Here is an 87073-nt window from a genome sequence, read left to right on the forward strand (position 1 = left end):
GCGTCCCCGCCGCCTCAGCAGCGCCCCAGCGCCTCAGCAGCGCCGGTGAAGGGGGTTCTAAGGTTTACCCCACAAAGCCGCAAGTGGAAAATTACATATCGGCGCATTTTTTTGCGACTTCTAATTTATAAGTTTAAAATCAATCATTTAACTAATGCTTTCAAGCGCCAAGACAGCAGGATACAGGCACGTCATCCAAGGAACACCATAGCCCGACCAGAACCCCACAATGGCAAACCACAACATTTTGGGCCAAGTTAACCCACGGATACAATAAAGCCCGACTCGCGCCCGCGAGTCGAATCCGGTGACAGGCTTCAAAAACTCCGCTTTGCGCGTCGGTGTGGATCACTCTTTCCTCTACTTGCGCATTTCATTCGGATGCGGTCTGGTTCCCGAATGACAAGACACGATCCAATCTCGGCCCACCCATGACTGAAGGTCTTTCCTACCCACTGGTACGCACCGTCGGGCTCGACGGGGCTTTGGTGACATTTGCAGACAAGATGGATGAGGCCGCAAACCGCGCGGCCTTGGCGTTTCGGGCGCAGGTGGACAGCTTAGCGGCGCGCGGGATTATAGAGACATCAGCCTCTCTGGGATCTGCATATCTGCGCTTTGACCCTCAGGTGGTTTCACATCTCGAGATCACAAGTCACCTGAAGCAGATCCTGAACCAGCAGGACTGGTATAGTGCCCCTCTACCAAGCGGACGAAGAGTATGGCGGGTGCCGACCGTATATGGCACGGATCTTGCCCCACAGCTGGAGGATGCCGCGCGTGTTGCCGGGCTGGCCCCGGCCGAGGCTGTCCGGCGGCTCAGTCAGACACAAGTGCGGGTGCTGACCATCGGTTTTGCACCGGGGCAACCCTATCTCGGGCCGTTGGGACCCGAGTTCAATATACCGCGCCTGCAGGAGCTGACGCCCATGGTGCCCGAGGGAGCACTCGTCCTCGCGATCTCGCAATTTGTGCTGTTCTCCGGCCCGACTCCGACCGGATGGAGGCATGTTGGCCAAACGGCGTTCCGGTGCTTTCAGCCCGACAAGGATCAAGCGTTTACCCTGCGGCCCGGTGATGAGCTACAGTTCACCTCTGTCTCGCGTGAAGAACTTGAGACAATCCGCGCCAACAATGATGACGGCCTTGGTGGCGCAACCTGCCAGGAGATCGCCTGATGACTCTGTTGGTTCACCGAATTGGACCGGCTTGTACGGTTCAGGATCAGGGGCGCATCGGTTATTTGGATCAGGGCTTGTCACGTTCCGGGGCGGCGGATTTGCTGGCGCTGCATGAGGGCGCGGCGTTGCTTGGCCAAAGCCCCGATCTGTCCGCGCTGGAGATGGCAGGCATGGGCGGCACGTTCGAGGCGACGCAACGCACAAGGATCGCTCTGACTGGTGCGGCGATGCAGGCAAGTGTCGACGGATCACCGATCGTCTGGAACGCGTCCCATGTTCTTGAGCAAGGGCAAACGCTGACGATCGGTGCGACCATTCAGGGCAACTACGGCTATCTGCATTTGGAGGGCGGCATTGAGACCGAGCTGTTCCTCGGCTCGCGCGCGACGCATCTGACGGCAAAGATCGGTCGCGCCGTTGCGGTGGGTGATTTGTTGCCCGCCGGGAATACTGCGGGCGATGGCAGAATGAAGCTGTCCCCTTCGGGCCGGTTCAACGGCGGCACCCTTCGCGTCGTCGCCAGCTTTCAAACCGCGTTGTTCGATAATGAAACGCTGGATCGCTTTGCACAGACAGAGTTCACGCGTGGCGCGCGAGCCAACCGTATGGGGATGCAGCTGGAAAGCAACGGGCCGGGTTTTGCGGCCAAAGATCAGCTCAATATCGTGTCCGAGGTGATCACTCCCGGCGACATTCAGATGACTGGCACCGGCAACCCTTTCATTCTGCTGCCCGAATGCCAGACGACCGGAGGCTACCCCCGAATAGCGACCGTCTTACCCTGCGACATGTCCAAGGCTGCTCAGACCCCGGCGGGCGGGACGGTTCGGTTTGAATTCGTGACTCTGGAACAGGCTGTAGAGATTGATGCTGCGTTTCGAGCGGATCTTGCGCGCCTTCCGAGCCGTGTTGAGCCTCTGGTCCGCGACCCTCATGACATCCCGGACCTGTTGTCCTACCAATTGATCGGCGGAGTGATCTCTGCCACCGACTAAGGAGACTATCTGATGCCGCGCGTGGATCTGAACGCCGATATGGGCGAGAGCTTTGGCACCTGGAAGATGGGCGATGACGAAAGCCTGCTGAAGATCATTACATCCGCCAACATCGCCTGCGGGTTTCATGCAGGTGACTGGGACGTGATGGCTAAGACCATGACACTGGCCGCTGAGAATGATGTGGGCATCGGGGCACATCCCGGCTTTCCTGACCTACAGGGATTCGGGCGGCGCAATATGAAAGTGCCCCATGGCAGCCTGCGCAATCTGGTGCGCTATCAGCTGGGCGCGGCTTTGGGTATGGCCGCAGCCACTGGCACAAAGGTGCGGCATCTGAAACTGCACGGCGCTTTGGCCAATATGTGTTCGGTCGACCTCGACATGGCGCGCGCCTGTTACCAAGGTGCGCTGGATGTCGATCCTGATATCATCATCATGGTGCTGGCGGTCACCAAGCAGGAAGACGCCGTACGAGAGCTTGGCTGCAAATGGGTGGGCGAGATCTTCGCTGACCGGGCATACAATGACGATGGCACTTTGGTGGATCGCAGCCTGCCCGGCGCGGTGATCCACGACCCCGAGCTTGCAGGCCCACGCATCCTGAACATGGTGCGCGAAGGGGCCATCATCACCGAATCCGGCAAACGGCTGGAGACGTCCATCGACACGATCTGCCTGCATGGGGACGGCGCAACTGCCGTGCAGATCGCCCGGTCGGTCCGGGAAAACCTGATCGAGGGCGGGGTCGAGGTGACAAAGTTCACCCGATAGACATCAGCCCGTAATCCTGGGCCCATATCCTATGGCTGTTGCCTGAATTCGGTTGAGCGCATAGCATGCCCGCAAGTGCATGTTCTGAATACCGTATTTCTAGCAACGCTATTGGCTGGCCCCGCGCTCGCCGCCAGATGCCCGGCAAGGAGGCGTACATGTCTTTCGATCTGATGTCTTACACACCCCGAGGTGACAAAAAGAACTCGGACTTCTTTCACGAATACCTGCCAATGATCTACGAGCGCAGGACCAGCTCGGGTGTCGCGGATCAGGTCGGGCCGATGCGCGCGATCGTCATCCAGGTCGAATCCACGGCGCTGTTCGATACGATGGTCGAGCTTTATGTGATGACGCCCTACCGCCACTCGGCTAGCTATCTGGGGCAGACACACAAGTTCGCAGTCCTGCATTCGCATCCCGACTATCCAGCACTGATCCTGATGGCCCCGTTGAGCGACAGTTTCGAGGACTTCATACCCCGCATCAACCGGATGTACCCTCTGGCCCGCCCCACCCCACAAACGCGGTATGTGGGTGAGGTCTTTGCCGCCTGCGATCTGAAAGAGCTTAGCAAAACTCTGGAAGAGCAGAACATCCGGTTTGAATATGCAGGTGATACGGAAAACCCGTTCTACACACTGGATGGCTTTCGCTTTACCACGCCCTCGGATTTCACCTGCAACCGCGCGGGCTATTCCACCCTAGATTTCAACGACCCCGACAGTCTGGGCCTTGGTGACCGTGTACTGCTGAGCGATACTGAGAAAGCTCGGTTGCAAGAGGCCACAGCTTTTGGCACGGATTCGAATATTGCGCCGCTGATGCTGGGGATCGACCACCTCGCCACGCGGGTTCTGGCCGGAGAGCGCGAGGACGCGATCCTCGAGTTTCTGACGATGGTGCCCTATTATTTCTGGGGGGCGTACAACATCTTCGACATGAACTCGTCTACCAATGTGAATCGCAACGCCAATGTGGATGACGACAAGAAATCCCCGGCCAAGGTGTTTACGGCAAACAACACGCCGTCCTTCGTGAACTCATTTGCCAAACTGCCAATGCCGACCGAGGATTTCGTGCGCAACTTCGGCCGCCGCCTGCATCACATGGCGGTCGAGATTCAGGATGGCGACCACAGCGCGGGCGAAAAGAACGTGGATTTCGTCGTCAATACGCTCAAAGACAAGGGTGTTCCGTTCCTCGCCCATGTGGTGGGGGAATGCAAAGACGATCCCAACCTGAAACAGATCTTCTCGAAACACTCAAAGAATACGCTGCTGATCACCGAATACATCGAACGGTGCCACCAGTACGACGGGTTCTTCACCAAAGACAACGTCGCCGCGCTGACAGCCGCCGCCGGGCAGGATGAGCAGTACGAACACGGCCATGTCTTCGATTGACCGTAGCGCATAAAAAAGGGCTGCGAAAAACCGCAGCCCAGACCCATCAGGAGAGTATATGTCGGGTCTTATGATGGCCCGATCATGAAACAGGTGACATTGCGCGCCTGAAGGCGGCGGCATGCCAGATCGGCCTGTTCACGGGTCATGCCCTGGAACGTGGCCTCGAACCCTTTAGAGCTTTGATTGACCTTGCGCAGCGTGCCGTCTAGCGCTGTCATCTCGGAAAGGGCAGTTTTCAGCAGCACCTTCTCGGCCTCATAGCGCGTGGTGTAGCGGCCAACATTCACGCCCCACAGATGCCCGCCCGAGGTGGACAGCCGCGTGACGACCTCTTGTTCCGGCTCCGGTTGCTCGGCCGGTTGGGTCGAGGCCAGCACCAGATTGTCGGGCCGCAAGGCCGGACGTGTATCCGAGCTTTCGACCGGAGGCGCCGTCGGCGCGATATCCGCCTGTGCAATGGCCGCAGCGATCCCGTCCTTGATGCGGTCGCGGTTTTCATCGGCGGCGTCAACAACAGCACTGGCCACCTGAACCGACGCGGATGGACGCATCGCCGGGCGCAGGCTGGTCTTGGGTGCGCCGGTCAAACGGGCAACCTGCGTGCCGCCCAAACCGGCATTGCCCGCATAAGCCGGGCGCGCAGGGCGGCGGATCGGGGCGCGCGACGGGGCGCGGCGGAAACCAAGATCCAGCAGCTCAGCCACTTTGGCGTTCCGAGAAGCACCCGATTTGCCGCCAAAGACCGTTGCGATGATGCGCTCGTCCTTGCGCTTGGCCGAGGCCACAAGGTTGAACCCGGCCGCGCGGGTATAGCCCGTCTTGATCCCGTCTGCGCCTTTATACGCGGCCAACAGGCGGCGGTTCGTGTTGGGAACCGTCTTGATCCCGGCATTTGTCGATTGGCGCGAGAACAGGTTGTAATACTGCGGGTAGTCATAGAGCAGATGCCGCCCCAGCGTGGTCATGTCACGCGCGGTCGACATATGCCCCGATTCCGTCAGGCCATGCGCGTTCTTAAAGGTTGTGCGGCTCATCCCCATCGCCTTGGCGGTACGCGTCATGCGGCGGGCAAAGGCGGCCTCGGACCCGCTGATCGCAATCCCGATAGCCGTTGCGGCATCATTGGCCGATTTCACCGCCGCCGCGCGGATCAGGTAGCGGAACGCAATCGTCTGTCCCGAACGCAGGCCCAGCTTCGACGGCGGTTCAGCCGCTGCCGCCCGCGTAATGCGAACCTGCGTATCCAGCGTGATCTCTCCGTTCCGTACCGCTTCGAACGCGATATAAAGGGTCATCATCTTTGTCAGTGAGGCCGGGTGCAAGCGGGTATCAGCGTTGCGCGAGTGCAAAACCTCGCCCGTTCGCGCGTCGATCACCATCGCCGCGTAGGGCGCGGCCAAGGCTTTAGGCGGCGCGAAAGAAAGCACCAACATAAACGCTGTGAGGAATACGCCCATCCGGGCCGGGACTGTCCACCGACTCTGCACGATCTTTGCCTCTGTCTGCCTCGTTCCGCCGGGTTTTCCCGGTCGGATGAAATTTATTGATTATCGCTAAGGCTAACACAGGACCCCGGCAAAATAAACCAAAAGCTGGGGTTTTCCCGGCATCATGAGGGGCACGAACACCTTCTATATATAGGCGAAGCCCCTATACCGACCCACCAGATGAGCGATGATGACGGGAACAAGGCAAAGGTTGCGCGGTTTTTTCCGGAACTGCGGCCGAACGGCAACATCAGCCTAGGGCGCGCACCAGATCCGAAAGTCCGCCTAGATCCGAAAGCTCTCGGAATCGGGGATGGTCAGAGGGTGTTTCGGCGTGCTCGACCTCCCACACCAGCCCATGCGGGACATGAACGCCCCAGCACCCGGCGGCAATCGGCGCCACCACATCCGACCGCATTGAGTTGCCCACCATCATCGCGCTCAAAGGCCCCTCGCCATGCTGCTCAAAAATCGTCCGATAGGTCTCGGCTGTCTTTTCCGAGACGATCTCGACCCCGTCGAACAAATCCCCCAACCCCGATTGCGCCAGCTTACGCTCCTGATCAATCAGGTCGCCCTTGGTGATCAGAATAACGCGATGGTTCTCGGCCACGCCCTCGACCGCCTCGCGCGCATGGGGTAGAAGTTCGATGGGATGGGCCAGCATCTCTTGCCCCGCGTCGATCAACTGACGGATGACCGAGGCTGGAACCCGGTCTTCGGTCACATCAATCGCCGTTTCGATCATCGACAGGACAAAGCCTTTGATTCCATAGCCATAGTGCTGGATGTTCCGCTTTTCGGCGGCCAAAAGACGTTCCATAAGGTGGTCGCGTTCGGCGTGGTCTGCCAGCAATTGGGCGAAATGAGCCTGTGTCAGTTGGAAAAAACGCTCGTTATGCCACAGCGTGTCATCCGCATCGAAGGCGATTGTGGTCAGTTTACTGTCCATTCCGAAAGGGTCCGCTGCCTCTTTATTCTGACGGCGTCAACGTTATATAAGCCCTCAGATAAACCCAATGCCTGAATCGGACAGTTGCGCGCGATGCTGGAAAACCCCTGGATGATGTCTGACAAATCAGATGACGACGGCGACTCGTCCGTCCTGCTGCAGACGCGACCCAAAACCAAGCGCCCTCCACTGTATAAAGTGCTTTTACTGAACGATGACTACACCCCGATGGAGTTTGTCGTTCACGTGTTGGAGCGCTTTTTCGGCATGACCCACGCGCAGGCGTTCGAGATCATGCTGACCGTGCATAAAAAGGGCGTCGCGGTAGTTGGTGTGTTCAGCCACGAGATTGCCGAGACCAAAGTGGGCCAGGTGATGGATTTCGCACGTCGGCATCAGCATCCGCTGCAATGCACGATGGAACGCGAAGAATAACGCAGGCCGGGCCGCCCGGAATTAAACATGTCCCCTCGTCTTGATCTTGCCCTGAACAGCGGTTTGACCCTGTCGCAACCGCTGGTGGTGATCGGCCCGTCCCCCGAAGAGGATCTGTCAGCCTTGCCGCGCGAGGCTCAGGTGATTCAGCCGTTCAAACCTTACCACGATCATTTCGCTGGTCAGGGCTTTGCCACCAAACCGAAGCTTGTCGCCGCTTGCAGCGATGCGCTGGTGTTCTTGCCGCGTGCCAAGGCGCTGGCCCGATCGCTGATCCAACAAGCGTGCAGCCATGCGAGCGGGACAATCGTGGTTGATGGCGCCAAAACCAACGGTGTCGACAGCATTCTAAAAGACATCCGCAAGCGTGTTGCCATCGAAGGCCCTATTTCCAAGGCCCATGGCAAGATCTTCTGGTTTCAGGCCGACGCCGAAGCCTTTACCGATTGGGCAGCACCCGAGAAGCAAAGCGTGGATGGTTACGTGACCGCTCCGGGTGTGTTTTCTGCCGATGGGATCGACCCGGCCTCGGCCCTTCTGGCACAGTCCTTGCCGGACAAGATTGGCCCCCGCGTGGCTGATTTGGGCGCAGGTTGGGGGTATCTGTCGGCGGGTCTGCTGCAGAGTGACCGCCTCAAAGCCCTTCATCTGGTTGAGGCGGATCACGCCGCGCTGACATGCGCGCAAGCAAACGTCCCCGATGCGCGTGCTCAGTTTCACTGGGCGGATGCGGTGACCTGGACCGCACCCGAGCCGATCGACACCGTCATCATGAACCCGCCCTTTCATACCTCGCGCAGTGCCGACCCGGCGCTGGGGCAAGGCTTCATCAAGTCCGCCGCGAAGAACCTGACCCGCAACGGCACCCTGTGGATGGTTGCCAACCGCCACCTGCCCTATGAGGCAACACTGGCCGAATCCTTCGCCCAAGTTCAGGAAGTAGCCGGCGACAATCGGTTCAAGGTGTTTCAAGCCTCTCGCCCCCGGGCCTAAGCCCGGCTAACCTGCCCCAAATCAGGAGGATTCGGATGTCCTTTTCCATAGCTGGCAAGACAGCGATTGTAACCGGCGGGGCCAACGGGATTGGGTTGGCCATCGGGCGGCATTTTGCAGATGCCGGGGCCAATGTCGTCTTTGCAGATATGGATGAAAAACGGCTGGCCGAGGAATTGGGTGAGCAGGCCGACGATAGCAACATCCGCTATTTCGCCGGTGATTTGCGCGAAAAGCTGACCATCGCCAACCTGCTTTCGGCCACGCTGGATGCGTTCGATCAGGTCGACATTCTGATCAACGGCGCGCGTCAGGTGATCCCGTCTGACCCGCTGGACCCCGATGACGACTCGGTCCGGACCTTGCTGAACCAGAACCTGATGCCCGCCTTGCGCCTCAGCCAATTGGTAGCCAAGCGGATGATCAAACAATCCGGCGAGGATGAGGAAAACCCGGCGGGCTCCATCATCAACCTGTCCTCGATCGCAGCGCGGCGCACCCATCCGGACCTGATGGCCTATTCCGTCTCGACCGCAGCTTTGGATCAAATGACCCGCTCGCTGGCGGTTGCACTGGCCCCCAATCGTATCCGCGTGAACTCGATAGCGCTGGGGTCGGTGATGAGCGCATCGCTGCAATCGACGCTGAAAGAAAACCGCGATTTCCGCGACGACATCGAGAAACACACCCCTCTGGCCCGGATCGCGGCCCCGACCGAGCTGACGGAAACAGCGCAGTTTCTGGCCTCGGACGCAGCAGGGTTTATCACTGGCCAGATCCTAACAATTGACGGCGGCCGCACCTTGCTAGACCCCGTTGCAGCCCCGGCGCATTGACCATGTTTGATACCGAAAAGACCACCGCCTCAGCCTGGTTCCGCCAATTGCGCGACGATATCGTTGCTGCTTTTGAAGCGCTGGAGGACAGCCACGACACCGGTCCGTTTGCTGACGCAACTCCCGGTCGTTTCGAAGTAAAAGAAACCAAACGCCAGTCCGAGGACGGCTCGGACGCGGGCGGCGGGCTGATGTCTGTGATGCGGAGCGGGCGCGTGTTCGAAAAGGTCGGCGTCAATGTCTCGACCGTCTACGGCACGTTGGGCGAACGCGCACAACAGGCCATGGCGGCACGAAAGGGCATCCCCGGCATGACCGAGGACCCTCGGTTCTGGGCCTCCGGCATTTCTCTGGTCGCCCACATGCAAAACCCACATGCCCCCGCCGTTCACATGAACACGCGCATGTTCTGGACACCACATGCCTGGTGGTTCGGCGGCGGGTCAGACCTGAACCCTTGCATCGAATATGACGACGATACCGCCCACTTCCACGCGACCCAGAAGGCGCATCTGGACCCGCACGGACCAAGCCACTATCCGCGCCTTAAGGACTGGGCGGATGAGTATTTCTACATCCCCCACCGCAAACGCGCGCGCGGTGTTGGTGGTATCTTCATGGATGACTACTGCACCGATGACTGGCAGGCGGATTTCGCCCTGACGCAGGACATCGGAAAAGCCTTTCTGCCCGCGTTCCTGCCGTTGGTCGAAAAACGCCGGGTCCAGAGCTTTTCAGACGCGGACAAAGACACTCAGCTGGTGCATCGGGGCCTCTATGCCGAGTATAATCTTGTGTATGACCGCGGCACCAAGTTCGGGCTTGAGACAGGCCACGATCCGGATGCGGTGCTGATGAGCTTGCCGCCCATGGCGAAATGGGTCTGAGGCTTAGAACCCAAAATCCATGAAGTTGTCAAAGCAATAGGCTTGCGCAGAGGTCGCCGACATATTCTCTCCGACCTTTCTGACCGTGATCGAATAGCCTGGATCGGTATCTGCGCCCGGAGGCGGCGTCAGCGAAAATTGCACAGTGCGCACGCCCGGCTCATAGGCTCGGTAGATATAAATTCGCGTTGGGCCGGGTACGCCCAGCGTACGTATCGCGAAATCGCCGATCCCGCACCAGTAGTTCACTGGCGCCGATGATCCGATGGCCTTGACCTCATAGATGCCACCCTCCAACGGCGTTATCTGGGTCCGGTTTTGTGGCCCCACACGAACACCGAAGCCGACAGCCTGTGCAAGTTGGGGTGCGAAAACAAAGGCTGAGACCGCAATGAGCTTGGCAACACGCATCATCTTAACATCCTGAAATAAACTCTGTCCCATGAGAGTAACACAATTGGAGGTTGGGTCGAGAGGGGGTCGGCAACAGACCGCAAACACATCAAAATACCTATATGCAACTGACGAGTCGACGCATATCATCATGATATTTATTGCAAGTCTGGTGTCCCTGTGAGCCAAACATTTCCAAAGGACTGGTTTGATCTCTCGCCTGAGAAATACGCCGATTTCGGGGCAATGTTCTACTTGGCGGGCCTGACCCCAACGCATCAGAGACGCAGTTTGGCGCAGGTTCTCTATGCCTTTGAAACGCCGTTGCGGCTGGGGCAGTATCACATCTTCCGCCAGAACGGCTTTCCCCGAGGGTTCGTAACCTTTGCCGGCCTCAGCCGTGAGGCTGAAAATAGATATGCCATTCAGGAAAAGCCCCTGAAGGATGCGGATTTCACTAGCGGGTCCTCGTTCTGGATCGTCGATCTGGTTGCGCCGTTCGGGCAGACGAATGAAATTGTCGACATTCTCAAGGCAGAAATACCACACCCCCGCGTCCGAACGAACCGTCTGGTTGGTGACATGGGCCAGAACCGGATCGTAGAATGGGGCCGTGATGCCGCGGGCGAGGTCCATATGAAGCTCTATCGTAAGAAGGATTTCAAACGCCTGCTGGAACAAGGCGAGGGCTAGCATGGTCTCGGTTCCGGTCACGGGTGATTTGACAGGAGATGTCACTGGCTCACCGCCAAACGTTGCCACCGGGCAGGTCATTCTTGGCACTACCCCGGGAACGTTTGATGTCGACAATTGGGCAATCGCGACCCCTCCGGCCAATGGGACAGCTACGATAGACGCGGATACCGGCGAATGGACCTATACGGTCGATCCCACGTTCTTTGACAGCCTCGACTTTAACCAGATTGCGACCGACACGTTCGTCATTCAGGGGTCCGATGGGATTTTCGTTGGTCAGGCGACCATCACCATTTCCATTCAGGGCGTCTGCTTCACCGCCGGAACGTTGATCGAAACCGGAACCGGACCAGACCTCGTCGAGGCCCTGACAGTCGGCGATCTGGTCCAGACCAAAGATCACGGGCTGCAGCCTATTCGGTGGATTGAAGCCAGCCCGATCCCACCCGAGCGATTGCGTCGTGACCCTGATCTGCGGCCCGTGCGTATCCTGCGCGGCAGCCTTGGGCCCGACATACCCTCGCGCGATCTTCTGGTGTCGCAGCAACATCGCGTCCTGATTCAAGGACCGAAAGTCGAGCTGCTGTTTGGCGCCGCCGAGGTTCTGGTCGCCGCAAAACACCTGTGTTCATGGCCGGGTATCTTCGTCGACACCTCAGACCAGCCGGTCGAATACCTGCATATCCTGCTGGATCAGCATGAGATTCTGACCGCCGAAGGCGCATTGGCAGAGAGCCTGTTTCTGGGCGACGAAGCGTTGCATTCCCTGTCCTCGGACGGGCTGCAGGAGCTGGCCTCGATCTTTCCCGATCGCACCCCGGATAAATCCACCGGCTTCGGACGCGCTGCTCGTATGATCCTGCGCGAGCATGAGGCCCGTGCCTTGGCCTGACTCTAACCTGTCGGGCCGATCCGCCCGCCCACATCCTGCGGCGCCAATGCAACCGTCTTGATCACCGCATAGCATCGCACGCCCGGTTGCAAACCAAGCCCCGCGACGGAACGGCGGGTGATCCGCGCCAGAACGATACCTGCCGAAGTATCCATCGAGATAATCGCACCCGGCCCGTCCCCGGCGCGGATCGTCTCGACCGTGCCCGCCAGAACGTTCAAGGCCGACAGCCCCGCAGGGGGTTGGTTGGACAAGATCACCTCTTGCGCGGGGATACGAATGCGAAGCTCTGCGCCGATCTGATGCGGGATACGCGGCAAAAACAGAGACTCTCCACCCGCGTCCAACTCGGTCAAACCGTCCTCGTGATGCGCCCGCACACGCACCTGCAGCACCGCGCCAACCGCGCGCACACCTGCAGGTGTCACGGACGGATCGGCCAGCACTTCAGAGGCTGGGCCATGGCGCGCCACCTTGCCATCCTGCAGTGCAACAACCGAGGTCGCCAAACGTGCGACCTCGGCCGCGGAATGCGTGACATAGAGAATTGGAACTGAGACCTCATCCCGAAGACGCTCAAAGTAAGGCAGGATTTCGGCCTTGCGGCCTTCGTCCAACGCAGCCAGAGGTTCGTCGGCCAGAATTAGGCGTGGGCTGGCTAGCAAGGCGCGTCCGATCGCGACCCGCTGCTTCTCCCCCCCGGACAAACCAGCCGGACGGCGGTCGAGCAGATGACCGATGCCTAGCATCTCAATCACTTTGTCTGGGTCTTCACGATTTGCAGACCGCGGTGCAAACCAGCGCCCGAAAGACAGGTTCTGTCGCACGGTCAGGTGAGGGAACAGACGTCCTTCCTGAAAGATATAGCCGAGCCTGCGTTTGTGCGGCGGCAGCCAAAGCTTGGTGTCCGTGTCGAAAAGGACCCAATCGTCCACGGCGACGCGCCCGGCCTCGGGTCGCAACAGACCCGCCACGGCATTCACCACCGTAGTCTTGCCCGACCCCGAACGCCCGAATAGAACCGTCACTCCAGGCGGAGCCTCAAAGCTGAGGTCCAGATCCAGCCCCGCAAGGCTGTGGCGCAGACGAACAGACAGGCTCATGACCCGGCCACCCGCGCCGCCGCACGGCGCCCGACGTATTCTGACAACAATAACGCCCCCATCGCGATGATGATCGAGATGACGACCAACCGGGTCGCCGCTGCCTCGCCCCCCGGCACCTGCAGGAAGGCGTAGACGGCTGATGGCAGTGTTTGAGTCTGGCCCGGAATGTTCGAGACAAAGGTGATTGTAGCCCCGAATTCGCCCATCGCCTTGGCAAAGGCCAGAATGGCACCCGCGATGACCCCCGGCAGGATCATCGGCAATGTCACCGTCGCAAACACCCAAGGGCGCGAGGCTCCCAGCGTAGCCCCAGCCTGTTCAAGCCGAGGGTCAACGGCCTCGATTGACAGACGGATGGCTCGCACCATCAAAGGGAACGCCATAATCCCAGCCGCCATTGCAGCACCGGTCCATCGAAAGGCAACAACGATCCCGAACTCGGCCAATATGCGCCCGATAGGACCCTGAATGCCGAAAGTCAGCAGCAGAAGGTAGCCGGTGACCACAGGTGGTAGGATCAGGGGCAAATGCACCAGACCATTCAGCACCTGCCGCCCCGGAAAGCGCCAGCGCGCCAAAGCATAAGCTACGAATATCCCAAAGGGCAAAGTCGCCAGCGTTGCCCAGAACGACACACGCAGGGACAATTTCAACGCCTCAATCTCGGCAGGGCCCAACCAATCCATAAGGCTCACCGTTCAGGCAGAGAGAACCCCTGCCCCTTGAACACATCTGACGCGAGTTCGCTCTGGAGAAAGGTCAGAAAATCCTGCGCCTCTGGCTTGGCAAAGGACGTCTCGGCGACCGGGTAAATGATAGGCGGGTGACTGTCCTCTGGGAAGCTGCCAACAATACTAACCCGCGCGTCAGCCTGAGCGTCCGTCCGGTAGACAATGCCCATCGGTGCCGCCCCGGTCGCGACCAAAGCCAGTGCCGCTCGCACATTGTCGGTTTGCGCGACCTGACGCTGCACCGCGTCCCACAGGCCAAGACCCTGCAACGCAGCCTTTCCGTAGATTCCTGCGGGGACGGCATCGAACAATGCCATGGCAAGAAACCCGCCTTCAAGCTGTTCGGACAGATCATAGGTCGCCGAGACCTCGCCAATATGCGTCTGGGGTGCGGCTCCGATCAGAACCATCCCATTGCCCAAGAGGGCGACTCGGGTTTCGGGTTTGATCACGCCATCCTGCTGCAACACATCCATCCAATCCTCATTCGCGGAAATGAACAGGTCAGCCGGAGCGCCTTGCTGCAACTGACGCGCAAGAACCGAGGACGCGGCATATGAAATCGTGACATCGTTGCCGGTTTCGCGCTGATACGCGGTCGAAACCTCGTCCAAAGCAGTCTTCAGACTGGCCGCCGCAAACACCAAAATCCCATCTGCCCCGGCCCGAAGCGGAGCCAGCAAAAACGCGCCAAGCGCCAGCGCTGCCACAAGAAAACGGCAAGGGGAGTGTCGGGCCATGTCCTCTCCGGCCTGAGGGGTTTCGGTCCCTTCTGGGGATATCGGAGGCAACAGGCCCCGCGCAAGCGCCTTTCCGACTTTGCCTTCAATCGGGTGTGCAGTGATGCCTTTGGCGGTACAGACAGCCATAGCTGACGCGCCACCCGAAGAAAGGTAAGAAATTCGCGCAAACCCTCTTGCACCCGCCCTCAGGCTTGGCTACATGCACCGTCACGGGTGATTAGCTCAGTTGGTAGAGCGCTTCGTTTACACCGAAGATGTCGGGAGTTCGAGTCTCTCATCACCCACCATCCTTTCCCCACAAAGTATCAAGTTCTTACGCGACTAGCACCTATTGTTGTACTGCGCATGAAACGATGTCGGCTGGGCCTCCGCTTCTGTTATACGGAAAAGATGTCCACGATACAGGAGCTTTGGGCGACGGCAAAATTCGTAAACGAACTATCAGCAATTGGCAGACGACTTTGCGGAAGGGCGTTCGATCTCGACCCAAATCGTTACTAGAGCGTTCTGATGCGGCGAACTGGCCGCGAGAGACTGAGTTGCGCGCGAAGGAGTTTCGTCCCTGGAGTCAAGCAAAGCGGTTTTTTTTGGCTTCGGCGCGGCATTTGACACATTAGGCTCAGAGTGGTCATTCGATCCGGTCTTACGAACGGCTGCCTTGCAGGAAAAGCTGCCGTAACCTGACTGGTTGATGATGATCGATCTCAGCCTAAAGTAGGCTTTCATTTTTCACTGCTCCAAGACTCTACGTATTAGTTTGCTCTGCGTTGTTCCGACTGATTAGGCCTAGGCCCTCCCATTTTTGACATCATGGCCTTCGCATAGTCGCGTTTTGCCTGCGCAGGGTCCTCGAAGCGAGCATGCACGACGCAAAAGAAAAGGGCACCGTCATCTAGACCGTTGCGAGGCGTAAACCAATCAAACGGGTCGGTTGGCTTTACCGATGCAAATTGGTTGGTTGATGGCGCGGCGGGTACAATATTGGCTTCATTGTCTGTGATATCGTCAAGCAGTGTCGGACGTGCCGTGCCAGTATCCGGTGTGAGGATACCCATGATCTGCTCGCGACCAGCCGGAACAAAACGCCCGCTTTCCTCGATTGGAAACCGGATCGGCTGCCCTGCATAAACATCCCGCTGCACTTCGCTGTTCCGGACAACAATCGTTCCATTAACCAGCACATACGGAATGCCTTCTGACGGCAGACCTTGCTGACCAAGAGTATAGTTCGCCTTTTCGGTCACAGTCTCCGGATCAAAAATCGTTTTATCCGCGACCATGCCTTCTTGCATACGCCCACGCACCTGCATTGCGCGCAACCCTGTGTCACCTAGCCGCTTCGCATGTATGTAACTCAACTGAGTGAGTGTGAGCATCAGCGGTACATTCGCTTCGCGAGCCAGTCTCAAGACAAGCGCGTGACTGCCTGCGGACCGAGGGTGCCCGGCATAGTCTTCGTAGGGGGCATCCCAACTCATCAAGTTGCCCTCGATATCCAACCCGGCCATACCGTCGCCCGAGATGCCATAGCCCACGATGGTGATCCAATCATTCAACCATTGCTCTCTTGGCGGGCTGAAAACAATGGCCGTCCGTCCCGGTTCATTCTCGGCGAAGCTCAAGAATTCGTCTTTGGTTACGAAGCGATCAAGCTGGGGGTCAAAGATAGTGTCTTCGTATTTGTACCCCATCGACCCTTCCCAGTTTTCGGGGGCGATGATCGAAGCGCCGTAGTTTCCCGATCCGGCGGTCCAAGGATAGTAGCTGGACCAGACGTTGTAGCCTTGGTCGCGGGCCATCTGGAGCTTTTCCTGATTTTCCCACCACCCATAATCATTGTCGTGGTGAATGTGCAGCGGCGCGTCTAGCACCATCGCATTGACCAGGATTTCGTTAACGCCGGTCTGTGTTTCGGTGGGCGTCGAAGCACTGGGATGAAACCGGTGGTGCACCGAAGTTAGACGGCCATAGCGCGCTGCGGCCCGCTGTGCCTCGAACATCTCATAGGTTGTGATGCCTTCGCGGGCGTAGCCGATGGTCGATCCCACGCCGAGTGCTCCGAGACGAAGCCCCTCATCCAGTTGGGCGGTGATTTCGTTCATCTGCTCGCGGTTGCTTGGAACCGACGACCACCCCTCGACACCGTCTTCCACGGATTGTGCCCGAAGTGCGAAAAAGTTCCGGAAGTCTATATCCCCACCTTCCAGCACAAGGCCGTCATGCACCCGCATCCGTGCGAATTCTTGTCCAACGACTGTGCCGTAGTTCGCCTGCGTCACGCCTTGGCGCGCAGCGTACCATTCGTCGATATTCGCGGCTCCGACCTCAAAATCCATTTGAGTAGTAACACCATCGCGAAGGTTGACCTTGATACCCCAAGGATCCAGCCCGTGTTGTTCAAGGTCGATAAACCCGGGGGCCACAACATACCCTGTCGCGTCGATGGCTTCGCTGCCGTCAATATCTTCGTCGGTAATCGCAGTGATCCAGCCATTGCTTATTCCAACGTTGGCGATCTGATCGAACCCGGTTTCCGGATCCATTACCCGACCGTTGAGGATCACCACGTCGTAAGTTTGCGCGACGCAGAAAGTGGAAAACACGGACAACGTGCCAGCCAGAAACAGGGTACGCATGGATAGATCCTCCCTTTGATCAGCAGAATTGCATGTTTCGACGCTTTTGACGTCTGCTTTCGCCCCACATCAGAAAACGATCCGGGTTCGCAGGCCGAACAGCGTAATGCTATCCTGACCTGGGTTCAGTAGCGGGTTTGAAATGTACTGCAGGGACGGCGTGATCTGCAGCCCGGGTGAGATTGAAAACCGGTAGAAGGCTTCGAGCGTAAACTGGTCGCCATCTATGCCTCGGGCCTCGGCCCAGTTCAGGCCCAGACCGGCCAGATCGGTATTGCGACCATAGTAGCCCACACCGGCAGAAACCGATCGGTCATACAGCGCTGCGGTCCCTTTTGAGGCCCCTGCCCGAAAGAACGGCATCCACTTATTGTCAACAAACCATGCGGCAGAAAACGCAGCGCCGTAGTCTTCCGCCCGGCTGCCATCTTCGGCCGCATCCGCATGCCAGAGGGTCAGATGGAGATTGTCGAAATAAATGCGATCAAAGCCGGATGTGTACCCAAGTTCGAGTGATTTGAAGAGATTGCCATCGCTGAACACATCAAAGTTTGGATCAGACGGATCGGCATTTGCGTCTGCAACGCTCGCTACAGCGTAGAAATTTCCGCTCAGCTTGATCCCACCGGCAATACCAAGACCAGGGTTGGGTGCGTTGAGTGTCGGGTTGGTGTTGAAGGACAGGTTTTGGAAACCACTATAGGGGCTTACCAACCCATAGATATCTACAAAGTCCGTTACATCAATCTGACCGAATTGCAGCGTCCACGAACCGTTTTCGGCCCTTTGGGTCCAGAACAGATTGGTCAACAGCAGACCGCTATCGTTGAAGGCTGTCCCGGTGATCGAAAGCGCTCCGCCATCCAGCCCAAGGAACTGCGGGGCGACATCGGAATAGCTATGCCGGTCTTCGATCTTGAATGTGAGAGACCCCCGTTCAGTCGCCTGCCAACTCCCGTAGAAACGTGCAATTCCGCTGGCCGCTTCGCCGGTTCCCAGATCAGCATTCGTGGTTTGGCCCAGCGCCAAGTAATCAATATTGAACCGAAACCCACCCTCAGCCAGCCGGTCTTTCCACCCAAACCAACCCGGTGCGATGTTACGTGGAAAATCGGAACGGTATTGTGGGTCGGTCAGCCCATCTCCGGGGATAAGATCAGCTTCGACCGACGAAGGCCCGGACAGTCCTTGCGCCGAGGCAGCGCCAGCGACAGCAATACTCAGTGTAGCGGCCAGAAGTCTTATCATTCAGACGCCCTTGCCCCACCGGTCTTGCGATTGCCCGCCGCGCGGATGCGATCAGCGGCGCGTTGCTTCCATTCCAGCCTGTCCGCCTTGGTTTCGAGCGTTTCGACACGTTCTGTTTCCAACTGGAAAGTCGCGTTCATTGGCATCTGGCCATCCACAACCATCATATTCTGAACAGACGGATCGATGGTCAGCATGCCCGTCAGCCGAACGGGTTCATGAAAATAGCTGGGCGCCCAGTCCCCGTTCAACCGCACACGGATCATCTGGTTGGGCGGAGGGGGAGGCATGTGACTGCACATCCCGCGTTCCGGAACCAAATACGCCACAGCCCGACCGTCCGGATCATTCGGAGCAGGAATGGCGAAACCAGCCAGTGTGATTGTTTGACCATCGAATTGCGGATTTCCGTTTGTCCCCGCCTTTCTCCGACGTTCCATCACAACTTCGCGCTGATCGAGCAGCCAGTCGATATCAATTCCATCAGCAGCCAAGGCATCCTCAGTCTCGGTCAAAAGTACTTGCCACTTTTGCCGCTCTTCTTCGCTGCCACCATCCTGCTGCAGCCTGCCGCGCAATCGAACGACGTAAAGAACATCGTCGAATTGTTCAGGGCTGAGCTCGCGATAGGGGTCTTCGAAGACCTGCGCAGATGGGTCTGGCAGGTCGGCCCAATCTAATGCGGTTTCAGGCGCCGCCAGCGCAGAATGCCCACACCAAAATAACCCTGCGAATACTACCCAGCGAAACCAATGGTGCATAAATACTCTCCGACTGTTTAGACAGGTCAATCCAGTGTGTTTTTATAGATGACGCCGTCCTTCATGATCAGTCGGATCGTATCTGGACTTTCTGGCCTCGGATCGGCACCGAACCACTGATCACCTGTGCCAACAACCGAGAAGTCTTCAAGTGGATTACCGTCGATTAGCAGGATATCCGCATAAGCTCCTTCTTCGATCACACCCAGTTTGCCTTCCGGATAGGGGTTCATGAAATCACCGCTAAGTGCCGCGATCTCGCCACCTACCGAAGTTAGGGTTACCATCGACGCATAGGGGCCGAAGAAATGGTTATTCAGATGTTTCTCGTAGGCGATCTGGATGTTGCACGCTTCGACCGAGCCGACGCAATCGGTTTGGAAACCGCGCGGCGCCGGGCATTCCTTCATACTTGGAATGTAGGCTTCGAAGGTCGCCGAGGCCGATTTGGCCTTCCTCAAACTGTTGGGGTTGTTTTTCACGGAAGGAACATCAAGTAGGCCTGGATCAAATGCTGTGATGTTCGTCGTGATGTACGCTCCTTTTTCTTTCATCAAAGCAGAAATCTCGCAGTCAAAGTGAAATCCGTGTTCAATGGTTCTGACCCCTGCATTCAGGGCATTGATGATCGCTTCTTTGCGGTAGGAATGTGCCATGACATAGGTGCCGTACTCGTTGGCAACCTGAACAGCGGCCTCGATCTCTTCTTTCGAACCGGCGAGCAACTGCCATGGATCGAATGCCGAAATCACCCCACCTGATTGCATGAACTTCAATTGCGTGGCACCCATGCGCAGGTTGTTGCGGCCATACATGTAAATTTCGTCAACACCGTTGACCTGTTGGGCCATATTCAGAGTCCCAAAGTTGGTCACCCCACCCGGCGGAGATGTGAAGGATGCGAAATCGGCGTGACCACCACGTGTTCCGAGAAATGCCCCGGAAGGATAAAAGCGGGGGCCGACGATCTGGCCGGCGTCAATTGCGCGCCGCAGCCCGCCGCCAGCGCCCCCGGCATCGCGAACGGTCGTGAAGCCCTGCATCAGGTACATTTCGGCCATCCGGGTCCCGTGGATGGCGAAATCCTCCCAGGTCGAGTTGGTTTCCATCTCGGCAATCGATGGCCCCATGAGCATCAGGTGCGCGTGATTCTCTATAAAGCCCGGTGTCAGAGTGCGCCCACCGCCGTCGATAACCGTCGCGCTCGGCGCATCAATGGCATCGGTTGAGACGGACTTGATCAGATTGCCCTCGACCAGAACACTGGCATTTTCAATGCGTTGCTCATTCACACCGTCGAAGACATGCACGTTGGTAAACAGCGTTTGGGGTTCTTCTTGATCCTGAGCCTGCGCGGTCGCCGAAAAAGAAAGAACTGCCGCGACAATTGCCGTCGAGCAAAGAGACATTCGTAAGCCGGACATAAGTACTCCCTTCATATTCATGTTTTGCCAACTATAGTCTGGAATTCATTGGCTCGGTTGCCCCTTTTGAATTAGGATGTACGAATGTGACTACAAAAATGGCCACTGATCACAGCATTTGATCCTGAAAGGGAGACGAAATTGCCGTTCAACTCCACCTCTCAAGAGCATAGCGAAGGGTTCATTCGCCTCGCTTTGGCAGCTCCGTTTCTGCAGTATCTCACTGACCGCGAGCTCGATCCGCAACCGGCCTTGGATCAGGTCGGCTTGAAGTCCGAACTGTTGTCTGACCCTTCTGTCTATGTCCACTCAGAGCTGGTTTACGGTCTGCTAAATGCCTTCTCAGACGTGTCTGGGGACCGATACCTTGGCCTGAATGTAGGCGAGACTTTTGACCTGCGGGAATGGCCTCCGTTCGCTCAAGCCCTACAATCGACAAACTCGCTGTTCGAGTTCTTTACCCGCTTTATTGGGCTTGTCCCGCAGGAGTCCAATTCCGTGCGGCACAGCCTTGTCATCGAAGCGGACAAAGCAACCTATCGTATCGAGAGGCAACAGGAACCCGCTGTCCCACCCATTCAAGTGACCGGTTTTGGAGCCGCGATCTATGTACGGCTTCTGGAGACTGTCGTCGGAGAATCCTGGGATTCTTCGCGTGTGCGGTGGGAAAGCCGGTATATTACGGGTCTACCGGTCAACTACAAAGGGATCGAAGTTGGCTTGGGACCTGATCCCGGAATGCAAATCAGTTTTCCTGTGGAATGGTTGTTTCTGCACCATGCCTCCGAGGGTTCTGTCAAACACATAGCCTCAGCTCGACAAAACGAAGAAGTAACGGTGGTGGCCGCTTTGCGATCCGTCTTACGCGACAAACTGGATGAAACCGATCTGGGACCAGAGGTTGTGGCCGGACTACTGGGAATACAGCCGGAACGGTTTCTGAAAGCACTTCAACAACAAGGCACAACACTCCCCCGCGAAATAAAACGGCTGCGTGTCGATGTCGCCAAAGAGCACCTCAGAGATGACAAGATGACAATTGCTGAGATCGGTCTACTCCTTGGCTACTCAGACAAGTCCCATTTCACGCGCTTTTTCCGTGGTCAAACCGGAATGACACCAACCAAGTTCCGTCTTGGTGCATAAGTTCGTTGTAACTACTGGGACTGCTTGCCCCCTTCATAGAAAGTGCGGGTCGACAAGAATTTGCGACAAAATTTTGGAACCCTATTCAAGGATCGCAGTGGGACAATTGCCCCGATACCGGAGTTATGTCTCCCACAAGAACGGTGCGTCGGATTCTATGCAGGTCTTGTGAGGCTAAGCTGGTTTGATACCCTTTTAAGTGCCTGGATTGTTTTGTTTCGCGCCGCTCGTCAGAGTCTTTTTCCCTGCAGATCATTTCGGCCCAAGATCTCCTCGAAAGGGACAACCAAAAAGGACTGCAGGAGACGATTTCTCTGACGGCACCTTGCCGATGCGAGGGGTGGCTAAGGAATAAATCCTTTCGGCACTCCGAACTTCAATGAATCTACGCTGATACCTGTCAACGAATGCAGAAAAGCAATCAGGTTTTGAATTTCCAACTCCGTGAGTTGGATCGGAACAATGTCGCTTTTAATGCGTTGACGCTCCATTTCATAATCGTCCTCCCACACTATGAAATCGGTTTTTTGCAACCATGGCACCTCGGGCAAAGCAGCCATTTCAGGCCTCCAGTTGTCCAGGCTTGCCTGTGGGTTCAAGTGATGGCGAATGACGCTTTCCAGATCGGGGAAAGCGCCATTGTGACCGTAGGGCGCGGTCAGGGCAACATTGCGCAACATAGGGGTGCGGAACCTATATGCATCCTCTAGGCGGTTGCTTTCACCCATACGGCCTACATCCCGAACGAAGGGATCCCACTGCCGGGTGCGGCCCGGTCCAAAGGGCGGCAAACCTAAAGCATGGAACTTCTGATCTGACATGAGAGGTCCGGCGTGGCAGCTGGAGCATTGGGCTTTGCCGTAGAAAAGCTCCATCCCATCCAATTGGGCTGGTGAAAGGGCATTCGAGTCACCCTCGAGGTAGTGGTCAAACGGGCTGTCGGTGCTCTGCCACTCGATCGCCATGAAAGCGGCCAGAGCATTGGCGATTTGCGTGATCGTGATATCTTCGGTTGTCTCGACCTCATCAAAGGCGGCGACGATGGCCGGGCCATAGCGTGGATCGGTGCGGACGCGTTTCGCCAGAATAGGCCAGCCTTTGTCGATCCGATCATGCACCGCGCCTGTGACTTCATTCTCGGCCACATTGCCTGCCATCTCGAATTGTGAGGTCAGGGGAAACAGAGCCTGCGCCGCCAGTAGGGAATTCAGGCCCTCGGGCAGCCACTCCTGCGCTGGGGAATTGAAGCCGTTGCCGTAGACGTCTGAAATACTCAGCCTACCGTCGTGAAAGACCGTGTGAATTTCCTTGGCCCCAAGGTTCCACAAGCCCGGAGAGTTGCGAGGGATGCGTTTGCGTATTCTGTCTGCCCCGGTACCGGGTGTGCGGTCCGGTCCCAACCCCTGCCCGCCTTCTCCTATGCCTAGTGACAACCCATCTGAGGTGCCAAAATCCGGGTGGTGGCAATGGGCACAGCTGATGTTCTGGTTGCCCGACAGGATCGAGTCGTAAAACAGTTGATGACCAACGGCAGCCTGTTCCATATCAAATGGGATAAAGTCATCATCGGTGAGCGGGCGCGGCAAGTCCTGTGCCGCAGCGGCCCCAACCCAGAAGAGAGCAACCAACCCATGCGTCAGCTTGTTTTCGCCCTTTGCATATTTGCGCCTCCGGCTCTGGCGGAGCTGGAGCAAGCGCGAGATATGATGGAGGCCGGACAGTTTGAAGCCGCGCGACAGGAGCTTCTTCCAGCCGCGCGCTCGGGCAACGCCGAGGCTGAGGAGTTGATCGGCGTGATGTACGGTCTGGGCCTCGGAGTCGAGCAGGACTACGAGCGGGCCTTTGAATGGTATCTGCGCGCCTCGATGAAGGGGCATCCGGGGGCTCAGTCGGGCGTTGGCTGGTACTATGAATTGGGTCTGGGTATGCCCGCGCCCGATCTGGTGCGCGCCTATATGTGGTACACGCTCAGCGCTATCGGCGGCGACCCCGATGCAGCGATCAGCCTTGAGGAAGTGGTCAAGAAAATGTCGCCAGAGCAGATCGAAAGGGCGCATGTGCTGGTCAACGACTACAAAGGGTGGATGTACCCGTTTCGGTGAGGGCCGGGCCACAAAGCCCGGCCTATGTACTTAGTTCAAGTCCGCATCGCGTGAGGCGTTTACATCGGCCTCAGCCGCAGCTACCGCTTCGGTCAACGCACCAAAGATTTCGTCCCCACGGGCAACGTTGGATTGGAACCAGTCATACACCGGGGTTGCGGCCTCTTTGAACGCGGCCTTCTGATCGGGCGTCAGCACGTAGAGGTCTCCGCCACCGGCGACAAAATCCTCATAGGCCTGAATCGACTTGCGCTTGGGCGAGGCAAAGGTGGCCTGCTGCAGCGCATAGAAACCGTCGACAACGACACGGCGCATATCCTCAGGCATCTCCTGGAACTTGGCGTTGTTCATCCACCACAGCGCGCCCATATAGGCATGGCCGTCCAGCGTGACATATTGCAGACCCGCGTCAGGGAATTTCATGCCCATGATGTCAGTGATGCCGTTCTTGGAACCCTCAACAACACCGGTCTGGAAGCTGGTGAACAGTTCCGGCCATGGGATCGGTGTCGGCGAAGCGCCCAGGGCTTTGACCAGTTCCTGCGGCAGGTCGGCGACCACGGTGCGGATTTTCAGACCTTCCATGTCGGCAGGCTCGGCGATGCGGCGCTGGGTGTTGGCGAAGTTGCGCCAGCCGCCGGTGTTACCTATGGTCATCAGACGGATCGCGCCGCCCGAGTCCTCCAGCGCCATGTTGCGCATGGTGCGGGTGAAGTCGCCGGACAAAACATGCTCGGCAATGCGGTCATCGGCCATCAGGTAAGGCAGGTCCAGAACCTGCACGTAAGGGAAGATGCCCGACGCGCCGCCCGAGGTGGAGATGTAGATATCAATCGTGCCATCCGCCACGCCCTGCAGGCATTCCGCACCGTTTGAGCAAAGCTGGGTTCCGATGAAAAGTTCAACCTCGATCGCGCCGTTCGACGCGGCCTCGACATAGTTCTTGAAGACAATCAGACCATCATAGTCTTCGTCATTTTCGTTCGAGTTGGCAGTGGCGCGCAGCGTGTAGTCGGCGGCTGTGGCGGCCATAGCGGACGCGGCCACGAGCGATGTGGCCACCGCTGCGGTTTTGATGAAATCTCTGAGCATGCGTTTCCTCCCTATGGAACTCAGTTAGTTGGCAAATCCCGTTATCCTCGGGATCGTCATGGATAGTGCGGGGATATAGGTGATCAGGAAGATCACTATGATTTCAACGGCTAGGAACGGCAGAATCGCCTTGGCGATGGTTTCGACCCGCTCACGCGATACGGCGGCGGCCACGAACAGCACCAAGCCCATTGGCGGTGTGGCTAGGCCGACGGTCAGGTTGACGCTCATGATGATCGCAAAGTGGATCGGGTCGACGCCGAGGCTGGTGAAGATGGGGCCAAGGATCGGACCAAGGATAATGATCGCGGGGCCTGCATCCAGAAACATGCCGACGATGAACAGTAGCAGGTTGATCAGGAACAGCAGGATCAGCGGGTTTTCCGACAGGCTGAGGATCAGCGAGGCCAGTTGTTCCGGCGCATGGCTGAGGCTGACAACCGTCTTGAACGCCATCGCCGCGCCGACCAGCAGAAGGACGACGGCGGAGGTCATGCCTGCGTTGCTGAGCACTTCGGGAACTTCTTTCCAAGTCAATGTGCGCAGGACGAAGAAGCCGATGATGAACGCGTAGCCCACGGCGACGGCGGCGGCTTCGGTTGGTGTGAAAATGCCGCCTAGAATACCGCCCAGAATGATCACCGGTGTCATCAATGGGAAGAAGGCTTTCAGGCTGGCCTGACGCCGCTCGGGCCATGTGTATTTGCGGCTGGCAACGGGGAAGTCGTAGCGGTCTGCCATGAGTTTGATCATCAGCATCAGGCCAACACCCACCATCACGCCCGGCACGATGCCCGCTAGGAACAGCGCGGCGACGCTTTCGCCCATGACGTAGGCGTAGATGATCATAATGCCCGAAGGTGGGATAATTGGTCCGATCACCGAACTGGCCGCCGTGATGGCGGCGGCGAATTTGCGGGTATAGCCCTGCTTCTCCATCGCTGGGATTAGCATCGACCCAAGCGCCGAGGTGTCCGCCACAGCGGACCCCGAGAGGCCCGCGAAGAGGATTGAGCTGAGGACGTTCACATGCGCAAGACCGCCGCGCAGATGGCCCATCAGTGCCTGGCTGAACTCGACCAGACGGATGGTGATGCCGCCCCGGTTCATCAACTCTCCGGCCAGCATGAAGAAGGGAATCGCCATCAGCGGGAAGCTGTCCATACCGTTATAGACATTGCGATAGAGAAGCGTGATGTCGTTGGTCTGTCCGTTCAGCCAAAGCAGGATACCGGGCGCGGCTAGCAAAGCGAAAAAGACCGGCAGGCCGATCAGCAGGAAAATCAGGAAGGTGGGCAGGAACCAGATCAGCATCTATTCGGCCCCCACTGCCGCGTCAGGAATTTCAGGCAACAGGTGGCCCCCACCGAGCAGAGTGATGAAGGATCGCAGGATCAGCTCGATATTCACCGAAATCAGCAGAATGATCCCCACCAGCAACGAGGCCATCATCCAACTGCGCGGAATGCGGTACCATTCGTCGAACCCGAGTGAGGTAGGAAGGTATAGCGCGGCGGTGGCGAATCTACCTCCAAAGCCAGTGACCTCGGACCAGCCGATACTGACGGCAACCAGCAAGACGGCGAGCGAAATCAGCAGCAGGAACAGGTTCAGTGATTGGCCGATTACGCGCGGTAGAAAGCGCTCCAGCATATCGATGGCCACAAAGCCGCCTCGCCGGAACGCGGTGGGGGCCATAAGCCCGGTCATCCACAACATGCAAAACCGCGCGGCCTCATCCGGCCATGGCAGTGCATTGCCCAGTACATACCGGAAAAACACTTGGATTAGGATTGCGATCACCATGAGTGCAATCGCAACGACACCAACCGCGCGGCCCAGACGCAGCACGGTTTCGTTCACGAATGCAATCGGTGCAAGCACCGATGCCAGTCCGCTCATGCGGATCCTCCCTTGTTCAGCCGCGGGTATGTCCCGCGGTCGTCAAATCGCGCTTAGTGCTGCGCGAATTGGCCGAGTTTCCCGGCATAAAAGGTCAGCGCGTCTCCGTCCGCCATGCTGGCCTTAAGAACCTTTCCCACCACAATAACGTGATCGCCCGCATCGTGATACGCGTGTTGTTCACATTCGAACCGCGCCAGGCAGTCCGGTAGGATCGGCGTTCCGTTCTCACAGCGCTCATGCGCGATGTCGCGCAGCGCAAAGGCGTCTTTCGAGCAGCCAAAGCACAGCTCGGCCTGTTCCGAGGACAGCACATGCACGCTGAAATGAAGGGCCTTGTGAAAATAGGGGAAGCGGCGCGAGTTGCGGTCACCCGCCCACATGATCAAGGGCGGGTCCAATGACAGCGACGAAAAGCTGTTGGCCGTAATGCAGACCGGGCCATCAGCGCTGTCGCATGTGACGATGGTGACGCCGGTCGCAAAACGGCCGAAAGCGTCGCGCAGAGTGCGGGTGTCGTCCTTGTGCGGAACGAAGGTGTGGGTCATGTCCTTTGAGATTGCATTCATCATGGTACTTCATGGCCCAGTGCCGCCTCATAGAGGCGGTACCAGCTTTCACGATCCAGTTTGACTTTCAACGCGTCCGAGGCGCGTTTGATCCGGTCCAGATTGTTGGTGCCCAGAACTGGCAGGATGTTGGCCGGATGCGCCAACAAGAAGGCCATGGCAACCGCGGCGCGATCCACGCCGAACTCGGCTGCGATTTCATCCGCGACAACGCCGACCGGAGGGTTTCCGGCCATCAACAACCCACCCCCCAACGGCGACCATGCCATCAGCGGATGACCATGTTGCTGGTGAAAAGCCAGATCACCATTGGTGAAGGGGCTGATCTCACCCAGAGACACCTCGATCTGGTTGGTGACCAGTTGGGTCTTCATCGCCGATTGCAGCAGTGACCAATCCCAAGGCCGGAAGTTCGACACGCCGACCGCGCCGACCTTACCACTGGCGACGACCTCGTCTAGCGCAGCTCCGGTCTCATGGTGGTCCATCATGGGATCAGGGCGGTGGATCAGAAGCAGATCGATATGGTCAATCGCCATTTCGGACATGGACGTGTCCACCGATTTCACGATATGCGCGCGCGAGGTGTCATAGTATTTTACCTTGGCGTCCGCATAACGGCCAACCGGCGCGACGATGTCGCATTTAGTAACGATCTCCATCCGCTGACGCAGACCGGGATTGGAGCGCAGGGCATTGCCCAGAACTGCCTCGGCCCCGTAATCGCCATAGATATCGGCCTGATCGAAGGTGGTGATACCCTGATCCAGACAGGCCTGGATCTTGGCTTCGACATGTGCCGCCGATGTGTCTGAGTCGTCGCCCAAGCGCCACATGCCATAGACAAGGCGGCTCATTTCCAGCGAGTCAGATAGTTTCACGCGTTGCATCAGCGACGAACTCCGTTGCCCAGCGGGGTCGCCGGGGTAGTTGCAGGCACGCGCCCATAAGCTTCGGGCAGCGAACAGGTTTTCAGGTTGGGCAGCACGCGGGCGCCGAAATGTTTGGCTTCATCCATGTGCGGATAGCCCGAAAAGATGAAGGCGCGGATGCCCATCTTTTGGTATTCTTCAATCTTGCTCATAACCTGATCGGTCGAACCGACAAGCGCTGCGCCACAGCCCGAACGCGCACGCCCAACACCGGTCCAGAGACCCGGTTCAACATAACCATATTCATCCGCCAGATCGCGGTTCTTGGCCTGATGCGCAACGCCGAGAGAGGTCGAGTCAAGCGCCCGCTCCCGGATTGCACGACCATATTCGTCATCCAGTTTCGAAACGATGTAATCCGCATATTCCTGCGCCTCTGCCTCGGTATCCCGAACGATCATGTGAACACGCAAACCGTAGTCCAGCGTGCGGTTGTAGTTCTCGGCGACCGCATGAACGGCCTTCATGCGTTCGGCAAGTTGGTCCTTGGTTTCGGGCCACATCAGGTAGACGTCACAATGCTCGCCACAAAGGTCGAGCGCGGAGGGGGAATAGCCGCCGAAATAGAGCAGCGGCCCTCCAACCTGGTATGGCTTGGCCGGGTCAGTGGTCAGACCTGAGAAGTTATAGACCTCGCCTGCATGATTGATCTCATCCTGCGTCCAGGCCTGTTTCAGAATCTCTACCACTTCGCGCGAGCGCTGATAGCGGAACGCGCTGTCGGCTTTCTCACCGGGAAAGTCGGAGGAGATGATGTTGACCGTCAACCGCCCCTTCAGCATGTGATCCAGCGTCGCAATGGTGCGAGCAAGCATGATGGGCTGCATCTCGCCACAGCGTACGGCGGCCAGCATGTTGATCTTTTCGGTAATCGGTGCGCAACCAGCGACAAAGCTCAGCGTGTCCTGACCGACCTGATAGGAGGACGGGCAGAGGATATTGCGGAACCCCTGCGCTTCGGCCTCTTTCACGATGCCGGAACAATGCTCCCAACTCGACCGCAGGTCGCCATCGGGCACGCCAAGGAACTGGTAGTCATCGGAACACAGCGCAGCAAACCACGAAACTTCGGCCGCATCCAGATCGGGGGATGTGATGGGGACGATGCTCATTTGATTCACGCTCCGTACATCTTTGACTTTCCTCTTGCGTAGCAATCGCTTTGATGTAGATCAATAGTGTATCAATTTTTCCTGCGACCGAGTGAAGCGTCGACCGTGTCTGCCTCCAACCGAAACCCAAATGCCTTGCCGGTATATATTCAAATCGCGGAACTTCTGATCCGCGACGTCGCTGCCGGGCGCCTTATCGATGGCGAGCGTTTGCCACCCGAGCGAGAGATGGCGGCGGAGTTGAATGTCTCGGTTGGAACGCTCCGAAAATCACTCTCTGAGCTAGAAAAAAAGGGGATGTTGGAGCGTATCCAGGGCTCAGGCAATTACATCCGCGAGACCGGTACACAAAACAGCGTCTATGCAATGTTCAGGCTGGAACTACCTGAAGGGGGTGGCCTGCCACGTGCGGATATCCTGTCAGTTGACCATCTGAAGAAGCCAGCCAATCTGCCGAAATTCGGTGCTTCTGATGCTGGTTCGCGTGTCCGGCGGATGCGCTATCTGAATGATACAATCATCGCAGTCGAAGAAATTTGGCTAGACGAATCAGCGGGCCTGATCGACCAGAGCCTGCTGTCCGACTCACTCTATCGCTTCTATCAGCGCCAATTGGGCTTCTGGATCGCAAGAGCCGAAGACAGAGTCTCGGTCCAACCGTTACCGGACTGGACACCTCCTGACTTCACCAAACCAGCGGGCCAATCGGTAGGCTACATCGAGCGGTTCAGCTGGTCGGAAAACGCCGAACCCGTTGAATTCTCAAAAACATGGTTCGACCCAGATCGGGCCAACTACGTACAACGTTTGAAGTAAAAGGAATTGCACATGACCCGGACCATCAATTACGGGCTGATTGGATGCGGCATGATGGGGCAAGAGCACCTGCACAATATCGGATTGCTGGGAGGCACCAATGTAGCAGCGATCTTTGAGCCCGATCCAGAGATGGCAAAAGCTGCCAAGGCAATTGCGCCAAATGCGGCCATGGTGGGTTCCATGCAAGAGCTTCTGGCGATTGAAGCACTGGACTGCGTCGTCATTGTTAGCCCAAACCATCTTCATGTGGACCAGATTTGCGCGATCGCTGAAACACGTCCGCTACCGCTTTTGGTAGAAAAGCCACTATTCACCGACCCGCAAGACGGGGCTCGCCTCGAGCAGTTGCAGCGCGACTACCCCTGCCCGATTTGGGTTGCGATGGAATACCGGTACATGCCCCCTATTGCTGCTCTGATCGAGAAGGCTCAGGTGGCCGGTGGTATAAAAATGCTATCGATCCGCGAGCATCGTTTTCCGTTCCTCGACAAGGTCGGCCATTGGAACCGCTTCAACCGCAATACTGGCGGTACTTTCGTCGAAAAATGCTGCCACTTCTTCGACCTCATGCGTCTAATATTGCAATCCGACCCGGTACGCATAACGGCAAGTGGTGGGCAGGCAGTGAACCATTTGGACGAGAGCTACGATGGTCAAACCCCAGATATTCTGGATCACGGCTATGTTCTTGTGGATTTTGCCTCGGGTGCGCGCGCGATGTTGGAACTCTGCATGTTTGCCGAAGGCTCTCGCTATCAGGAAGAGATATCAGCCGTCGGACCAGACGCTAAAATCGAAGCGCTGGTTCCAGGACCGGTGCGCTTTTGGCAGGATCACTTGGGCGCTCCTCCACCTCCGCGCGTAATCGTGAGTCCGCGCAATCCCAAAGGCCCCGTATCAATGGACGTTCCAGTGGATCCGAACCTATTGGCGGCTGGGGATCACAATGGATCAACCTACTATCAGCACAAAGGTTTCTTGGCCGTGCTTCGTGGCGAAAAAGATAAGCCGGACGTAAGTTTAAACGACGGCCTCTGGGCGGTCAGAATGGGGCAAGCGGCGCAACGGGCGATAGACACGGGCGAAACGGTGTACATGGTCGATTGAACGGGTTCAAAAACACGGGCGCGTGTTGCAGCCCTTAAAAGACCCCATATCGCTCGAGTTTATGTCAGACATCACCAATCGATTTGGCAAAGGGCCAATTATGGCGACTGTGCAAGCCTACGTTTGTGCAGTCCTACTTGGATGCTCCGCTAGACTTTTTGTCTTGCCTTCCCTGCTGCGAACGGCCGCCTTTCATGATCGAGTGAGTTGCTCTTGCGGATGCAGCTCAGGTCCGCTTGCCCCGGACAAACCGAAACACCTTTCTTCTGTGTTGGCGTCCAAGCTCCAAGTAAACCAGTGCCTAACATGATGACGATGTCGTGCAACTTGCTATACCGGCGACGGACCTGCTCGATCATCCGATGGCCCTGCCGATAACACCCATGTACCGAGCCTCGGCATCGAGATTAAATGTGCAGCTCTTATCCAGAATGCGGGCGGGCTGGACGCATAGCCTGATCTTTGGTCATTAGAACTATTGTGTAGTCGGTTCCACAACTACAGCACCCTACACGGTAAATTCGATCGCATAGGTTCGTTGGGTTTCGTGTCTCTCATCACCCAGGATGCTTCTTTTGAAAAACGCTCCTCCTCGCACGATGTTGATGTGGCTTTGTTGCAACCGGTTGCAACAATGCGGACTTGGTGCATAATGCTGACACCATGACACTACCCAGCGCCCTCCCCGCCCAATTGCCCGCAAGGCACCTGCCATGAGCGTCACCCTCAAAGATGTTGCCGCGCTGGCGGGTGTGTCGCGATCAGCCGTGTCGCGCACCTTTACCGAAGGCGCCTCGGTCTCGGCCAAAACCCGCAGTAAGGTGGAAAAAGCCGCGAAAGAGCTGGGATATAGCCCCAATGCGCTGGCCTCGTCGCTGACAACCGGGCGGACCAAGCTGATCGGGCTGATCTCGAACAACTTCCACAACCCGATCTTTTTGGAGGTGTTCGACCAGTTCACACGGGCCCTGCAGGAGCGCGGACTGCGTCCTTTGATCGTGAACCTGACCGACGAGACCGAGCCCGCCAATTCCGTTCGGATGTTGCGGCAATACTCGGTCGATGCCGCCATTGTCGCCTCATCGACCTTGCCCCCCAGTTTTGCCAAAGCGTTCCACGACGCTGGGGTTCCCGTCGTGCATACATTTGGCCGCTCGGCCACCTCGCCCGAGGTGCATGTGGTTGGCATCGACAACGTGGAATGCGGGCGTATGGCCGCGCGAGAGCTGGTGGCACGGGGGTACAAACGCGTCGGGTATCTTGGGGGACCGAAGGATGCGACCTCGGCGATGGACCGATATCGCGGGTTCATCGAGGAAACAGCGCAATATGCGAACCTCGAGGTGTCGTATTCTTTCGCGCAGAATTACTCGTTCGATGCCGGGCGGGCCGAGATGCTGCGGCTGTTGGGTGGCGCCCCGGCCGAGGGGTATTTCTGCGGCGATGACATCCTGTCGATTGGCGCGCTGTCGGCCCTCAAGGATCATGGGCTGACGCCAGGACACGACATCGGCGTCATCGGCCTGAACGATATGGAAATGTCTCGTTGGGAAAGCGTCGACCTGACCACCATTCACCAGCCGATCAAGCAGATCATCAACGCCTCGGTGGATCTGGTCGAGGAGATGTTGAAAGAGCCTCAGAGATACCCTGAGGCCCGTATTTTCCCCTGCCGGGTGATCGAGAGGGGCACGCTGCGCCCCCGTGCCTGACTACCGGAACATTGGCGGACGCGCGTCTTTCCAAGCGCCGTCCTCTTTGCCCGACGCGACAGCAGCATGAACGGCGGCGATCGAACGCACACCGTCTGAAGCCCCGGGCAGACCGTCACGGGCCTCACCCCGGATCGCATCGGCCAGATCGCAGTAGATATTGGCCACAGCCAGCGGGAAGCCCTCAGGGTGGGCGATGGCCACGCGCGACAGTCGTTGCACTTCGTCATGCAGACCACCCTCGCCCTTTTCGATGATCTGGGTGCGCCCTCCGACTGGGGTGTAGATCAGCTGGTTGGGCTGCTCAGACGCCCAGCGCAAACCGCCGGTTTCACCAAACACTTGAATGTCGAACCCGTGTTGCCGCCCGATCGCCACGGACGACGTCCACAGGCGACCAACCGTGCCGCCTTCGGTACGGAAATTGATCATCGCGTCATCTTCCAGCTCGCGGCTGGAAATGGTCGAGGCCATATCAGCGGACAAGGATTTCACCTGATCATCGCAGACGAAACTGGCCATATGCAGCGCATGAATACCACAATCGGCGAATTGGCCTGAGACACCCGCCATCGCCGGATCATAGCGCCAGCGAACCCTAGGGTTTTCGGCATCCGTCGCATCGCCATGATGGCCATGGCTGAAATTGGTCACCACCAACCGCACCTTGCCGATATCTCCTGCCCGCACCATCGCACGGGCCTGCCGGATCATCGGATAGGCCGAGTAGCAGTAGTTCACCGCGCAGATCTTGCCTGAGGCCTCGGCCACGCGTACGATCTCTTCGCCTTCTTCGACCGTCATGGTCATGGGCTTTTCGCACAGGACGTTGAAGCCGGCCTCAAGAAACGCCTTAGCGATTTCGAAATGGGTGGAGTTCGGCGTGGCAATCGTGACCAGATCAATCCTGTCGGGGCGGTCTTTTTCGCCTGCCAGCATGTCCTGCCAGCTGCCATAGGCGCGGTCGGCGTTGATACCCAACCGCTGAGCATATTCACGGCCCACCTCGGGCCGATGATCCAAAGCGCCTGCCGCGAACTCGAACATCCCGTCCGCCTGCGCGCCCAACCGATGGGCAGGTCCGATCTGGCTGCCTTCGCCGCCACCAATCATGCCCCATTTCAGCTTTGCCATGGTCTTTGTCTCTCTTCAATTTTACCGAGCTAGAGCGATCAAAAATCGCTGATATCTTTCCACTGCCGCTGGTCCGACGAAGCCAGCGCAGCCGCCAGCACCCGGTTGACCTCATGCCCGTCGCGGAAGGTCGGCCAGATCGGATTGCCAGTGTGAATGGCTTGTAGGAAATCCTTGGCCTCGATGATGATCTGGTCCTGATAGCCGGTACCGTGACCGGGGCCCTGGCAGAAGGGCTCATAGTCCGGATGGGCGGGGCCGGTCAGAATCTTGGTGAAGCCTCGCTGCCCTTCCGGCCCTTCGCGGCGATAGAGCCAGAGGGCGTTCTGATCTTCCTGATCGAACCGGATTGCGCCCTTGGTGCCCGAGATCTCATAGGCATAACCCATCTTGCGACCCGTCGCGACGCGGCTGAAATAGAGATTGCCCATCACACCTTTTTCAAAGCGGCACATAATCTGGGCGTGATCGTCATTCGTAACCTCTCCACCCGGACGCGTGCGGTGAACGGTTTCGACATCAGCCATGACCTGCGCGATCGGGCCGATCAGCGCCAGCGCGCCGTTTACCATATGCGGGGCCAGATCTCCGATCGTGCCGTTGGCCATGCCGGTCGTGCGCCACGTGGCGGGAGCGTCGGGGTCGGCATAGAAATCCTCAGTATGCTCACCGCGAAACCAGGTGACGTCGCCGATCTCACCATCAGTAATCAGCTGGCGCGCATACTGGCTGGCGGGAGTGCGGATATAGTTGAAACCCACCATGTTGACGACGCCGGCTTCCTCGGCCGCGCGTGTCATCGCCTGACTGTCCTCCAGCGACGCGCCCAGAGGTTTTTCGCACAGGACCGGCTTGCCCAAGGCAAAGGCTGCCTCGGCGATCTGGCGGTGCGTTTCCTGAGGCGATGCGATGACAATCGCTTCGACCTTCGGATCCTCAACCAGAGCGCGCCAATCGTCGGTCGCGCGCTGGAACCCATAGGCCGCACGGTATCGTTCGGCACTTTCAGTGGACGAAGCGCAAATCACCTCGAGCTGCGGACGCAGAGCAGTGTTGAACACAGCGCCCACGGCGGACATGGCAACAGAATGCGCCTTGCCCATATAGCCGCCACCAACAATTCCAATTCCGATTTCAGGCATCTGTCGCGGCTCCGAACATACTATTTGCAACCGGTTGCAAAATCAGTATCGTGTGAATCGATTCAACGCAAGGTCCAAACTTTGCCGACGACGCTACGCCGGAGGAACATCACGTGAGCGCTTTGATCGAGGGCATCAAAGGAAATCGGTTTGCGGTTTTCGGTCGTGCCGGAATGGATATGTTTGCCGATCCAATCGGTGTCAAAAGCGAGGATGCCGACACTTTCCATGCCGATCTCGGCGGGTCCTCGGCCAATATTTGCGCGGGTCTGGTCAAGCTCGGCAGTCAGGCATCATTGGTTACCTCGGTCTCGGACGATGCAGTTGGTCGATTCTGTCTGAACCGCCTGCGGCACTACGGTGTCGACACCTCTTACATCCGCATTGTCGGCGGTGAATTCCGCATATCCCTAGCGATCTATGAAAGCCGGATCGAGAATTTTCAGAACGTCATCTACCGCAACGGGGCGGTCGATTTCCAAGTCACCGAAGAGGACATGGACCGGATCGATTATGCGGCATTTTCAGCCGTGATATCCGCCGGAACTGTCTTTGCAGCGGAACCATCACGCAGTGCCACGTTTCGGGCTTTTGACAATGCCCGCGCCGCAGGGTTGCCAATAATTTTCGATATCGACTATCGCCCTTATAGCTGGCCATCGCCCGAAGTGGCGGCCGATGTCCTGTCCCGGGCCGGAGAGGCCAGTGACCTGATTGTCGGCAATGACGAGGAATTCGGCTTCATGGCCGGCGGTATCGAAAAAGGGTTCGCAAAGGCCAAGGAATTGGCCGAAAAGCCAGGCCGCATCGTTATCTACAAGATGGGTGAAAAAGGTGCCGTCACGATGATGGACAGTCAGGAGATTCACACGGGCATCTACCCGATTACCGCAGTCAAACCCAACGGAGCAGGTGACAGCTTTATGGCAGGCTTACTGGCCTCTGTCGCCGCTGGCTATTCGTTGGAAGAAGCCGTCATGCGCGGTTCGGCCTGTGCATCCATCGTGGTTTCGAAACCCGGATGCGCCCCCGCCATGCCCACAACGCCCGAGCTGGATGCGTTTCTGGCCGACCACCCCGGCCCGACCACATAGGAGGCCCCCATGCACATCGCGCCCCATGACAACCAAAACAAAGCCATCGTCGATGTCGACGACCCGCTGGTTCCGCTGAACTATTTCAACATCGTCAAACTCAAGCGCGGTGAGGCGTTCGAATACCAGGTGCCGGGCTATGAGACCTGCATCGCCCCCGCCACCGGCTCGGTGGATGTAGACGTCGAAGGCGTGCAATTCGCCAAACTGGGCAACCGTGGCGAGGACGTTTGGGATGGTGAGCCAGAGGGCGTCTATGTCCCGGTTGGCGCCAAAACGCAGCTGGTCTGCGTGTCGGACGCGGCCGAGGTTTTCATCGCCGGGGCCAAGTATGACAAGGTTCTGGACCCGTTCGATGTACGCGAGCATGACCTCGTGCAGTACGGCAGCGACGACACCAAAACGCATCGCAAGATCAAACATATCCTGGGCCAGAAACAACAGGACAAGGTCGGCCGCCTATTGGTGAGTGAGCTGTTCACCGTCGGCCAAGGCGGCTGGTCGGGCTTTCCCAGCCACAAACACGACACCAACCGCCTGCCGGATGAGACGCGCCACGACGAGACCTATAACTTCCGCTTCAAACCCAACTGGGGCTCGGGCCTTCAGATGTTGCAGCGCGAAGACAATGAACCGGGCGATGCCTATCACATCGTCGATGGCTCAACCGTTTGTATCGACAAGGGCTATCATCCCTGCTGCGTATTACCGGGATATGAGATGTACTATTTCACCATCCTCGGCGGACTGACGCAGCGCTCATTGGTGCAGTATTTCCAACCCACCCATGCCTATCAGGTCGAGACGATTCCGGGCATCAAAGACATGATCGCGAAGTTTAAATGACCCTTGTCACCCTGAAAGACGTCCTGCAGCCGGCTTATGAACATGGCTATGCCGTAGGCGGTTTGGTAACCCTCGGCTGGGAGGATATGCGCGCCTATGTAGCCGCTGCCGAGGCCGAAAACGCACCGGTCATCCTGCAAGCCGGTCCCAGCTGTCGCGAACACACGCCCCTGCCCATCCTTGGTAAAATGTTCCGCCATCTGGCCGAGGGAGCCTCGGTCCCCGTGGTCGCGCATCTGGACCATGGTTACACGTATGAAGACTGTAAGATCGCGTTGGACAGCGGTTTTACGTCGCTGATGTTCGACGGGTCGCGCAAACCGTTGCAGCAGAATATCGACGAGACCTCCGCCATTGCCGAAATGGCCCATGCGGCCGGGATTTCCTGTGAAGGTGAGATCGGGTTTGTCGGCTATTCCGGCGGCGAAGGATCGAACGGAACTGACCCCGAGGAGGCCGCGCAATTCGCCCGTGACACCGGCGTGGATGCGATGGCGATCTCGGTTGGGAATGTCCACCTGCAGCAGAACAAAGAAGGCGGTCTTGACGAAGACCGGATCGCTCGGATCGACGCGCTGACCGAGGTGCCGCTGGTGATCCACGGAGGCTCGGGCGTGCCAGTCGAGCAGCGCACGCGCTTGGCCCAAGGCACCTCGATCTGCAAATTCAACATCGGGACCGAGCTGCGTATGGCCTTCGGTAACGCCCTACGCGACGCTGTGAATAGCGACCCGGAGCGGTTCGACCGCGTGAGCATCCTGAAAGAGACACACGACCCGGTCGAGGCTGCCGCCCGCACCGTGATCCGGGCCTTCGGCGCGCCACCTCAGAAATAGTTAGATCGAGATGTGAATGGCTACTTAGTTTAACCCTGCGCCTAGATGAATTGCCTTTCTCAGGCAGTGTTTGTGTAACTGGGATAAAGCGGTCCTTCGGCCAGCGAGCGGCGAAAGAGGAAAAAGAGCCCTTAGTACCGAATGCTGCATAACACTAAATGTCCGCTGTATGCTCTGGAGGTGCAACGAGTGGGCCAATTTGGACTCGAAGGCACCTCTGGACTTGCAGTGTACGTGGAGAAGCGGAACAGCGCTATGGCTCAGAACAATAGACGCATCGTACCTCAACCCAAGAAACTCGTATGTACCCCCCAGAACTACCGAACAACTGGAGGTCTGAAGTTCTGGTATGAACACGAAAGCAGGCGGATTGCTACTTCAAACTTTAACGTATCGTTGAATTTTGTCAGAACCGGCGGAATGGAAGCGGTAATGTATTTGTTTTTAAAACTGGACGGTCTGAGTATTCAGATCGGTCAAAAGGGAGGCAGACCGTTCCCTCCCAGCGTTTATCAGGGGCCTAAGCGAGAAACGACTTGGGAAATAGGCTCTCTTGGTATGCCACTCTATTTCGATACATTGGCACAAACGCATACCTCACGCCACGTCCACAACCCATCCCACCGCTTTGAGCCTGTTGCTCTTGACGAACATTTTATCTCAATCGAGCAGCAAGAGGACGCGATAGCTTTTCTGAAAGAAGCTCTCGCAAAATACTCTGGGGAATGGATCGGTGCATGCCGAGGAGAGGAACAACACGCAAAGGTATACTTACGCCCAGAGTTGGAAGAACAGCTAGCGGCTGGGCAGTTCTTGAAATGAACTACTCGTCGGCAAAGCTGTCATTGGCGCAACTGTAGCGAAAGCTCAATTTGTCCCGCAACTCGTCCCTCGATGGAATCGTTTTGGATGGCAGGTTTCGAAACCATCTGTCTAAAAGTATAAACCGGTGCTTCATTGAGATATCCGGCGACGGGACAACAATTGCTTGGCCCATGCCGAATGATCAAACTAAGTCTAGATCGAGCCGCCTTCGACCATGAAATTCCCGGCGCTGCACATGGCGGCGTCGTCTGAGGCCAGAAACACCACCATCCGCGCCACATAGACCGGGTCGATCGGGTCCGGCAGGCATTGGCGGTCAACTTGTTTTGCCAGCGCCTCGGGCGTGACCCACAGGTCTTTCTGGCGCTGGGTCATGATCCAACCGGGGACAACAGTGTTTACGCGGATACGGTGATCCCCCAGCTCGCGCGCCATGGTTCGGGTGAGGCCATGAACCGCAGATTTGGCGGTGGCATAGGCGGGGAAACCTGCGCCGGCCTCCCACCAGGAATTCGACCCCAGATTGACTATGGAGCCTGCGCCCCGTTCGATCATTGCGGGGGCAACCGCCTGAATGGCAAAGAACATATGGCGGATATTGGTCGCCATGCGTTCATCCCAATAGTCCGCAGTAACCTCGCGCCAGTCATGTCGGTCATCTTGTGCCGCGTTGTTGACCAGAACATGCGCTGCGCCCAGTTCCTCGGTCAGTTGCTCCAGCGCATCGCGCAGCGCATCGATATCGCGCAGATCGCATTGGGCGAAGGCATGCTCGCCTTCCAACTCCGCCAGCAACTCATGGCCGGCATCCGCGTTGAGGTCCAGAAAACCCACCTTGGCCCCCTGTTCAGCAAAGGCCCGAACCGTTTCCGCCCCAATCCCCCCAGCCCCGCCGGTGATGAAAACGGTCTTGCCGTTCAGGCTGGGATAGGTGGCAAATTCTGGGGTCATCCGTCACGCTCCATGATCCATTCGACCTCGGGGGCCGCAACAAATCGCCATTTCCGCAATGGTCCGGCCATGACGTTCAGATAATACATCTCAAACCCATAGGGTGCTCCGCAAGGGTGGTGTCCGCGCGGAACGGTCACAACATCGCCATCCGAGACTGCCATCGTTTCATCCAACTGACCGTCATCTGTGTAGACGCGCTGAATTCCGAACCCGTTCGCCGGGTTTAGGCGGTGGTAGTAGGTTTCCTCAAGATAGGTGATACGCGGGAAGTCATCCTCATCATGGCGGTGACTGGGGTATGAGGACCAATGGCCGTTTGGGGTGAACACCTCGGTAACCAACAGGCTGTCGGCGTAGTCTTCATTCTCCATCGCGATATTGTTGATATGGCGTGTGTTCACGCCCTTGCCACGCTGGGTCAGAGTAATGCCATCCGGTCCAATCCGCCGGGCCTGATGCCCGCCCTTTCCGGGGGCCGAGCAGACAGCGATGACGCAATCAGTTTCGGCCACGGCCTCCCATTCGGTGCCGTTGGGCAGATAGAGGCAATGAGGCGGTGATTTCTCAAACACATTCATCCGGTCGCCCAGAACGCCCCAATCCTGCCCGGCGCCGGAGATCTGCGCCTTGCCTTCGACCATGACCAGAATGACCTCACGATCTCCAGTGACCTCGGCCGCCTTGTCGCCCGCGCGCAGGTGGTAGAGGCCGAATCCGACATAGCGCCACCCGGCGCTGGCCGGAGTTATGTCGTGGACCTTGCCACGGGTGCCGAATGGTTTCTTGAGCAAATCTGCCATGTTGGTCTCCGGTAATGGGCGGCCCTTCAGACCGCCCGGTTCTTATTTCAGGCGGATTGCCGCGTGGTCAGCGCCGAAAGCGCGTTCGATAGCTGCGCCTCAGACCACCCCTCGGCCACAGCGCGGCGCAGGATATCCGCCTGACTGTCCGGCGCATTCCCCCCGACCGGAGGATCCGTGTCGAGATTGGTTGGGAAGGGATACCCTTCGGCAGTTGCGGCAATCGCGGCCTCTAGCTGAGTAGCAGTCAGGTCACCTCTCTGTTTCAAGGTGATGAGCGACGGAAGCACCGCCTCGGACATCGCGCGGCGATCCACAGCCTCCATCGCCCGACCAAAACCCGAGGACACCTGAAGCAGGTTTGCCATGCGATCAATGTCCGCGCTGCGGTTTTCGCCCGCTGCATGGAACAGCGCAGGGTTGAAGAACACGGCATCCCCTTTTTGCAAAGGCAACTGCACGTAGTTCTCTTCGAAATGCGCGCGGTGATCCGTGTCGTGGAAGGCAAGATATCCGGGCGCATAAAGCTGCGAGAACGGCAGCAGCTTGGTTGGGCCGGACTCCACCGGCATATCGCAATGCGCCACAGCGCCCTGCAATGTCAGAGCTGCCGTTAGAAAATGCGCATGCGCGGGGTATCGCGCAGCGCTGTCTGCCGTTTGAAAGCCAAGGTGATAGTCACGGTGCGCTTGCTGTGCCTGCCCGCCGGGGCGCACCTGGTTGATCTGCGCCGTGACCTGATAGTTCGGGCCAAGCCAAGCCTCACACGCGGCGGCAATCGAGGTGTTTCCGAAATAGAGCGCAAAGCCCTCGGGATCGCGCAGGCACTGTTTCTGCAACGCGTTCCAGATCCGGTCATTGGCCCCAGAGGCCGCAAAGTGGTCGCCCTCACCCCCGCCGCCCTGACGTTCGTCTTCGATGATCTGGCGGAACACTTCTGTGGCCCGGTCGATCACACTTGTATCCGGATACGCCTGTTTCAGGGCGATGACGCCTGCAGATTTGGCAAGAACCCAAGCCCATTCGGACAGCAAGGCCTGCCGCTTGTCTGCTTGCTCTAGTAGCGGACGCAAAGCCTGCATGTCATAGACGGGCACATTGTTTTCCACAGACGCAGCAAACGACACCGCGTCCGCCGAAAGGGCCTGTGAGGTCAACACCTTGAATTCATCCAGATCACAGGATTCCCGGTCAAAATAGCCGACATATCCGAGTTCTTGATTTACCATGACTTTCTCCTTTCTCATGGCTTCGGTGTTGCCCCTTGGGGCGGTGTGCTAAGCGGTGATCTCCAATCCTGCCTTGCCGCAGACATCAACGATGTGGTCGTAGCCTTTTTTGGAGTACTCATAGGGCGGCGCTTTGGCCGGGTCCTGTTCTGCCTCAACGACGATCCAGCCGTCATAATCCATCGCTTTCAGCGCATTTGCGACCGCCTGAAAATCAATGTAGCCGTCACTTGGCACCGTGAACGCGCCTGCGATCACGGCGTCCAGGAAACTGCGGTTGTTTTCCCGCACGTCCTGCACGATGGCGGGGCGGATATCCTTGAAATGCACGTGATGCACGCGGTCGCCCCAGCGGTTCAGGGTCGCCATCACGTCACCGCCGCCAAACAGCAGGTGGCCGGTGTCAAAGCACAGTTTCAGCTCGCGGCCTGAGCCCTCCATCAGCCAGTTCACGTCATCCTCGCTTTCGATGATCGTGCCCATGTGGTGGTGATAGGCCATCGGCATGCCCTGATCACCCATCCATTTTGCCAACTCGGTCAGCTTGGCCGCGTAGGAGAGCACCTCATCCTTCGACAGTTTCGGGCGGTCATTGACCGGCGTCCCGATCTGGCCCTGAACGGTGTTGGAGCATTCGGCGTAAACGATACACGGGCTGTTCAACGCCACGAATTGCGCGACCTGTTCCTGCACGGCGTCTCGTTCCGCCGCGAAGTCGTTGATCAGCGAGGCACCGGAACACCAGCCGCCACAAAGCGCGATATCGTTGCCCTCAAGGTAGGCGCGCAGCCCCTCGGTATCGCTGGGCATCCGCTGGCCCCGTTCGACGCCGGTGTAACCAATCTGACGCGACTCCTGCAGCGCTTGTTCCATTGTGTATGCAGCGGTCAGGTCCGGCAGATCGTCATTCTGCCACGCGATCGGAGAGATCCCGATTTTCACGCTCATTTCGTGTTTCTTTCCTTGATGGCAACCTCATAGGCCGCGCGTTTTTCGTTCACTTCGGGGCGGGTGCTGACCTCGGGCACCGCGACTTCCCACCATGTGCCGCCATATTCGGTCGAGGGGTAAGGATCGGTGTCGATGACCACCACGTAAGGGCCTGAGATGTCACCGCGTTTGGCCAGCGCGTCCTCAAGCTCGGCAATCGAGCTGACCTTGACTGAGGTCGCCCCCATCGCCGCCGCATGTGCCGCGAAATCGATGTTCGAGGCGGTTTCGTGGACGGTGTGATCCAACAGGTTGTTAAACTCGGCCCCGCCAGTGCCCATTTGCAGGCGGTTGATACAACCAAAGCCCCGGTTGTCGGTAATTACGACGGTGAAGGAGACGCCCATCATCGCAGCCGTCGCCATTTCCGAGTTCGCCATCATGTAGGTGCCGTCACCGGTAAAGCAGATCACGTCGCGATCCGGCTGGGCCATCTTGATGCCCATCGCACCCGCGATCTCATAGCCCATGCAACTGAACCCGTATTCCATGTGATAAGCCCCGGGCCGTGGCGCTTTCCACAGCTTGTGCAGCTCGCCCGGCATTGTGCCAGCGGCGCACATCACCACCGTGTCGTCATGCGAGGCACGCTGTACCGCGCCGACCACCTGCATATCGGTGGGAAGCGCGTTCCCGTCCCCCGGTGCGTCGGTCAGCGCGTCGACCTTGCCAAACCAATCCGCTTTGAGAGTGTCCGCCACAGGATCAGCATTGTAGCCCTGCAACGCCGCGCCCAGCTCCTGCAAGCCAACGCGCGCGTCGGATTGCAACGGCATCGCGCCGTGTTTCTCGGCATCATAGGCGGCTGTGTTGAGGCAGATCATCTCGCGCGCGGAGTTCGAGAACAGGCCCCAAGAGCCGGTCGTGAAATCCTGAAGGCGCGTGCCAACGGCCAGCACCAGATCGGCCTCGGCGCAGATGTCATTGGCGGGTTCGCCGCCGGTCACACCGATTGGGCCGAGGTTCAGGGGATGATCCCAGGCCAAAGCGGATTTGCCGGCCTGCGTCTCGGTGATTGGGATATTGTGTGTCTCAGCAAAGCTCTGCAGGGCGTCGGTTGCATCCGAGTAGTGCACCCCACCGCCCGCAACGATAACCGGACGTTTGGCTGCGGAAATCGCGGCGACGGCGCGCGCCAGTTCGCCTTCGTCTGGGCGAATACGGCGTTGGAACCACACGCGCGGTTCAAAGAAGCTTTCGGGGTAATCATAGGCCTCGGCCTGCACGTCCTGACAGAAGGCCAAAGTGACTGGCCCGCAATCCGCCTGATCCGTCATCGTGCGGAAAGCACGCGGCAGAGCGGTCAGCAGATGTTCGGGGCGCGAGATACGGTCATAGTAGCGGCTAACCGGGCGGAAACAGTCATTGGCACTGATAGTGCCATCGCCAAAACTCTCGATCTGTTGCAACACCGGGTCCGGCCCGCGCGAGGCGAAGACGTCGCCCGGCAGCAGAAGAACCGGCAGGCGGTTCACATGGGCCAGCGCAGCAGCGGTGACCATATTGGTCGCGCCCGGCCCGATGGACGAGGTCACCGCCATCGCCCGTGTGCGCCGCATCTGTTTGGCATATGCAATCGCGCAATGCGCCATCGTCTGTTCATTGTGGCCGCGATAGGTGGGCAGCGTGTCTTTGACACCATGCAGCGCCTCACCCAGCCCGGCCACGTTTCCGTGGCCGAAAATGGCCCAGACACCTGCGATAAAAGGCTCTCCAGCCTCATTCATCTGCGCGCCCAGATAGCGCACCAAAGCTTGCGCTGCGGTCAGTCGGACGGTCTTGCCCATTGTGATCCCTTTCAACACAAGGCCATTTTGGCCAATTCTGCGATTTCGTTGGATGTCGGACCGAATGGTCCCGTTTTGGGGGAACGGCGTTAAACCGTTCCGCCCAGTGACCCTTCCAATTGGGCCAATTCCTGCCCTCCTGCCATCAGGTCCTGTAATTCTTCAGGTGTGATCTCACCGCGTCTTGCGGTGCCCAGCGTTTTGCCACGGTTCAGTACGGTAAAGCGGTCGCCGACGGCCAGCGCGTGGCGCACGTTGTGGCTGATGAAAACCACTCCGACGCCTTGGCTGCGCACCTTGTCGATAGTCGCCAGCACGTTCGAAGTTTGCCGCACCCCAAGGGCCGAGGTTGGCTCGTCCAAAATCAGGATCTTGGCACCGAAATGAACGGCGCGCGCAATCGCAACCGTCTGGCGTTCCCCTCCAGACAGGGTGCCCACAGCCTGATCCGGGCCACGCAGGTTGATGCCCATCTTGCGCATCTCTTCCATAGTGATTTCGTCAGCCAGCTTCTTATCGAAGAAGCTGATTCCCGCCACTTTGCGCGTAGGTTCGTTACCCATAAAGAAATTGCGGCTGACACTCATCAGCGGGATCATGGCCAAATGCTGATGCACTGTTGCGATCCCCGCTGAAATAGCATCGCGCGGGTCTTCAAAATGCATCGGCTTGTCTTCGAAGAAAATCTCGCCCGAAGTTGGTTTGTGAACGCCCGACATCGTCTTAATGAAGGTCGACTTGCCTGCACCATTGTCGCCGAGAAGACAGTGGCATTCCCCCGGTTTAAGATCAAAGCTGACGCCTGCCAGCGCAATCACCGAGCCGAAGTGTTTCTGGATGTCGACCATACGAATGATCGGCTTGCTATCCTGCACGTCCCCATGGTGGAACTTGGTATCGTCAGTCATCTCAGTGTTCTCCTGTGATGATGCGGCGGATATAGGTGTTCAGGATTACGGCACCCAACAGGATGATCCCCAAGAAGACCCTAAACAATGAGCTTTCTACGCCGGCAAAGAACAGCCCCTGCTGTACCACGCCAAAAATCAAAGCGCCCAAAGCAGCCCCCAGAACCGAGCCATATCCGCCGGTCAGCAGCGCGCCGCCAATTACAACCGCAATAATCGCTTCAAACTCCTTAAGCAAACCACGGTCCGCGCCAGCCGAGCCGAACTCCATAACCTGACAAGTTGCGAAGACCGTGGCGCAGAAGGCGGTGAACATGAACATCAGTATTTTGACTTTGTTCACTGGCACGCCTGAATTTCGCGCTGCCTCGGCGTCGCCACCCGCTGCGAAAATCCAGTTACCAAACTTGGTTTTGGTAAGCAGCACGTGACCAAAAACAATGATACCAATGGCCCAGACAATCAGCATGGGAATACCGTCAACAACAGGCTGACCTGCGCGCGTTCCACGCTCGAACGTTTCGATCAAGCCGTTTTCGCCAAGCCAAGTGAAGAACCCTTGTCCGACTTTGCCACCGAAGATCGATGCCAGCCAGTCACCTTCCGCGACGTCTTTGATTCCGCCAATGATCGTCTTCCGCTCAATGGTTTGCGGCAGATAAATGGTGAAGCCGCGCAGGATAAACAGAAAGGCCAAAGTCACGATAAAGCTGGGCAGGCCAGTTCGCACCACGATAAAACCGTTCAAGGCCCCAATCGACACACAGAGCGCAAACGTCACAATGATAGCCATCCACACGGGCCAACTGAGTGTGACTGAGAAGATCGCGATCATCATCCCGGCAAAGCCGATCATCGAACCAACCGATAAGTCAAATTCGCCTGCGATCATGAGCAGGCACGCCCCTACGGCAATGATCATGAACTGCGCCGAAACGATCGACCAGTTCAGCACACCCTGACTGGTGAACATGCCACTATCGAATGCAAACAACAGAAAAAACGTGAATACGGCGACGGTGCCGACAATTCCACCCAGCTCAGGGCGGATCAGAGCACGGCGCAGCGGCGATATCTCTTTGATCCGTTCATCTTCAACTGTCGTGGATTGAGCTGACTCAGTCATTGTGGTCCTCCCCTCGCGGGTGATCCAGAAAAATTGGAAGTAGGTCTGAGCGGGCGCCTTAGCACGCCCGCTCAGCTAGGAAGATCAGCGGTATTCACCTGCGAATTCTTCGATTTTCTCCAGACCGTCAGCAGTCACGAAACCGGGGCCAGAGTTGATGTTGTTGCCTGGCAGAACGCCGTAACGGTGGTAGTTAGTCAGAACAACAACCGGCAGGTAGGCCTGCAGGAACGGCTGCTGGTCGATTCCCCACTGAATGGTACCGTCCTTGATGGCTTTGACAATCTCGCCACCCAGATCAAACGTGCCGAAATAAATGTCACCGGCCATGCCGTTCTCTTGAAGAGCCAAGATGGTTGGATCGGCAGAGGTCGGGCCAAGCGTCAAAACAGCGTCCGTCTCTGGGTTAGCCGACAGGTAGGCCAGAACGCGGTTCTTAATCTCCGCAGGGTCCTGTCCCGCGTCGATCATCTGCTCACCAAGCTCAATACCCAGGCCGTCCGCGAAGCCCTGGCAACGCTCTTGGCTGGATGGCTGGACGATGTAGTGGTTCACACAAAGGAAAGAGCCAATGCCGTCACCTTTCGCCCGAAGACCAGCCGCATAGCCAGCGTCATATTCTGGTTGCCCGACATACATCAGGGCGCCAACTTCGCGTGCCTTGTCGGGTGTCCCAGTGTTCATAATGATCACGTCGATCCCGGAATCTACAGCAGCTTTGATCGGGCCTTCGAGAATATCCGGGTCAGCCAACGTGGTGATGATACCGTTGGGACCGGAGGCCGCAGCCTGATCGATGATGCGCGCCATATCCGCAAGGTCACCAGTAGGCGGGTTGCGATATTCCACCTCGACACCCATCTGCTCACCAGCCAAAGCGATACCGTTCTTGATCGTGTTCCACCAGCTGTCACTGTCAGGGGCATGGCTGACCAGGATGTACTTTTCGCCTTCAGCCGCGGCACCGCTTGCGGCCGCCACCGCGACAGCACTGGCCATCAGTACTCGTTTCACAAACTTGTTCATTTGGTTTCCTCCCATAAAACCGTCTGTTTTCGTCCTAGGCTATCAGCCCCATTTATTCGGTTGGGCCGAATCTGTATTGCCCGGGTCTGTATCCGAGCTGTTTTCAGTTTGAAGAAATTCAATCATTTTGCAACCGGTTTCAAAACTTCAGCCAGATGAACCGGCCTACCGGACTGCGCCGACAGCGTGGCCGCCTCGGCCATTGCGAGGGCGGCAACCCCATCCTCCAGCGAGACGGGAACCTGCGCGCCCGAGGCCGCTGCCTCCAAAAAAGCGGCCCACTCGGCCTGATAGGCTGGCATGTAGCGTTCCAGAAAGAAATAGGTGGGTTTGGCCCCGACGACGCCGGCGGAGGTCGATTTGACAACCGTGTTTTCCAGCATGTTCTGCGCCTGCAAAAGACCTTCGGAACCCAGCAGCTCGACCCGCTGATCATAGCCATAGGCCGCCCGGCGTGAATTCTTGATGGCCGCGATACGACCATCCGCGTAAGTCATTGTGACAATGGCGGTATCCACGTCTCCGGCCGCGCCGATTTCTGGGTCGACGATCGACGAGCCAACAGCGGAAATCGTCGTCGGGACCTCTCCCATCAGGAAATTCGCCATGTCGAAATCGTGGATCATCATGTCCCGGAACAGGCCACCCGAAACCTTGACATAGCTCACCGGCGGAGGGGCCGGGTCAAACGAGGTGATGGACAACAGTTCAGCCTTGCCGATCTCGCCTGCATCCACAGCCGCTTTCAATGCCGAAAAGCTGGGATCAAACCGACGGTTGAAGCCGATCATCACGGGCTGACCATGCGCTGCGACCGACTGCTGGCAGGAAATGGCCCGCTGAAGGTCCAGATCGACTGGTTTTTCGCACAAAACAGCTTTACCCGCCGCTGTTGCGGCTTCAATCAGGTCCGAATGCGTGTCGGTCGGCGTCGCGATCAGCACCGCGTCAATTTCAGGATCAGCTATGATCTGGTCCGAGGTTCGAACCTCGGCACCGTGCTCATGGGCCAGATCGTCGGCCGCCTGAGCCATGGCATCCGAGACCGCAAATAGCACACTGCCTGGATGGGCTGATATCGCCCGCGCATGCACCCGCCCGATCCGTCCGGCGCCCAGCAATCCAACCTTCAACATCCAAAACCTCGAATCCTGTTCTGTGGCGTAACAATGGATTTTTTTGCAACCGGTTGCAATAGTTTTATCATCGGTCCTCCGATCAAGGTCTGCGGGCGATGCAGTCGTCACCTCAACAACAATTGAATACGCGAAGCCTAAATAAGCCTGACGCTCAAGATGACGTGAATTGGTCGGGGTCGAGAACCACCCTAGGGTGCGCCGCAAATGGTCTGTTCAGGCCGCTCAAAGCAACAGCAATCATGACGGGTACTAGATGGTTCTGCGTAGTTTCTTTTCGGTCGACAGCGAAAACATGATGGTAACGTCTAGCCCCAGCGCGGGGATTGTAGGCACGCCAATCCGCAACAACTCAGACACGCCGAACGGTACTGTTTTCCAATATACGGCGGGCGGCGGAACCACGGTCACTGTAGATGACACCTCGGGCAATCCAGATGTGTTCGAAGATGATCAGGCCTTTGGTCACACAGTCACCGATGGCGGTGGCATCGTGGCCAATGGTACTCCTGTGGAATCCGAATCCTTCATCGACATTCGGCAACTTGACGAAAACGGTCTAGAAACCGGACCTGTCATCCGGCTGTATGTCTTTTCGCAAAACGGCGTGACCTCAGATGTCTGGGGTTTCGCGGCCTCGGAACGGCTGATAGATGGGGCGTCCTACGTCAAGGTTGCGGGATCGAATACGGGGTCTTCGCTGTATTCGGACTATGTGGCTTGCTTTGCTGAGGACACATTGATCGAAACAGCCGACGGTTCGGTTCCTGTGCAGCAGATCCACGTCGGTCAAAAGGTCTGGACACGGGACAACGGCCTGCAGCCAGTTCTGTGGATCGGGAGCACATCCGTTCCGGCAACCGGGCGCTTTGCCCCTGTGGTCTTTGCCCCCAACACGCTGGGGAACCCGAGACAACTAGTCGTCTCGCAGCAGCACCGGATGATGATCGACACCAGCGTAGCCGAGCTTCTGTTTGGCGCGCCCCGCGCATTGGTGGCAGCCAAGTTCCTATGCGGCATGAACGGAGTATCGATTCGCGAAGGCGGGCATGTCAGCTATTGGCATATTATGTTCGATCAGCATCAGATCATCAGATCTGAAGGCGTCCTTAGCGAGAGTTTTTTCGTGACCCCGACTTCGATCGGAGCGCTGGATCGCCCGCAGCGCGCTGAAATAATGTCACTTTTCCCCGAGCTGCGGGTAAATTCCGACGCTTATGGGCCGACGGCTGCACCCATTCTGAAACCACATGAAGCGGCTGTTCTCAGGCCCCATCTATCCCGTTTGAACACCACAGGAGCCCGCGTAGCGGCACAGTAACTACGGGAATCCCCCAATTTCGCGCGCTGTGCGCATTTGTTAATCATTGGTTACTGATTTACCTACCACTCAGTAACCCTCTAAAGAAGGGCTGGCGCGACCCCCTCAGCCAGCCCTTCTGAACCTTCCCCGCAAAAGCGAAGAACGGATCGGACAAGCCGCGTGTTTTTCTTGGGTGAAATGGCGATCCCTGAAGGACTCGAACCCTCAACCTGCTGATTAGAAGTCAGCTGCTCTATCCAGTTGAGCTAAGGGACCGCTGCGCCCTTCTTGCTGGTTTTAAGGGCGGGGTTCAAGAGCCAAGCGCATGAAGGCGCTGTTTGGATCATCTTCATACCCGTAGATCGGGTCGCAATAAGAATAACCCAGTGCCTCGTAGAGCTTACGCGCAGCATCATAATCCGGCAGATGCGCGGCGCCCGTTTCAAGCACAAGCGCCTCTGTGCCCTCATTGGCCGCCAGATCGGCAAGGTATGCCATCATCACCCGCGCCAGACCGCGCCCGCGTGCGGCTTCGACAACGTGAACTGATTTCACTTCGGCAGTACCATCGGGCAGGGTCTTCAACGCGCCGCAGCCCAGGGCACGGCCCTCTTCGAAAAGACCCCAGAAGCGGATGTCGTCACCCGACAAGGCCTCGGGCCCCATGGTGTGATTGCTTTCCGCCGGACCCGCTTGTTCGCTATGGGAAAAATGCGCCTCAATCACAGGGCGCAAAGCACCCGACGTGGGGTCGGCCAGTCGAATTTCGATCATTTAGTGCGTCCAGGGGCTGCGACGGTCAGTTGCGAAATTCTCGCCATACCCGCGCGGACGCAGGTTAGGCTTGCGCTTGTGCGGCTCGCTGACCTGTACGTCGATACCATTGTCCTTGGCGTAATCCAGCGCCTCTTCCTTGGTATCGAATTTCAGGCGCACCTGGGTCTGAGTGTCATCGGATGAGGTCCAGCCCATCAGCGGATCAACTTCACGCGAAGACGCAGGCGCATATTCCAAAACCCACTTGCGGGTCTTGGCCATGCCCGAGGTCATCGCATTCCGCGAAGGCTGGTATATCCGTGCGCGCATCTCGCCTCTCCGTACTCATTTGGCTGGCTTTGTTTATGCGTCACAGCATCCATTCGGACAAGTCCGCAATTGTCGCAATTGCGTGCAATGGAAATGCCCCCTTGAACCGGAACAAAAACAGATCAAAATCAGGCGCGAAAGGAATCCCCCTCTATGGCCTATGCTCATTCCGACAAGACCCAGCTGACCTCAGAAGACGTCCGCGCGCGCCTCAAGCTTGAGGGCGGTAAGGCGTTTGTCATGCACACCGATTTTGCGCCCGCCGGGGACCAGCCTACGGCCATCAAAGAGCTGGCGGGCGGCGTTCTGGATGGCGAGCGCGATCAGGTTCTGCTGGGCGCGACCGGAACGGGCAAGACCTTCACCATGGCCAAAGTGATTGAGGAAACGCAGCGCCCCGCCATCATTCTTGCGCCCAACAAGACACTGGCCGCGCAGCTATATGGCGAGTTCAAGGGCTTCTTCCCTGAAAACTCAGTCGAGTATTTCGTGTCTTACTACGATTACTACCAGCCCGAGGCCTATGTGCCGCGCAGCGACACCTACATAGAAAAAGAATCCCAGATCAACGAACAGATCGACCGGATGCGCCACTCAGCCACCCGCGCGCTTTTGGAACGTGACGACGTGATCATCGTCGCCTCGGTCTCGTGCATCTACGGTATCGGCTCGGTTGAAACCTACGGGGCGATGACGCAGGATCTGAAGGTCGGCAATGAATATGATCAACGGCAGGTCATGGCCGATCTCGTAGCTCAGCAATACCGCCGCAACGATCAGGCGTTTCAGCGCGGGTCCTTCCGGGTGCGGGGTGACTCGCTGGAGATCTGGCCCGCCCACCTCGAGGACCGCGCCTGGAAGCTGTCGTTCTTCGGCGAGGAACTGGAACAGATCACAGAATTCGACCCGCTGACCGGCGAACGCGCCGCCACGATGGAACAGGTGCGGGTCTATGCGAACTCGCACTACGTGACACCGAAACCGACGATGCAGCAGGCGATCATCAGCATCAAAAAGGAACTCCGCATCCGGCTCGACCAATTGGTGGGCGAAGGCAAACTGCTGGAAGCGCAACGTCTGGAGCAGCGTACCAATTTCGATCTGGAAATGCTCGAGGCTACTGGTGTCTGCAACGGGATCGAGAACTATTCGCGCTACCTCACGGGTCGCGCGCCGGGTGAACCGCCCCCAACCCTGTTTGAATTCATCCCCGACAACGCCATTGTCTTTGCCGACGAATCCCATGTCTCGGTCCCGCAGATCGGCGGCATGTACCGGGGCGACTATCGGCGCAAATTCACACTGGCCGAACACGGGTTCCGCCTGCCGTCGTGCATGGACAACCGACCCCTCAAGTTCGAGGAATGGGACGCCATGCGCCCGCAATCCGTCTTCGTCTCGGCAACGCCTGCGAAATGGGAGATCGAACAGACCGGCGGCGTCTTCACCGAACAAGTGATCCGCCCCACGGGCCTTCTTGACCCTGAGGTCGAAATCCGCCCGGTGTCGATGCAGGTGGACGACCTGCTGGACGAGGTGCGCAAAGTCACCGCCAACGGTTTCCGCACGCTGGTCACCACGCTGACCAAACGCATGGCCGAGGACCTGACCGAATACCTACACGAACAGGGCATCAAGGTCCGCTACATGCATTCGGATATCGACACGCTGGAACGCATCGAAATCCTGCGCGACCTGCGGCTGGGGGCCTTTGACGTGCTGGTCGGCATCAACCTGCTGCGCGAAGGCCTCGACATTCCCGAATGCGGGCTGGTCGCCATTCTAGACGCCGACAAAGAGGGCTTCCTGCGCTCCGAGACCTCTCTGGTCCAGACCATCGGCCGCGCCGCGCGGAATGCCGATGGCCGCGTGATCATGTATGCCGACAAGATCACCGGCTCGATGGAGCGCGCCCTGAACGAGACCAACCGCCGCCGCTCCAAGCAGATCGCCTATAACGAGGAACACGGCATCACGCCCGAGACGGTGAAGAAGAATGTCGAGGACGTTCTCGCCGGTCTCTACGAAGGCGATGTCGACATGAACCGCGTCACCGCCACCATCGACAAGCCGATGCACGGCGCGAATTTGGAGGCCCATCTGGACGGGTTGCGCGAGAAGATGCGCAAAGCCGCCGAGAACCTGGAATTCGAAGAGGCCGCCAATATCCGGGATGAGATCAAACGTCTGGAAGCGGTCGACCTCGCCGTCGCCGACGACCCCATGGCGCGCCAATGGGCGGTCGAGAAAGCGTCCGAGGATGCAGTGAAATCACGCGGGCGGTCAACGGCTGGCAGGCCGGGACAACGGGGTGGGAATGTGAAGCGGAGGAAGCGCTAGTCATCCTAAAGCCCTACTATCGATGCTAAGTACGCAGTAATCAGTCCGATCAAAACAGTACAAAATGCAGAAATGCTTACTCTGCCTATCGTTTTACCAGTGGTGTGTGAATTCCTTGCGACTAGTTCCGCGTCAGCTTGGGTGAGCTGGATCAGCGACAAAGGCATAAGTCTCGTTATCTGGCTTTCAGCATAGAAACCAAGCCTACGCGATACAGCTACGGTCAAAATCATACAAAATAGGCTGACAATTCCTGCGCGAAAAAGAGAGTTTAGATCAAAATTTTGTTCATTGAAGTGCAAAAGGAGAACACCACAAACCGCAAGTGCGCCTAAGCCTTGAATAACAATTGAAGTTGCCTTCTCTGCTTTCTTAATTGCAAGGTGCATTTTGCCAACGTTTTGCTTCCTAAGGCTGGAATACCAGTCTTCGACTTGTGCTTCGATGCTTCTGGCAACTGCCAAGTCAACGTATTCGATGGTCATTCGACCTGTTAGCCGCATAGACTCAAATGATATTCTCCTTTGTATATCTGATGCTTGTAGATTTTCCATCTTCTTTGGAAGTGCCATGGTGTTTCGCAGACCCACTTCAAGTGTGTAGGGTCTTGCTTCATTCGTTTTGGGAAGAATAATTAGGAAGTTATATTCAAGTTCAAACTCCTCTACGCACTCATTTCTTGTTGTGCCCTGTGCGGCAAATTTTTGAAAGCTACTAACGCGCTCCGTTTTATCGTCGATGTATCGAACTGTGATTGAGCAGTTGGACCCCATGCAATGGTACTGCTCCATGAGCGCTTCAATTGAGCGATGTAAATTTTCAATGTCTGAAAATTCTATTCGATGGGCGTCGAAGAAATACCGACCTAGACGTTCAGTTCTACCAGTAATGTCATTGTAGACATCCTGAATCACCTGAAGTGATACTTCACCACCAGTCGAGATTTTAACTTTATCGAGCAAAACAGAACCCCTGCAAACTGCTGAATTTAATGATGGTTTCGCATTACAGAGCCATCGATTGCGGATCAACCTTACAATCATAGGATGAAGTAAAATTTTCCTTTCACCAGCACTTCGGCGCTCCACCCTTGCGCCTCGTCCCACCCTCCTCCACGTTTGAAATCACAAATTGTGATTCCAAACGGTTGCCATGACGAACACCCTACCCAGCACGCATGAGGTCCAAAGCGCCATTCACCGGGTGCGCGGCACCCGTGTGGTGCTGGCCGAGGATCTGGCGCAGTTCTACGGAAAATCCGTCAGCGCGTTCAATCAGGCCGTCTCGCGCAACAAGGACCTGTTTGAAGGCTACCGCTTTCAGCTGTCCGATGCCGAGGTCGCCGATTTGCAATCACAGAATGTGATTTCAAAACCCAAGGGCCGCGGCGGGCGGCGGGTCAATCCGTGGGTCTATACGGATTACGGCGTGGCCATCGCCTCGGCCCTGTTCAAGGACCCGCGCGCGATCAGGATCACCCGGATGATCACCGAGGCCTTTGTCGACGGTGCGAATACGCTCGCCGAGGCCCCGCGTAGCGTACCGGAAATCCTGCCGCCCGAGGGCGTCTCTGCCCCGTTGCTGCCCAATGGCGCGCAACTGCGTGATCTGGCCGAAAACATCCTCGATTCTGGTAAGCAAAGCCTTGTTGACTATATCGCCAGCCCCAGCACCAATCGCAAACAGGCCGTGGCAGCGATTATGAAGACATTGGCCGAAACCGCCAGCGAAGATGTCCGCACTCAGCAGGAACGCCTGCGCCTGAGCATTGCCCAGCGCCTGGCCACCGGTGACTATGCTGACGATGATGACAGAATGCGGCTGCTGGACTTGTTGAATGCGATGAAAGGCTAGCCCGTCACACACTTGCCAAAGGGCAATCTGCGGCTAGGTTCCTCGCTATGCGCTTTGTCCTGCTCTCACTGCTGCTCGGCAGCCCCGCCTATGCGTGGAACGCCACGATTGGCGAGATCTGCACGTTGACACACGAGACCGAAGCAGAGGAGATCCGGCTCACTTACGATCCGGCGCAGCCGCTCTATACCCTCGAAATCATGCGACGCGCCGAAGGCTGGACGCAAACGCCTTGGTTTGCCATGCGATTTGAAGGCCCAAACCCGATTGAGATTGGAACGCCAAGACACAAGCTGTCGGACGATGCGATGTCCCTATTCGTCTCAGACACCGGCTTTGGCAACGTCTTGGATGGCTTGGAGTTCAACCAAACAGCCTACGCCTTCACGCAAGACCACCTGAGTGAATTCTCACTGGAAGGCGCCGCGCCAGAGGTGCGCAAGTTTCGCACCTGCGCAGCGTCGCTGCTCTCGTAGCACTGCCTGAAGTGGCGCGGATCGGCCTCCGGTCAAACGTGCGTTCAGCCTTTGTCCCAATGGGCAATCACGTCAAAGCCTGCCGGGGTTGGCGGCGCTTCCATGAAATCAGCGAAATGCCCCCAAAGCTCGGCCACTTTTGGGGCGTTTGCGTTCGAGATATTCTCGCTCTCGACCACCGAGATCACATATCCGGTGCCGTCCTCGTTCATCACATTGGTAAAACAATGCATGCCGGGCATGCCCATGATTTCAGATTTCAATTCGTTCATCTTCGCCGTGGCCGCCTCGCGCGTACCGGGCTTCATTTTAAATTGAGTTACGCGTGCAAACATCTTTGTCCTCCCAAGCTGGGCGAAATTGCCCGATGGAGGCACCAAACTGGTACCAACGCGGGGCATCATAGCATGAACTGGCAGATTCCCGCAGCGTCACAGGCCAAGCGGTCGCGGATGTGACAGCCCTCAACCCACGGGTTTTAGGGCTTGATGAACTTGGCGTTGCCCAAGGACCTTTGGTTGGCGGTTGTTTGACGGGGCGTGGTCGTACTTGGCGAGGGGGCCGTTTGACGCTGCGCCACATCCGGTCCACAGGCCACTCCATCACCGTCGGGATCGTTGCGCGGATGATAGCCCGCATAGCCTTCGTAAAACGTCCCAAACCCCACGGCCCGAGAGGCATCGCACCCGGCCAGCGCGATTAGGTGCACCATGGCTTCATCCCGACCATAGTCTGAAAGGCGCACGAACATGTTGAAGGAAATCAACGCGACGGTCAGCGGCAGGCACAGAACCATAAGCAGAATACGCACGGGAGAGAGCGCGCGTCGCCGGGCAGCTTCGGCCCGGAGCTGACGTTTGGTCGGCAAGGGTTCGTCCAACTTGGATTTGCGAAACATCATACCACCGCGATACAGGGGATTTGTGGCGAAGCCGAGGCAGAACACGGCTCGCACACAAAGATCAGAGCGGATAGGATTGCCCTCACGCTTACCAATGCGAGGCAAAATGCCAAACAAAGACCCCTACCAACCGCTGGACGACACCGTCCGGGGCCTGATCCGCGAATTGATGGATGAGGCGACCCATGCCGCGCTCGCCGTTCTGAGCCCTGGCACCGCTTTGCCATCAGTATCGCGGATTGCTCTTGCAACAGATGCCGAGAGGCAGCCGATCTCGCTGATTTCAAGCCTGTCGGAACATAGCCGGGCGCTACAGAACAACACGGCCTGCGCCTTGCTGATTGGGGATCCCGGCCCTCAGGGGGATCCGCTGACGCATCCTCGGCTGACCTTGCACGCGACGGCTCGTTTGGTTGCAAGGGGAACGGCGGATCATGACAACCTCCGCCAGAGGTATCTGTCACTTCGCCCCAAGGCTAAACTCTATGCAGATTTCGCCGATTTCAGCTTTGTCCGCTTCGAGATTGAGGATGGGTTGCTGAACGGCGGGTTTGGCAAAGCTTACCGCGTCGAAGCTACAGACATCTGACACCGGGACACCGGACCTGCGTCAATTGAATGTCTCAGCCACGTCATACATGACCGGCTCAAAACTCTTGCACAGTTCATTGATCTTGCGGTTGCGGTCACGCATTTCCGGGGTGCGCAGCATGGCAAGAAAATCCTCGCGCCGTTCCCATTGCGAATAATTGGCAATACGGGTCTGGGCGTCGTTGACATGCAGGCCGGCCGATACAAAACCGGGCTGTTTTGAGATGAAGTCGGAATAAGCATCCGTCAGCGCCTCTAGCAGGTCCTGACAGGTGCCGGGTGTCATCTCAAATGTGGTAATGACGGTCTGAACGCTTGCGGTTTTGGCTATGGTCGGCATCTGAGTCCTCCTTTGGCTTACCCTCAGCCTAGCACAGGATTCCCAAACGTCTTGTCTTTCCTGTCACCCAAAGCGAAGCCGCCCCGATACAGGGGCGACTGGCTGCTATCGTCACTCTTCCAGACGCATCTGTACCGAGACATCGCCGCTCAGGCTTTCGGCCCAGCGCAGTTGGACAGCGTCGCCATTGCTGCCCTGTTCGACATCGGCATAGGGAAAGGAATAGCGCACCGACCCAAGCGCCGTTCTGAGCGGCCCCAGAACCGCCACTGCGTCGCAACTGCGAGCCTTGGAGCCAAACGGCAACCGACCGTCCGAGTCGATGGTCCAGACCTGCGAGGCCGAGCTCTGGCTATGTCGCACCCGCAGCGGGTTTTCCACCTTGGCATCAATTCCGTGATAGGTGTTGTTTCTGAACGTGACGTTGATGTGCTGATCCGCATCCAGATCCGCAAAAGACGTATCCACCCGGTCGGCACGCTCTAGGTCCGTCCCGTTAGAGCGGAACTTGTTGCCGGTCACCGCCAGCCCGTTGAGAAAATGCCCCGGACCGTACGGGCGGATCACGATATAGCTGAACCAGGGCGGCGCCTCGCTGGAATAGAAGATATTGTCGGTGATGCTCATGGCGCTGAAGGAATAGCCCGAAACATAGGCGGGCGTCGTGTCACGCTCGTTCGTCCACTGCACAAAGCAATTGTCCACGTAATTCTCGGCGATGGTCGAGCTGTTATAGGTGCCGATCATGATCAGCCCTGCGGTCCGCACCCCTTGCGGGATACTGTCGCCCTGGAAAAAGTGGTTGCCAAGGATCATGTTGTTGTCGCCGCCGATAACCGCAAAGTGCTTGAAGCGCACCGCCCGGTTGTGGCGGATCTTCACGTCGTTCGAGGTGGTGTTCAGCGCGATCGACTTGCGATCGGGTACAATGAAGGACTCTTCCGAGGACAGGAACTGGCAATTGTCGATCAGCATACCCTTGCAGCCCGTTCCAATCGAGGTGATGCCGCGATCCAGCGGACGGCTGATGAAACAATCCGACAATGAGAATGTGCTTCCCGCAGGTGCCAGACGAATGGCGCTGCAACGGCCGTTGCACTGGAACTCGATCTGCTCCATCCCGAACTTGCGCAGCACTCCGAAATTACCGAAATCCAGCAGGTATTTGAAGGATACAAAAGTGAAGGTCTGGGTCCCTGCCGCATCATACAACGGCGCATTCAGCGTCAACTCACCAGCGCTTTCATCCTTGCCGCGCACGTAGATCTCGCGCCCGACGCCGCTGCCTTGAACCAGCGAACCGATGGGGATGTTCGCGACGTTGGCCACATTGGTCAGACGGGTCGAATCCGCAGGGTCATAGGTCGCGACCGAGGTGAAGGTCTCGGTATCCCAAGCCGAACTGCTTTTGACATCGAACTGACCGTTACGGATGACGCGACGGGTTGAAAACCCCGGCTTGTTGGGAACAGCGGCAAACATGTCGATTGGGGCCGTCACTTCGATCTTGCGGCCGGCCAGATCCAGCGATTCATGGTCCGAGTTGTTCAACAATGCCTGAAACGCTTTTTTGAAAGCCAGCTCTTCATTCCCGAACGCGGCGATATATGCTGGCAGGTCATAGTTTTTCAGCAGCAGAAGCATCTTGTCGTCAGGCATCGTCACAGTGCCTTCAAACTCGACCTCTGAGGACAGGGTGGTGTTCTCAGCCAGGCGATAGGTGCCTTGGGGTACAAAAATGCGACGGCCTCCAGCGGCCTGATCCGCTGCCTCGAACGCGGCCGAGTCGTCAGCAATACCGTCGCCCACCGCACCATAGTCGCGCACGTCCACACGGCTGATGATCTCACGCAGGAACACGCCGGTGACATCCGTGATCTCCAGATCATCGACGCGGATGACGGCCCCGTTAGCGCCCTCAACATCAATGCCGAAATGACCGTAGAGCGCCCTGACGCCCCACGCCATGTCCACGCCCGGACGCTGACCCGTGCCCACAATCGCGGTAATCTCGGTCACTGCGCCATAGCTTGTCAGCTGGGTGGCTGGGCCTTGCTCGACCACGCCCGCCAGATGGGTGTCGCCTGCTGCGCCGGCCCAGGCAGCGATCCGCACCTCGGGCAGAGGGCCACTGATCGCCTTGACCCGCGCCTTGATCTGCAAATAGCACCCCGGCAGGATTTGGGTCTGGCCCATATGACGCAACTGTTGCGGGTTATTGATCTTCAGGATCTCAAGACAGCCGCCAAAATCCGCATCCGACGGCACAAACGCCCCGGTGCCCGAGCCATCATAGGTCGGAGAGCCCGGCGTGCCATCGCCCACAGACCACACGCCCAGACCGTTTTCGAAAGCAGGCGGCATGAACACAATGCCGTCGGTGATTGCCTTGTTCATAGAAATCCCTTTCCTCGTCGCGCGGCCCAATGGCTGCACGTTCAAACGCCGTGTTCAGGTCCATCCCGAACGCGACGATCTGAGTATCCAAAAGGGATTAACCGCCACTCATGCGACCGTGACGGTGGTGTTGCATCAGGCCGCGGGGTCGGCGCGCCCAAGTAGCTGCACGCCGTTGATCTTCCAGACATTCTCCTGCTGGATCATCTGATAGTCGAGAATGTGAACCGCACCATCGCCATCGGTGATCATGACCTTCTGCCACAACGCGCCTGCGACCTCGCGCAGTTCCAGAAATCGCACGTCAGAGGGACGCCAGACCATGGGATAGCCATTGCGTACCATCGCTCCGAAATTGTCCGGGTTTCCGAAAAGACGCTGAATATTGGGGCTGGCAAAGGTAAAGGCCGTGGCGAAATCATTCGCCTTGAAGGCCTGGATCTGGGCCGCGATATTGGCCTCGATCTCGGCGCTTTGGGCAAACGCACCCGAGGCCAAACCGGCGCTCAGGGACAGGGCAAGCAGTAAACTACGCATAGGGCTACCTCCTGTCGGAACGGTAGCCCCATGCGGGATCAGGTCAAATCAGACCAGCTCTCCGGCCAAGGCCTTATCGATCAGCGCGATCGTTTCCGGCACGCCATAGAGGGCAATGAAGCCACCAAAACGCGGGCCTTGCGAGGCACCCAAAAGTACCTCGTAGAGGGCGGTGAACCAGCCACGCATCGGGTCAAACCGCTCACGCCCTATGGAATAGACCACCGATTGCAGCGCCTCATCCTCGGTCGGGCCGTCATATGCCTCAAGCGCGGCTTTCAGAGCCTCCAGCGCCTCGCGCTCTTGCTCCGTCGGGGCGCGGTGCTTGCGCATTGGTTTGACGAAATCGTTGAAGTAGCGCACGGCAAAACCCGCCGCCTGATCCAGATCGGGGTGGCTTTCTGCCGTCGCCTCAGGCGCATAACGGCGGATGAAGCCCCACAGCGCCTCTTTGTCCTCGGCCCCGGAAACCGACGCAAGGTTCAGCAACATGGCAAATGGAACGATCAGGCTCGATTCCGGGACATCTCCGCCATGAATATGCCAGACCGGGTTGTTCAACTGCGCCTTCAGATCCTGCCCCGGATAGGCCCGCAGCTGCTGGTGATATTCATCATAGGCTTTCGGAATAACGTCGAAATGCATCCGCTTGGCCGTCTTGGGCTTTTGATACATGAAATAAGACAGGCTCTCCGTAGGCGCATAGGTCAGCCATTCGTCTATCGACACGCCATTGCCCGACGATTTCGAGATTTTCTGGCCATTTTCATCCAGAAACAGCTCATACGAGAAATGCTCAGGCGCACGACCACCCAAAGCACGGCAGATCGCGTCATAGATCTTTTCGTTGGTGGCGTGTTCCTTGCCGTACATCTCGAAATCGACGCCCAATGCAGCCCAGCGCGCGCCAAAGTCCGGCTTCCACTGCAGCTTGACGTTGCCGCCTGTGACGGGAACGGTCCATTCCTTGCCCGTCTCATCATCAAAGGTCACGGTGTAGGTCTCGGCGCAGACCTTCTTCATCGGCACATACATCACCCGCCCGCTTTCGGGATGCAGAGGCAGGAAGATCGAATAAGTTTGCTGCCGTTCTTCGCGGAGACTTTTCAGCATGATCGCCATGATCTCATCGTAGCGTTCGACAGCACGCTTTAGGATCTCGTCAAACTGTCCGGACTCGTAGAATTCCTTGGCCGAATAGAACTCATACTCGAATCCAAAGGTGTCGAGGAACCGGCGTAGCATAGCGTTGTTGTGCGCCCCAAAGCTTTCGTATTCACCGAATGGATCGGGCACCGAAGTCAGCGGACGCTGCAGGTGCTGCTCCAGAATCTCCGGGTTCGGCACGTTGCTGGGCACTTTTCGCATACCGTCCAGATCGTCCGAAAAACAGATCAGCTTGGTTGGGATATCCGACAGCGCCTCAAACGCGCGCTTGACCATCGTGGTTCGCGCGACCTCCCCAAAGGTGCCGATATGCGGCAGGCCCGAGGGGCCATAGCCCGTCTCGAACAGCACAAACCCCTTCTCCGGAGCGTTCTTCTGATAGCGTTTGAGCAACCGGCGCGCCTCTTCGAAAGGCCAGGCCTTGGACGACATTGCGGTTTCACGCAGTTCAGACATCAGATTTGCTCCATCGGGAAAAACAGCGCCGATCGCCCTTTGCAACCGACCGGCCCCTCCTATTGTGACGGTGCAGCATGAGTCAATAAAAGCACGGGGTTTTTCCGCGGATCTAGTCCGATTTAACCGGTCAACTGGTCCAGTTTCGCCGCCCAGATAAAGTCATTCTCGCTGAGCCCGCCGATTTCATGGGTCGTAAGCCTGACATCCACATAGCCCCAGCCGAATGAGATATCGGGATGGTGGCCCTGCTGCTCCGCCAGCCATGCACAGAGATTGGCCAGATATGTCGCCTTAGCGAAACCCTTGAACGCGAAGTGGCGGCTTAGCTCGGTCGACCCGGCATTCAGTGCCCAGTCCGATGAAAGCTCGCCCAAATGAGCGCTTGCCTCGTCTGCCGTCAGGGCGGGAATGCCGCCGGAACAAGGTACGCACGTACGGTCTGACAGGTTGCAGGTTTGTCCTGTTGTGGTCATTTTCGATCACTCCGCTGCTGTTGCTTTGGGTGGGAACTTGTTGGGCAATAGACCGAGCGACTGCGCCTGTCTTACATCTGCCAACAGGTCCCTGTCGGCCGCGGCGAACAGCGCCTCGGGGTCTTGCAGAACAAAGTAGCCCATCTGGTGCATGTCGATCCGGTATGGAGTACGCAGGATCGTCAGCACGTCGAACGGGTCCCGGTCCGGCATATCACTTTCGACCGCATAGACAAGTTCAGTAGGCGAGGACGCCAGACCCGAACCCAGCGCTTTGATTTCACCATCTTGCCATCGTAACCCGAACTCGACCGAGAACCAATAGAGCCGGATCAGCCAAGCATAGTCCTTCGGCCCAGCCTGCACCCCGGCCTTGCCGATGGCCTGACTGAACGCCGCAAATCTGGGATCGCTGAGCAAGGGCGTATGCCCAAAGATCTCGTGAAAGATGTCCGGCTCTTCAATATAGTCGAAATCCTCGCGTGAGCGGATGAAGGACGCTGCCGGAAACACCCTGTCAGCCAGCATCCCGAAGAAGGTCTCGAACCCGATCAGAGCCGGCACAGGCTGAACCCGCCATCCAGTTAGGTCCAACAAACGTTCCGAGATATCCGTGCAGGAGGGCACACGGGTCTTCGGCAACTCCAACCGTTTCAGGCCGTCGAGATAGTCACGCGCCATGTATTTCTGCACGTTGTCCTGCTGCGCCGCATAGAGATCGGCCCAAACTGCATCCTCTTCAGCCGTATACGCGATATGACCCTTCGCATCGGCGATTTTAGCGCGGTATTTCGTTGTTTTCGGCATCTTCTCCTCCCCTTCGCAGACATTCTATTCAAGGGAGAAGGCGAATTCAGTTTCTCTGGATGGAGAAATCGACTAAAGTTGAAGTATTCATTTTGCGTCTGGAGAGAAATTGACACAAACATTTCAACCTGCTGATCTGGCCATCCTGCAACAGCTGCAAACCGATGGCCGACTATCGATGCAGGAGCTTGCAGACCGCACGGGCCTGTCTGCCTCGCAATGCTGGCGTCGGGTGCGGGATCTTGAGGCCTCAGGCGTTGTATCGGGCTACACTGCGCAGGTCCGCGCCAAGTCTGTCGGACTGAACGCCATTGCCTATATCCACGTCGCATTGCAGAGCCATCAGGAAGACAGCATCAACGCCTTCCTCCGTCTGGTTGAGACAGAACCTCAGATCGTGGAATGCGCGTCGATTACCGGAGATCATGACTTCCTCCTCAAGGTCTATGCCAAATCGCCCGAAGATCTTGAGCTTTTCATCATGCAGCGCCTTTTGAAGTCCGGCCTGGTACGTGACACCCGTAGCAACTTCGTGTTGCGCCAAACCAAAACCCGGGGGCCATTGCCAATTCTCTGACCCTCGCCAGCAAAAGCCGTTGAACCTGCCCGCCAGCCCTCCTATCGTGCGACGGCAGCAAATGACTCAGGACGACCCAATGACCGATCAAGTACCACACCCGATGTCTCCGCAAGATTGCCTTGTGGCGATCATGGTCGCGATCTCGGCGTCGGATGAGACGATCCGCACCGCCGAACTGGTCAAGATCGAAGGCGCGGTGAATATGCTGCCTGTTTTTGCGGGTTATGACATCGACCGCACCCGCCGGGTTTCGCAAATCGTGTTCGACCTGTTCGAGCAGGAAGATGGGTTGGATGCCCTGTTCGGACTGATCCGAGAAAACCTGCCCGAACGCCTGAATGAAACCGCCTATGCGCTGGCCTGCGACGTAGCCGCCGCAGACGGTTCACTGGCCGAGACCGAGCTACGTTTGCTGGAAGAAATCCGCTATGAGCTAAACATCGACCGCCTGCACGCTGCCGCAATCGAACGCGGTGCCCGCGCGCGCCACACGATTTAGGTTCAACTGCCGTAAAGAGACCCCCAGCGCTCAATCAAAGCCCGCTGAAGCTTGCGCGACCGTCGGTTCCAACTGCGAGCGCCTTCTGGTCGCTCGCGTTGTTCACGCGGGATCGTGGCGCGGTGGTCCACATCTGCCGTAAAGATCGCAAAGGCCAGTTCGGACCCGTCGGCCGTAGTCAGAAAGCCGCCAAGACCCGAGACGAAGTTCAGCGTTCCGGTTTTTGCATTCACCTTGATGGGGTGATCCTTGACCGCGCGACCCTGACTATCGGTCAGCGTAAAAGGCTTGAGCAGGGGCCGCAGCGCCCCGGTTTTGCGCGCCGCAACAAGCGCCTTCACCAGATCACCCGGAGGCATGCGGGACGCATCACCCAGACCAGAGTGATCCACCATGGCGATTTGGTTGGCCCCATAGGTCTCAGCCGCCCAGCGGTTCATCTCTGCCGCCGAGTCCGCCAGGTCACTCGGCCTGACCCCGCGTGCTTTCGTAGCCGCCATACCAACCATTTCTGCCGTCAAATTGGTCGAGTATTTCAACATCCCGCGCAGGATACTCTCCAACCGGTCACTCTGATGCACAACCAACGCAGTGCCTTTCGGGGTTTCCTGAGTGACTTGCACCCGACCAAGAACAACCCCGTTTGAGCGGGCAAGCGTGCGAAACACATCGCCCGCATAAAGTGCCGGTTTTCGAACAGGCAACCAACGTGCACCGCCATTGCCCAGCGCGCCTTTGGCCACGGTCCAGCGGTCCTGACGTGCGCTGGGTTGATAGGTGTAGATCGGCAGGCTGCGCGGTTCCACCCGCATCACAGCCATATCGACATCCGGACGGTACTTGGCGCTGCGCGCATCCATCGTGACGTTGTAATTCGTCCCGGCCCGCTTCCATTCGAAATGAACGCGGTTGAAGTTCAAAGAAATTCCACTGATCGCCGGACTATAGCCCAGATGATCTGGCTGCCCAGGGTCGATGCTGAACACGTAGGGCAAGGCTCCGCCATAGACTTTGAACGCCCCGCGCACCTCTGTAACCCCGGCCTCGCGCAGATTGGCTGCCATGCTTGCCAATGCATCTGTATCCAGCAGAGGGTCTCCGCCACCGACAAGGATCAAATCGCCTTTTAGAATGCCATTCTCAATTGTCCCATCCGCCAGAAGCTTGGTCTCAAAGCGATGATCTGGCCCCAGAACGTCCAACGCATAGAGCGCGGTCAGCGCCTTGCCCACACTGGCCGGAGGCAACCCGGCCTCACCCCCCAGCGCCTCAAGCTGGGTGCCCGTCTCAACATCTGCCACTGCAAAGATCACATCGCCCCGCAGCCCGGCTGCGCGAACGAACCGCTCGGCCCCGGTCAGCTGAGGTCCACGGGCCTGAGGCCGCAAGGATACCAAAGGCGCCTGCGCAAAGGCAGCCGCAGGGATCGCAGCTGCGCTCAACCCTGCCAGAAACAAACGGCGTGAAATACGATCAACCATGGGTCAATTAAAATCCCAGAGATGAAATTTGGACAACCATTGCATGAGAATATGCAGGCAATGTGGCTATTCGGGCAACACTCCGTTTGCCCAGATGCCGCGATTGCGAAGTTCAGTTGAACTGAGATTGACCATCGGCACGTTCACGAAACACCATGCCGGCGCCTGCGCGCGTCCCAATAGATGCCGCGCCTGCCCGTCAATTCTGTAGGGTGCGTAGACCCGCGCCGCTGGCGACATCCGCGCGGAAATTCGATCCCCCGGTCGCGCCACAACGCCCACGGGGACGCTGTCCATGATCAGCCGCCAGTCCTTCCATTGGTGAAACTGCGCCAGATTGTCGGCCCCCATGATCCAGACGAACCGAACTTGAGGATAAAGCCGCCGGAGGACCGCCAGAGTATCCGCAGTCGCCCGCGTACCCGTCAGCGCCTCGATATCCGTAACGTCCACCCGAGGGTGCTGCATCACCGCCCGCGCGGCCTCTAACCGACGCGGCAAAGGCGCAGGCCCTTGCTGTTTCAGAGGGTTACCCGGAGAAACCAGCCACCACACACGATCCAAACCGAAAGCCTTCATCGCCTCAAGGCTGACATGCACATGACCTTGATGCGGAGGATCAAAGGACCCCCCGAACAGCCCAATGACCTGTCCGGGCCGAGCATATGGTATCTGGCTGCGCAACATCCTTTGCTGTTGTTCAGAACTGAAGCAGCTTGTCAATCAATCGGTTGCACCGTATCGCCCACCCGAACGCGTCCAGGGCGCACCACTTCGGCACACCACCCGCCGTGCCCACGCACGGCAGAATAGCCGCCTTTTCCCAGCGCTTCCTCCATCCGGCTGCAGGGCGCACAGATCACGGTAAAGCGCAAAATCGCCTCACCCACCTGCACCTCGCGTCCTTTGAGCGCGGAGAGGTTAATCCCTGAAACCACCAGATTGCGCCGCAATATCTCTGGCGCGATCGGCCCTTGTCCAAGGTACGAGCCAATCGCCGCCAAATGCTCCTGTTGGATCAAAGTCACCGCTCTCTTGCCCGTGCGACTACGATCTCCATCTAAACCATCGGCGGAAATCCTAGCGTCGCCCAAGGTGACGATCTCCGCCCGCCGGGCTGGACGCACTCCGATCCAATCGACCCGACCGGGCTTTGCCCACCCAGCAATCAATTCCGCAAGTTCTGACATCTCACGCGCCTCTCAAACCGAAGCCACTCTAGCCTGCCCAAGGTCTCAGCAAAAAATCACGAAACCACCAGCTTGCCCCGCCCGCTCCGCTTGGATATCAAGCGTTTCAACCCAATTTCCCCGACCCAGAGGACGCGACATGGCCGCCTATCAATATGTCTACCACATGCAGGGTGTCTCAAAGACCTATCCCGGAGGCAAGAAGTGCTTTGAAAACATCCACCTGAGCTTTCTGCCCGGCGTGAAAATCGGTGTCGTCGGCGTCAACGGCGCGGGTAAATCGACACTGATGAAGATCATGGCCGGCCTTGATACGGATTTCACCGGTGAGGCATGGGCGGCTGAAGGCGCCAAGGTGGGCTATCTGCCACAGGAACCGCAGCTGGATGAATCCCTGACCGTCCGCGAAAATGTCATGCTGGGCGTGTCCGCGAAAAAGGCCAAGGTCGACCGCTTCAACGAGATCGCCATGGAGATCGCTGAGAATTACTCGGACGAGTTGATGGAAGAGATGACCACCCTCCAGGACGCGATCGACGCGGAAAACCTGTGGGACCTCGACAGCCAGATCGACGTCTCGATGGAGGCGCTGCGCTGCCCGCCGGACGATGCCAACATCGCCAACCTCTCGGGGGGTGAGAAACGCCGCGTGGCGCTGTGCAAGCTGCTGCTGGAAGCACCCGACATGCTTCTGCTCGACGAACCGACCAACCACCTGGACGCCGAGACCATCGCCTGGCTGCAACAGCACCTGATCGACTACAAGGGCACCATCCTGATCGTCACCCACGACCGTTATTTCCTGGATGACATCACTGGCTGGATCCTCGAACTCGACCGCGGCCGTGGCATTCCGTACGAGGGCAACTACTCCGCATGGCTGGAACAAAAGGCCAAACGGCTGGAGCAGGAAGCCCGCGAAGACAAGTCCAAGCAGAAGACCCTGCAACGCGAGTTGGAATGGATGCGTCAGGGCCAGAAGGCCCGCCAGGCCAAATCCAAGGCCCGGATCAACGCCTACAACGAGTTGGCCGAACAGTCCGAACGCGAAAAGCTGACCCGCGCCCAGATCGTAATACCCAACGGCCAGCGCCTTGGTGGCAAGGTGATCGAGGTCGAGGGCCTGTCGAAACACATGGGCGACAAGCAACTGATCGAAGGGCTGGACTTCGCCCTGCCCCCCGGCGGCATCGTCGGCGTCATCGGCCCCAACGGTGCCGGTAAATCGACCCTGTTCAAGATGCTCACCGGTCAGGAACAGCCCGACAGTGGCACCATCACGCTGGGCGACACGGTCGAACTGTCTTATGTCGACCAGTCCCGCGACGACCTTAAGGATGGCGATACCGTGTGGGAGGCAATCACCGGCGGCGCCGAGATCATCCAGCTGGGCGACGCGCAGGTCAATTCCCGCGCCTATTGCTCGTCCTTCAACTTTAAGGGCGGCGACCAGCAGAAAAAGGTCTCGCTGCTGTCAGGTGGTGAGCGCAACCGCGTCCACATGGCCCGCCTGCTGAAAGAGGGCGGTAACGTCCTGCTGCTCGACGAACCGACCAACGACCTCGACGTCGAAACCCTACGCGCACTGGAAGACGCGCTGGTCGACTTCGCCGGCTGCGCCGTCGTCATCTCCCACGACCGCTTCTTCCTCGACCGGATTTGCACGCACATCTTGGCGTTCGAAGGTGACGCGCACGTGGAATGGTTCGAGGGCAACTTCGAGGACTACGAAGAGGACAAAAAGCGCCGTCTGGGACCGGATGCGCTGGAGCCCAAGCGGTTGAAGCATAAGAAGTTTGCGAGGTAGCTGATCTACCTAGAAATTAGGTCCATCACATTCCAAACGAGAGTACAAATGTCATTCAATTGGACCTGTCCTTACTGTAGCCAAACTCAAACTGTGACACGCGAACGCATCTCCTCCGATCGTTTTCATTTCCTCGTTGGCGAAACTGCTTGGGGCTTCTTCGGGTTAGAGGGACAAGCCATTTGCTGCTCAAACCCTGATTGTCTTAAAGTGACTGTGGACGTTAGCTTATTACCTGCGGAAAAATATTCACAGTATGGTGTCAACGCACTAGATGGACGGTTTTTTTCGTCTGAAGCCGACCCAATGCTTCACGAAAGACTTATACCGCGCAATTCCGCTAAGCCCCAACCTGATTTCATTCCGATTGCGTTACGCCAAGACTATATCGAAGCTTGCGAAATTCGGGACCTAAGCCCGAAAGCTTCCGCGACTCTTGCAAGACGATGCTTGCAAGGAATGATCCGTGATTTTTGCGAGATTAGGAAAGGTCGTCTAGTCGACGAGATCAATGAACTTCAAAAAAGAGTTGAAGCCGAAAAGGCTCCCAAGGGTGTATCGGCGGAAAGTGTAGAAGCTATTGATCATGTTAGGAAAATTGGCAACATAGGCGCTCATATGGAAAAAGACATCAATACTATAATTGATGTTGATCCACAAGAAGCACAGATTCTCATTGAGTTGATCGAAAGTCTTTTTGATGAATGGTATGTAGAAAGAGAGCGAAGAAAAAAGCGCTTCGAAAAGCTTGGTGAAATAGCCGCCAAAAAAGAAGCGCAGAAGCAAATAGCACAGGAAAAACCCATACAAATCAAGGGTCCCGAATAGGCGCAGCAGGTAGCAAGCGTAGGATGGGGTTTCACCCCATCACTCACTCAACGACCCTACCCGAACACACGCACGATCTGTTCCCGCGCACCAAACAATATGCTATGCAAACTCCGACCTCTCAAATGATGGGGTGAAACCCCATCCTACGGCTCTCCGAACGCGCCCTCGGTGACCATACCGCTCCACTCCGGATCAACCCTGCCCGCGCGAATATCGCGATGGAGAGACGAATGCGGTGGAGCCAAAGGTGAAATTTCGTCGGCGGATTCACGTTCAAATCACCCGTTACGCCCTGAATTCACAGCGCATCCTGTTCAATCCACTCTTGCCACACCCGCACCCCAATGCCATATCCAAAGGGCTAACGTTTTTCTATTTCGACCCACTGTCTCCTTCTACGGCGCTCAGTCATTCGATCCAGACCGACGACGCCAGGCTGCCGCATCCACGTGGGCAGCACTAAACAGGAGACACGGACATGCCTGCAGGCACCGTAAAATGGTTCAACACCACCAAAGGCTACGGCTTTATCGCACCCGAAGATGGCGGCAAAGACATCTTCGTTCACATCTCGGCTGTCGAGCGTTCGGGCCTGACCGGTCTGGCCGACAACCAGAAAGTCACCTATGAGCTGCGCTCGGGTCGTGACGGTCGCGAAAGCGCAGACAATATCGAACTGGCATAAGTCACTCAGACGGGCGGGGGTAAACCCCGCCCTTTTTTGTGGCCGAAAGGCCTCATATCACAATTTCGTAATATCTGCCCCATAATTGACCAATTAAGATATCATTCTGGAATTCGAGTGATGATTTTTCAGGTCAATTCAAGAGGCGCACATGTTTACACGTCGTGTTTTTCTGGCCGGAACGGCCCTGAGCCTTCTCCCCGGTATTGCCGTTGCCAAGAAGGCTGCCGAGTATGATCCCACACCGCAATTTGTCCGGATCAAAAAGCAGTTTCAGCCGGGGCAACTGCTGGTCGTGCCGCGATCATTCTACCTGTACTACGTGACCGAACCGCGCAAGGCGGTCCGCTATGGCTGTGGTGTCGGCAAAGCCGGGTTGGAGTTCACCGGCACTGCGACCATCGACGTGAAGAAGGAATGGCCCACCTGGCGTCCCACGCAAGAGATGATCGAGCGGGATCCGGTGGCCTATGCCCGTTTCAAGGATAACGACTATGTTCAGCCCGGCGGGGGCGACAATCCGTTGGGCGCGCGCGCACTCTATCTATTCCAGAACGGGGTAGACACCTATTTCCGTATCCACGGCACAACGCAGCCCCAGACGATCGGGCGGGCCGCGTCGAACGGATGTATCCGGATGATGAACGAACACGTGGTAGATCTCTACAACCGTGTGCCGATCGGAACGGTCGTCACAGTGGTTTGACGGCCCCTAGCCCTGTTCACCCGACATCTTGACCAGTTCCAGCACGGATGGGCCAAGCGCCTCAACAATCCGCGCGACGCCTTGGGCATTCGGGTGAATCCTATCAGGCTGCATGTATTGGCTGACTGCGTTCGGATCACCACTCGAGGCGAGACCGTCAAAGAAACTCTCGGCGTAGAGGACATCAAACTGTTCAGCCAAATCCGGGTAGATCGTGTCGAACGCCTGTTTGTAGTCCGGACCATAGTTGCCGGGGGCCTGCATGCCGATCAGCAAAACGTCGACATCGCTTGTTTCAGCCGCGCTCAGGATTGCGGTCAAGTTGGCGCGCGACAGATCGGGATCGAGACCGCGCAGCAAGTCGTTGCCACCCAGCGCAACGATCATCGCGTCCACATCCGGCGTCAAAGTCCACTCGACCCGCGCCGCGCCGCCCGCCGTTGTATCCCCCGAGACACCTGCGTTGATCAAACGAACCTCGGCCCCGTTCGCCTGCAGCCAGCGTTCCAGCTGTGGGACAAACCCATCCTGTTCGACCAGCCCATAGCCTTGGGTTAGCGAATCCCCCAATGCGGCAATCACCACGGGCTCGGCTGTTGCAGTATAGCCCCAACTGACAAACAGCCCTGAAACCAGAACCTTGCGCAGAGCTACAAACGCTCCATATCCCAATTGACTGCCCTCCGATGGAAAGACCAATGACTTCAGCTGTTCTTACGCTCCAAAATGCCTCTTTGTCTCTAGATGGCAATGCCGGGCGGGTCGATATCCTGCATGAAATCTCTCTGTCCGTGACGAAGGGTGAGAGTCTGGGGCTGATCGGGCCATCCGGGTCGGGCAAATCTTCGCTTCTGATGCTGATGGGCGGGTTGGAGCAAGCGACCGGCGGTCGCGTCTCGGCTTTGGGTCAGGATCTGACGACAATGGATGAAGATACTCTGGCCCGCTTTCGACGCGACACGATGGGTATCGTGTTCCAGAACTTCCATCTGATCCCCACCATGACGGCACTGGAAAACGTTGCCACCCCACTGGAGCTGGCTGGCCACAAGGACGCATTCACCCGCGCCGAAGCAGAACTCGACACCGTCGGTCTGTCCCATCGGCGCGACCACTATCCGGCGCAATTGTCCGGGGGTGAGCAGCAGCGGGTTGCCCTGGCCCGCGCCTCGGCCCCGCGCCCTCAGATCCTGCTGGCGGATGAGCCGACGGGCAATCTGGATGAAACCAACGGTGCTGCAATCGTCGATCTTTTGTTCGGTCTGCGGGACAAGCACGGCGCGACCTTGGTATTGGTCACGCACAGCCCATCGCTGGCGGCGCGCTGCGACCGCGTTGTGCGCCTGCGCGATGGCCGCATCTCGGATGAGACCAAGCAAGAGGCCGCGGAATGAGTCTGCGACTGGCCGGACGGCTGGCACGTCGTGAACTACGCGGAGGCCTGCGCGGCTTTCATATTTTTCTCGCCTGTCTCGCCCTTGGGGTTGCCGCCATCGCTGCGGTCGGCTCGGTCCGCTCGGCCATCCAGACAGGGTTGACGCAGGAAGGGGCTGCCTTGCTGGGCGGAGACGCGCAGCTTGAGTTCACCTATCGCTTTGCCAGCGACGAAGAACGGCGCTGGATGGACGAGACCGCGCAACAAGTGTCCGCGGTTGTCGATTTCCGGTCGATGGCTGTCGCCGCGCAAGACACCGGAACCGAGCGGGCGCTGACACAAGTCAAAGCGGTAGATGGCGCTTACCCTTTGGTGGGATCTGTCACTCTGGCCCCAGAGATGCGACTGGACAACGCTTTTGCGGGCGCAGACGGCCTGCCTGGTGCCGTCATAGCCCCCGCATTGATCGATCGGATGGGGCTGACGGTCGGCGATCGCTTCGCCTTAGGCACGCAGGAGTTTGTCCTGATGGCGGCCTTGCGTCATGAACCGGACGGTGCGGCGGACGGATTCGCCCTTGGGCCAAGAACACTGGTCCGAACTGAAGACTTGCAGGCCTCCGGCCTATTGGCACCGGGCACGCTGTTTTCGACCAAATACCGCCTCGATCTGCCCAGAGGCACTGATCTTGCAAACCTCTCCCAGCAGGCCAAGGAAGCCTTCGATGGCACCGGCATGCGCTGGACCGACGCCCGCAACGGGGCACCCGGCATCACTGAATTCGTCAACCGCCTCAGCGCGTTTCTGGTTCTGGTCGGCATTTCAGGGTTGGCAGTCGGAGGCATAGGCGTATCCGCAGCCGTCCGAGCCTACCTGTCTCAGAAGACCGAAACCATCGCCACCTTGCGTACCTTGGGGGCCGACCGCGCGACGATTTTCCAGACCTACATGATCCAGATCGGGCTGTTGTCGGGCATCGGAATAGCCATCGGCGTCACATTGGGCGGGGTCCTGCCGCTGGCTCTGGCCCCAATGATCGAAAACCTGCTGCCGATTCCGGCGGTTTTCGCCCTCTACCCGCAAGCTCTGGCCGAGGCTGCGATCTACGGCATTCTGACCGCCTTTCTGTTCACGCTCTGGCCATTGGCCCGCACCGAGGAGGTGCGCGCCGCCACTCTCTTCCGTGATGCGCTGACCACGGCCCGCGCCCTCCCCCGACCCATCTATGTCATGGCCACCGGTTTCGGGCTGCTCCTGCTGATTGCAATCGCCGCGTGGTTCAGCGGCTCGGCCCGACTGACGCTCTGGACCAGTGCTGGCTTGGTGGGCGCGCTCATCCTTCTGTCCCTGTCGGCCATCGCGATCGGCCGCATCGCCCGCGCTGGCAAACCCGCCGCGCGTGGCCGCCCTGCCCTGCGATGGGCGCTCTCGGCCATTTCCGACCCGCGTGAGGGCGCGGCATCGGTGGTCCTGTCCCTAGGTCTCGGCCTGTCTGTTCTGGCCGCCGTTGGACAGATTGATGGAACCTTACGCAATGCGATCTCGGGCAACCTGCCGGATGTCGCGCCGTCCTATTTCTTTGTCGACATCCAAAAGGACCAGATGCCGGGCTTCACCGAACGTCTTGAAACCGACCCATCCGTCAGCCGGATCGAAAGCGCACCGATGCTGCGCGGCATCATAACCCAGATCAACGGACGCCCCGCGCGCGACATAGCCGGGGACCATTGGGTTCTTGAAGGCGATCGAGGTATCACTTACTCGACCCGCCCGCCCGAAAACGCCCGCGTTACAGCAGGCGATTGGTGGGCCGAAGACTATTCCGGAGAACCGCAAGTCAGCTTCGCCGCTGAAGAGGCCGCGGAGATGGGCCTGACCCTTGGGGATGAGTTGACGGTTAACATCTTGGGCCGAGATATCACGGCCCGCCTGACCTCATTGCGCGAGGTCGACTTTTCGACTGCGGGTATGGGCTTCATCATGTCCATGAACCCTTCGGCGCTGGCCGGGGCACCACACAGTTTCATCGCCACCGTCTATGCCGAGGAACAGGCCGAAACCGCGATCCTGCGCGATCTGGCTAACCAGTATCCCAACATCACCGCGATTCGGGTGCGGGACGCTATTGACCGGGTGTCGGGCCTGCTGGCCGGGTTGGCAGCGGCAACCTCCTACGGGGCAGGTGTCTCGCTTTTGACCGGGTTTCTGGTTCTGATCGGCGCAGCCGCCGCCGGAGAGCCTGCGCGACGCTACGAAGCTGCGGTGCTGAAAACACTCGGGGCGAACCGGCAGCGCATCCTGCAAAGCTTTGCTCTGCGTGCTGTCTTGCTGGGAGCAGCCGCTGGGGGAGTCGCCCTTCTGGTCGGAATTCTGGGGGGCTGGGCCGTCGCCACCTATATCTTCGACACCGGCTATACAGTTATCTGGCCTTCAGCCGTTGGCATCGTATTGGCCGGAATGGTCGTGACATTGGGTGCAGGGCTTGCCTTCGCCCTGCGGCCGCTATCGGTAAGACCAGCCCGCATCCTTCGCGCCAGCGATTGACCCCTTAGCGCACGCAGGCGACGGGTTGCAGGATTTTCAACAGAGGATCGTTGTCGCAAACCAAAGCATCCAGCGTGATATCATCCAACGAGGCATAAAACACCTCAGCAGCGTCCTTCAACGCCAGCTTCAATCGGCATGCATCGGTCAGAGGGCAGGTGTTGTCGGCATCCGCAAAACACTCGGCAATCGGCAATGCGCCTTCCACATCCCGGAACACCGCCCCCACCCGGATCTCATCAGCCGAGCGCGCCAGCGACATGCCCCCATTGCGGCCCCGTTGTGTGCTGAGATAGTTCAGCTGGCTCAACTGGTTGATCACCTGGGCCAAATGGTTCTCGGAAATGTTGCAGACCTCGGCGATCTCGGCCTTGGTCACCAGCCTCTCGGGATGCGCCGCGCAATACATCAACAGGCGCACGGCAATATTCGTCCGTTTGGTAATCCGCATAAGGGCCTCCCTAAATCAATGATGTGATCTTATTGCATGTCCGGCAAAAAAGCGGTTTGACATACATCAATCGACCCAAAGGACATCTCGCGCTGATGGCAGACCCCTATTTCTTTGGCTATGGCAGCCTCGTAAACTTGGCCACACATGACTTTCCCGATCCTCGGCCTGCAAAGCTCAAAGGTTGGCGGCGGGCATGGAAGCACACCGACTTGCGCTCGGTCGCGTTCCTGACGGCGGTACCTGATCCTGATTCCGAGATCGAAGGTATGATTGCCCACGTACCTAAAAACGACTGGGCCGCGCTGGATGAGCGTGAGTGGGCCTATGACCGCATCCCCGCCACGCCGTCAGTCACGCATTCGCTTAAGCAGGATGTTGAAATCGCTGTTTATGCAGTGCCGCAGGACCGACACAATGCGCCGACAGATCATCATCCGCTACTGCTGAGCTACATCGACGTCGTTGTGCAAGGATATCTGCGTGTTTTTGGGCCGGACGGGGTCGACCGGTTCTTCGCAACAACGGATGGCTGGGACGCACCTGTCGTGAATGACAGGGCCGAGCCAAGATACCCGCGCCACCAACAGCTCAAACCTGACGAGACAGACTTTGTTGACGATCGCTTGCGCCGGGCGTCGGTGCGGGTCATCCAACCGCACCAACAAAAAGAAGCAGACGAACTGCCCGCCTCTTTCAAGTTCTAAGGCCCGGCAATCAGCCTCGCGCGCGGATCACTTGCAACAGCGGCAAGAGTGCCGCCATCTCAGGCCCGCGCTCCATCCCGGTCAGCGCCTTGCGCAGCGGCATGAACAGGCCCTTGCCTTTGCGGCCCGTGGCCTCTTTGACGGCCTTGGTCCAAGTGCCCCAGGTGTCGCCATCGAAGGGGCCTTCTGGCAATAGCGCAATTGCCTCAGCGATAAAGTCACGATCCTCATCGGCGATCAGAGGTTCGGCCCCATCCCGGCACAGCTCCCACCATCCCTTGAGGTCAGCCAGAGTGGTGATGTTCTCGCGCGCCATGGCCCAGAACGGCTCAGCCAGTTCAGCAGGAACGCCCGCCTCGGCAACGGCGTCTGCAACATCCCCCAGCGGCAGCGATTGCAGGTGCTTCGCAGTCAGCGGGAACAGGTCCTGCACATCAAACTTGGTCGGAGCCGCGCCAAAACGGTTGATGTCGAACCCGTCGATCAACTCGGCCATCTCGGACCGCAGCTCAACCGGATCAGACGATCCTAAACGCGCCATCAGGCTCAGCAGCGCCATCGGCTGCACGCCCTGTTCGCGCAGATCACGCAGGGCCAGTGTGCCCAGACGTTTCGACAGCGCCTCGCCCTGAGGGCCGGTCAACAGAGAATGGTGGGCAAAGCGCGGGCAAGTGCCACCCAGCGCCTTGATGATCTGAATCTGCGTTGCGGTGTTGGTGACGTGGTCCGAGCCACGCACCACATCGGTCACGCCCATCTCGGTATCGTCCACGACAGACGCAATCGTGTAGAGAACCTGCCCATCGCCCCGGATCAGGACAGGATCGGAAACCGAGGCCGCATCAATCGAGATATCACCCAGGATGCCGTCATTCCACTCGATCCGCTCGTGATCCAGTTTGAACCGCCAGACGCCATTGCCACGCTCGGCGCGCAGCGCGTCTTTCTCGGCCTCGCTCAGGTTCAGCGCGGCGCGGTCATAGACCGGCGGCTTGCCCATGTTCAGCTGCTTCTTGCGCTTGAGGTCCAGCTCAGTCGGCGTCTCGAACGCCTCGTAAAACCGGCCCATCTCACGCAACTTGTCGGCGGCTTCAGCGTAGCGGTCCAGACGCTCGGACTGACGTTCGACCCGATCCCACTGCAGACCCAGCCACTCAAGATCCTGTTTGATCGCGTCGACATATTCCTCTTTCGAGCGCTCAGGATCGGTATCGTCAATACGCAGTATGAAGGTACCGCCTGCCTTGCGGGCGATCAGGTAGTTCATCAGAGCGGTGCGCAGGTTGCCCACATGGATGTAACCGGTGGGCGACGGGGCGAAACGGGTGGTTGTCATGGGTGTCTCCTGTTGGCGCGGCTCTTGTCACAACGGCGCGTTTTTGTCCAGCAGGCGTTTCGGATTGCCTAAAGCGTTTCGGGTTTAGCTTGACTCATTAGGTGACACGAATGTCCCGAGAACGCTGAAAGCGTGGCAGGGTATTCGTGTCTCAGGTTAAACCGAAACGCTGTAGGCTCCACGGGCACCCCAGATCGCAAGATGAACAAATATTAACACGCAATGTTCATCCACGCAGACTAAGTACCGGTGTATAAAGTGGCACGCGACCCGAAGCGAACTACCTTTTTCGCTGGCGTTCTGACAGGGAGACCAAGAAATGGCCATCAATTTAACACGCAGAGCGGCCTTGGGCGCCGCAGCAGCCCTTCCATTTGCATCCGCAGCGACCCCTCTTTTGGCCGCCGGAGCCGAGACAAAGGCGAACTCGACCATCGCAAGATCATTCCAGCTGGGCGACTTCACGGTCACAACCCTGCTGGATGGCAGCCTGCCACGCGATGGTGCGCAGGAAATCTTTGGCGGCGGCGCATCGGATGAGGATTTCGCCAAAGTATCAGCCGAAAACTTCATCTCGCCTGACGTAGCACAATTCTTTTTCACGCCGACCCTGGTGAACACAGGCTCGGAACTGATCCTTTTCGACACCGGGCTTGGTCAGGGCGGCATTCAGGCCGCTTTGGCAGATGCAGGTGTCACGCCTGATCAGATTAACGTGGTCGTGCTGACCCATATGCATCCAGACCACATCGGCGGCATGACCACAAACGACGCGCCGACATTCCCCAATGCCCGCTATGTCACTGCGGCACCCGAATATGATTTCTGGTCCGCTCAGGAAGCCGGGAACCGGGTCGGCGATCTGGTTGCTGCCAAAGTCACCCCTCTGGCGGAGAAGATGAGTTTTATTGAGGATGGCGGAGACGTGGCCTCGGGCGTGACGGCGATGGCGACCTTTGGACATACCCCCGGTCACATGGTCTACCACCTGGAAAGCAACGGTCAGCGCCTTATCCTGACTGCGGACCTTGCCAATCACTATGTCTGGTCCTTTGCGCACCCCGAATGGGAAGTTCGGTTCGACATGGACAAAGCCGCCGCAACGGAATCACGCCGTAAGATTTTGGGCCTGCTGGCCGCCGACAAAGTACCGATGATCGGCTATCACATGCCCTTCCCGGGCGCTGGCTATGTCGAGACCCGAGGCGACGGCTTCCGCTTTGTGCCCGTCAGCTATCAAATGATGGGCTAAGCCTTCAGTACCCAGGGTCCGGCCGGACCTTTGAGCCGTCGGTGAAACGAGACAGGCGAAACGCGGCCGGATCCACACAGGGCGTTCTGTGCATGACCAGATCTGCCATCAGCAGGCCCGCGCCGGGGCCAATGCCGAAACCGTGGCCGGAGAAGCCGGTGGCAATGAACAGACCCGGCAGATCATCGACCGACGACATCACTGGGATCGCGTCCGGTGTCACATCAATCATCCCCGCCCAGCTTTGGACGATCTCGGCCTGCTCCAGCGCCGGATAACTCTTGCGCGCATTCGCCCACGCGCCACGGATGACCTTTTGCGACGGCTCTGGATCCAGCACGCGGCAATGTTCGAACGGAGTCACATCAGTGGGCAGCCAGCGCCGATCCTCGCGCGCCTCGGTCGTCCAACGGCCTGACAGGCGAAAGCGCAGCGATCTCCATTCCTGTGCGAAGGCTGGCAGGAACTTGAGGGCCAGCCGGAAACTGTCGGGCACGATATCCACCGTGTTTTCATGGCCCGAAGCGATGGTATAGCCCCCATCCGCCCGCTTTCGGATTGCAAACCCATCCGACCAAAGCGCGACCTCGGGCCCCTCGACCACCGACGACACGCGCATGACTGTGTTCAGCACCTTCAGTTGAGGCAGGTCGATCCCAGCATTTCCCGCAAACAAGCGCGACCACGCCCCACCGGCCAAAACAACCCGGTCACACGCCACTCGGCCCCGTTCGGTGAACACTCCGGCGACGCGGCCCGCTTGCATATCGACGCTACGGACGGCGCAATTGGTCATGATGATCGCCCCGCGATCACGCGCGGCCTCGGCGATGGCGGGGGCGGCCCATTGCGGCTCGGCCCGACCGTCTTGCGGCATGTAGAGACCGCTAGATATTTCCGACTGCGCACCGGGCATCAGATCGGCCAGTTCCGCACCAGCGACGATCCGCGCGCCAGTGTCCAACCCGTCGACATGGCGCATCCAACGTTCAAGATTGCGCGCATCCCGCTGGCCTGAGGCCCCGAACAGAATCCCTGACTGCGTATAGCCGATCTGACGTCCGATCCGGTCATCCATCCCGCGCCAAAGCCGCAGCGACTCTTGCATCAGAGGGATCTCCCTCGGGTCGCGCATCCCAAGACGCACCCATCCCCAATTGCGAGAGCTTTGCTCGCCCGCGATCTGACCCTTTTCACACAACAGGACCGAAACACCCCGCTCAGCCAGCTCCAAGGCCGTGGATACACCAATGATACCGCCGCCAATCACGACGATATCGGTTTGTTTCGGCAATGAGAGATCGGAGTCGAAGACAGTAGGCTTGGGACCGGGCATCAAAAGCTCATGGACAATCGCATGGACCGCCATGGAGACCGACCGCTGTGCTACTGGCAACCGGTTTTTTGAGGTTCACAAAAGGATTGTGCAGACCTGTGGCGCGCGCGCCAAAGGTGTCGCGAAATACGCCGCACCTCCTACGACTTTAGCCTAGCGATTTACGCCGCGCCTGACAGCTCAGCCCATTTCTGACGCAGATTGGCCGAGAACCCGCTGGCCTTGGGCTTTGACCCGGTCCGGACCTCTTCCTGGGGGACAAGATCAGGGAATTCAGGACGCTTCATCGGCGCGACATTCTGCTGACCTGCATCTTCCCTCAACATGTCCGCAATGGCCGCATCCAGTTTCTCCTCGTCCAACTCTTGGGGAGGAGATTCCATCGTATTCAGCGCACGCGGCGCGTGAAGCGATTTATCATATTGCTCATTCATAGTAACACCACACTGTTCACTCAGACATCCCACCCGGATGTTACGTCGTCAGGCTAAAAACAGTTTGCCATGACCCTGCGCCCCTCGCAGCAATACGTCACACCCGCCTCACATGAGGCAATATCCAAGCATAAATGTGGCGGAAAAATGTCGCAAAAACAAGGATAGCCTGCGGATCACCCCGGGAAATGAACGGGGCACGCGCCCTATCGGAAACAATCCGAGAAATCAGAGTATCGCTACCCCATAACGGGAAACAATGTGCCTTATTTACCCCTGATCACGCCAACGATTCACAATTGGATAGCGGCGATCCAACCAGAAGGCCCGGCTGGTCAGGCGCGTGCCGGGGGCGGACTGAAACCGTTTATACTCGCTGATGTAAATCAGATGCTCGACCCGTTTGGCATCGGCCTCATCGAAACCGGCCGCAACACAATCGGCGATCGAGCCATCCTGATCGACCAGGATATCCAGAATGCCATCCAGAACCGGATAGTCCGGCAGGCTGTCGCTGTCTTTCTGATCTTCGCGCAGCTCGGCGCTTGGGGGTTTGTCGATGACCGACGGTCGGATGACCTCGCCTTCAGGCCCCATCATCCAGTCGCGATGATTGGCGTTGCGCCAGCGGCAGGTCTCGAACACGCGGGTTTTGTAGAGGTCCTTGATCGGGTTATAGCCCCCGTTCATGTCGCCGTAGATGGTAGCATAACCAACCGCAACCTCGGATTTGTTACCGGTGGTCAAAAGCATCTCACCAAATTTGTTCGAGATCGCCATCAGCAACACACCTCGCAGGCGGGACTGGATGTTCTCTTCGGTCAGATCGGCATCGCGACCGGCAAACAAAGAGGCAAGTGTCTCGGTCACCGCCGCGCGGCTGTCCGAGATCGGCACATAGTCATAGTGAACGCCCAGCGCCTTAGCGACCGCCTCGGCATCGTCCAGCGAGGTTTGGCTGGTGTATTCCGATGGCAGCATCACGCAACGCACATTGTCAGCGCCAATCGCGTCAACGGCAATGGCCGCAACCAGGGCTGAATCGACCCCGCCTGACAGCCCGAGAACCGCCTTTTTGAAACCGGTCTTGCCCATGTAGTCACGCAAGGATTGGACCATGGCGCGGTAGTCTTGCTCCCACACATCCGGTTGGGGGACGATCTCGGCCGGGACGATGCGCCAGCCGTCATCGCCACGCTCAAGGTCCACGTGGCGTATCGCTTCGTCGAATACGGGCATGCGGAAGGCAAGCTCACCACCCGGGTTAAGACCGAAAGTTGCTCCGTCAAAAACCTGATCGTCTTGCCCGCCAACCATGTTCAGATAGATCAGCGGCAGGCCGGTCTCGACCACGCGGGCCACCATGTGGTTCAGACGCACATCGTATTTGTCCCGGAAATAGGGCGAGCCGTTGGGGATCAGCAGAAACTCGGCCCCGGTTTCCTCCAGCGTTTCAGCCACATCCGGATGCCAGCCATCTTCGCAGATCGGACTGCCGATGCGGAAATTGCCCACCGAGTACGGCCCACCCAGCGGGCCGGAATCATAAAGACGCACCTCATCAAACACGGTCTCGTTCGGCAGATGGTGCTTCAGGGACTTGCTGGTGATTCGGCCACCATTCAGGATCAGATACGCGTTGTAGAGGCTGTCATCTTCTACCCACGGCCCGCCGATGGCGATGGCGGGACCCTCGGCGCAGTCCACGGCCAGCGCCTCAATCGCGGCCATAGCAGCGCGGTGAAACACGGGCTTCATCACAAGGTCCTGCGTGTTGTAGCCGGTGATGAACATCTCGGGGAAGGCCACCATATCGGCCCCGGCCTCGCGGGCCTCGTGCCACGCTGCGCGTGCTTTGGCGGCATTGCCGGAAATATCCCCCACGGTGGGGTTAAGCTGCGCCAGAGTGATGCGGAAACGGTCGGCCATGCTGCCCTCTTGCCTTCGTCAGTCCTTTTGCATTTAGCAGATCACCGCGCGAGTGAAAGGGCCATGCGGCAAAAGCCGTTGCTCTGCCCGTGACGGTCCCTTAGTTTTGCGCCGAAGAAAGCAAGCAATGATGATCGGGCAGGCAGGAACAACAATGGATGTGATCCGAAATTCGATTGCTGCAGGGGCCATGACCCTGATCGCAGCGGCAGCCTTTGCACAGGACGGAACCGTCATCGTCAAGGATGACGAGGTCGGAGGCGTCTATGAAGGCACCTTCCTGAACGGCTTGCGGCACGGGACCGGGTCGTATCGGCTACCCAACGGGTTCGAGTATTCGGGCGAATGGATCGAAGGCAAGATTCAGGGGCAAGGCACGGCGCGCTTTGCAAATGGCGCGATCTACGAAGGTACATTCGCCGATGGCCAGCCAGACGGCCAGGGCAAGATCACCTATCCCGATGGCGGCACCTACGAAGGGACGTGGTCCAACGGGGCCATCAACGGAACCGGCGTGGCCCAATATGCCAATGGCCTGCGATATGAAGGCGCGTTCAAAGACGCGCGCCATCACGGCAAGGGCACTCTGTCCGACCCCAACGGATACGCCTATGAGGGCGACTGGGTTGAGGGTGAAAAGCAGGGCATGGGCAAGATCACTTCGGCCGATGGATCTGTCTATGAAGGTGAGATCGAACAGGGTCAGCGCCATGGTCAAGGTCGTCTGGTTCAGTCGGACGGCGTTGAATATGACGGTCAGTGGCAGAACAACGTGATGACAGGCACCGGGCGGCTGACGCTGGCCAACGGGGATGTCTACGAGGGCGCATTGCTGGACGGGCGCCGTCAGGGCAAAGGCAAGGAAACCTATGCCAACGGCAACGTCTATGAGGGCGACTACGAAGACGATCAGCGCCACGGCAAAGGCACCTTCACCGGGACAGATGGCTACAGCTATACGGGCGACTGGTCCCGTGGTCAGATCGAAGGTTTTGGTGAGATCACTTATCCCGACGGCTCAACCTATATCGGCGAACTCAGCGCGGACCTACCGCATGGCAAGGGTCAGAACACATATCCTGACGGTACCATCTATGATGGTGAGTGGGTTGCGGGCGTGTTCGAAGGTCAGGGCAAGGCCACATATCCAAACGGCGTCGTCTATACCGGCGAGTTCCGGAATGCGGTCAGCCATGGCACCGGCATCGTCACTTTCGCCAACGGCTATCGCTATGAGGGCGAATGGGTTGATGGTGCGCGACAGGGCAAAGGCAAGGCCAGCTACGCGGACGGCACGATCTATGACGGAGATTTCCTGAATGGCAAGCGCCACGGCAAAGGCACGATCACAACGCCTAGCACCTTCACCTACACGGGCGATTGGGTTGACGGCAAAATCAGCGGAGTGGGTGTTGCGAGCTACAGCACGGGCGATGTGTACGAAGGCGGCTTCCTCGACAACAAACGCCACGGCGAAGGCACCATGCGCTATGCCAACGGCCAAGAGGAGTCTGGCGTGTGGGACAATGACGCCCTGCCTGCGCGAAGCGCAACAGAAGAAGCGCCCGCGCAAGAGGATCAACCCGATCAGGCCGAAAACGCTGAGGAACCAGCGCAGGCTGAACCATCCGACGGTTAACTTGCTACCACGGAACGGGTTTTCCGGCCCAGTCGAAGAACCCACCCGTGTCATCGGTCGTTAGACCGTTGACCACGTTTAGCAAATTCTGAGCGGCTTCTTCAGGCTCTACCGCCGGATGCCGACCAAGGTATTTCTGCGTGAAGGCCGTTTTGACGGTGCCGGGATGCAAAGACACGCAGATCGCCTGTTTGTGCGTGCGCGAAAGTTCGATCGCCGAGGTATGGACGATCTGATTCACCGCAGCTTTTGCGGCCCGGTAACTGATCCAACCACCGATCCGGTTGTCCCCGATCGACCCCACACGCGCCGACAGGACACCAAAAACAGATCGCCTGTCGCGTGGTAGCAATCTGTGCCCACGGCTGAGGACCAAAGCCGGACCAACCGCATTCAACGCAAACTGATCCATCATGGCCTGTGCCGATACAGCGCGGATCGTCTTTTCCGGCTCCGCCCCGTTGATCTCCAACGCGCCTGAGACCACCAGAACCAGATCGAACGGGTCAGGCAAGTCATCCAAAACCTTCAGCGCCTGTTCCGGTTGGGTCAGGTCAAACCCGTCAACCGACCGGGACAGGCTAGTCACCTGCATCCCGTGCTCCTCAAGATGCGTGCAAAGCGCCGAGCCAATTCCTCCAGAGGCACCTATAACCAAAGCTGTTTTCATCTCTAACGACCTAGCGGCGGCAATGGCTGGATCAATGATGGGTCCCTAAGAATTCGCACAGAAAGGACCACGTCCTAATTTTGGTTCTTTTCATTCCGCGCAAGCTGGGTATAACCTCATCCTCATGATCAACCGCGCAGATATCCTTGTTGCCGACACCGCCCTTCGCGGTCCGTCGCTGCGTGGCCTACTGATCCTAATCCGCCTCTGAGCGTGCCAACCGGCGCGCCCGCTCAGAGGAGGACGCTAGCGCGCCAAGAGGCTTTAGGACAGAAGAAGAAAGAGAACCCCATGACTAACGTGACCGACCAAGACCGCGTCTTGATCTTCGATACCACTTTGCGCGACGGCGAGCAGAGCCCCGGCGCAACCATGACCCACGACGAAAAGCTCGAGATTGCCGAGCTGTTGGACGAAATGGGCGTCGACATTATCGAAGCCGGTTTCCCTATCGCATCCGAGGGCGACTTCAAGGCCGTATCCGAGATCGCGCAACGTTCGAATAACAGCCGTATCTGCGGTCTGGCCCGTGCGAACTTCGCCGACATTGACCGCTGCTGGGAGGCGGTGAAACACGCCGAGAAGAACCGTATTCACACCTTCATCGGCACATCCCCCCTGCACCGCGCCATTCCGAACCTGACGATGGACGAGATGGCCGAGAAGATCCACGAAACCGTCAGCCATGCGCGCAACTTATGTGAAAACGTGCAGTGGTCACCGATGGATGCGACGCGGACCGAGTGGGACTACCTTTGCCGTGTAATCGAGATTGCGATCAAAGCGGGCGCAACCACGATCAACATCCCTGACACGGTGGGCTACACCGCCCCGGTGGAGTCGGCTGACCTGATCAAACGCCTGATCGAGACCGTACCGGGCGCGGATGAAGTGATCTTTGCCACCCACTGCCACAACGACCTTGGCATGGCGACCGCGAACTCTCTGGCCGCTGTTGCAGGTGGTGCGCGTCAGATAGAATGCACCATCAACGGTTTGGGCGAACGCGCGGGCAACACGGCTTTGGAAGAGGTTGTAATGGCGCTGCGCACCCGCAACGACATCATGCCTTGGCACACGGGCATCGACACCACCAAGATCATGCATATCTCGCGCCGCGTGGCGACTGTGTCCGGCTTCAACGTGCAGTTCAACAAAGCCATCGTCGGCAAGAACGCCTTCGCACATGAAAGCGGCATTCATCAGGATGGGATGCTGAAGAACCGCGAAAACTTCGAGATCATGCGCCCCGAGGACATCGGCCTCTCCGGCACCTCTCTGCCCTTGGGCAAGCACTCGGGCCGCGCCGCGCTGCGCGACAAGCTCGAGACGTTGGGATTTGACGTCGGTGACAACCAGCTCAAGGACATCTTCGTACGGTTCAAGGATCTGGCTGACCGCAAGAAAGAGGTGTTCGACGACGACTTGATCGCCTTGATGACCATGGACGAGCATGACGACTACCTGCAGCTTGTATCGATGAAAGTGACCTGCGGCACCGGTGGTCAGGCCGAGGCAACTGTTGAGCTTGAGATGGACGGCAAGGACATCATCGCCACCGAACATGGCGACGGGCCTGTGGATGCAACGTTCAAAGCGATCCGCGCGATCTACCCCAACACAGCCCGGTTGCAACTGTATCAGGTCCATGCCGTCACCGAAGGCACCGACGCGCAAGCCACAGTCTCGGTCCGCCTGAGCGAAGACGGCATGATCGCAACCGGCCAATCGGCCAACACAGACACGGTCGTTGCGTCAGCCAAAGCCTATATCCACGCGCTGAACCGCCTGATCGTTCGCCGCGAGAAAACCGGCCCCGGCGCAGACACGCGTGAGATCAGCTACAAAGACCTGACCTAGAAACGGCAAAGGGCATGGGATTGTCGGGTCTGGAATGTTCGTGATCAACGCGCCCTTTGGGTTGGATCAGGAAACCCACAGACTGTCTACTCTCTTCACAAAACTGTGAGCTGTTGGCGAGGAGC

General features: G+C 58.1%; 85 protein-coding genes and 2 tRNA genes. 37 read left to right on the forward strand and 50 right to left on the reverse strand.

Annotation, left to right across the window (positions count from 1 at the left end):
* The first annotated feature begins 431 nt into the window (after nt 1–431).
* The 4 genes from ACR0KL_RS18680 to ACR0KL_RS18695 all read left to right on the forward strand — a co-directional run bounded on the left by ACR0KL_RS18680 (nt 432) and on the right by ACR0KL_RS18695 (nt 4356).
* Nucleotides 432–1178, forward strand: coding sequence for a 5-oxoprolinase subunit B family protein (locus ACR0KL_RS18680; protein ID WP_170678959.1), 747 nt, complete (start codon nt 432–434; stop codon nt 1176–1178).
* The gene (locus tag ACR0KL_RS18685) at nt 1178–2176 is read left to right on the forward strand and encodes a 5-oxoprolinase subunit C family protein (RefSeq protein ID WP_170678957.1); all 999 of its coding nucleotides are present in this window, start codon (nt 1178–1180) and stop codon (nt 2174–2176) included. The genes ACR0KL_RS18680 and ACR0KL_RS18685 overlap by 1 nt, the downstream gene beginning before the upstream one ends.
* A 12-nt stretch (nt 2177–2188) precedes the next feature.
* Nucleotides 2189–2950 (forward strand): LamB/YcsF family protein, encoded by a 762-nt coding sequence (locus ACR0KL_RS18690; RefSeq protein ID WP_480777381.1) that lies wholly within the window; start codon nt 2189–2191, stop codon nt 2948–2950.
* A 158-nt stretch (nt 2951–3108) separates the two neighbouring features.
* On the forward strand, nt 3109–4356 hold the full coding sequence (locus ACR0KL_RS18695; RefSeq protein ID WP_170678953.1) for a hypothetical protein: 1248 nt from the start codon (nt 3109–3111) through the stop codon (nt 4354–4356).
* A gap of 68 nt (nt 4357–4424) precedes the next feature.
* Here the strand turns inward: ACR0KL_RS18695 and ACR0KL_RS18700 are convergent, their stop codons facing one another.
* Both ACR0KL_RS18700 and ACR0KL_RS18705 read right to left on the reverse strand, forming a co-directional pair.
* Nucleotides 4425–5816 carry a D-alanyl-D-alanine carboxypeptidase family protein gene (locus tag ACR0KL_RS18700; RefSeq protein ID WP_170678952.1) on the reverse strand — a complete coding sequence of 464 codons (1392 nt, stop codon included), beginning with the start codon at nt 5814–5816 and terminating at the stop codon, nt 4425–4427.
* 280 nt (nt 5817–6096) lie between these two features.
* A complete protein-coding gene (locus tag ACR0KL_RS18705) occupies nt 6097–6798 on the reverse strand; it encodes an HAD family hydrolase (protein WP_170678950.1) in 702 nt (233 codons plus the stop codon).
* A 93-nt stretch (nt 6799–6891) separates the two neighbouring features.
* Between ACR0KL_RS18705 and clpS the strand changes: the two genes are divergently transcribed.
* From clpS to hemF, 4 genes are read left to right on the forward strand one after another with little or no spacing between them, the layout of a single operon-like run.
* On the forward strand, nt 6892–7233 hold the full coding sequence (gene clpS / locus ACR0KL_RS18710; protein ID WP_170378718.1) for an ATP-dependent Clp protease adapter ClpS: 342 nt from the start codon (nt 6892–6894) through the stop codon (nt 7231–7233).
* Nucleotides 7234–7260: 27 nt separating this feature from the next.
* Complete coding sequence (locus ACR0KL_RS18715; protein ID WP_480777382.1) at nt 7261–8226, forward strand: class I SAM-dependent methyltransferase; 966 nt, start codon at nt 7261–7263, stop codon at nt 8224–8226.
* Nucleotides 8227–8261: 35 nt separating this feature from the next.
* Nucleotides 8262–9062 (forward strand): SDR family oxidoreductase, encoded by an 801-nt coding sequence (locus ACR0KL_RS18720; protein WP_170678946.1) that lies wholly within the window; start codon nt 8262–8264, stop codon nt 9060–9062.
* Nucleotides 9063–9064: 2 nt separating this feature from the next.
* The gene (hemF, locus tag ACR0KL_RS18725; protein WP_170678944.1) at nt 9065–9949 is read left to right on the forward strand and encodes an oxygen-dependent coproporphyrinogen oxidase; all 885 of its coding nucleotides are present in this window, start codon (nt 9065–9067) and stop codon (nt 9947–9949) included.
* A gap of 3 nt (nt 9950–9952) precedes the next feature.
* Here hemF and ACR0KL_RS18730 read toward each other — a convergent pair whose 3' ends face one another.
* Nucleotides 9953–10363 (reverse strand): hypothetical protein, encoded by a 411-nt coding sequence (locus ACR0KL_RS18730; protein WP_419740374.1) that lies wholly within the window; start codon nt 10361–10363, stop codon nt 9953–9955.
* Between the two features lie 159 nt (nt 10364–10522).
* Between ACR0KL_RS18730 and ACR0KL_RS18735 the strand changes: the two genes are divergently transcribed.
* Together ACR0KL_RS18735 and ACR0KL_RS18740 are read left to right on the forward strand one after the other, a co-directional pair.
* The gene (locus tag ACR0KL_RS18735) at nt 10523–11035 is read left to right on the forward strand and encodes a toxin-activating lysine-acyltransferase (RefSeq protein ID WP_170678942.1); all 513 of its coding nucleotides are present in this window, start codon (nt 10523–10525) and stop codon (nt 11033–11035) included.
* Between the two features lies 1 nt (nt 11036).
* Nucleotides 11037–11930: a Hint domain-containing protein gene (locus ACR0KL_RS18740; protein WP_170678940.1), complete on the forward strand. Its 894-nt coding sequence runs from the start codon at nt 11037–11039 to the stop codon at nt 11928–11930.
* Nucleotides 11931–11932: 2 nt separating this feature from the next.
* Here ACR0KL_RS18740 and modC read toward each other — a convergent pair whose 3' ends face one another.
* Genes modC through modA form a run of 3 tightly spaced genes read right to left on the reverse strand, consistent with a single transcriptional unit; the run spans nt 11933 to nt 14507 of the window.
* Complete coding sequence (modC, locus tag ACR0KL_RS18745) at nt 11933–13033, reverse strand: molybdenum ABC transporter ATP-binding protein (protein WP_170678938.1); 1101 nt, start codon at nt 13031–13033, stop codon at nt 11933–11935.
* Nucleotides 13030–13722, reverse strand: a complete 693-nt coding sequence (gene modB / locus ACR0KL_RS18750; RefSeq protein ID WP_170484723.1) for a molybdate ABC transporter permease subunit — start codon at nt 13720–13722, stop codon at nt 13030–13032. Before modB ends, modC begins: the two co-directional genes overlap by 4 nt.
* Before the next feature lie 5 nt (nt 13723–13727).
* Nucleotides 13728–14507: a molybdate ABC transporter substrate-binding protein gene (gene modA / locus ACR0KL_RS18755; RefSeq protein WP_170678982.1), complete on the reverse strand. Its 780-nt coding sequence runs from the start codon at nt 14505–14507 to the stop codon at nt 13728–13730.
* A 214-nt stretch (nt 14508–14721) separates the two neighbouring features.
* On the opposite strand from modA, the gene ACR0KL_RS18760 reads away from it, so the two are divergent.
* Nucleotides 14722–14797 (forward strand) — tRNA-Val (locus tag ACR0KL_RS18760).
* 465 nt (nt 14798–15262) lie between these two features.
* Here the strand turns inward: ACR0KL_RS18760 and ACR0KL_RS18765 are convergent.
* From ACR0KL_RS18765 to ACR0KL_RS18780, 4 genes are all read right to left on the reverse strand, one after another.
* Nucleotides 15263–17146, reverse strand: coding sequence for an amidohydrolase family protein (locus tag ACR0KL_RS18765; protein ID WP_480777383.1), 1884 nt, complete (start codon nt 17144–17146; stop codon nt 15263–15265).
* 69 nt (nt 17147–17215) lie between these two features.
* The gene (locus ACR0KL_RS18770; protein WP_170678934.1) at nt 17216–18394 is read right to left on the reverse strand and encodes a carbohydrate porin; all 1179 of its coding nucleotides are present in this window, start codon (nt 18392–18394) and stop codon (nt 17216–17218) included.
* On the reverse strand, nt 18391–19155 hold the full coding sequence (locus ACR0KL_RS18775; protein WP_170678932.1) for a DUF3299 domain-containing protein: 765 nt from the start codon (nt 19153–19155) through the stop codon (nt 18391–18393). The genes ACR0KL_RS18770 and ACR0KL_RS18775 overlap by 4 nt, the downstream gene beginning before the upstream one ends.
* 26 nt (nt 19156–19181) lie before the next feature.
* A complete protein-coding gene (locus ACR0KL_RS18780; protein WP_170678930.1) occupies nt 19182–20579 on the reverse strand; it encodes an amidohydrolase family protein in 1398 nt (465 codons plus the stop codon).
* A gap of 141 nt (nt 20580–20720) precedes the next feature.
* Between ACR0KL_RS18780 and ACR0KL_RS18785 the strand changes: the two genes are divergently transcribed.
* A complete protein-coding gene (locus tag ACR0KL_RS18785; RefSeq protein ID WP_170678928.1) occupies nt 20721–21725 on the forward strand; it encodes an AraC family transcriptional regulator in 1005 nt (334 codons plus the stop codon).
* A 344-nt stretch (nt 21726–22069) separates the two neighbouring features.
* On the opposite strand, the gene ACR0KL_RS18790 is transcribed toward ACR0KL_RS18785, so the two are convergent.
* Nucleotides 22070–23353 carry a cytochrome-c peroxidase gene (locus tag ACR0KL_RS18790; RefSeq protein ID WP_480555493.1) on the reverse strand — a complete coding sequence of 428 codons (1284 nt, stop codon included), beginning with the start codon at nt 23351–23353 and terminating at the stop codon, nt 22070–22072.
* A gap of 3 nt (nt 23354–23356) precedes the next feature.
* On the opposite strand from ACR0KL_RS18790, the gene ACR0KL_RS18795 reads away from it, so the two are divergent.
* Nucleotides 23357–23827 (forward strand): tetratricopeptide repeat protein, encoded by a 471-nt coding sequence (locus ACR0KL_RS18795; protein WP_170678926.1) that lies wholly within the window; start codon nt 23357–23359, stop codon nt 23825–23827.
* Nucleotides 23828–23857: 30 nt separating this feature from the next.
* On the opposite strand, the gene ACR0KL_RS18800 is transcribed toward ACR0KL_RS18795, so the two are convergent.
* The 6 genes from ACR0KL_RS18800 to ACR0KL_RS18825 are packed head-to-tail and all read right to left on the reverse strand — an operon-like array spanning nt 23858 to nt 29434.
* On the reverse strand, nt 23858–24919 hold the full coding sequence (locus tag ACR0KL_RS18800; RefSeq protein WP_170378744.1) for a TRAP transporter substrate-binding protein: 1062 nt from the start codon (nt 24917–24919) through the stop codon (nt 23858–23860).
* A gap of 24 nt (nt 24920–24943) precedes the next feature.
* Nucleotides 24944–26233, reverse strand: coding sequence for a TRAP transporter large permease (locus ACR0KL_RS18805; RefSeq protein ID WP_170378746.1), 1290 nt, complete (start codon nt 26231–26233; stop codon nt 24944–24946).
* A complete protein-coding gene (locus ACR0KL_RS18810; RefSeq protein WP_480777384.1) occupies nt 26234–26821 on the reverse strand; it encodes a TRAP transporter small permease in 588 nt (195 codons plus the stop codon).
* A 53-nt stretch (nt 26822–26874) separates the two neighbouring features.
* On the reverse strand, nt 26875–27390 hold the full coding sequence (locus tag ACR0KL_RS18815) for a flavin reductase family protein (protein ID WP_170556584.1): 516 nt from the start codon (nt 27388–27390) through the stop codon (nt 26875–26877).
* Complete coding sequence (locus ACR0KL_RS18820; protein WP_480777385.1) at nt 27390–28280, reverse strand: aldo/keto reductase; 891 nt, start codon at nt 28278–28280, stop codon at nt 27390–27392. Before ACR0KL_RS18820 ends, ACR0KL_RS18815 begins: the two co-directional genes overlap by 1 nt.
* Entirely contained in the window at nt 28280–29434 is a 1155-nt protein-coding gene (locus tag ACR0KL_RS18825; protein ID WP_170678920.1) for an LLM class flavin-dependent oxidoreductase, read from the reverse strand. Before ACR0KL_RS18825 ends, ACR0KL_RS18820 begins: the two co-directional genes overlap by 1 nt.
* A gap of 105 nt (nt 29435–29539) precedes the next feature.
* Here ACR0KL_RS18825 and ACR0KL_RS18830 point away from each other — a divergent pair, with 105 nt between their 5' ends.
* The 3 genes from ACR0KL_RS18830 to ACR0KL_RS18840 all read left to right on the forward strand — a co-directional run bounded on the left by ACR0KL_RS18830 (nt 29540) and on the right by ACR0KL_RS18840 (nt 33072).
* Complete coding sequence (locus tag ACR0KL_RS18830; RefSeq protein WP_170678918.1) at nt 29540–30250, forward strand: GntR family transcriptional regulator; 711 nt, start codon at nt 29540–29542, stop codon at nt 30248–30250.
* A gap of 12 nt (nt 30251–30262) precedes the next feature.
* Complete coding sequence (locus ACR0KL_RS18835; protein WP_480777386.1) at nt 30263–31360, forward strand: Gfo/Idh/MocA family protein; 1098 nt, start codon at nt 30263–30265, stop codon at nt 31358–31360.
* Nucleotides 31361–32073: 713 nt separating this feature from the next.
* A complete protein-coding gene (locus ACR0KL_RS18840; protein ID WP_480777387.1) occupies nt 32074–33072 on the forward strand; it encodes a LacI family DNA-binding transcriptional regulator in 999 nt (332 codons plus the stop codon).
* Here the strand turns inward: ACR0KL_RS18840 and ACR0KL_RS18845 are convergent, their stop codons facing one another.
* Both ACR0KL_RS18845 and ACR0KL_RS18850 read right to left on the reverse strand, forming a co-directional pair.
* The gene (locus ACR0KL_RS18845) at nt 33073–34206 is read right to left on the reverse strand and encodes a Gfo/Idh/MocA family protein (protein WP_170678912.1); all 1134 of its coding nucleotides are present in this window, start codon (nt 34204–34206) and stop codon (nt 33073–33075) included.
* Between the two features lie 38 nt (nt 34207–34244).
* A complete protein-coding gene (locus ACR0KL_RS18850; protein ID WP_170678910.1) occupies nt 34245–35348 on the reverse strand; it encodes a Gfo/Idh/MocA family protein in 1104 nt (367 codons plus the stop codon).
* A 113-nt stretch (nt 35349–35461) separates the two neighbouring features.
* On the opposite strand from ACR0KL_RS18850, the gene iolC reads away from it, so the two are divergent.
* The 4 genes from iolC to ACR0KL_RS18870 all read left to right on the forward strand — a co-directional run bounded on the left by iolC (nt 35462) and on the right by ACR0KL_RS18870 (nt 38946).
* On the forward strand, nt 35462–36442 hold the full coding sequence (gene iolC, locus ACR0KL_RS18855) for a 5-dehydro-2-deoxygluconokinase (RefSeq protein ID WP_170678908.1): 981 nt from the start codon (nt 35462–35464) through the stop codon (nt 36440–36442).
* Nucleotides 36443–36451: 9 nt separating this feature from the next.
* Nucleotides 36452–37288: a 5-deoxy-glucuronate isomerase gene (locus tag ACR0KL_RS18860; protein WP_170378767.1), complete on the forward strand. Its 837-nt coding sequence runs from the start codon at nt 36452–36454 to the stop codon at nt 37286–37288.
* Nucleotides 37285–38124, forward strand: a complete 840-nt coding sequence (locus tag ACR0KL_RS18865) for a class II fructose-bisphosphate aldolase (RefSeq protein ID WP_170678906.1) — start codon at nt 37285–37287, stop codon at nt 38122–38124. The genes ACR0KL_RS18860 and ACR0KL_RS18865 overlap by 4 nt, the downstream gene beginning before the upstream one ends.
* A 255-nt stretch (nt 38125–38379) precedes the next feature.
* A complete protein-coding gene (locus ACR0KL_RS18870; RefSeq protein WP_170678904.1) occupies nt 38380–38946 on the forward strand; it encodes a hypothetical protein in 567 nt (188 codons plus the stop codon).
* Nucleotides 38947–39141: 195 nt separating this feature from the next.
* On the opposite strand, the gene ACR0KL_RS18875 is transcribed toward ACR0KL_RS18870, so the two are convergent.
* From ACR0KL_RS18875 to iolG, 9 genes are all read right to left on the reverse strand, one after another.
* The gene (locus tag ACR0KL_RS18875) at nt 39142–39900 is read right to left on the reverse strand and encodes an SDR family oxidoreductase (protein ID WP_170678902.1); all 759 of its coding nucleotides are present in this window, start codon (nt 39898–39900) and stop codon (nt 39142–39144) included.
* Entirely contained in the window at nt 39897–40703 is an 807-nt protein-coding gene (gene iolB, locus ACR0KL_RS18880; protein ID WP_170528367.1) for a 5-deoxy-glucuronate isomerase, read from the reverse strand. The genes ACR0KL_RS18875 and iolB overlap by 4 nt, the downstream gene beginning before the upstream one ends.
* Before the next feature lie 47 nt (nt 40704–40750).
* Nucleotides 40751–41932 carry a phytanoyl-CoA dioxygenase family protein gene (locus ACR0KL_RS18885; RefSeq protein ID WP_170678900.1) on the reverse strand — a complete coding sequence of 394 codons (1182 nt, stop codon included), beginning with the start codon at nt 41930–41932 and terminating at the stop codon, nt 40751–40753.
* A 48-nt stretch (nt 41933–41980) separates the two neighbouring features.
* Nucleotides 41981–42880: a myo-inosose-2 dehydratase gene (iolE, locus tag ACR0KL_RS18890; RefSeq protein ID WP_170678898.1), complete on the reverse strand. Its 900-nt coding sequence runs from the start codon at nt 42878–42880 to the stop codon at nt 41981–41983.
* Complete coding sequence (gene iolD / locus ACR0KL_RS18895; protein ID WP_170678896.1) at nt 42877–44709, reverse strand: 3D-(3,5/4)-trihydroxycyclohexane-1,2-dione acylhydrolase (decyclizing); 1833 nt, start codon at nt 44707–44709, stop codon at nt 42877–42879. The genes iolE and iolD overlap by 4 nt, the downstream gene beginning before the upstream one ends.
* An 89-nt stretch (nt 44710–44798) precedes the next feature.
* The gene (locus ACR0KL_RS18900; protein ID WP_170678894.1) at nt 44799–45617 is read right to left on the reverse strand and encodes an ATP-binding cassette domain-containing protein; all 819 of its coding nucleotides are present in this window, start codon (nt 45615–45617) and stop codon (nt 44799–44801) included.
* A gap of 1 nt (nt 45618) precedes the next feature.
* A complete protein-coding gene (locus ACR0KL_RS18905) occupies nt 45619–46743 on the reverse strand; it encodes an ABC transporter permease (RefSeq protein WP_170556568.1) in 1125 nt (374 codons plus the stop codon).
* Between the two features lie 84 nt (nt 46744–46827).
* Nucleotides 46828–47769, reverse strand: coding sequence for a sugar ABC transporter substrate-binding protein (locus tag ACR0KL_RS18910; protein ID WP_170378787.1), 942 nt, complete (start codon nt 47767–47769; stop codon nt 46828–46830).
* A 122-nt stretch (nt 47770–47891) separates the two neighbouring features.
* Complete coding sequence (gene iolG / locus ACR0KL_RS18915) at nt 47892–48905, reverse strand: inositol 2-dehydrogenase (RefSeq protein ID WP_170678892.1); 1014 nt, start codon at nt 48903–48905, stop codon at nt 47892–47894.
* A 256-nt stretch (nt 48906–49161) separates the two neighbouring features.
* On the opposite strand from iolG, the gene ACR0KL_RS18920 reads away from it, so the two are divergent.
* Complete coding sequence (locus tag ACR0KL_RS18920; protein WP_170642829.1) at nt 49162–50226, forward strand: Hint domain-containing protein; 1065 nt, start codon at nt 49162–49164, stop codon at nt 50224–50226.
* A 181-nt stretch (nt 50227–50407) separates the two neighbouring features.
* Here the strand turns inward: ACR0KL_RS18920 and ACR0KL_RS18925 are convergent.
* The 3 genes from ACR0KL_RS18925 to ACR0KL_RS18935 all read right to left on the reverse strand — a co-directional run bounded on the left by ACR0KL_RS18925 (nt 50408) and on the right by ACR0KL_RS18935 (nt 51294).
* Nucleotides 50408–50484: transfer RNA gene (locus ACR0KL_RS18925), tRNA-Arg, on the reverse strand.
* A 21-nt stretch (nt 50485–50505) separates the two neighbouring features.
* The gene (locus ACR0KL_RS18930; RefSeq protein ID WP_170678888.1) at nt 50506–50982 is read right to left on the reverse strand and encodes a GNAT family N-acetyltransferase; all 477 of its coding nucleotides are present in this window, start codon (nt 50980–50982) and stop codon (nt 50506–50508) included.
* Entirely contained in the window at nt 50983–51294 is a 312-nt protein-coding gene (locus tag ACR0KL_RS18935) for an ETC complex I subunit (RefSeq protein WP_170378795.1), read from the reverse strand.
* A 153-nt stretch (nt 51295–51447) separates the two neighbouring features.
* Between ACR0KL_RS18935 and uvrB the strand changes: the two genes are divergently transcribed.
* Nucleotides 51448–53634 (forward strand): excinuclease ABC subunit UvrB, encoded by a 2187-nt coding sequence (gene uvrB / locus ACR0KL_RS18940; RefSeq protein WP_170678886.1) that lies wholly within the window; start codon nt 51448–51450, stop codon nt 53632–53634.
* Between the two features lie 5 nt (nt 53635–53639).
* Here the strand turns inward: uvrB and ACR0KL_RS18945 are convergent, their stop codons facing one another.
* On the reverse strand, nt 53640–54596 hold the full coding sequence (locus ACR0KL_RS18945; protein ID WP_480777388.1) for a hypothetical protein: 957 nt from the start codon (nt 54594–54596) through the stop codon (nt 53640–53642).
* Between the two features lie 190 nt (nt 54597–54786).
* Between ACR0KL_RS18945 and ACR0KL_RS18950 the strand changes: the two genes are divergently transcribed.
* A complete protein-coding gene (locus ACR0KL_RS18950; protein WP_480777389.1) occupies nt 54787–55488 on the forward strand; it encodes an ORF6N domain-containing protein in 702 nt (233 codons plus the stop codon).
* 47 nt (nt 55489–55535) lie between these two features.
* The gene (locus ACR0KL_RS18955; protein WP_170678878.1) at nt 55536–55964 is read left to right on the forward strand and encodes a hypothetical protein; all 429 of its coding nucleotides are present in this window, start codon (nt 55536–55538) and stop codon (nt 55962–55964) included.
* 44 nt (nt 55965–56008) lie between these two features.
* On the opposite strand, the gene ACR0KL_RS18960 is transcribed toward ACR0KL_RS18955, so the two are convergent.
* Complete coding sequence (locus ACR0KL_RS18960) at nt 56009–56299, reverse strand: hypothetical protein (protein WP_170678876.1); 291 nt, start codon at nt 56297–56299, stop codon at nt 56009–56011.
* Nucleotides 56300–56442: 143 nt separating this feature from the next.
* Nucleotides 56443–56862, reverse strand: a complete 420-nt coding sequence (locus tag ACR0KL_RS18965) for an excalibur calcium-binding domain-containing protein (RefSeq protein ID WP_480555482.1) — start codon at nt 56860–56862, stop codon at nt 56443–56445.
* A 109-nt stretch (nt 56863–56971) separates the two neighbouring features.
* Between ACR0KL_RS18965 and ACR0KL_RS18970 the strand changes: the two genes are divergently transcribed.
* A complete protein-coding gene (locus ACR0KL_RS18970; RefSeq protein WP_170678874.1) occupies nt 56972–57454 on the forward strand; it encodes a pyridoxamine 5'-phosphate oxidase family protein in 483 nt (160 codons plus the stop codon).
* Between the two features lie 21 nt (nt 57455–57475).
* Here ACR0KL_RS18970 and ACR0KL_RS18975 read toward each other — a convergent pair whose 3' ends face one another.
* The 6 genes from ACR0KL_RS18975 to phhA all read right to left on the reverse strand — a co-directional run bounded on the left by ACR0KL_RS18975 (nt 57476) and on the right by phhA (nt 63636).
* Nucleotides 57476–57796 carry an antibiotic biosynthesis monooxygenase family protein gene (locus ACR0KL_RS18975; RefSeq protein WP_170378809.1) on the reverse strand — a complete coding sequence of 107 codons (321 nt, stop codon included), beginning with the start codon at nt 57794–57796 and terminating at the stop codon, nt 57476–57478.
* A 111-nt stretch (nt 57797–57907) separates the two neighbouring features.
* Nucleotides 57908–60193, reverse strand: coding sequence for a glycosyl hydrolase family 28-related protein (locus ACR0KL_RS18980; RefSeq protein ID WP_480777390.1), 2286 nt, complete (start codon nt 60191–60193; stop codon nt 57908–57910).
* A 135-nt stretch (nt 60194–60328) separates the two neighbouring features.
* Nucleotides 60329–60730: a DUF4864 domain-containing protein gene (locus ACR0KL_RS18985; RefSeq protein ID WP_170678870.1), complete on the reverse strand. Its 402-nt coding sequence runs from the start codon at nt 60728–60730 to the stop codon at nt 60329–60331.
* A gap of 48 nt (nt 60731–60778) precedes the next feature.
* Nucleotides 60779–62353: a lysine--tRNA ligase gene (locus ACR0KL_RS18990; RefSeq protein WP_170678868.1), complete on the reverse strand. Its 1575-nt coding sequence runs from the start codon at nt 62351–62353 to the stop codon at nt 60779–60781.
* Between the two features lie 122 nt (nt 62354–62475).
* Complete coding sequence (locus tag ACR0KL_RS18995; RefSeq protein WP_170678866.1) at nt 62476–62829, reverse strand: 4a-hydroxytetrahydrobiopterin dehydratase; 354 nt, start codon at nt 62827–62829, stop codon at nt 62476–62478.
* A 6-nt stretch (nt 62830–62835) separates the two neighbouring features.
* Nucleotides 62836–63636: a phenylalanine 4-monooxygenase gene (phhA, locus tag ACR0KL_RS19000; RefSeq protein ID WP_170678864.1), complete on the reverse strand. Its 801-nt coding sequence runs from the start codon at nt 63634–63636 to the stop codon at nt 62836–62838.
* An 85-nt stretch (nt 63637–63721) separates the two neighbouring features.
* Here phhA and ACR0KL_RS19005 point away from each other — a divergent pair, with 85 nt between their 5' ends.
* On the forward strand, nt 63722–64213 hold the full coding sequence (locus tag ACR0KL_RS19005) for an Lrp/AsnC family transcriptional regulator (protein WP_480555501.1): 492 nt from the start codon (nt 63722–63724) through the stop codon (nt 64211–64213).
* 79 nt (nt 64214–64292) lie between these two features.
* The gene (locus ACR0KL_RS19010; RefSeq protein ID WP_170378829.1) at nt 64293–64715 is read left to right on the forward strand and encodes a tellurite resistance TerB family protein; all 423 of its coding nucleotides are present in this window, start codon (nt 64293–64295) and stop codon (nt 64713–64715) included.
* Nucleotides 64716–64717: 2 nt separating this feature from the next.
* Here ACR0KL_RS19010 and dacB read toward each other — a convergent pair whose 3' ends face one another.
* From dacB to ACR0KL_RS19025, 3 genes are all read right to left on the reverse strand, one after another.
* Entirely contained in the window at nt 64718–66196 is a 1479-nt protein-coding gene (dacB, locus tag ACR0KL_RS19015; RefSeq protein ID WP_480777391.1) for a D-alanyl-D-alanine carboxypeptidase/D-alanyl-D-alanine endopeptidase, read from the reverse strand.
* Between the two features lie 66 nt (nt 66197–66262).
* Nucleotides 66263–66883 carry a nicotinate-nucleotide adenylyltransferase gene (locus ACR0KL_RS19020; RefSeq protein ID WP_170678854.1) on the reverse strand — a complete coding sequence of 207 codons (621 nt, stop codon included), beginning with the start codon at nt 66881–66883 and terminating at the stop codon, nt 66263–66265.
* A 32-nt stretch (nt 66884–66915) separates the two neighbouring features.
* Entirely contained in the window at nt 66916–67386 is a 471-nt protein-coding gene (locus ACR0KL_RS19025) for an MOSC domain-containing protein (RefSeq protein ID WP_480777392.1), read from the reverse strand.
* A gap of 139 nt (nt 67387–67525) precedes the next feature.
* Here ACR0KL_RS19025 and ettA point away from each other — a divergent pair, with 139 nt between their 5' ends.
* The 4 genes from ettA (at nt 67526) to ACR0KL_RS19045 (ending at nt 71415) form a co-directional block, all read left to right on the forward strand.
* A complete protein-coding gene (gene ettA, locus ACR0KL_RS19030; protein WP_170678842.1) occupies nt 67526–69193 on the forward strand; it encodes an energy-dependent translational throttle protein EttA in 1668 nt (555 codons plus the stop codon).
* Between the two features lie 48 nt (nt 69194–69241).
* Entirely contained in the window at nt 69242–70021 is a 780-nt protein-coding gene (locus ACR0KL_RS19035; protein ID WP_170678840.1) for a DUF4145 domain-containing protein, read from the forward strand.
* 481 nt (nt 70022–70502) lie between these two features.
* A complete protein-coding gene (locus ACR0KL_RS19040) occupies nt 70503–70709 on the forward strand; it encodes a cold-shock protein (protein ID WP_170378838.1) in 207 nt (68 codons plus the stop codon).
* Between the two features lie 151 nt (nt 70710–70860).
* Nucleotides 70861–71415 (forward strand): L,D-transpeptidase, encoded by a 555-nt coding sequence (locus ACR0KL_RS19045; RefSeq protein ID WP_170378840.1) that lies wholly within the window; start codon nt 70861–70863, stop codon nt 71413–71415.
* 6 nt (nt 71416–71421) lie between these two features.
* Here the strand turns inward: ACR0KL_RS19045 and ACR0KL_RS19050 are convergent, their stop codons facing one another.
* Nucleotides 71422–72087 carry an arylesterase gene (locus tag ACR0KL_RS19050; RefSeq protein ID WP_170378842.1) on the reverse strand — a complete coding sequence of 222 codons (666 nt, stop codon included), beginning with the start codon at nt 72085–72087 and terminating at the stop codon, nt 71422–71424.
* A gap of 26 nt (nt 72088–72113) precedes the next feature.
* Here ACR0KL_RS19050 and ACR0KL_RS19055 point away from each other — a divergent pair, with 26 nt between their 5' ends.
* Entirely contained in the window at nt 72114–72809 is a 696-nt protein-coding gene (locus tag ACR0KL_RS19055) for an ATP-binding cassette domain-containing protein (RefSeq protein WP_170468773.1), read from the forward strand.
* A complete protein-coding gene (locus ACR0KL_RS19060) occupies nt 72806–75334 on the forward strand; it encodes an ABC transporter permease (protein WP_480777393.1) in 2529 nt (842 codons plus the stop codon). The genes ACR0KL_RS19055 and ACR0KL_RS19060 overlap by 4 nt, the downstream gene beginning before the upstream one ends.
* 4 nt (nt 75335–75338) lie before the next feature.
* Here the strand turns inward: ACR0KL_RS19060 and ACR0KL_RS19065 are convergent, their stop codons facing one another.
* A complete protein-coding gene (locus ACR0KL_RS19065; RefSeq protein WP_170378848.1) occupies nt 75339–75785 on the reverse strand; it encodes an Rrf2 family transcriptional regulator in 447 nt (148 codons plus the stop codon).
* A 95-nt stretch (nt 75786–75880) separates the two neighbouring features.
* Between ACR0KL_RS19065 and ACR0KL_RS19070 the strand changes: the two genes are divergently transcribed.
* Nucleotides 75881–76492 (forward strand): gamma-glutamylcyclotransferase family protein, encoded by a 612-nt coding sequence (locus ACR0KL_RS19070; protein WP_170678834.1) that lies wholly within the window; start codon nt 75881–75883, stop codon nt 76490–76492.
* A gap of 10 nt (nt 76493–76502) precedes the next feature.
* On the opposite strand, the gene gltX is transcribed toward ACR0KL_RS19070, so the two are convergent.
* Nucleotides 76503–77828 (reverse strand): glutamate--tRNA ligase, encoded by a 1326-nt coding sequence (gltX, locus tag ACR0KL_RS19075; protein WP_170678831.1) that lies wholly within the window; start codon nt 77826–77828, stop codon nt 76503–76505.
* Between the two features lie 319 nt (nt 77829–78147).
* On the opposite strand from gltX, the gene ACR0KL_RS19080 reads away from it, so the two are divergent.
* A complete protein-coding gene (locus ACR0KL_RS19080; RefSeq protein ID WP_170678829.1) occupies nt 78148–79080 on the forward strand; it encodes an MBL fold metallo-hydrolase in 933 nt (310 codons plus the stop codon).
* A 4-nt stretch (nt 79081–79084) separates the two neighbouring features.
* Here ACR0KL_RS19080 and ACR0KL_RS19085 read toward each other — a convergent pair whose 3' ends face one another.
* From ACR0KL_RS19085 to ACR0KL_RS19095, 3 genes are all read right to left on the reverse strand, one after another.
* Nucleotides 79085–80416 (reverse strand): NAD(P)/FAD-dependent oxidoreductase, encoded by a 1332-nt coding sequence (locus ACR0KL_RS19085; RefSeq protein WP_170678976.1) that lies wholly within the window; start codon nt 80414–80416, stop codon nt 79085–79087.
* 161 nt (nt 80417–80577) lie between these two features.
* Nucleotides 80578–80799 (reverse strand): hypothetical protein, encoded by a 222-nt coding sequence (locus ACR0KL_RS19090; protein WP_480527608.1) that lies wholly within the window; start codon nt 80797–80799, stop codon nt 80578–80580.
* Between the two features lie 321 nt (nt 80800–81120).
* On the reverse strand, nt 81121–82779 hold the full coding sequence (locus tag ACR0KL_RS19095) for an NAD+ synthase (RefSeq protein WP_480777394.1): 1659 nt from the start codon (nt 82777–82779) through the stop codon (nt 81121–81123).
* Between the two features lie 154 nt (nt 82780–82933).
* Between ACR0KL_RS19095 and ACR0KL_RS19100 the strand changes: the two genes are divergently transcribed.
* Nucleotides 82934–84418 carry an MORN repeat-containing protein gene (locus tag ACR0KL_RS19100; RefSeq protein WP_480777395.1) on the forward strand — a complete coding sequence of 495 codons (1485 nt, stop codon included), beginning with the start codon at nt 82934–82936 and terminating at the stop codon, nt 84416–84418.
* 4 nt (nt 84419–84422) lie between these two features.
* Here ACR0KL_RS19100 and ACR0KL_RS19105 read toward each other — a convergent pair whose 3' ends face one another.
* Nucleotides 84423–85088, reverse strand: coding sequence for an SDR family NAD(P)-dependent oxidoreductase (locus ACR0KL_RS19105; protein ID WP_170678825.1), 666 nt, complete (start codon nt 85086–85088; stop codon nt 84423–84425).
* Nucleotides 85089–85379: 291 nt separating this feature from the next.
* On the opposite strand from ACR0KL_RS19105, the gene ACR0KL_RS19110 reads away from it, so the two are divergent.
* Nucleotides 85380–86948: a 2-isopropylmalate synthase gene (locus ACR0KL_RS19110; RefSeq protein ID WP_170678823.1), complete on the forward strand. Its 1569-nt coding sequence runs from the start codon at nt 85380–85382 to the stop codon at nt 86946–86948.
* The last annotated feature ends 125 nt before the right edge of the window (nt 86949–87073 follow it).

The sequence above is a fragment of the Ruegeria sp. C8 genome, from assembly GCF_056537565.1.

Bases quoted from the DNA above. Each gene is read 5' to 3' on its own strand.
- ACR0KL_RS18975 (WP_170378809.1), bottom strand. From the start codon at position 57,796: ATGCCGACCATAGCCAAAACCGCAAGCGTTCAGACCGTCATTACCACA.
- ACR0KL_RS19105 (WP_170678825.1), bottom strand. From the start codon at position 85,088: ATGAAAACAGCTTTGGTTATAGGTGCCTCTGGAGGAATTGGCTCGGCG.
- ACR0KL_RS18680 (WP_170678959.1), top strand. From the start codon at position 432: ATGACTGAAGGTCTTTCCTACCCACTGGTACGCACCGTCGGGCTCGAC.
- ACR0KL_RS18885 (WP_170678900.1), bottom strand. From the start codon at position 41,932: ATGGTAAATCAAGAACTCGGATATGTCGGCTATTTTGACCGGGAATCC.
- ACR0KL_RS18715 (WP_480777382.1), top strand. From the start codon at position 7,261: ATGTCCCCTCGTCTTGATCTTGCCCTGAACAGCGGTTTGACCCTGTCG.
- ACR0KL_RS19025 (WP_480777392.1), bottom strand. From the start codon at position 67,386: ATGTCAGAACTTGCGGAATTGATTGCTGGGTGGGCAAAGCCCGGTCGG.
- ACR0KL_RS18850 (WP_170678910.1), bottom strand. From the start codon at position 35,348: ATGCCTGAAATCGGAATTGGAATTGTTGGTGGCGGCTATATGGGCAAG.
- ACR0KL_RS18935 (WP_170378795.1), bottom strand. From the start codon at position 51,294: ATGCGCGCACGGATATACCAGCCTTCGCGGAATGCGATGACCTCGGGC.
- ACR0KL_RS18820 (WP_480777385.1), bottom strand. From the start codon at position 28,280: ATGCAACGCGTGAAACTATCTGACTCGCTGGAAATGAGCCGCCTTGTC.
- ACR0KL_RS18775 (WP_170678932.1), bottom strand. From the start codon at position 19,155: ATGCACCATTGGTTTCGCTGGGTAGTATTCGCAGGGTTATTTTGGTGT.
- phhA (WP_170678864.1), bottom strand. From the start codon at position 63,636: ATGCCGAAAACAACGAAATACCGCGCTAAAATCGCCGATGCGAAGGGT.
- ACR0KL_RS18990 (WP_170678868.1), bottom strand. From the start codon at position 62,353: ATGTCTGAACTGCGTGAAACCGCAATGTCGTCCAAGGCCTGGCCTTTC.
- ACR0KL_RS19085 (WP_170678976.1), bottom strand. From the start codon at position 80,416: ATGCCCGGTCCCAAGCCTACTGTCTTCGACTCCGATCTCTCATTGCCG.
- clpS (WP_170378718.1), top strand. From the start codon at position 6,892: ATGCTGGAAAACCCCTGGATGATGTCTGACAAATCAGATGACGACGGC.
- dacB (WP_480777391.1), bottom strand. From the start codon at position 66,196: ATGGTTGATCGTATTTCACGCCGTTTGTTTCTGGCAGGGTTGAGCGCA.
- ACR0KL_RS18685 (WP_170678957.1), top strand. From the start codon at position 1,178: ATGACTCTGTTGGTTCACCGAATTGGACCGGCTTGTACGGTTCAGGAT.
- ACR0KL_RS18695 (WP_170678953.1), top strand. From the start codon at position 3,109: ATGTCTTTCGATCTGATGTCTTACACACCCCGAGGTGACAAAAAGAAC.
- ACR0KL_RS18865 (WP_170678906.1), top strand. From the start codon at position 37,285: ATGACCCTTGTCACCCTGAAAGACGTCCTGCAGCCGGCTTATGAACAT.
- ACR0KL_RS18720 (WP_170678946.1), top strand. From the start codon at position 8,262: ATGTCCTTTTCCATAGCTGGCAAGACAGCGATTGTAACCGGCGGGGCC.
- ACR0KL_RS18700 (WP_170678952.1), bottom strand. From the start codon at position 5,816: ATGGGCGTATTCCTCACAGCGTTTATGTTGGTGCTTTCTTTCGCGCCG.
- iolG (WP_170678892.1), bottom strand. From the start codon at position 48,905: ATGTTGAAGGTTGGATTGCTGGGCGCCGGACGGATCGGGCGGGTGCAT.
- ACR0KL_RS18730 (WP_419740374.1), bottom strand. From the start codon at position 10,363: ATGATGCGTGTTGCCAAGCTCATTGCGGTCTCAGCCTTTGTTTTCGCA.
- ACR0KL_RS18780 (WP_170678930.1), bottom strand. From the start codon at position 20,579: ATGTCCGGCTTACGAATGTCTCTTTGCTCGACGGCAATTGTCGCGGCA.
- ACR0KL_RS19010 (WP_170378829.1), top strand. From the start codon at position 64,293: ATGACCGATCAAGTACCACACCCGATGTCTCCGCAAGATTGCCTTGTG.
- ACR0KL_RS19110 (WP_170678823.1), top strand. From the start codon at position 85,380: ATGACTAACGTGACCGACCAAGACCGCGTCTTGATCTTCGATACCACT.
- iolD (WP_170678896.1), bottom strand. From the start codon at position 44,709: ATGGGCAAGACCGTCCGACTGACCGCAGCGCAAGCTTTGGTGCGCTAT.
- ACR0KL_RS19100 (WP_480777395.1), top strand. From the start codon at position 82,934: ATGGATGTGATCCGAAATTCGATTGCTGCAGGGGCCATGACCCTGATC.
- ACR0KL_RS18690 (WP_480777381.1), top strand. From the start codon at position 2,189: ATGCCGCGCGTGGATCTGAACGCCGATATGGGCGAGAGCTTTGGCACC.
- ACR0KL_RS19055 (WP_170468773.1), top strand. From the start codon at position 72,114: ATGACTTCAGCTGTTCTTACGCTCCAAAATGCCTCTTTGTCTCTAGAT.
- iolE (WP_170678898.1), bottom strand. From the start codon at position 42,880: ATGAGCGTGAAAATCGGGATCTCTCCGATCGCGTGGCAGAATGACGAT.
- ACR0KL_RS18860 (WP_170378767.1), top strand. From the start codon at position 36,452: ATGCACATCGCGCCCCATGACAACCAAAACAAAGCCATCGTCGATGTC.
- iolB (WP_170528367.1), bottom strand. From the start codon at position 40,703: ATGGCAGATTTGCTCAAGAAACCATTCGGCACCCGTGGCAAGGTCCAC.
- ACR0KL_RS18875 (WP_170678902.1), bottom strand. From the start codon at position 39,900: ATGACCCCAGAATTTGCCACCTATCCCAGCCTGAACGGCAAGACCGTT.
- modC (WP_170678938.1), bottom strand. From the start codon at position 13,033: ATGAGCCTGTCTGTTCGTCTGCGCCACAGCCTTGCGGGGCTGGATCTG.
- ACR0KL_RS18950 (WP_480777389.1), top strand. From the start codon at position 54,787: ATGACGAACACCCTACCCAGCACGCATGAGGTCCAAAGCGCCATTCAC.
- ACR0KL_RS18985 (WP_170678870.1), bottom strand. From the start codon at position 60,730: ATGCGTAGTTTACTGCTTGCCCTGTCCCTGAGCGCCGGTTTGGCCTCG.
- uvrB (WP_170678886.1), top strand. From the start codon at position 51,448: ATGGCCTATGCTCATTCCGACAAGACCCAGCTGACCTCAGAAGACGTC.
- gltX (WP_170678831.1), bottom strand. From the start codon at position 77,828: ATGACAACCACCCGTTTCGCCCCGTCGCCCACCGGTTACATCCATGTG.
- ACR0KL_RS18765 (WP_480777383.1), bottom strand. From the start codon at position 17,146: ATGCGTACCCTGTTTCTGGCTGGCACGTTGTCCGTGTTTTCCACTTTC.
- ACR0KL_RS18960 (WP_170678876.1), bottom strand. From the start codon at position 56,299: ATGTTTGCACGCGTAACTCAATTTAAAATGAAGCCCGGTACGCGCGAG.
- ACR0KL_RS19090 (WP_480527608.1), bottom strand. From the start codon at position 80,799: ATGGAATCTCCTCCCCAAGAGTTGGACGAGGAGAAACTGGATGCGGCC.
- ACR0KL_RS19060 (WP_480777393.1), top strand. From the start codon at position 72,806: ATGAGTCTGCGACTGGCCGGACGGCTGGCACGTCGTGAACTACGCGGA.
- ACR0KL_RS18740 (WP_170678940.1), top strand. From the start codon at position 11,037: ATGGTCTCGGTTCCGGTCACGGGTGATTTGACAGGAGATGTCACTGGC.
- ACR0KL_RS18805 (WP_170378746.1), bottom strand. From the start codon at position 26,233: ATGCTGATCTGGTTCCTGCCCACCTTCCTGATTTTCCTGCTGATCGGC.
- ACR0KL_RS18810 (WP_480777384.1), bottom strand. From the start codon at position 26,821: ATGAGCGGACTGGCATCGGTGCTTGCACCGATTGCATTCGTGAACGAA.
- ACR0KL_RS18910 (WP_170378787.1), bottom strand. From the start codon at position 47,769: ATGAACAAGTTTGTGAAACGAGTACTGATGGCCAGTGCTGTCGCGGTG.
- ACR0KL_RS18770 (WP_170678934.1), bottom strand. From the start codon at position 18,394: ATGATAAGACTTCTGGCCGCTACACTGAGTATTGCTGTCGCTGGCGCT.
- ACR0KL_RS18705 (WP_170678950.1), bottom strand. From the start codon at position 6,798: ATGGACAGTAAACTGACCACAATCGCCTTCGATGCGGATGACACGCTG.
- ACR0KL_RS18835 (WP_480777386.1), top strand. From the start codon at position 30,263: ATGACCCGGACCATCAATTACGGGCTGATTGGATGCGGCATGATGGGG.
- hemF (WP_170678944.1), top strand. From the start codon at position 9,065: ATGTTTGATACCGAAAAGACCACCGCCTCAGCCTGGTTCCGCCAATTG.
- ACR0KL_RS19035 (WP_170678840.1), top strand. From the start codon at position 69,242: ATGTCATTCAATTGGACCTGTCCTTACTGTAGCCAAACTCAAACTGTG.
- ACR0KL_RS18930 (WP_170678888.1), bottom strand. From the start codon at position 50,982: ATGATCGAAATTCGACTGGCCGACCCCACGTCGGGTGCTTTGCGCCCT.
- ACR0KL_RS19020 (WP_170678854.1), bottom strand. From the start codon at position 66,883: ATGTTGCGCAGCCAGATACCATATGCTCGGCCCGGACAGGTCATTGGG.
- ACR0KL_RS19065 (WP_170378848.1), bottom strand. From the start codon at position 75,785: ATGCGGATTACCAAACGGACGAATATTGCCGTGCGCCTGTTGATGTAT.
- ACR0KL_RS18965 (WP_480555482.1), bottom strand. From the start codon at position 56,862: ATGTTTCGCAAATCCAAGTTGGACGAACCCTTGCCGACCAAACGTCAG.
- modA (WP_170678982.1), bottom strand. From the start codon at position 14,507: ATGGCCCGACACTCCCCTTGCCGTTTTCTTGTGGCAGCGCTGGCGCTT.
- ACR0KL_RS18795 (WP_170678926.1), top strand. From the start codon at position 23,357: ATGCGTCAGCTTGTTTTCGCCCTTTGCATATTTGCGCCTCCGGCTCTG.
- ACR0KL_RS18920 (WP_170642829.1), top strand. From the start codon at position 49,162: ATGGTTCTGCGTAGTTTCTTTTCGGTCGACAGCGAAAACATGATGGTA.
- ACR0KL_RS18970 (WP_170678874.1), top strand. From the start codon at position 56,972: ATGCCAAACAAAGACCCCTACCAACCGCTGGACGACACCGTCCGGGGC.
- ACR0KL_RS18955 (WP_170678878.1), top strand. From the start codon at position 55,536: ATGCGCTTTGTCCTGCTCTCACTGCTGCTCGGCAGCCCCGCCTATGCG.
- ACR0KL_RS18900 (WP_170678894.1), bottom strand. From the start codon at position 45,617: ATGACTGACGATACCAAGTTCCACCATGGGGACGTGCAGGATAGCAAG.
- ACR0KL_RS19070 (WP_170678834.1), top strand. From the start codon at position 75,881: ATGGCAGACCCCTATTTCTTTGGCTATGGCAGCCTCGTAAACTTGGCC.
- ACR0KL_RS18870 (WP_170678904.1), top strand. From the start codon at position 38,380: ATGGCTCAGAACAATAGACGCATCGTACCTCAACCCAAGAAACTCGTA.
- modB (WP_170484723.1), bottom strand. From the start codon at position 13,722: ATGGATTGGTTGGGCCCTGCCGAGATTGAGGCGTTGAAATTGTCCCTG.
- ACR0KL_RS19040 (WP_170378838.1), top strand. From the start codon at position 70,503: ATGCCTGCAGGCACCGTAAAATGGTTCAACACCACCAAAGGCTACGGC.
- ACR0KL_RS19095 (WP_480777394.1), bottom strand. From the start codon at position 82,779: ATGGCCGACCGTTTCCGCATCACTCTGGCGCAGCTTAACCCCACCGTG.
- ACR0KL_RS18845 (WP_170678912.1), bottom strand. From the start codon at position 34,206: ATGGCAAAGCTGAAATGGGGCATGATTGGTGGCGGCGAAGGCAGCCAG.
- ACR0KL_RS19045 (WP_170378840.1), top strand. From the start codon at position 70,861: ATGTTTACACGTCGTGTTTTTCTGGCCGGAACGGCCCTGAGCCTTCTC.
- ACR0KL_RS18840 (WP_480777387.1), top strand. From the start codon at position 32,074: ATGAGCGTCACCCTCAAAGATGTTGCCGCGCTGGCGGGTGTGTCGCGA.
- ACR0KL_RS18825 (WP_170678920.1), bottom strand. From the start codon at position 29,434: ATGAGCATCGTCCCCATCACATCCCCCGATCTGGATGCGGCCGAAGTT.
- ACR0KL_RS18905 (WP_170556568.1), bottom strand. From the start codon at position 46,743: ATGACTGAGTCAGCTCAATCCACGACAGTTGAAGATGAACGGATCAAA.
- ACR0KL_RS18980 (WP_480777390.1), bottom strand. From the start codon at position 60,193: ATGAACAAGGCAATCACCGACGGCATTGTGTTCATGCCGCCTGCTTTC.
- ACR0KL_RS19080 (WP_170678829.1), top strand. From the start codon at position 78,148: ATGGCCATCAATTTAACACGCAGAGCGGCCTTGGGCGCCGCAGCAGCC.
- ACR0KL_RS18995 (WP_170678866.1), bottom strand. From the start codon at position 62,829: ATGACCACAACAGGACAAACCTGCAACCTGTCAGACCGTACGTGCGTA.
- ACR0KL_RS18800 (WP_170378744.1), bottom strand. From the start codon at position 24,919: ATGCTCAGAGATTTCATCAAAACCGCAGCGGTGGCCACATCGCTCGTG.
- ACR0KL_RS18815 (WP_170556584.1), bottom strand. From the start codon at position 27,390: ATGAATGCAATCTCAAAGGACATGACCCACACCTTCGTTCCGCACAAG.
- ettA (WP_170678842.1), top strand. From the start codon at position 67,526: ATGGCCGCCTATCAATATGTCTACCACATGCAGGGTGTCTCAAAGACC.